This is a genomic window from Micromonospora sp. NPDC051924 (genome assembly GCF_055586005.1).
In genome coordinates, this window is sequence record NZ_JBVJJA010000007.1 from 55,552 (window position 1) to 165,946 (window position 110,395).

The window sequence follows — 110,395 nt, forward strand, 5'->3', positions numbered from 1 at the left end:
CGGATTGAGCAGGCAGTCCACCCGGACACCGGTCTCGTCCACCAGGAAGGCCACCCGTTCCATCAGTCACCCACCTGTTCCCGGTCGAGCCGGCGTACGTGTGCGGCGTCGGCCGCGACCGGCGACGGGCGCCACAACTCCCGGTCGTCCGGCAGCGCCGGCCACGGATCCCGCTGTTCCTCGCCGGGGACGGCGGCAGCGGGGCCGCCCTCGCCGGGCAGCGCCGGCCAGGGCGCGGTGGCCCCGTCGCTCCACTCCGGACGGCGGGCCGCGACCGGGTTCGGGTGCGTTCGTGGTGCCCCTGGCGACGGCAAACGCACCCGAAGGTCGGTCGTCGGCATCCGGCTCGACCGGTGCCCGCCGGCGGCGGTTTGGCTGTTGCCCGGCTGCCGGTTGCTCTCGGCCGTGCCGTCTGGGACGCCTCCGGGCCACACCGGACGGGCGTGCTCGCCCGCCCACCCGTCCCGCGCTGCCGCGCGGCCCGGCCACTCCGCCTGCGGGGGGTCGGTCGACCGGCCGGCCGCGTCGCGGGTGGATGCGGCGACACCGGGAGCGAGCCGGCGTCGGGTGAGCTCATCGTTGCGGAAGTCGAGGCCGCGGGGGGCCGCAGCGCCGTCGGTGGAGCGCGCGACCGTTGCCCGGCCACCGGTACGACCGCTGGTGGACCACCCGGTGACACCGCCGAGCGGGTTGCCGGCCCCGTCCGGGTCGCCGGCCCCGGCCGCTTCGGCGTCCCGGCGCTGCGCGGCCGTTCCCGGTCGGACGGCGCCCGCGTCCCAGCTGCGCCCGTCGGTGTCCCGGCTCCGCGTGGTCGCACCGGGCCGGGCGGTCCCCACGTCCCCGCTGAGCCCGGTCGCCTCCGGCCCGGCGGGGCCCGTGTCCTCGGTGGCGGCCGGCGGGCGGCCCCACCGGGCGACGCCGTCGCCGGCCCGGACGCCTGCGGGCCCGGCGCCGACTCGCCCGCCGCCCTCGGTCCCCCGCGGTGCGTCCCCGGGTGCCGCCACCACCCGTCCCGCAGCGCCGTCCGCCCGGGCGGTACGCCGGCGCGACCGGACCCGGCGCCACGACCACCCGGCACCGCCGTCCGGCTGCCCGCCCCACGTCCCCGCCGGACCGCCCGGGTTCCCGCCCCCGCCCACGGCCTCCCCGCCCACCGGGCCGTCCTCCCCCCACCCGTCCCCGCCGAGCCCGCCGTCCCCGTCGATCAAGAGGTTTGCGTCGCCCGCCGGCGCGAATCCGACCGGAACTTCTTGGTCAACCGGGGCAGGCGGGGAGGGCGGGGAGGGCCGAGAGGGCGGGGAGTCGGGGAGGTCGTGGAGGAGGCCGGGGGCGTGGGTGGCGACCAGGCGCAGCCAGTGTTCCGGGGGCTCGCCGGGGCGGTGGGGCGCGGGCGCGGCGGGGTCCGCCGTGCCGGGCGGCGGGACGGCGGGCGGGGGCGCGGCAGCGGGCGTCGGGGCGAGGCGGTCGGCGGCGGCCCGCAGCGCCCGGGCCAGCCAGTCACGCGGAGGTCGGGGCGGCCGCACTGCCCGACTCCAGTTCCAGCCCCTCGTACGCCAGGGTCAGCGCCTCGATGGCGATATCCTGCGCGAGGGTGTTGAGGTGCGCGCCCCGCCACCGGGTCGGCCACGCGTTGATCATGTTCCAGCGCAGCACCTCCGCGGTGCCGGCCGGGTCGAGCAGCACCACCGAGACGTTGCGCCGGCTGACCGTCCCCTTCGCCGCGGCGTTCACCCAGTCCCAGAGCTCCCGCGACTGGGTGAGGCCGAAGTGGAGCGTGACCGGGGCGTACTCGGCCTGGCCGGGCACCGCCCGGATCCGCTCGTTGCCGGCCTCCTTGTACGTCACCGACGGGATGTACACCTCCAGGCCGCTGACCTCCGTGAAGTGCCCGTTGGTGATCCCGTTGATGAGCAGCTTGAAGTGGTAGGCCCGGTACGGGTCGACGGGAGCGCCCGGCTGCGGCGTGGCCGTGGTCGGCATGTCAGCCTCCGATCGTCTCGGTCTCGGTGCCGCCGGCCCACTGGCTCAGCTTGAACACCACGAACTCCGCGGGCTTGACCACCGCGATGCCGATGTGCGCGACCACCATCCCGGCGTCGCGGACGTCGGCGGGGTTGGTCTCCTCGTCGCATTTGACGAAGAACGCCTCCTCCGGCGTCCGCCCGAGCAGCGCCCCGTCCCGCCACACCCGGGTCAGGAACGCCCCGACGTCCCGCCGGATCGACCGCCAGAGCGTGTAGTCGTTCGGCTCGAAGACCATCCACCGGGTGCCGTTGGCGATGGCCTGCTCGATGGCGATGGAGAGCCGTCGCACGTTGAGGTACCGCCACTCGCTGGCCTCGGCGGCGAGCGTGCGGGCGCCCCAGAGCCGGATGCCCTCGCCGGCGAAGTAGCGGATGACGTTGACCCCCTTGGGGTTGAGCACGTCGTGCTCGGGGCGGGTGACCAGGTACGCCAGGTCGACGGCGCCGCGTACCGGCTCGTTGGCCGGGGCCTTGTGCACCCCGCGCAGCGCGTCGGTGCGGGCCCAGATGCCGGCCACGTGCCCGCTCGGCGGGGTGAACACCAGGTCGCCGCCGAGCGGGTCGCGTACCTTGATCCACGGGTAGTAGAAGGCGGCGAAGCTGGACTCCCGGGGCCGGTCGCCATCCGGCCCGTCATCGTCGTCGGCGGGTTTCGCCGGGCCGTCGCCGGGCTTGCCGCCGGGCTTCCCGCCGTCCGGCCGGGCCACCCGGGTGAGCGTGGAGATGTCGGCCACGTCCGGCGGCGGGTCGCAGATGGCCACCATGGTGCGCAGCCGCTCGGCCATGCTGATCAGCGCCTCGTGCGACACCGGGTCGTGGTAGCCGGGGGCGGCCAGGATGGAGATCTCGTCGATCGCCTCCAGCACCTGCAGGCCGCCACGCCGCCCGCCGGTGCCCATGAGCTGGCCGCCCGCGCCGACGTTGACCACCCAGCAGCGGGTGCCCCCGTTGTCGAGGAAGCCGAACACCGCCCGCGCCAGCGGCGTGCTCTCCAGGTGGTCCCCGTCGGCGTACAGCCGGAGGAACTCCGACCAGCTGTTCACCGCGAGGGCCTTGTCGACGTGCGCGGCGCGGTCCGGGGCGACGCCGACGAAGGCGGCGGTGCTGGTGCCGACCGGGCCGATCGGGCGGGCGCCGCTGGGGACCTCCTCGACGTAGATGCCGGGGGAGAAGTAGTTGGGCATCGGTCCTCCTCGGGAAGACGGCTCAGTCGGGGGCGCAGACGATGACGGGGTCGGGATCGGCGGGGTCGAGGTCGGCGGTGAGCGTGCGGCCCCGCCCGACCAGCCGTACCCGGACCGGTCGGTCCGGGGCCTGCGGGTCGTGCGGGACGCCGACCAGGCGGAACCGGCCGCCGTGGTCGGTCTCCGTGGCGTACGGGGTGCCGACCAGCTCGACCCGCATCGCCGCCAGGGGCTGCTGTTCCGGCCCGACCACCCGCCCGTGGAGGGTGCGCATGTCCAGTTGCCGCAGCCGTAGCGGGTGCCGTACCGGCGGTGCGACCGGTGCCGGCCGGGCGATCTGCGCGGGTACGTCGACCAGCAGCGCCGGCCGGGGCGCGACCCCGAAGGCGCGCCACAGGCCGGGGTCGCCGGCGGCGAGTACCACCTCCGGCTCGCCGGCGGTGGCCGCGGCGGCGAGCACCCGGTCCAGCGCGGGGAGCGCGGCCGGTCCGGTGCCGGCGACCAGCAGCCGGACCACGAACCGGTACGGCTCGCGCGCCCCGCCGCTGCCCGCGGTCTGCCGGGCCGGCCGCAGCTCCAGCGGCCAGACGGTGAGCCCGTCGTCCGGGTCGTCGCGGGGCGGGCCGACCGGGACGGGGTCGCCCGCCGCCCCGGTCAGCCAGGCCGCGACGTCCGCGACGGCCGCCTCGATCGCGCCGGTCATCGGGGCGGGGTCCCCTGGATCCGGTACGCGATGGCCTCGTTCCACACGTGCGGGTAGACGCCGATCTCGAAGTACCGGGTGAACCGGTTGATCGGCGCGTTGCTGTGGTCATGCCAGAGCAGCCACACCGGGGCGATGGTGAACAGCACGTAGTTCAACACGACCAGCGGGAGGTAGAGCGGGCCGAGCAGCCGGGCCTGGAGGATGTGCACGTCCTCGTGCCGCTGGATGCCGGAGCTGGAGCCGGCGCAGACCGTGCCGATGGTGGTGGCGTACCGGGGTGAGACCCCCTCGACCACGTTGACCCGGCCGCTGGCCTGGGAGACCACCCGGTCGAGCTGATGTCCGACGACCAGGTGCAGGGCCAGGTAGAGCGCGCCGACCATCGTGTTGAGCAGGCTCCAGGTGTGGTCGACCACGAAGAGGAAGATCCCCTTCAGGTCCGCGCCGTACGTGCCGGCCGAGGCGACCGCCCAGCCGAAGGGCGCGCCGATCAGCAGCCCGACGACGGCGCCGACGAGCAGCCCGATCAGGCCGCCGGCCAGCTGGCCGAGCAGGGCGCCGAGGACGATGTGGACGGCGGCGCTGATGATGCCGAAGATCATGGGGGTCACCTCTCTCAGACCCACGAGCGGACGTAGCGGGGCTCGCGTCCCTGCGCGAGCTGGGTCGGCGACGCCTGGGTCGCCTGCCGGTTGCCGGGCGGCAGCTGGTTGATGCCGAGGGCGGCGGAGAAGATGACCAGCCCGTTGAAGAACGCAATGATCCACTTCTCCGGACCGGCGTCGTCGGCGAACGCCGCCGTCAGGTACGACAGCGCGAGGGCGATGCCCAGCGCGATCCACTTGCGGGCCTTGTCGCCGCTCGGGCCGAGCAGCCCGCCGATGACGTTGGCGGCCAGGAGGGTGGCGGCGCTGGCGCCGGTCAGGCTGCCCAGCGCGGCCCAGGTGAAGAGATCGTTCACGGCGATCTCCCTTCGTGCGGTGGTGCGATCGGGGTGGGGTGTGGTGCGGCGGCCGGGCCGGTGGGCCCGCCCGCCCGGGTTGCGGTGCCGCGCCGGGTCAGGTCGGACGGTCGGTCCGGGGCGCCGGTGCGGGGCTGGTGGGGGTCGGTGCGGTGGCGGGCGGGTCCGCGGGGCCGGCCGGGCCGGGGACGGTCGGGGTGGCGGTGGTCGGGGCCGGGCCGGGCGGTCGGCGCAGCAGCAGGACGACGACCACGGCCACCAGCAGCAGGACGACCACGCCGCCGACCGCCAGCAGCCAGGGGAAGCCGCCGCCGGCGGTGGCCGGGCCGCCGGTCGCGTCGGCCGATGCCCGCGCCGGCGCCTCCGCCTCGGCGACCAGTTCGGCGGGCTTGGCCTGGTTGCTGTCCACCTTCCAGGTGACCGACCGGCCGGTGACCGTGCCGTTGGTGGAGAGCACCCGGCCCGGGAAGGTCACCGATATCTCGAAGGACATCAAGGTCACGAATGCCCGTCGCGTTCCGGGATCTTTCTCGGCCACCTTTCCGGCGTATTTATCGGGGTCCAGCGGAAATGTGAACCGGTAGCGGTCGCCGACGCGGACCAGATTCACGCTGTCGCTGGTGAATTGCGCCAGCGGCTTATTCCGGTACGCCACCTGCACTCCGTAGAACCGGGCGTCCTCGTATCGGCTCTCGTCGCCGGCGGGCAGTGTCGGCAGCTGCCGGCGCATGTCGGCGAAGGCGGTCTGGACGTCCGGGTTCCGCTGCTTGAGCAGGTTCTTGTCCGCGGTCACCAGGAGCTGCCCGCTGACCGTGTCGTCGGGGTTCACGGTCAACCCGAGATTGAGTTGCATGCAGCCGCTCAGCGCCGCCACGAGGGCGAGACACACCGCGAGGCGAAAGGCCCGGCTGCGGCCGAGTCCCGTATTCATGCGGATAGTGTGTGTGATCGCTTTCACACTCAGCAGTCAGCGATCAGTCACAGCCTTGTCGCCGATCTTACCGGCCACCCCTCCCATTCGGCCGACCCGGAAAAGTCAGGCGATCGATATTCTGAGGGGTTGGCCATTCAGGAGCTTCCCCCGGCTGAAATTCCCTCGTCCGGGGGAGGTCCCCGACCGGCCGGAGCGTCACGCTGGGGCGGTCTGCGTCGTCGTAGCGGAACCGGAGGAGGCCCGATGACTCCCGCCCAGCAGCAGGCGCCGAAGATCGAACTGCACGTCCACCTGGAGGGGACCGTCCGCCCTGGACTGCTCGCCGCGATCGCCCGCGAGCACGGCCTGACCCCGTCGCAGCTTCGGCCCCCGTACGCCTTCGCCGACCTGTACGACTTCATCACGCTGTGGAACTCGCTGACCGGCTGCCTGCGCACCCCCGCCGACTACCGACGCGTGCTGCTCGCCTACGCCGCCGAGGCGGCCGCGCACGGCGCGGTCTACCTGGAGCCGATCCTCGACGCGGAGGAGCGGCTGGGCGGTCCGGACGGCTGGGCGGACGTCCTCGCCGCCTGCTGCGACGCCGCCGCCGAGGCCCGCGACCGATACGGCGTCGAGATCGGACTCACCCCGCAGGTCTACCGCGGGCAGGCCGTCGACCTGGCCGAGGCGGCCGCCCGGGTGGCGGTGCGGTTCGCCGGCCGGGGCGTGGTCGGCTTCGGCCTGTCCGGCGCCGAGGGGCGATTCCCCACCGAGCCGTACGCCCGCACCATCGGCATCGCCAGGGGCGGCGGGCTGCAGTTCGTGCCGCACGCGGGCGAGGCCGCCGGGCCCGAGGCGGTCCGTGAGGTGCTCGCCATGGGCGCGGTGCGGATCCGGCACGGGGTTCGCGCGGTCGACGACCCGGACCTGGTGGACGAGCTGACCGGCCTCGGCGTCGTGCTGGACGTGACCCCCACGTCCAACCTGCGGCTCGGGGTCGCCCGCCCGGACCGGCCGCACCCGCTGACCGTGCTCTCCGCCGCCGGGGTGCGCTGCTCGATCTCCACCGACGACCCGGCGATCTTCGACGTCACCCTCGCCGGCGAGTACGCCCTGGCCGAGCGGCTCGGGGTCGACCCGGCCGTCGCGTACGCCGCCGGGCTGGCCGGGGCGCTCTGCGACGACGCCACCCGCGCCCGGCTGATCGCCGTCGGCGAGCGGGCGTACGGCAGGACGTCGGTCCCCGTCGGTGGGTGACCCGTCCTCCCGCCCGCGGCAAAAACCGGTTGTGGGCGAGCGGCGCGCCGCTGATGCTGGCCGGGATGAGGCGACAGGAGACGGTGCCGACCATCGACACGACGCTGGTCCGCCGGCTGGTCGCGACGCAGTTCCCGCACTGGGCCGAGCTGCCGGTCCGGCCGGTCGCGGTGGACGGATGGGACAACCGCACCTTCCACCTCGGCGACGACATGACGGTGCGGCTGCCCAGCGCCGCCGGGTACGTGCCGCAGGTCGACAAGGAGGACCGGTGGCTGCCGGTGCTCGCCCCGGCGCTGCCGCTGGCGGTGCCGGTTCCGCTCGCCCGGGGAGAGCCCGGCGAAGGCTATCCGTACCCCTGGTCGGTCCGCCGCTGGATCGAGGGGGAGACCGCGAGCGCCGACCGGATCGGCGATCCGGTCGAGTTCGCGGTCGCGCTCGCCGGTTTCCTCGCCGCGCTGCACCGCGCCGAGCCGGCCGGCGGCCCGCCGGCCGGCGCGCACAGCGCCTTCCGGGGCGCGCCGCCGGCCACCTACGACGGCGAGACCCGCCGGGCCGTCGACCGGCTCGGGGATCGGGTCCCCGCCGACCTGGTGCGGGAGATCTGGGCGGCGGCGACCCGGAGCACCTGGTCCGGGCCGCCGGTCTGGTTCCACGGCGACGTCGCCTGGGGCAACCTGCTGATGCGCGACGGCCGGCTGGCGGCGGTCATCGACTTCGGCTGCTGCGGCATGGGCGACCCGGCCTGCGACCTGGCCCCCGCCTGGACGCTGCTGTCCGGGGCGAGCCGGGCCGCCTTCCGCGCGGCGCTGGGCACCGACGACGCCACCTGGGCCCGGGCCCGCGGCTGGGTGCTCTGGAAGGGCCTGATCACGCTCGACAACCCGGACCCGGCCCGCGCCGCGGAGGCCCGCCACATGGTCGACGCGGTCCTCGCCGAGTACGCCGAAGCCACCGACGGATGACCGCCGGCCGAGGCGGCCGGCTCACCCGGTCCGCCGGCTCGGGGTGCCGGCCGGCCGGTCCGGGATGATCCGGAACACCGGCATGCCGGCGGCGACCCGGGCGAACTCGGCGAGCGGCGCGTGCCGGTCCACCGGGACGTGCGCCCGCGCCCCGGGCGCGAGGGCGAGGTGCCGGCGCAGGATCGGCGGCCGGTCGGCCACGGGCACCTCGACCAGCCGGACCGGCTCCGGCCGGCCGTGGCGCAGCACCGCCCGCCCGCCGGCGGCGCGCACGTTGGCCACCCAGTTGGCCCGCTCGCCGAGCATCGCCACCAGGTAGCGCCCGCCGTCATGGTCGGCGACCACCAGCGGTACGGAGATGGTCCGACCGCTCCGCCGTCCCGAGACCTCGAGAGTCACCCAGTGCCCGGGGGCGAGCCCGGCCGCGTACTGCCAGGCGGAGAGGCCGTTCAGGAACCGGGCGAGGCCGTTCGGCCGGCCGGTGCGGTACATCCAGCGCATGTGCCGGTGCCACAGGTCGGTGGTCATCGCAACCTCCTTCCCCTCCATTGGGGACCCGGCCGGCGGTGGACCGGAAGGGTCCGAAGTCCCGCCTCCACACCCGGGTGGCTAGGTTGGTGGCATGCATCCCGTCTCCGCCGTCATGCTGGTCGACCCCGCCGGCCGGCTGCTGATCCAGCTCCGCGACGAACACGCGCCGCACTTCCCGAACGTGTGGGGGCTGCCCGGCGGGCACGGCGAGCCGGGGGAGACCGCCGAGGAGACGGCGGTCCGGGAGCTGTGGGAGGAGACCGGGCTGCGCCCGGAGACGCCGCTGCGGCTCTTCGCGGTCCAGGAGCTTTCCGAGACCAACCGGGTCAAGCGCTACTTCTACGGCCCCACCACCGCCCGACAGGAGGACGTCGTGGTCGGCGAGGGCGCGGCGATCGTCTTCACCACGCCGGCGGAGGTGCTGGACGGCCGGCCGTACACGCTGGGCACGGCCGAGGTGCTCACCCGCTTCCTGGCCTCCCCCGAATACGCCGAGCTTGCCGCCGCCCGCCTACCCGCGACCGGTTGATCGCCGCGCCCGCGCCGGGTCGCCGAGCGGGACGATCCGCCGGTCGCCGGAGCCGGTGAGCGCCGCCAGGGGCCGGGTGGCCACGGCGACGAACCGGGCCAGCCCCGGCCGGCCCTGCCGGCGCAGCAGCCGGGGGCCGAGGTCCCGCAGCACCGTGGTCAGCGCCGGCAGCGGCCGGCCGAAGAGGGTCAGCTCGCGGATCAGCCCGTCGGGGTCGAGGCGGAGCAGCTGTGCCTCCTCGACCTCCTCCCGGCCGACCCGGGCGTGGAAGAACAGCGCGCGGGTGTCGCCCGCGCCGACCGACGTGTGGAACCGGATGTCGGTGAGCACCTCGTAGGCGGCGGCGAGCATGTCGCCCACCTGCTCCGGACCGGAGAACCGGAACCGGGCGGTGAGCGGCGAGATCACCACCACGTCGGCGGCCAGGCAGCGCACGGCGGCCGCGGCGTCGCCCCGCTCGGCGGCGGCCCGCCAGGCCGCGATCGTCTCGTCGTACCGGTCGGTCGCGTCCATCGTCGCCTCCCGCTCCACCCGCTGCGATTCATGCTGCCAGCCCTCGACCGGCCGGGCGGCCCGCGCCACGGTGAGCCGCGCCACCGGCGGACAGTGGCGCCGACCGCTGCCGGCCCGGCCGCCACGGCGCAGGATGTGGTGGGGCGCGGCGACGGGAGGCGACGATGGCGTGGTGGAGCAGGGCACGGCCCGGCCGGTGGGGCGGGTCCGACGCCAGGCCGCGAGCCACCGCAGCCGTCCGGGAAGCCGCCGGACGGCTGGGCCGTGGGTGGCTGCCCGTCGTGGAGGCCACCCTTGCCGCCACCGTCGCCTGGATCCTCGCCACCCGGCTGGTCGGCCACCCGCAGCCGTTCTTCGCCCCGGCCGCCGCGCTGATCGTGCTCGGCCAGGCGCGCGGCCAGCGGATGCGCCGGGCCGTCGAGGTGGTGCTCGGGGTGGCGGCCGGGGTGCTCGTCGCCGACCTGGTGGTGCAGGCACTCGGCCCGCGTACCACCTGGACGGTGCTCACCGTCATCCTGCTCACCGTCGCCCTGGCGGTGGCGATCGGCGCCAGCTCGGTCACCGCGGTGCAGGCCGCGGTCTCCGCCCTCTACCTGGTGGTCGTCGCGCCGCCGACCGAGGGCCTGGTGCCGTTCCGGTTCGTCGACGCGCTGATCGGCGGCGGGGTCGCCCTGGTGGCGAGCCAGCTCGTCGACGCCCGCCGGCCGCTCGCGCCGCTGGTCGCCGAGTTCCGGCACACCTTCGAGGAGCTGGCCGGGGTGCTCGACGAGATCGCCGGCGCGCTTGACCGGGGCGACGACGACGCGGCGCTGGCCGCGCTGGAGCGGGCCCGGCACGCCGACGCCGGGGTGGAGCGGCTGCGCGGCGCGGTGCAGGCCGCCGGCGAGGCGCTCCGGCTCAACCTGCGCCGCCGGGAGCACCTGGGCCGGCTGCGCTCGGTGGAGGGCTCGATCCGGCAGATCGACTACGCGGTCCGCAACGTGCGCGTCCTCGCCCGCGCCGCGGTCACCCTCACCCGCGGTCCCGCGCCGGTCCCGGCCGACCTGGGCGGCGCCGTGCGTACCCTGGCGGACGCGGTCCGGTCGGCCGGGGACGCGCTCGCCGCCGACCTCACCGGCCAGGACGGGATCGCCGACACCCACGCCGAGCGGGCGGACCTCGCCGCGCTGGAGGCGGTCCGGGCGGCGGGCCGGCTCTTCACCCCGGGCCAGACCCTGCCCCTCGCGATGATCATCGGACAGATCCGGGCCGCGGCCATCGACCTGCTGCGCGGGGTCGGCGTGGACGACGACGCCACCGTCCTCAGCCGGGTGGACGCGGCGGTCGCCAATCCCGGCGCCTGAGCCGGTCAGCCGACCAGCCAGTCCACCGCCCGCCGCCGGATCTCCGCCGGCACCTCGTGGCCGTCGGGAAACTCGGCGTACTCCACCGGGTAGCCGAGGGTGTGCAGGCGGGGGACCAGCCGGCGGCTGCACACGTCCACCGGCAGCACCCGGTCGTCCACGCCGTGCGAGACGAAGACGCGCGGCCGGCCGTGGGTGACCAGGGGCGCGGCGAAGCCGGGGGAGAACGCCACCACCGCGTCGACCAGGTCGCCGTTGGTCAACCCCAGGGAGAGGGCGTACGAGGCGCCGTCGGAGAACCCGCCGAACGTCACCCCGTCCACCGGGTAGGTGCCGAGTGCCTCCGCCAGCAGCACGTCGATCCGGGCCACGTCCGGGCCGTATCCCTCGGCGATCAGGTCCCAGGTGCTCGCGGTCGCCTGCGGGGCGAGCAGCAGCAGCCGGTGCGCGTCGGCCAGCGGCAGCAGCAGGTCCAGGCCCTGCTCGGCCGACCCGCCCGCGCCGTGCAGCAGCACCATCAGCCGGTACGGCCCGTCGCCGGGCGGCACGTGCCGCAGCCCCGGCCGCCCGCCCCAGGGGTCGGCCAGCGGGGACGTGCCGGGGGGAGCGGCCTGCGCCACCACGGTCGCGCGGGCGCTCAGCCGGCCGTGCCGGTGCCCCTCCTCGGGCTGCCGGTGTGGTGCCGCGGGCTCGGTCATCCCGTCCTCGCCCCCTCGTCGTCGGTCGGACCGCCGGCGCCCACCCCGGTGCGGCCGGTCGGGTCGCCCGGGCTTACCCGGCTCCCGCCGGTCCAACCGCACGGATCAGGCGCTCTCCCGGGCGACCAGCGTCGAGGGGAAGGAGGTGACGGGGGCTGCCTCGCGTCCCTCCAGCACGGCGGTGGCGGCGGCGGTGGCGATCCGGGCGACCGGGTGGGTGGCGGTGGTGAGCGGTGGACTGCTCACCGCCGCGTACGGGATGTCGTCGAACCCGGCGACCGCCACGTCGTGCGGCACCTGGACGCCGCGCCCGCGCAGCGCGGCGATCGCGCCCAGCGCGGTGGCGTCGCTGGCCGCGTAGATGGCGTCGGTGTCCGGCCACCGGTCGAGGACCTCCAGGGCGGCGCGGCCGCCCCGGGCGGCGGTGAAGTCACCCCGGACCACGCGCTCCGGCAGCCCGGTCGCCCGCATCAACGACCGGTACGCGGCCACCGAGCGCTCGGCGCAGGTGAGCCAGCGCGGACCGGTGACCATGGCGATCCGCCGGTGCCCCCCGGCGTACAGGTGGCGCAGCACCTCCTCGGCGCCGCCGGCGTTGTCCACGTCGAAGGAGGGGACGGTGGGCGAGCCGATGCCGATCGAGGCGACCCGGCCCCGCATCCCCGCGGGCACCGCGTCGAGCGCCGCCTGCGTCGTGTTGACCAGCACCATCCCGGCGACGCTCCGGTCGTCCCCGAGCCGGCGCAGCTCCGACAGGGCGCGCCGGGACAGCCACTCGAGGGTCACCCCGAGCCCGTGCGGGGCGCACACCCGGGCCGCCGCGCTGACCACCCGGTCCACGTACGGGTCGTCGAAGAGGGCGTCGTCCCGGCCCACGACGGCCACGACGAGGCGGACGCCACCGCCGCGCACCAGGGCCCGGGCGGCGGGATTCGGCACGTAGCCGAGCCGGTCGGCGGCGGCGGCGACCCGGTCCCGGGCGTCCGGGGAGGCGAAGCCGTAGCCGCCGAGGACCCGGGAGGCGGTGGCCCGGGAGACCCCGGCCGCCCGGGCGACGTCGTCGAGGGTGGCGGATCGTGTGGTCGGCGTGCCCATGTCGGCATCATGCCCGGTCCGGGCGATGGTGGTAAGGGGTGGGAGCGCTTGCGCTGAGAGCGCTCTCGGGTGTCGGATGGTCGTCGCACCAGCCCGGGGGAGAGGACCATGCCACGGTGAGCAGCACCATCGACACGCCGGCCGTCGACCGGCCGGCCGTGCCCCGGCCGGTCCTGGCCGCCCGCAACGGCGTGGCCGTCGTCTTCACCCTCAACGGGCTCGCGGTGGCCACCTGGTTCTCCCGGGTGCCCGCGGTCCGCGAGGGGCTCGGGCTCAGCGCCGGGCGGCTCGGCCTGCTGCTGCTGGCCATGTCGGCCGGCGCGCTGGTGGCGATGTCCACCGCCGGTCTGGTCACCCTGCGGCTCGGTCCGGCCCGGACCGTGGCGGCGTCGACCGTGCTGGTCGCGCTGGGCCTGGCCGGTGCCGGTCTCTCCGCCGGCCTGGCCGGCTCGCTGGTCGGCGTCGCGGTCGGCCTGTTCGCCCTCGGGTACGGCTCCGGCGCCTGCGACGTGGCGATGAACGTCGAGGGCGCGGCGGTGGAGAAGCGGCTCGGCCGAACGATCATGCCCCGGTTCCACGCCGCCTGGAGCCTCGGCTCGGTGGCCGGGGCCGGGCTCGGCGCCGGGGCGGCCCGGCTGGGCGTACCGGTCGGGTGGCACCTGTCCACGGTGGCGCTGGTGGTCCTGGCCGGCACGCTGCTCGGCGCCCGCGCCTTCCTGCCCGCCCCGGCCGAGCCGACCGGTCCGGCCGATCCGGCCTCGCGGCGGCGCGCGCTGCTGGCCACCTGGCGCGAACCGCGGACCCTGCTGATCGGCCTGTTCGTGCTGGTGATGGCGTTCACCGAGGGCAGCGCCAACGACTGGCTGGCGGTCGCGTTCGTCGACGGGTACGGGGTCAGCCAGGCGGTCGGCGCCACCGTCTTCGGCGTCTTCGTGGTCGGCATGACCCTCGGCCGGACCGCCGGCACCGTGGCGATCGACCGCTGGGGCCGGGTACGCGTGCTGTCTGGCACCATCGGGCTCGCCGCCGTCGGGGCCACCCTCGCCGTGCTGGCCGGCTCCGGGCCGCTCGCCGTGGTGGGCGTGGCGCTGTGGGGGCTCGGCGCGTCGCTCGGCTTCCCGGTCGGGATGAGCGCCGCCGCCGACGACGAGGACCGGGCGCCGGCCCGGGTCAGCGTGGTCGCCATGATCGGCTACACCGCCTTCCTCGGCGGCCCGCCGCTGCTCGGCTTCCTCGGCGACCACCTGGGCATCCTGTCCGCTCTCGGGCTGGTGCCGCTGCTCCTGCTGCCCACCCTCGCCCTGGTCCCGGTGCTCCGCCCGCCGGCCCGCTGACCCGCCTGCCCGTCCAGCGGACCCGCACCCGCCTCGCAGCCGGTTCTCAGGTAGGGGTGCTGCACTGGTGGGACGCCGAGGAGAGGAGGCGGCCATGGGCTGGTTCAGCCGCCGGGCCACCGACCCGACCACCCCGACCAAGCTCGACCGTGAGGCGAACCGGGACGACCTGGCCGCGCTGGAGGCGTTCGTCGCCAGCCGCCGCGGGGTCGAGTTCTACCTGGAGCCGGAGACCACGGCGACCGACACCACCGTCGTCGCCATCGCCCACGACGGCGAGTGGATCCGCCGCCGTACCGGCTCGCCCCGGGCCGCCGCCAAGATCGCCCAGCGGCACGCGGTCCCGCTCTACGAGGCCGCCCGCACCGGCTACCCGGAACGGATGCGGGCCTGGAACCGGGCTCACCCGGAGCGGCGCGCCCGCTGACCCGGGCCGGGCCGGTCAGCGGAACGCGGCGGCGAGCTCGTCGTCGTACACGGCGAGCGGGTGGCCGTCCACCCCGTACGCGACCAGCCGGCCGTGCGTCATCGTCGCCGACCGGAAGGAGAACGTGCGGGATCCGGGGTAGGCGGGGAGCAGCGGGACGACCCGGGGCGCCCCGCCGGGCGCGGAGTAGTACTCCAGGCGGGCCACCTGCGGGGAGACCACCCCGTTGACCCGTACCTTGGTCGGCTCGACGGCCGTGCCGAAGGTGACCGGCCCGTCCCCGCCGTACGCGGCGCACGCGGTCGGGCCACGGCAGACGAAGAAGTACCTGGGGTTGGCCACGTCCGCCAGGGAGTAGGCCTTGAAGGTGGGATCGGCACCGGCCGGCAGCGGCTGCACGGCGAAGAACGCCAGCGTCGCCGCGGCCGCGACGCCCACCCGCAGCCAGGCCCGCCCGATGCCGCGGCGCCGGGACGCCGCCACCGCGACGCCGCCGAAGCCGGCCAGGCAGAGCGCGCAGACCCCGAGGGTGCGGGCGTTCTCCAGGAGGAATTGCACGCCGGGGCGGGTCGACACCGGCCCGAGCACCGCGCCCAGCGACACCACCATGGCCACCAGCAGGGCCACCCCGGCGACCTTCCGGGCCACCCCGGTGGCGCCGACCAGCAGCATCCCGGCCAGCACCGGCCACACCTGGTGATGGGTCCAGGAGACCGGGGAGGCCGCCACCGTGGCGCAGCCGACCAGCACCGCGGCGTGCCCGGGGCGGCCGTCTGCGGTGAGTTGCCGGGCCCGCAGCAGCGCGGCCAGGCAGATGCCGGCCATCAGGACGGCCCAGACCACGGGCAGGGCCGCTGGGGAGAGCCCGACCCGCAGCAGCATGCCGTGCACCGACTGGTTGCCCAGCGAGGCCAGGTCGCCGATCCGGGAGGTCTGCAGCACCGTGCCGGTCCAGTAGGTCCGGCTCTCCGCCGGCAGCACGACCACGGCGAGGGCCGCGCAGGCCAGGAAGGCGCCCACCGCGCGGCCCGCGTCGCGGTACCGGCGGGCGGCGAGGAAGTAAGCCACGAACAGCAGCGGGGTCAGCTTGACCGCCGCGGCCACCCCGACCAGCACCCCGCGCCACCGGGCCGGCACGACGCCCATGCCGTCCAGCAGGGCCAGCAGCACGACGAAGATGCTCACCTGCCCGAAACGCAGGTTGCTCTGCACGGGCGCGGAGAGCAGCAGCACGGTGGCGGTCGCCGCCACCGCCAGCGGCCGGCTCGACCGTCCGGCGGCCAGCGCCGCACCGACCGGTACGGCGAGGGCGACCACGGCCGCGACCGTCAGCAGCAGCCAGACCACCCCCAGCACGGACTCCGGCAGCGTGGTCACCGGCCAGAGCACCAGCGCCGCGAACGGCGGGTAGGTGAACGGCCCGCCGTTCTCCGCGACGTACCCGTACAGCGGGCGCCCGGCCCGCAGGTCGGTCAGGGCCCCCCGGTAGATGTGCAGGTCGGAGAGGTGGTCCGGGCGGCGCAGCACCAGCCCGACGGAGACCGTGGCGGCCAGCGCGAACGCGACCCACAGCAGTATCACCTGGCGGTCCCGCATCGGCCGAGGATAGGCCAGCCGACCCGGGTACGGGGGGCGGTCAGGCGCCGGCCGCGACCCCGGCGCCCACGCAGAGCAGGACGCACCCGGTGACCAGTTGGAGGCGCCGGTGCACGGCCGGCGTGGACACCAGCGCCCGGCCCCGGTCCACCGCCCAGGTGAACAGCAGGTACCAGCACCCGGTGACCACCGCCCACAGTGCCCCGAGGGCGACGCTGGACAGGAACACCGGCCCGTCGGCGGTGAGGAACTGGGGCAGCAGCGAGACGGCGAACACCCCGGCCTTCGGGTTGCCCAGGTTGGTCGCCAGACCCGCCGCGTACGCCCGCCCGCGGCCGGCCGGGCCGGCCGTCTCCCGGGCCGGAGGGGCCGGGCTAATCCGGCGCAGCGACAGCAGGGTGGTCACGCCGAGCCCGGCCAGCAGCGCGCCACCGGCCAGTCGCACCGCCGCGTACCCGTCGGGGTTGGCCAGCAGCACCGCGGAGAGCCCGGCCGCCGCCGCGGTGGTCCAGATCAGCAGGCCGGTGCAGGTGCCGGCGATGCTGGCCCAGGCGCGGCGCCGGCCGCCGCCGAGAGTCTGCCGCAGCATGAGCGCCTGGCCGGCGCCGGGCAGCATGGCCAGCAGCCACGTCGCGGCGACGAACACGGGCAGATTCGTGGGCATGTGCGGAGGCCTCCCTCGGTGACGGCTGCCCCCAGGTTGCCGCTCGCGGTGGCTTCAGAGAAGTAAAGCTTCTACGGCGCAGTTGTAAGATCGCTTAATGCCCCTGGATCCCGCGCAGCTGCGCCTGCTGGCCATGATCGAGCGGTACGGCTCGCTGTCGGCGGCCGCCGCGGCGCTGCGCGTGACGCCCGCTGCGGTGACCCAGCAGCTCGCTCGGGCCGAGCGCGACTGCGGCGCCACGCTGGTCCGGCGCGGGCCGCGTGGGGCCAGCCTGACCCCGGCCGGGGCGGTCCTCGCCGGGCACGGGCACGTCATCGACCAGCACACCCGGCAGGCCGCCGACGGGCTGGCCGCGCTGCTCGGGCAACTGGCGCTGCGGCTGCGCATCGGCGCGTTCCAGGCCGCCGCGCTGCACCTGCTGCCGCCGGCGCTGACCGCCCTGCGCCACCGCCACCCCGACGCAGACCTGTCGGTCGTGGACATCACCTCCGAACGCGGCATGCCCGACGTGGCCGCCGGCGACCTCGACCTGGCCGTCATCGCCGCCTGGGACGAGCCGCCGGCCCCGCCCGAGCACGTCCGGGTCCACCCGCTGCTGACCGACCCGATGGTGGTCGTCCTGCCCGACGACCATCCCCTCGCCGCCATCCACCCGCCGGACACAGTGCTCCGCCTCGACCAGCTCCGCGACGAGGCCTGGGTGACCATCCTGGCCGGGCACGCCGCCCGCGCCCAGTTCGACCGGGCCGCGGCCGAGGCCGGGTTCGCCCCGAAGGTGCGCTTCCAGACCGCGTCCTACGACGTCGCCCAGGCGCTGGTCGGCACCGGCATCGGCGTCGCCCTGGTCTCCCGCCTCGCCCTCACCGACACCCCCGGCACCACCCACCGCCCACTCGCCCCGCGCGGGCCGCACCGCCGGCTCTACGCGGCGACCCTCGCCGACCCCGGCCTCACGCCCCTGGTCGACGCCTTCCTACGGCTCCTGCACGACGTCGCCGACGACATCCGCGCCGGCTGGGCGGGCCGGTAGCGCCGGTGCCCCGGCCCGCAGACCGGCGGCAACCTCCGCCTCGGCCGGGCGGCCCCGGACGCCGGGCGTGGCGGCGACGGTCGGCGCCTGACCGGTCCCGCGCTCGGGCCCGTCAACCGGCCAGGGCCGCGCGCGCCTCGGCCAGCCGCACCGGCTCGTCGTGGGCCGAGACGTACCACTCGACGTCGTCGGTGAGCAGGCCGCGCGCCATCGCCAGGTCCGGGCCGTCCGCCGGGGTCCGCAGGTGCGCCGGCGGCGGGTACCAGCAGTCGCCGAGCAGCAGCACCCCCGAGTCCGGCACCAGGACCACCGACGAGTCGGGGGCGTGCCGGCCGCCGACGTGCCGGACGACCACCCCGGTGGGCAGGGTCAGCTCGTCGGCGAAGGTACGCGTCGGTGGGAGCACCGCGAAGCCGTCCCAGGAGTCCACGGCGAGGGCCCGGGCCCGGTAGCTGTGCCCGAGCAGCGGGTTGGCGCGGACCTGCTCGCGCAGGTGGCGGTGGCTCCACGGCCGGGCCGCCTCGGCACGCAGCGGTGCCACCCCGGCCGCGTGCCCGACGATCTCGACGCCCGGCCAGGCGCAGGCGCCCCACACGTGGTCCCAGTGGTGGTGCGTGTAGACCAGCCAGCGCGGCTCGGGCAGCCCGGCGGCGCGCAGCCCGGCCTGGATCTCGCGGGCGTGCGCCGGGCTCTGGCCCGCGTCGACGAGCACACTTCCGCGCTCGTCGGCGACGACCGCCACGGTCGGCCGGACCGCGTACGGGTCGGGATCGCCGGGGAACAACCAGACCCGGCCGGCCAGCTGTACGGGCGTGACGGCGTCGATGGCGGCAGTTCCCTTCGCCGATGGCGGAACGCGGTTCACTGTCGACGTCCGATGCTATCCGTGGTCGACCCGCCCGGCTGACCGGTGGGTCCGGCCGGCCCGGTTTCCGTAGTCCGGGCCGGCCGGACCCAAGGAGCGGGTGGGCGGCCGCACATCCGCCCACCCGCCGGTCAGGTGCGGACGTTGGGCAGGTTCACCCCGCAGGTGCGCTCGATGAACTCACCCGCCCGCTGCCCGCTCGCCGCGACCGCCTCGGGCGAGTCCGGCCCGGCCGCCGCGGACCCGTGGGTGTGCGCGGCCGTACCCGGCGCGTGCGCCTGTGCGTCGTCGGGCCCCTCGCCCATCGACCCGGCCAGCCGGCGCAGGTCCGGGACCAGGTCGTCCGGCGCCGAGCGGATCATGGCCTGGAGCGCCGCCACCCGCTCGTCGCCGGTCACCCGGGCCTGGTTGGTCAGCGTGAAGGTCTCCGCCTCGGCGCAGAACCGGTCCCGCCCCGACCAGTCCGACGGCAGGTCCGGCCGGGACAGCCACCAGCCGCCGAGGGCGACGGCGACCAGGCCGGCACAGACCCCGCCGAAGAGCAGGCGACGGTCAGACATTGTCGTTGATCGCGTCGATGTCGTGAGTGTCGAGGTACTTCGGCCAGATGTCGTCGCGCATGCACGAGTTGTCGTTGCCGTCGGTGCTGTGGAACCGGTGCCCCAGCGATCCGGTGTGCCCGAACTCGTGGCAGCCGAGGCTCTGCCAGTGCGAGAGGCTGTGTCCGCTCATGTTCGAGGTGCTGAACTTGACGCTGTAGTGGTCGCAGCGGCCGTTCCACCAGTTGGTGTCGGTGCAGGACGTCTGCCCGTACCAGGACGTGTCGTACGCCTTGTCGTAGACGTGGATGTCCGACCCGCCGACGGAGGTGGTGATGTCGGAGCGGTCGAGCTGTGCCCGTCCCTGAGCGACCGCCGCCTTGCCATTGGTGGTCAGGTAGTTCGACTCCACGTCCTGGCTGGTGTTGTCCGGCTTGCCGCTGTTGGCCTTGCCGCCGTGGCTGGCCAGGGCCGGTGGCGCGAACGCCAACACGGCGGCCAGCGTGGTGCCCAGGATCGTCGCGGTACGCCTCATTCTCCACTCTCCTCGATCACCGGCTGGTCCGCTGTCGGCGCCGACGCGGTCAGCGTGCCGGCGGCCACCGCCGCGCTGGCCGAGGTCACCGACTGATCGAACTGGGCCGCCGTCATTCCACTGATGGACGTGGCCAGGTCGTTCTCCGGGTTGCTCGGCTCCAGCACACCGTCGGCCACCAGCGCCCGGCCGTCCGAACTGGCCAGCTGGAAGGTGTGCGGGTCGCTGGTGCCGTAGCTGCGGCGCAGGAAGAAGTAGCCGCTGTCGCCGACCTCGCTCCACGCCACGTTGTTGGCGATGTAGCCGTTCCCGTTCTCGTCCCAGCCCTCCTCCTCGAGGGTGATGGTCGGCGGGACCAGCATGTTCTTCGGGTTGTGCAGGACCTCCCACACCTCGATCGTCACGTTGCGCAGTCGGACGCCGCCGCCGACCGCCGCCGGGTCCTCGTCCACGCCGGTCAGCCGGCCGGGCTCCGCCGCGGTGACCGTGCCGTACACGACCAGGTGCGACGTCGCGGTCATCTGCGTGACGGTGTCGAAGTGGTAGACCTCCTTGCCGAACGCCAGCGACTCCGGGCGCGCGTCGAGGCGTACCCCGCTGTCGGCGCGCCCGACGCTGACCGTGGCCACCAGCCCGGCCGCCACCACCGCGCCCGCCACGGCCAGGGCCCACCGGCGCGGGCGTCTGATTCTGCTCACTCGTCGTACCCCCAGTCCGAGGCCTTCCGGCGCGGCACCGATCGGCCGCCGCCGTGCCCGCCGGACGGTCGGGGGCGACCGCCCGGCGGACGGCACGAGGATCCACTCCCGCCGATGCAGCCGCCTTGCAACCGGCTTGCAGCCGCTCCACAGCGGACCGGCATACTGCGCCACCGGGGAGGTGCGTCGATGGAGTTCCGGATCCTGGGCGCGGTGGAGGTGTGGTCCGACGGCGCCCGACTGGACGTGGGCGGACGGCAACCCCGCCTCGTCCTCGCCGCGCTGCTGCTGGAGCCCGACCGGGTGGTGCCCGTGGACCGGCTGGTCGACCTGGTCTGGGGGCAGTCCCCGCCGCCCAGTGCCCGGGGCACCCTTCAGGCGCTGGTCTCGCGGCTGCGGGCCACCTTCCGCCGGGCCGGCCCAGCAGTGGAGATCACCGGCGGGGGGATCGGCTACCGCATCCGGGTCGACCCGGACGCGGTGGACGCGCACCGGTTCACCGCGCTGACCGCGCAGGCCCGGAACGCCGACGACGAGGCCGCCGTCGATCTCCTCGACCGGGCACTCGCGTTGTGGCGGGGCGAGCCGCTCGCCGACGTGGCCGAGGAGGACGTCCGGCACCGGCTCTGCGCCGGCCTGCACGAGGCCCGCTGGGCGGCGGTGGAGGACCGGGCGGAGGCGCTGCTGCGGCTGGGCCGCGCCCGGCAGGTCATCGGCGAGCTGACCGACCCGGTCGCCCGCCACCCGGACCGGCAGCGGATGGCCGGGCACCTCATGCTCGCCCTGCACCGGGACGGCCGCGCCGACCAGGCGCTGACCACCTACCGGCGGGTCCGGGCCCGGCTCGCCGACGAGCTGGGCCTCGACCCCGCGCCCGAGCTGCGCCGCCTGGAGCGGCTCATCCTCCGGGCCGACCCGGCGCTGGACCCGCCCGACGACGACCAGCGGGCCCCCGTCCGGCCCGCCCAACTGCCCCACGACGTGCCCGGCTTCACCGGGCGCGCCGCCGACCTGGCCCGGCTGGACGCCACCCTGGACGAACCGTCGGCCGGCATCCGGATCTGGGTGGTCAGCGGCACCGCCGGGGTGGGCAAGACCGCGCTGGCGGTGTGTTGGGCGCACCGGGTCCGGGACGCCTTCCCCGACGGCCAGCTCTTCCTCGACCTGCGGGGGTTCGACGCCGAACGGGAGCCGGTCCCGCCGGACGCCGCGCTCGCCCAGCTCCTCGGCGGGCTCGGGGTCGACCCGCGGGCCGTACCCGACGGGCTGGACGCCCGCGTGGCGATGTTCCGCTCCCGGCTGGCCGGGCGCGACGTGCTGCTGGTGCTGGACAACGCCCGCGACGCCGGACAGGTGCTGCCGCTGATCCCGTCCGCCGGCACCGTGCTGGTCACCAGCCGGCACCGCCTCGGCGAGCTGGTCGCCCGGGCCGGCGCCCGCCCGCTGCCGCTGGACGTGCTCACGCCGGCCGACTCGGCCCGCCTGCTGGCCGCCCTGCTCGGCGACGGGACCGTCCGGGCCGAGGCGGCCGCGGCGGCCCGGCTGGCCCGGCTCTGCGGGCACCTCCCGCTGGCGCTGCGGATCGCCGCGGCCAACCTCCAGGCCGCCGGCGAGCCGGAGATCGCCGAGCTGGCCCGGGAACTGGCCGACGGCGACCCGCTGGCCGGGCTCACCGTCGACGGGTCCGACGAGCCGGCGGTGACCAAGGCGTTCGCGCTGTCGTACCGGGCGCTGTCGGCGGAGCAGCGACGGATGTTCCGCCGCCTCGGGCTGGTGCCCGGGCCGAGCTTCGCCGCCGGCGCGGCGGCGGCGCTCACCGGGACGCCGCCGGCCACCGCCGAACGGCTGCTCCGCGCCCTCGCCGCGGCGCACCTGGTGGAGCGGCACCCCGGCGGCCGGTACCGCTTCCACGACCTGCTGCGCCGGTACGCGCTGGACCGGCTCACCGGGGAGGAGGACAGCGGGCAGCGGGAGCAGGCCTGGCAGCGCCTCCTCGAGCACTGGCTGACCACCGCGGACGCGGCCGGCCGCCGGCTCATCCCGCACTTCGCCCGGCTGCCCCGGCCCGTCCCGGCCGACCCGTTCGGCACCCCGGAGGCGGCCCTGGCCTGGGTTGACGCCGAGTGGCAGAACCTCACCGCGGCGGTGGAGCAGGCCGCCCGGCAGGGGCCCCGCCACCACGCCTGGCAGCTCGCCGACGCGCTGCGGGCGTACTTCCACCAGCGGGGGCGGCGCGCCGAGTGGCTGGCGGCGGCGACGGTCGCCCTGGACGCCGCGCGGGCCGAGGACGACCGGCTGGCCCAGGTCGCCATGCACATGAGCATCGCCCTGGTCCACGTCACCAGCGGTCGGTACGAGGAGGCCCGCCGGCACCTGCGCGACGGGCTGCGGATCGACATCGGCGACGGCTGGCCGCAGGGGCGGGCCGGGATGCTCAACAACCTCAGCGCGGTGCACCAGCGCCTCGGCGACCCGCAGGCGGCGATCACCTGCGCCGGCCGGTCGCTGGTGCTCAACCGGCAGCTCGGCGTCGACGGCGGGGAGGCGATGTCGCTGGCCAACCTCGGCTTCGCGTACTGGCAGCTGGGCGCGCTGGCCGAGGCGGAGGAGCACTTCCGGGCCGCGCACGACCGGGGCGAGCGGGCCGGGGCGCGGTACAACGTGGCCGTTCTCCTGGTCGACCTGGCCAGCGTCCGCCGGGACCTCGGCGACCACCGCGCCGCCGAAGAGCTGTACGCCCGCGGCCTGGCCGCCAACCACGACCTCGGCTACCGGTACGGCGAAGCGACCGCCCTCGCCGGCCGGGCGGTGCTCTGGGCGGCCGGCGGCCGGGCGGAACAGGCGCGGCCGGATGCCGAGCGGGCGGTGGCGCTCACCCGGGACATCGGCGACACCGGCACCGAGGCGTGGGCCCGGGACGCGCTCGGCCGGGTGCTGCTGGCGTCCGGGCGGCCGGCCGAGGCGGCGGCGGAGCACCGGCGTGCCCTCGACCTGGCCCGGGAGACCGGATTCTGCTGGTGCGAGGCGACCTCGCTGGCCGGCCTCGCCGCCGCCGAACTGGCCGCCGGGGCGCCCGACGCCGCCCGCGAACACGGCCTCGCCGCCGTCGAGCTGGCCGTGCGCGCCGGCTACCGGCCGATCGAACTGCGGGCCGCGCGGGTGCTCGCCCGGGTCGCCGAGGCGGCCGGGGACGCGGCCGAGACGGCCCGGCTCGACGAGCGGGCCGCGCTGCTGGCCAAGGAGACCGGGTACGCCGAGACGCCGGACGGCTGACGGTCGCGCCGGCCGCCGGCCCGGCGGTGACTCCGGCGACCGTCAGCCGATGAACGTGCCGTCAGCCGGTGAACGCGCCGGCCAGCGCATACCCCAGGGCGGCCGCGCCGAGCCCGGCGACCATGCTGGCCAGCGCGTTGGCCACGGCGTGGAACCGGGCGCCCTCCCGGCTCAGCCGCAGCGTTTCGTAGCTGAGCGTGGACCAGGTGGTCAGCGCGCCGCAGAAGCCGGTGCCGACCAGCGCGGTCACCCCGGGGGAGGCGGGCACCGCGGCGACCGCGCCGAGCACCAGCGACCCGACCACGTTGACGGTCAGCGTGCCCCAGGGGAAGGGCGAGTCGTGCCGGGCCTGCACCGCCCGGTCGGTCAGGTAGCGCAGCGGGGCGCCGAGCGCGGCCCCGATCGCGATCAGCAGGACAGTCACCGGGCCTCCCCGCCGCCGGCCCGGGCCAGCAGCCGGCCGGCCACCGCGTCCCCGGTCCAGACCGCCAGCAACGCCCCGACCAGGGTCGCCGCCAGGTACGCCAGCGCCGTCCCCGGGGCGCCGGCGGTCACCGCCCGCTGCACGTCGACCGCGTACGTGGAAAAGGTGGTGAAGCCGCCGAGCACGCCGACGCCGAGGAAGGGCCGGACCAGCGGGCCGGCCGGCCGCGCGGTGAGCACCGCCATCAGCACGCCGATCAGCAGGCAGCCGGCGACGTTGACGCCGAAGGTGGCCCACGGGAAGCCGGCGGGCGGGTGCGGGAACGCGGTCTGCACGCCGGCCCGGGCCAGGGCGCCGAGCACGCCGCCCGCGGCGATGGCGCCGAGCACCGCCGCCGGGTGGGCGGCCAGCTCCCCCCGGTCGGCGGGTACGTGCAGGTCGACGTCAGGGTCGATGCGGAACTCATCGGGCCGGGTCACGGTGCCTCCCCACCAGTCAGGGCATCACTGGCAGGGACCGTTGGCGACGTTCACGCGGTTCTCCCGGCGCGGCCCGGGACGGCGGGCCCCACCGCCGGTCCCCGCGAGCATAACTCCGGGCGAGGCGGGCCCGTCCCGGGCCGGCCGGTCAGGCGGTGGCGGCGACGGGCTCGCGGGTGGGGGCGTCGTCGGCCGGTGCCCGGCGGGCGCGCCGTTCGGCGACCAGGAGTACGGCGAGGCCGAGCAGGGTGAGCGCGGCGCCGGCCCAGATCGGGGCGGTGAAGCCGAGCCCGGCGCTGATGGTCAGCCCGCCCACCCAGGCGCCAAGCGCGTTGCCGAGGTTGAACGCGGCGATGTTGGCGCCGGAGGCGAGCGTCGGGGCCTGGTGGGCGTACTTCATGATCCGCATCTGCAGCGGCGGCACGGTGGCGAAGCCGAACGCGCCCATCAGTACCAGCGACGCGATGGTCAGCGGCGGGCTGCCGGCGGTCAGGGCGAAGCCGACGAGCACCACGGTGAGCGCGGTGAGCACGGTGAGCAGGGTGCGGGGGAGGGAGACGTCGGCGGCCCGGCCGCCGGCCAGGTTGCCGACGAAGAGCCCGACGCCGAAGAGGACCAGCAGCCACGGCACGGTCGCGGTGGCGAAGCCGCTCACCTCGGTCAGCGTGTACGCGATGTAGGTGAACGCGCCGAACATCCCGCCGAAGCCGAGGACGGTGACCAGCAGCGAGAACCACACCTGCGGCCGGGTGAACGCCCGCAGCTCGCCGCGGAGTCCGCCGGCCGGCGCGGTGTCGGTGGCCGGCCCCTGGCCGGGCACCAGCAGGGCCAGTCCGACCAGCGCGACCACGCCGATGCCGGTGATCGCCCAGAAGGTGGCCCGCCAGCCGAGGTGCTGGCCGAGGAAGGTGCCGAACGGCACGCCGAGCACGTTGGCGACGGTCAGCCCGGCGAACATCATCGCGATGGCGCCCGCCCGGCGGGCCGGTGGGACCAGTCCGGCGGCCACCACCGCGCCGATGCCGAAGAACGCGCCGTGGCACAGGGCGGCGACGATCCGGCCGGCCAGCATGGTGGCGTAGTCGCCGGCGAGGGCGGAGATCAGGTTGCCGGCGATGAAGAGCACCATGAGGCCGAGCAGGACCGGCTTGCGGGGCAGCCGGGTGACGGCGGCGGTGAGGGCCACCCCGCCGACGACGACGCTGAGCGCGTATCCGGAGATCAGCCAGCCGGCAACCGACTCGGTGACCGCGAAGTCCGCGGCGACCTGGGGGAGCAACCCCATGATCACGAACTCGGTCAGCCCGATGCCGAACGCACCGATGGCGAGGGCGACCAGGCCGCCGGGGAGGGTGGAGGTGCGCTGGGACATGAGGTACCCGTTTCCGTACGGTGAGGAATAAGAGGCGCGTGCAACTACCCGCGCTGACAACAAAATAGTTGCACGCGCCTGCTATCGGCGCAAGCGTGCTAGCCTGGTGGACGTCCAGGTCACACCGAGGGGGCGTCATGGGGATCGGCGACGACGCGGTCGAGATCCGCGCGCAGGGCTGGCGTACGCTCGCCGCGCTGCACGGCCTGATCGAGACCGCCCTCGAACGCGCCCTCCAGGCCGAGCACGACCTCTCCGTGGTCGAGTACACGGTGCTCGACGCGCTCTCCCGGCAGGACGGCTGGCACATGCGGATGCGGCAGTTGGCGCGCGCCGCGGCGCTCTCCGGCAGCGCCACCACCCGCCTGGTCACCCGCCTGGAGGACCGGGGCCTGCTCACCCGCATCCTCTGCGAGGACGACCGGCGTGGCATCTACACCGAGCTGACCCCGGCCGGTTCCGACCTGCTCGCCCGGGCCCGGCCGACGCACGACCGGGTGCTCGCCGAGGCGCTCGCCGAGGCCGAGCGGACCCCCGAGCTGGCCCCGCTGGTCGACGCCCTGCACCGGCTGCCCGCCCCCGGCTGACGCCCCAGCCCCCTGACCTGGCACGACCGACCGGTACGGGCGTACGGTGTGCGGCATCGCCCGGCGCGACGCGGCGTCGGGACCGTCGCGCAGGAGGCAACCGTGCAGGACCGCACCCCTCGCCCCGAGGAGCTGGAGCCCGTCGAGCGGATCAGCGTCGACGAGCTGCGGGCCCGGCAACTGGAGCGGCTGCGCTGGTCCCTGCGGCACGCGTACGACAACGTGCCGCACTACCGCCGCGCGTTCGAGGCGGCCGACGTCCACCCCGACGACCTGCGCGAGCTGGCCGACCTGGCCCGCTTCCCGTTCACCGGCAAGGCCGAGCTGCGGGAGAACTACCCGTTCGGGATGTTCGCGGTGCCCCGGGAGCGGATCGCCCGGCTGCACGCCTCGTCCGGCACCACCGGCCGGCCCACCGTGGTCGGCTACACCAAGCAGGACCTCGCCACCTGGGCCCGGCTGATGGCCCGCTCGATCCGGGCCGCCGGTGGCCGGCCCAGCGACCGGGTGCACGTGGCGTACGGCTACGGGCTCTTCACCGGCGGGCTCGGCGCGCACTACGGCGCCGAGGAGCTGGGCTGCACCGTCATCCCGGTCTCCGGTGGCATGACCGAGCGGCAGGCCATGCTGATCCGCGACTTCGCGCCCGAGGTCATCATGGTCACTCCCAGCTACATGCTGGCCATCGTGGACGAGCTGGAACGCCAGGGCATCGACCCAAAGGCCACCTCGCTCCAGGTGGGCATCTTCGGCGCGGAGCCGTGGACCGAGGACATGCGCCGCGAGATGGAGCAGCGCCTGGACATGCACGCCGTGGACATCTACGGGCTGTCCGAGGTGATGGGCCCCGGGGTGGCGGTCGAGTGCGTGGAGACCAAGGACGGCCTGCACCTGTGGGAGGACCACTTCTATCCGGAGATCATCGACCCGGTGACCGGCGCGGTACTGCCCGACGGCGAGCAGGGCGAACTGGTGCTCACCTCGCTGACCAAGGAAGCGATGCCGGTGCTCCGCTACCGCACCCGTGACCTGACCCGGTTGCTGCCCGGCACCGCCCGGACCATGCGCCGGATCGAGAAGATCACCGGCCGGACCGACGACATGATGATCGTGCGGGGGGTGAACGTCTTCCCCACCCAGATCGAGGAGCTGATCCTGCGTACCCCGGCGCTGTCGCCGCACTTCCAGTGCGTCCTGGACCGGCAGGGCCGGATGGACACGCTCACCGTCAAGGTGGAGCGTCGGGTCGGCGTCGCCGAGGACGAGGCGGAGCGCGCCGGGGCGGCCCTGGTGCAGCAGGTCAAGAACACCATCGGGGTGAGCGTGGCGGTGCAGGTCATCGAACCGGACGGGGTGGAACGGTCGATGGGCAAGATGCGCCGGATCGTGGACCAGCGGCGGGGGCACTGAGGTGGGGGAGCGCGACGGACGCCGTACCGCGGCACACGACATGTTCGACGCCGACGTGGCGTCCAAGGGGCTCGGCATCGAGCTGGTCTCGGCCGGCGACGGCGCGGCGGTGGCCCGGATGCGGGTCGCCCCGGCCATGCTGAACGGCCATGCCATCGGCCACGGCGGCTTCGTCTTCCTGCTCGCCGACACCGCGTTCGCGCTGGCCTGCAACAGCCACGGCCCGGCCACCGTGGCCGCCGGCGGCGAGATCAGCTTCCTCCGCCCGGTCCGCGAGGGTGACCTGCTGGAGGCCCGGGCCGCCGAGCGGGTCCGCTACGGCCGCAGTGGCATCTACGACGTCACCGTGTGGCGGGGTGACGAGGTGGTCGCCGAGTTCCGCGGCCGCAGCCGCACCATCGCCCGCGACTGACGCCGCGGCCCGGCGCCCGCCGACGACGGTGGGGGTGCGCCAGGATGGGGCATGGCACACATCCTGCTGTTGCACTCGGTCTACGGGCTGCGGCCCGCCGTACTCACCGCCGCCGACCGGTTCCGCGCCGCCGGCCATCGGGTCACCACCCCCGACCTGTACGGCGTACCCGCCACGGACGCGGTGGAGGAGGGCTTCGCCCTGCTCGACAAGGTGGGCCGGGACGTCGTCCTCGACCGGGCCCGCGTGGCCGCGGCGGAGCTGCCCGCCGAGACCGTGCTGGCCGGCTTCTCGATGGGCGCCGGGGTGGCCGGGGCGCTGCTCGCCGAGCGGCCGGAGGCGGCGGCCCTGCTCCTGCTGCACGGCACCGGCGGCGCGCCGGAGTCGGTGCGGCCCGGGCTGCCGGTGCAGCTGCACCTCGCCGACCCCGACGAGTATGAGCCGGACGACGAGGTCGCGCAGTGGCGGCAGGCGATGACCGCCGCCGGCGCCGAGGTGTCCGTGCACCGCTACCCGGGCCCCGGGCACCTCTTCACCGACCCGGACCTGCCCGACCACGACGCGCCGGCGGCCGCACTGACCTGGGACCGGGCGCTGGCCTTCCTCGCCGGCCGCTGACCGTCGTGGGGTCGACGCCGTGGCCGGAGTGGCCCCGTGCCCGCTCCGGCCACGGCGTCGGGTCAGGCCGCGGCGAACGCCGGCGGCCCGGTCTCGGGCGCCCGGTCTAATCGGTTCCCGAGGGGAGCCGTCGCGAGCCGGGGGGCCCGTCTGCCGCCGGCGCGCGCGGACGGGCCGGCCGGTGCGCCGGCGACCCGGTGCCCGAACGGCGATCCGGTGCCGGGGAACGCCGGCCCGGTCGCGACCCGGTCCGCCGGACTTGTCTGCGGCGAACCGGGAACCTCGACCCGGCACCCCGTCCGGTCCGACAGGGGCCGTGCCGGGTCCGGGCCGCGCGGCGTCAGTTGGCGGCCGGGGCGCTCGACGAGGCGCACCCGGCCGGGTCGACCGCCGGCGAAACGGCCCGACCGATCCGCCGCCGGCCGGCCGTCGACGGTCGCGGGGGCCGGCCGACCCGGGCGCGCGAGCGGCACCGGTCGCAGGTCGCCGTGGTCATCGGGACCAGCACGTCGGCCAGCCGCCCGGCTGGGCTGGCGCGGCGTCGGACCGCCGTCGACCGGTGCGCGCAGCAGGAGAGGCCGGTCGGCGGCGGCCGGGCCCGGCTCCGCGCCGGCCGCGTTCGTGGTCGCCGCCGTCGGGTGCGTGCCCGCGGCGGTCGGGTTCGCGTTGGCCCCGGCCGGGTGCGTGGCGGGCTGCGGCGCGCCCGGGCAGGTCGCTGCCGCCCGGGTCCGGCGGGCGAACTCCGCCCGCAGCGTACGCGGCAGCCGGTGCCGGGCCACCCGGGCCACGGTCGGCTCGGCGACGGCGTACCTTCCGTGGCCGGTCCGGCGCAGCACGCGGGCCTCGACCAGGCCGCGCAGCGCCGGCTCGGCCCGGCCCGCTGTCCAGTCCAGCAGCCGCTCGACCGTGCCGGGCGTGAAGTCCGTCCCGTACGCCGCGCCGGCCATGAGCACGGCCCGCTGCGGCCCGTCCAGCCGGTCCAGCCGAGCGTCGACCATCCGGCGTACCGCGTCGGGCACCGGCCCCGCCGGGCCGCCGGCGACGTCCGGCGCCCGCACGTACGCCCGGGCGGCGGCCGGGTTGCCGCCGGTCAGTGGCAGCAGCTCCCGGGCCAGCGCGGCCGGTCGGCCGACCCGGCCGAGCAGATGCCGCAGCAGCCGCCCGGTGTCCACCGTGCCCAGTGGCCCCAGGGGCACCCGGCGCCGCCGGCCGGCGGCCCCGGGCAGCAGGTCGGCCCAGCCCGGGCCGTGGGTGGCCACCACCGCGAGGGGCAGCCCTCGCTCGGTCGCGGCGGCGAAGAGCCGGTGCAGGAACCGGTTCAGCGGCGGGGCGGCCCGGTCCAGGTCGTCCACGGCCACCACCAGCGGCCGGCCGGCCGCCATGTCGAGCAGGACCTCCCGCCACACCTCGGCCCCGCGGGCCGCCGCCCCGGCGTCCTCGGGCGCCGTCACGAAGTCGGCCAGGGCGTGCGCCGCCACGCCGCGCCGGGCCGGCGGCAGCAGCCCGCCCAGCGCGGCGGCCACGCGGCGGCGTACCGTCCCGGCAGGGTCCGTGTCGCGGACCCCGGCGAAGGCGCGGACCATGTCCGCCAGCGGCGCCAGCTCTCCCCGGGGATACGGCGGGCACTGCGCCACGCACCAGCGGACCGGGGCGCCATCCACGGTGGACATTATGCGCGCGAGCTCGTGCAGCAGCCGGCTGCGCCCGCTGCCCGCCTCGCCGACCAACGACACCCACCGGGGGCGGCGCTCCCGCACCGCGCGGGCGATCTCGTCGGCGGCGGTGGCCAGTTCCCGCCGCCGGCCGACGAGCGGGCCCTGGTGGCCGGCCGGCGCGGGCCGGCCCAGCCCGGTGACCCGCCAGACGTCCAGCGGCTGCGTCTTGCCCGCCACAGTCATCGCGGCGAGGGGGCGCAGCTCGAGCAGGCCGGCGACGGCCTGCCGGGTGGCCGCGCAGACCACCACCCCGCCCGGCGGGGCGTACTCCTGCAACCGGGCCGCGGTGGTGATCACCGCGCCACTGGCGGCGCCGTGCCCGCCGTCGCGACTGGCAGCCAGGTCCACCAGGACCTCCCCGGTCGCCACCCCGACCCGGGTCCGCAGCCGGGTCCCGGCCGGCGCGCGCCGGTCCAGCGCTTCCTGGATCTCCAGCCCGGCCCGCACCGCCCGGTACGCGTCGAAGCCGTCCGAGCCGTGCGCCCCGAACAGGGCCATCACCGCGTCGCCGATGTACTTCTCCACCACGCCGTTCCACCGGCGCAGCACCCCCGAGACCGTGCCGAAATACGCTAGTTGCAGCGCCCGGACGTCCTCCGGGTCGAGCCGCTCGACCAGGCCGGTCGAGCCGACGATGTCGACGAAGAGCACGCTGACCGTCCGTCTCTCCTCCGGCACCGGCCAGCGCGTGACTGGATCCCGACTCCCCACGGTCGTGGTCACTGGCATCGCACCCACCCTTTCCCCCGGTCCGGTGCCTGACGACCTCTGGAGACTTTCACCACCGGTACGTCGGGGGATCGGTAGGACGACGTATGTCGACCACCCGCAACCTTTAGTCGTAATGTCGACGCGAGGAGTACCACTAGGGCCTTGAGGCCGTAGAACGGTGCGGGAACCTGTGACTAGGCTGCCTCCCATGGCCAGCGATGTGGACACCGCGCCGCTCGTCGGCCGTGCCGACACCATGGCGGCGCTCCGGTCGGCACTCCTCGACGACGTGGCCCCCGGGCATACCGCGGCGGTCTTCCTCACCGGCGAGAGCGGCGTGGGCAAGACCCGGTTGCTGGCCGAGCTGAGCGACCGGCTGCGGGACGCGGGCGCACTGGTGCTGACCGGTTCCTGCCTGGACATCGGCGACGCCTCCCCGCTGCACCCGCTGCGGCAGGCGCTGCGCCGCTTCGACGCCGGGCTGACCGAGGCCCGCACCGCCTCGGCGGTCCGCGGCCTGCTCCAGGTGTTCGACCAGGAGACCCCCGGGCCGGACGGCGCCGGCGCGCTGCTGGAACGGGTCTCCCAGGGGCTGCACCTGGTCGCGGCCGGGCGCCCGCTGGTCCTGGTCCTGGACGACCTCCAGTGGGTCGACCGGAGCACCCGCCAGCTCCTGCTCTATCTGCTGGCCGGTCTCGGTGACCTGCAACTGTCGGTGCTCGCCGCGGTGCGCGCCGAGTCGTTGCAGGGCGCGCACCCGCTGCGCCGGGTCCTCACCGAGCTGCGCCGGCTGCGCTCGGTCCGGGTGGTCGACCTGGCGCCGCTGGACCGGCCCGGCACGGACGAGCTGGCCGCCGCGGTCGTCGGCGCCCCACTCGCCCCCGAGGCCGCCGACCGGATGTGGCAGCGCAGCGGTGGCAACCCGTTCGTGGTCGAGGAACTGGCCCGCGACCTGCGCGACGGCCGCGACGACCTCTCCGACACGTTGCGCGAGGTCTTCCTGTCCCGCGTCGACGCCCTGCCGCAGCACGCCCACGCGGTGGTGCACGCGATCGCGGCCGGCGTCGAACCGGTCGAGCACTGGCTGCTGGCCCAGGTGGTCCGACTGCCGGAGGAGGAGCTGATCGAGGCGGTGCGGGCCGCGGTCGCGCACCGGCTGCTGATCGGCGCCGACGACGGTTACCGACTGCGCCACCGCCTGGTGGCCGAGGTGCTGGCGCACGAGCTGCTGCCGGCCGAGCGGGCCGCGCTGCACCGGCGCTACGCCGAGGCGCTGACCTCGGCCACCGCCGAGCTGCACCAGGCCCGGCTGGCCCACCACTGGCGGCTGGCGGGGGAGCCGGGCCTGGCGCTGCCCGCCGCGATGGCCGCCGCCCGCGAGGCCGAGCGGCTGCACGGGTACGCGGAGGCGCACCGCCACTGGTCGGCGGCGTTGCAGCTGGCCGTCACCCCGGCCGGGGTCCCGGCCGACGTCGAGCGCCCGGCGCCGGTCGAGGTCGACCGCGCCGACCTGCTGCAACACGCGGCCGAGACGGCGCACCACAGCGGCGAGCACGCCCGGGCGCTGGACCTGCTGGAGGAGCTGGCCCGGGATCCGGCCGGCCCGCCGGCCTGCGCCCTGCACATCCGACGGGCCCGCTACCTGGCCGCCGCCGGCCGGTCCGCGCCCGCCGAAGCGGAATACCGGCGGGCGCTGGAGTCCCCGGACTGCACGCCCCGGGAGCGGGCCACCGCCGCCGCCCACCTGGCCGAGCTGCTGCTGCACCTGGGCCGGTACGCGGAGGCCGGTGAGCAGGCCCGGGAAGCCCTCCAGTTCGCCGCCGACGTGCCCGGTTCCACGTCGGAGGTGGTGCTGGCCAGCGCCGCGCTCGGCTACAGCGAGGCGTGGCTGGAGGACCCGGAGGCCGGGCTGGCCGTGATGCGGCAGGCCCTGGAGACCGCCGAGCGGTCCGGCCGGCCGGAGGACGTGGCGTGCGCGTACCTGCACCTGGCGGAGCTGCTGACCGGGCCGCTGAACATCCTCGAAGAGGGGGTGGTGGTGGCCCGCCGGGGCGCCGAGCGGGTGGCCGAGCTGGGGCTGGGCCGCACCTGGGAGACCCGGTTGCTGGCCATCGCCACGAACGGGCTGTTCCGGGTCGGGCAGTGGGCCGAGGCCGAGAAGGTGGTCGCCGCCGCGCTGCGGCACCGCCCGTCCGGCGCCGACGCGGTCGAGCTGCTGCTCGCCCGCTGCCGGCTCTCGGTCGGCTACGGCGACGTCGAGGCCTCCGACCGGGACCTGGAGGCGGTGGCCACCATGCTGGCCGGCGGCGGCGCCCGGCACGTGCTGCCCATGCTCATCCTCCGGGCCGGCCTGGCGATGTGGCAGGGCCGGCACGACCTGGCCCGACAGGCCGTCCAACGTGGACTGACCGAGAGCCGCTCGGACGACGTCATCGTGCTGGCCACCCTGGCCTGGCACGGGCTGCGCGCGGAGGCGGAGGCGCACGCCAGCCGGACGGTCGAGGTGGACCCGACGGCGGTGCGTCGGCTGCGCGAGGTGGTCGACCGGGTGACCCGCAAGAGCGAGAAGGCCGGCGCGCCGGTGCGCTACGTGGCGGACGGGTTCCTGGCGCTCTGCGCGGCGGAGCTGAGCCGGCTCGACGAGCGGGGCGACCCGGAGCTGTGGGCCCGCTCGGCCGCCGAGTGGGACCGTCGCAACCACCCCTACCCGGCCGCCTACTCCCGGCTGCGCCAGGCCGAGGCGCTGCTGGTCCGGCGCAGCCGTCCGGCCACCGCCGCCCGGCTGCTGGGCGAGGCGTACCGGATGGCGCAGGGATTGGGCGCGGTCCCGTTGAGCTCGGAGATCCGCACGCTGGCCGGGCGGGCCCGGGTGACGCTGGAGGAGCGCGCGCCGGCCGAGCCGCGGCCGGTGCCCCGGCAGCGGACGGCCGCGCCGGCCGACGCCCCGACGGTCGAGCTGGCCGCGTTGACCGCCCGGGAGCGGGAGGTGCTCGCCGCGGTCGCGGAGGGGCTGACCAACAAGGAGATCGGCCAGCGGCTGTTCATCAGCGAGCGGACCATCGGGGTGCACGTGTCGCACATCTTCGACAAGCTCCAGGTCCGCACCCGGGTCCAGGCCAGCGCGATCTTCCTGCGCAACCGGCCCGAGTAGACGACCGCGCGCGGATACGTCGTTCTACTGATCCGATCGACGTACGTCGGCTGGAAGGCTGTCCGAGTTGCCGGCGCGCCGCTGGGGAGCGCGCCGGGCGCGATGGAGGAGAGATGACCGAACCGGTCTGGGGTCCCGTGCACCAGGACATCGTCGGGTTGCTCGCCGACCACCCCGCCGACGTGCCGGCGGTCGTCGACCATCTCACCAAGCTGCAGGATCTGCTGGTCCGGCTGCCTCCGCTGGAGGCGAGCTGCCCGCTCGCGGACTTCAACAAGCTCTACCTGGTCATCACCAGCACCGTCCTCGACGGCCTCTACGACGACCGGTTCGTCGACCCGGTCTTCCTCGCCCGGCTGGACGTGGAGTTCGCCGCCCGGTACTTCGACGCGCTGCGCTTCTGGACCGACTCCAGCCCGAGCACCCCGAAGGCGTGGTCCTGCCTGTTCCAGCGGATGCGCGGCCCGGACGCCCGGCCGCTGCCGTCGGCCGCCGCCGGCGTGAACGCCCACATCAACTACGACCTGCCGTTCGCGCTGGTGACCACGCTCGAGAGCCTGGAGTCCGAGCCGGTCGACGGCGGCGACCAGCACCGCGACTACCTGGAGATCAACAAGATCTTCGCCGAACGGATCCCCGAGCTGCGCCGGGGCTACCTGGACCACTGGCAGCTCATGATCGACATGGTCAACGGCGACATCGACGACTGGTACCAGGGCGAACTGGTGGAGTACACCCGGAACGTGGCCTGGCGCAACGCGCAGAAGATCTGGCGCTGCCGGCACGACCCGGATGCCCGCGAGTGTGAGCGGACGCGGCTCGACGACAACGCCGCGCTGCTCGGCCGGCTGCTGCTGTCGCCGCTGGGGGCGTTCCTGCAGTAGCCGGGACGGGGGTCCCCGCGTTCCCTCGTCCGGGGAACGCGGGGACGCCGTCCGCGCGCCCGGGTGCGAGGATGGGCCGGTGGAGCAGGCGCTGACCGGCAACGTGACCGCCGGCGTTGTGCGGATCGGCGACACCGTCCGGCGTCCGGCCGGTCCGTGGACCGCGGCCGTCGACGCCCTGCTGGCCCACCTGCACGCGGTCGGCTTCCCGGGCGCGCCCCGGCCGCTCGGCCGTGACGAGCAGGGTCGCCAGGTGCTGGAGTACGTCCCGGGCGAGCTGGGCGACCCGGCCGGCACGTACTCGCCGGCGGAGCTGGCGTCGATCGGCGCGTTCCTGGCCGACCTGCACCGGGCGGCGGAGGGCTTCGTGCCCCCGCCCGGAGCGGCGTGGCAGCGGGTCATCCCGCCCGACGGCGAGGAACTCGTCTGCCACCACGACGCCGCGCCGTGGAACCTGGTCCGCTCGGCGCGCGGCTGGGTGCTGATCGACTGGGACGGCGCCGGCCCGGGCACCCGCGGCTGGGAGCTGGCGTACGCGGCGCAGAGCATGGCCGGGCTGCGCCCGGACCGGCCGCTCGACGAGTCCGCGGCCCGGCTGCGCGCCTTCGTCGACGGTTACGGCCTGCCGGTGGCGGACCGGCCGGCCCTCGCCGCCCTGCTCGGCCCGCGCGCCCGGGCCATGTCCGACCTGCTGCGCCGGGGCGCCCGGGACGGGGTGCAGCCGTGGGCGCGGATCCACGCGGAGGACGGCCCCTACTGGCAGGCCACCGCCGACCTGCTCCACGCTCACGCCGACCGCTGGGCCGCCGCGCTGGCCTGACTGCGCGCATGGCGAGGTCGTTCAGCGGTGGTGAGCGGATACCCGACCGATTCGGCCGTTTGGCCGTACGCGACCGTCGAGACGCGCGAGAGTCGACGCAGAGCGTCGCGTGCCGAAGGAGGACTCGTGCGACCGACCCACCGTCGGCTGGTGGCGCTCCTTGCGATCGCCGCGGCGGTCCCGACGGCTGAGGTCCTCGTGCTGGTGCTGATCGGGTTTGTCACGGCAGAGGGGCTGGCCCCGCAGGCCTCGGCGGTCTGGCCGTACGACTCCTACCACGACATGCGCTGGCTGCTGGTCTACCACAACTCGTGGCTGATGTTCTGCTTCGGCCTGCTGGGCCTGCTCGCGCTGCGGGCGGTGTTGTCCGCGGCCCTGGTCAGCCTGGCCTGGCCAGCCCGGATGCCCCGGCCGCCGTACCGTGCGCTTCTGCTGCGCAACATCGGTGTGGCGGCGCTCGGCGCGGTGATCGTCCTACCCTTCGCCGCGTACTCGATTGCGGCGTCGGTGGTCTCGCTGTCCTGGTTTCTGTTTGCTGCGGTGGTCCCGATGATGTTGCTCGCCCCCTTCCTGCAGCGGATGTCGGTGGGCCGGGGCCTGTGGCGCGGGCTGCCCTCGGCCGAGTTGGTCGGCTGGTCGCTGCTCGACTTTGTCGTGCTCACCGTGGCGGGCGCGGGGGTGTGGAGCGCCCCCGAGGTGTGGACGCCGCTCGTCGCCGCGGTCGCCGGCGCCGTGAACGGGCTGTTGTGGAAACAGACGGTGCAGGCGGCCCTTCTTCAGACGCGGGTACGGTGGCGGCGGGTGCCGGTGGTGCCGGTCGTCGTGGTGCTCGCCCTGGCCGTCCCGCTGGCGACGCAAGTGCTTTCGCAGCCCAGTCAACGGGCGAACACCTTCACGCCGCCGATCTTCAGCCGGCCGCTGTCCGAGCGGGTGCCCTACGCGGTGATCTTGTTGACCGGGCACAACTCTGCCTACGACGGGCGGCCTTCGGCGGATCCGAACGTAGAGCTGTTCTCATACCTCGGCCTGGACTCGGGTGGCCGTCCGCTGCCGTACCGGGCGAACGCCACCCATCGATCGCTGGAGTCCAGCTCGCAGTTGCTTGCCGCGCAGGTCGAGGCGGTACACCGGCGGACGCGCCGGCCCATCGCGCTGGTCGCGCAGAGTGAGGGGGTGATGGTGGCCCGCACCTATCTGCGGGAGCGGCCCGACTCTCCGGTGCGGGCGCTGGCCATGTTCAGTCCGCTGATCCGCGCCGGGCGGACCTACTACCCGCCGCCGGACGCCAGTACCGGTTGGGGGCTGGCGGCCGGGTGGCTGCTGCGGGTGATGTTCCACGTGACGACCATCGGCAGTAAGGCACCCACCACGCCCGACGAGCCGTTCATCCGCTCGCTGCTCGATGAGGCGCCCTTCTACCGCTACCAGACTCTGTGCCCTGTTCCGGGTGTACGAGTGGTCGCCTTCCTCCCCACGGTGACCGCGGCCGAGGCGCCACCGGGCCAGCCGATCAGGATCCCGGTGGTCGAGGTGCCGGGCTTCCACGGGGGCATCATCGGCCAGGTGGCCGCCAACGACGAGTTGGTCAACTTCCTTGCCGGTGCGAACATCACGCACACCCGCTCCGAGTACGGCCTGTTCCAGCGGCTGGGGGAGGCGTGGCATGCGCCCGCCCTGGCGATCCAGGTGAACCCGGTGTGGCGGTCCGCCGCGCCACCCGGCCGGCCCTTCACGCCGGCGCGATTCTGCGGACCGATCAAACGGGCCTGACCTGGCCTGACGCCGTGCCGGCGGCCGCCGAGGAGCCGGCCCCGACGCGCCGCCGGGGCTCAGCCGCGGCGGGACCGGCTCCGGTACGCCGCCGCGGCGGCCCGGTTGTTGCACAGCTCGCAGCAGTACCGTTGCCGGCCCGCCCGGGTCCGGTCCAGGTAGGGCGCCCGGCACGGGTCGGCCGCGCAGACCCCGAACCGGTCCGTCCCGCCGGTCGCCGCGGCCCGGGCGAGCGCCCCGGTGACCACGGCCGCGAACGGCCCGACCGACCCGGGGCGGGGCAGCGGCGCCAGCCGCAGCGTGCCGTCCGGGGCGGACTCGACCGTGGTGCCCGCGCTGACCTCCGCCAGCACCTCGTTGAGGGTGGTCACCCGGCTGGCCGGGTCGGGCGCGGCGAAGACCTGGTAGAGGCGCTCCCGCAGGTCCCGCAGCCGGGGCAGGTCCGGCTCGCCGAGCGGCTCGGTGACCTCGGCGAGGCCGAGTTCCCGGCCGACGGCCCGCAGCCGGGCCACGGAGAGCTGGTCGACCGGATCCTGGAGCACCCAGTAGCTGTGCAGCAGCGCGACGGCGAGCCGCAGCGCGGGTTCCAGGGGTGGCACCGCGCTCATCCGGGCCCGTTCCGCCGTCCGATTGCCGACACGTCCGTCGTACCTCCCGCCTTGACCGATCGCCGCCCGCCATCCTAGCGTCATCAGTTGTAAAACGTGTTTAAGAACTTATGGAGGTGTGGGGTGCGACGTCTGTCCGTACTCGTGTCCACGGCCGTGCTGCTGGTCACCGGCGCGCTCGGCGGTGCCGGCGGGGCGCGCGCGGAGGCGCCCGCCGAGGCCGCCGCCGAGGGCCACCCGGACGCCGTGCTGGTCCGGGACATCGAGATTTCGGTGCCCGGGCAGCCGGCCGTCCGGGCCTGGCTGGTCCGGCCGCAACGCTCCGGCGGCGGGCTGGCCGGCGTGCTGGACCTGCACTGGTTCGAGCCGGGCCGGGCCAACCAGGACCGGACCGAGTTCCTCGCCGAGGCGACCACGCTGGCCGGGCGCGGGGTGGTCTCCCTGCTGCCCCAGCTCACCTTCCCGTGGGCCGGCGACCCGGTCGGCGACGCCCGGGACCGCGCGGCGGTGACCGCCCAGCTCGACGCGGTGCGGCAGGCGTACCGGCGGCTGCTCGCCGAGCCCGGCGTGGACGTGACCCGCACCGCCGTGGTCGGCCACGACTACGGCGCGATGTACGCCGTGGACCTCGCCGCCGCGGAGCCCGGGCTGCGGACCGCGGTGCTCCTCGCGCCGGACGCCACCTGGGCGAACTGGTTCGACCTGTACTGGCTCCAGCTGCCCGAGGCGGAGCGGGCGGCGTACCGGGCGGTGTTCGCCGGGCTGGACCCGGTGGACCTGGTGGGGCCGCTCGGCGCCGGGGCGTACCTCCAGTTCGCCGCCGCGGACCGGTTCGTCGGCCCGGAGACCCGCGCCGCCTTCGCAGCGGCCGCGCCGCAGGCCCGGGTCTTGCTCTATCCCCGCGAGGAGCACGACCTCGGCGCCGCCCGGGTCCGCGACGACCGGCTCGCCTGGCTGGCCGACCGCCTGGACCTGCGCGGATGACCCGAAGGGGAGGGGACCGGCCGGCCCGGGGGGTGCCGGCCGGTCCCGGCGTGCGCGGCGGCGGCTGGGCCGGCCCGGGCTGACCGGGTGTCGGACCGGCCGCGCCGGGTACGTCGCCGCCATGGCGCACCACGACCCCGCCCGGCCCGGCCCGAGCCGCCGCTTCGCGTTCCGCTTCGACCCGGCGTTCCGGGTGCCCCTGGCCCTGCTCGGGATACGCCCGGAGACCGCCCGGGTCGAGTTCGGCCCCGACGAGTTGGTGGTCCGGTTCGGTCCGTGGCTGCTGCGCACCGCCCGGGACAACCTCACCGGGGCGGAACTCGGCGGCCCGTACCGCTGGTGGCGGGCGATCGGACCGCACCTGTCCCTGGCCGACGGCGGGGTGACCTTCGGCAGCAGCGTGGCCGCCGGGGTCTGCCTCCGGTTCGCCACCCCGGTACCGGCCCTGGTGCCCGGCCCCTGGCCGCGCCACCCGGCGGTCACGGTGACCGTGACCGACCCGGAGGCGCTGCGGGACGCCGTGCTGACCCCGCCCGGCTGACCGCGGGCGGGCGCGTCCCGGCCCGCCGCGCGGCATAGGGCATCTCGCGGTTTCCGGCCCATCGGACACCGCAACCTGCCGCGACCTGCGCTCCCCGACGCCACCCGGCCGGCCGGATGATCTTTTCCGGCTTGTCGGGTTCCAGCGGGCCGGACCCGGGGTACCGCCTACCGTCGGATCAGGGCCTGAAGGGGTGCAGATGGCGGACGGGCGGGACGGGGCGCAGCCCCGGCGTGCGCGGGGGCGGCGCAACCAGGCGCAGACCGCGGCGGCGGACCGGGCGCTGCGCGCGGCGCGCGACCCGGAACACGGTGACCGGGCCCGGCGGGGGCCGGCCGGGGTGCCGGCGTGCGTGGACACCCCCGCCCGCCCGCCCGAGCCGACCAGCCGGCTGGCCCGGTGGCTCTTCGAGCACCGGGTGCAGCCGGTCGGCCCGGAGACCCGGGAGCACCAGGCGCCCGCGCACCCGTGGTGGCAGGTGATGTGCCTGACCGGCGTCGACTACTTCTCCACCCTGTCCTACCTGCCCGGCATCGCCGCGGTCGCGGCCGGGGCGCTCTCCCCGCTGGCGACCCTGCTGATCGTGGCGCTGACCCTGCTCGGCATGCTGCCGATGTACCGCCGGGTGGCCCGGGAGAGCCCGCACGGCCAGGGCTCGGTGGCCATGCTGGAACGGCTGCTGCCCTTCTGGCGCGGCAAGATCTTCGTGCTGGTGCTGCTCGGCTTCGTGGCCACCTCGTGGATCATCACGATCACCCTGTCCGCCGCCGACGCCACCGTCCACCTGCTGGAGAACCCGGTCCTGCCGGAGTCCTTCCCGCACGGCGGCACCGCCGCGGTGCTGGTGACCGTGGTGCTGCTGCTGATCCTCGGCGGGGTCTTCCTGATGGGATTCAGCGAGGCGGTGCAGGTCGCCATCCCGCTGGTCGCGGTCTTCCTCGGGCTGAACGCGGTGATCGTGGTCGCCGGCCTCGTCGACGTCGCCGCGGACCCGTCCACGGTCGGCGACTGGACCGCCCGGCTCACCGAACTCGGCGGGGCCGGGGACGTGCTGCGCACCAGCGTGCTCGCCTTCCCGCTGCTGGTCCTGGGGCTGTCCGGCTTCGAGACCGGGGTGAGCATGATGCCGCTGGTCAAGGGGGACGCCGCGGACGCGGAGGCACGGCTGGAAGCCCGCATCCGCAACACCCGCAAGCTGCTGGCCACCGCCGCGCTGGTGATGTCGGTCTACCTCATCGCCACCACGTTCGTCACCACCGTGCTGATCCCGCCGAAGGAGTTCCAGCCCGGCGGGGCCGCCAACGGCCGGGCCCTGGCCTGGCTGGCGCACGAGCACCTGGGCGAGGCGTTCGGCACGGTCTACGACATCAGCAGCATCCTCATCCTCTGGTTCGCCGGGGCGTCCGCGATGGCCGGCCTGATCAACATCGTGCCCCGCTACCTGCCCTCGTACGGCATGGCGCCGGAGTGGTCGCGGGCGGTCCGCCCGGTGGTGCTGGTCTACACCGCGATCAGCGTCGCCATCACGGTCGCCTTCCGCGCCGACGTCAACGCCCAGGCCGGGGCGTACGCCACCGGGATCCTGGCGATGATGGTCTCCGGCGCCATCGCGGTGACCATCTCCGCGTACTCCTCGCGGCGCCGCCTGGCCGGGGTGGGTTTCGCGGTGCTCACCGTGGTGCTGCTCTACGCCCTCACCGAGAACGTCATCTCGAAGCCCGACGGCATCGCCATCTCCGGGCTGTTCATCGCGGGCATCATCGCCGTCTCGCTGATCTCCCGGGTGTCCCGGACCACCGAGCTGCGGGCCGAGCGGATCGAGTTCGACGAGGCGGCCCGCACGTTCGTCGCCGACTCGATCGCCCACGACGGCCGGCTGCACCTGATCGCCAACAAGCGGCAGAGCGGCTCGGTCAAGGAGTACCGGGTCAAGGAGCGGGCGCAGCGTGGGATGAACCCCGTGCCCGGCGCCGCCGACGTGCTCTTCCTGGAGATCGACATCTCCGACCCGTCGCAGTTCAGCGGGGTGCTGCGGGTGCACGGGGTGGAGGTCGGCGGCTACCGCATCCTGCGCGCCGACAGCCCGGCCGCGCCGAACGCCATCGCCGCCATCCTGCTGGCCCTGCAGAACGCCACCGGGGTCCGGCCGCACTGCCACTTCGAGTGGTCCGAGGGCAACCCGATCGCGCACCTGCTGCGCTACCTGATCCTCGGCCGCGGCGACACCCCGCCGGTGGTCCGCGAGATCATCCGCAAGTCCGAGCCGGACCCCACCCGCCGTCCCGGCATCCACGTCGGCGGCTGAGGGCCGTCGCGGCCCGCCGCCCTCCCCGCGCGCCGACCGCCTCCCGGGTACGCCGACCGCACGGCCGTACGGGGGGTTGTCGGCCCGGACACGACAAGGCCCGCGCCTCGGGGGAGCGGGCGCGGGCCGGAGAGCGGGGTGACCTACTTGGACGGCTCGGGGAGCTTGCAGTCCACCTTGGGGTTGGCGCCGATGTAGTTCAGCGGACCGGCCACGATGGTGACCAGGATGGTGCCCGCCTCGGCGCAGTTGGTGTCGTCGTTGCTGTAGTAGCCGCGCTGGCCGGCGGCGATCGCGCCGATGATGAGCCAGATGACGACCAGGACGCCGACTATCGAGGTGCCGCGCATGGGTTGCCTCCACGGGGGTTGTGGTGAGTTCGAGGTGGAGGCCTGATACCCAGAGCGGGTGTCCGGTCAAACGGCGCGGGGCGATCGGCGCGGCTGATTCCGACCATGCCCGGCCGGCTCAGTGCGGCGGGGACGGGTCCTCCGGCGGCCGTCCCCGGCTGCGCAGGTGGTCGGCGATCGCCACGCCGGCGAGCACCAGCATGGCGCCGAACGCGGCGTAGACCGGCGCGAGGAACAGCGCAGCCGGTGCGATGGTGAGCAGCGCCAGCAGCCCGCCGGGCCGGGAGCGGGAGACCCGGCTGAACACCTCGTACTCGAAGGCGGCGCGACCGGCCAGGAACATCGCTGGCCCGCCGAGGATGACGGCCACCCAGGCCGGCGGCGTGTGCCCGGTCGGTTCGAGCAGCACCAGGTCGAAACCCGCAGCCGTGGTCACCACGCCGGCCACCAGCAGCAGGTGGGTGTAGGGCGCGGTGTGCAGGAACCGGCTCGGTTGCTTCGACTGGGCGATGGCGTGCGGCAGCAGCTCCCCGGACTTGTGCGTGTAGATCCGCCAGAGCAGCAGGGTGGTGAAGAAGGCGATGGTGAAGGCGGCGATGTTCTCCACCTCGGAGTGGTGGAGGCTGAAGACGGTTCCGGTGACGAGGATGGCGTCGCCCAGGGCGATGATGAAGAACTGCTGGTAGCGCTCGGAGAGGTGCTCCGCGGTGATGTTGCGCTGGGTGTCCGGCACTACACCCAGGCCGGGTACCGGGTAGGCCAGGCGGAAGCCGACGTAGTCGATGGCCAGGGCCAGCGCCCAGAGCCACTCCCGGACGTCACCGTGGGTGATCGCCCCACCGATCAGCCATGGCAGCGCGGAGACGGCGAACCAGACGAAGATCCGGGCTGCTCGGCGCTGGGTCTGCCGATGGTGCCGGACCGCCGGTATGAGGAAGAGTCCGCGTCCGATATGGATCGCCACGTACGTCCCGGCGAAGACGAGCCCACGGGCGCCGAAGGCCTCGGGGATGGCGGTGGTCATCAGCAGGGCGCCGAACATCACGCCGGCGATCAGCAGCTTGATCTCGGGACGCCGCGCGTCGTACATGTCGGTGACCAGGGTGGTGATCGCCCAGGTCCACCACATCGCCATCAGCATGATCAGCGATTGGAAGGCCTGTTCCCAGCCGAGGTGGGTGATGAGGCCGCGGGAGATGAGCGCGAGCGCGACCACGTACACCAGGTCGAAGAAGAGCTCCAGCAGGGTCACCCGACGGGGTGACTCGGGGTCACGAACCGGGGGCCGCCGGTTGGCGGGCTGCTCCGGCGTGGCGAAGGGCACGAGCTGCTCCTGCGGTGGCGGGATCGGCGCGGCGGGCCGTCCGGCCCTTCACCGACCGTAGCGACGGTCGCGCATGCTCGTGTCCGTTCCGCCCTTTCCACCCGATTGCCCGGGCGCCGGCTCGGGCGGAAACCGCGAGGCAGGCGGCGCGGGCCGGCCGTCCCCGTGGTGTCCCGGGCCGGTAGGCGGTGCCCACCGGCCCGGGGACAGGTCAGGCGTCCTCGCCGGTGCCCGCCGGCAGCGCCTGCTCGGCCTCGGCGCGGGCGCCGGCCAGCAGCTTCGCCTGCTGCGACCAGGTCGCCAGGCTCGGCGCGGCACGCAGGCCGGCGGCCCTGATGGTCTCCCGCAGCGCTGCCTCGTCCAGCTCGGCGAGCTGCTGGTACGTACGGATGCCGGCGGCCTGCAGGGCGGCGGCCATCTTCGGCCCGACGCCCTGGATCCGGCGGAAGTCGTCCGCTGGCGCGTCGGTGCCGCTCTCCGCCGCGGCCGGCGCGGCGTCCTCCACGGCGGCGCGCGGCGCGGGCACGACCGCCGGGCCGGCGCCCTCCTGCGCCGCGACCGGCTCCGCGACGGCCGGCTCCGTTACGGCCGGCTCCGCGACGGCCGGCTCGGTGACGGCCGGCTCGGCGACCGGCTCCGGCTGGGCCTCGACCGCCGCGTCGGCGGCGACGACCTCGGCGGGCGTGGTGTCGGAACTCTCGGTGGAGGGCAGGGTGGTGGCCTCGGCGGCCAGGGTGGCGGCGGCCGGCGGAGCCTCCTGCTCCACCGGGGCCGGCTCCTCGGTCACCGCGGTCGGCGCGGGAACCTCGTCGACGACGGCCTCCGGCCGCTCCTCGTCGACGGTGGCCCCGGCCGCCGGCTCACCCTCCACCGTGGTCGTCGCCGGCTCGGCAGCGGCCCGTCGACCGCTCACCACCCAGCCGACCACCAGTCCCACCAGCAGGGCCAGGATCAGGACCAGCCATTGCCCGAAACTCGACGGCACGGCCAACCTCCTCGTATGTGTGTGCGTGACAATCGCGAGAAAACTCGGGGCAGCTTCGCACACGCACGGCGGCGGCGACAGAGAGGTCCGCCGCTCTCGTCGCTGGTGGGACGGGGTGGTGTCGGCCCGTGGCGGTGGGATGACCGAGCGTGTGCCACGGCCGGCCACAAGGGGGCGTCCCGGACCCTGGTGCCGTGCGGGTCCGGGCGCCCCGGCCGAGCGCCGCCTCAGCAGAGCGGCCGGGGCGCCGGCGTGTCGGCGGCGTCCCAGCTGTAGAAGCAGTCGGCCACGGCGTCCCGCGGGGAGCGCCACGTCGGCAGGTACGGCGACGTGTGCGCGGAGAGCCGCTCGTTCACCATCCGGTACAGCGGGTGCTCGCGCGCCCCGGCCGCCACGTCCGGGTCGACGTCCGTGGTCTCCATAAGGTGTACGCAGAGGTCGTGCAGGTAGTACAGGGACCGGTGGCGGACGCCGGTCAGGCGGGGTAGCTCGGTCCCGTCGGACTCGGCGAAGATCTGTGCCACCCGTCCCTGCGCGCCGGGCACGATCCGGCTGACGACCAACAGTCGGCTCATCGGGACCCCTCTCGCCGGTGCTGCCCCCGCCGAGGAGTGGCGGACGCCGTGTGGGCCACAGCGTTGCCGAGCGGCTGTCACCTCCCCGTCACCGACGGGCGTGCGTCGGTGACATCGGCCGTGACGTCCCTTGTGGCCGGCGTCGCCGGGTCACCGCTGGCCGGGGCCGGCGGGCGCGGTCGGGCCGCGCTGCGGTGCCGGGGTGCCGGGCGGTCCGGTGCGGTCGGTGCGGCGCGGCGGCGGCTCCCGCCGGGTGGCGTGGCGGATCGGGGCGAGCGTGTCGGCGAGCAGCGCGCACATCGCGGCGGAGGGCTCCAGCCGCAGCTCGCGCAGGAGCAGGTCCCGGTAGACGTAGAAGGCGTGCACCGCCTCGAAGGCGTTCCCCTCGGCCAGGTGGATCCGGACCACCAGGCGGTGCGGCGTCTCCCGCAACGGCTCGGCGGCCATCGCCTCCAGGGCCGCTTCCAGGGCCTCGCCGTGCCGGCCGGCGGCGAGGTGGTTGCCGGCGAGTTCCTCCAGCATGTGCAGCCGCAGCTGGCGCAGTCGTTCCCGCTCCAGCAGCACCCAGTCGTCGTACCAGCCGGGAAGCAGGTCGTGCCGGGCCGTGGCGCCGGCGGTACGGGGGATCTCGCCGTCGCGGACCCGGGCGGCGGCCTCGACCAGCTCGTCGACGTCGAGGTAGACGGTGTCGCCGAGCCGGACGGTGTCACCGTCGGTGAACAAGGGGCAGCACGGGTCCTGGCGCAACCGCCACAGGGCGGTCCGCAGCGACGACAACGCCCGTTCCTCCGAGGTCTCCGGCCAGAGCAGGCCGGCCAGGTGGCTGCGGGTGGCGGACGGGTGGAGTCCGATCAGGGCGATGACCCGTTGCAGGCCCCGGGGCACCACCACCGGGACGTCGTCGTGCAGCAGCCGGAAGCCGCCCAGCAGGTGCAGCGACACCCGCGGGGCGGACGGGTCCCCGGCCGTCGGCATTCTCGATTGACCGGACACGGGCGCACCCCCTGCACCGGAACCCACGTCCCGACCGTCTGCTGATGCCCGGCTCGGCTGCCCGCGACCCCGGTGTCGGAGCGGCTCCGCCTCGGCGGCGGACGCCGCTGTCGCCGGGCTGACAAAGACGGAGATTATCAACGATGGTTACGCTGGGTCAACAGCTCGTCATCAATGCGACCGTCTCTCCTGGACTCGCTCAAAACTACGCTGAACTGCGAGGAAGTGTCGCCATGCCGGTACCGGTAAGTTGATCTCCCCATAGCTTACGCACAGCTAGCGTCAACGCAGCGTCACGAGAGCCGGGCCCGGATGGCGATCCGATGACGCCGCGTTGACGCCCCCGGCGGCACCGTGGCGGCAGTCGTCCGGCGGACCGGTGGCGCTCGCCCCGGAACGCATCCCAGGGGAGGCTGTCCATGGACCGCTCGCTCATCGTCGCCAAGGTGCTGCCGACCGCCGAGGAACGGGTCGCCGAGATCTTCGCCGAGTCCGACGCGACCGACCTGCCCGGCCTGGTCGGCGTCCGGCACCGTTCGCTCTACCGGCTGCACGACCTGTACGTGCACCTGCTGGAGACGGAGCGGCCGACCGAGGGCGCGGTGGAGGACGCCCGGGGCCACCCCGAGTTCGTCCGGGTCAGCGAGCGGCTGCGGCCGTACATCTCGCCGTACCTGACGACCTGGCGGTCCCCGCGGGACGCCATGGCGCACTGCTTCTACCGGTACGACGCCCCCGGACGGCGGCCGTGACCACCACCGCTCCCCGCGACGAGCAGCTCTGGTCCCGGTGCGACGGATGCGCCTCGCTGCTGTACCGCAAGCGGCTGCGGCGCAACCTGGACGTCTGCCCCGAGTGCGGATCGCATGCCCGGCTCGACGCCCCCGACCGGGTGGCGCAGCTGACCGACCCGGAGTCGTTCACCCCGCTGCCGGAGCGGGCGGTACGGGTCGACCCGATCGGCTTCGTCGACGTGCTGCCGTACCCGCACCGGCTCAGCGCGGCGCGCGCCGGCACCCGGCTGGACGAGGCGGTGCTCTGCGGCACCGCCCGGATCGGCGGGCACCCCGTCGCCCTGGCGGTGATGGACTTCCGCTTCCTCGGCGGCAGCCTCGGCTGCGCCGTCGGCGAGCTGATCACCCGGGCCGCCGAACACGCGCTCGCGGAGGAGGTGCCGCTGGTGCTGGTCACCGCCTCCGGCGGCGCCCGGATGCAGGAGGGCGCGCTGTCGCTGATGCAGATGGCCACGGTCAGCCAGGCCATCGCCGGGCTGCGCGAGGCGGGCCTGCTCTCCGTCAGCGTCATCACCGACCCGACGTACGGCGGCGTGGCGGCCTCCTTCGCCACCAACACCGACGTCGTGCTCGCCGAGAGCGGGGCCCGGATGGGCTTCGCCGGCCCCCGGGTGATCCGCCAGGTCACCGGCGCCACCCTGCCCGAGGGCTTCCAGACCGCCGAGTTCCTGCTCCGGCACGGGCAGGTGGACATGGTGGTGCCCCGGCACGCGCTGCGCGGCCGGCTGACCGCCCTGCTCGGCGCGGCCCGCGCCGGCCGGGCCGCCCGGCGTCCACCCGTACCCCGGCAGCAGCCGGCGCCCCGACCCACGCCCGTGGGCGGCGTCGCCGCGCCCGCGACGGCGGCCGGCCCGGAGCGGGACGCCTGGGAGACGGTCCGCACCGCCCGGCACCCCGGCCGGCCGACCACCCTGGACTACCTGGAGACCGCCTTCGACGGCTTCGTCGAACTGCACGGCGACCGGCTCGGCGCGGACTGCCCGGCCGTGCTCGGCGGGCTGGCCCGGCTCGACGGCCGGCCGGTCATGGTGATCGGCCATCAGAAGGGACACACCACCGCCGAGCTGGTCACCCACAACTTCGGCATGGCCAGCCCGGCCGGGCACCGCAAGGCGCTGCGGCTGATGCGCCTCGCCGCCCGGCTCGGCCTGCCGGTGGTCACCCTGGTGGACACCCCCGGCGCCGACCCCGGGGTCGACGCGGAGCAGCAGGGGCAGGCGGCGGCCATCGCCGAGAACATCCTGGCGCTGAGCGTGCTGCCCACCCCGGTGGTCGCGGTGGTCACCGGGGAGGGCGGCAGCGGCGGGGCCCTCGCGCTGGCGGTCGCCGACCGCGTGCTGATGCTCGAACACGCCGTCTATTCGGTGATCAGCCCGGAGGGCTGCGCGGCGATCCTCTGGCCGGACAGCTCCGCGGCCCCGCAGGCCGCCCGCGCGCTGCGGCTCACCGCCGCCGACCTGCGCCGGCTCGGGGTGGTCGACGAGGTGGTCCCCGAACCCGAGCCCGCCGCCCACGGCGATCCGGCCGGCGCCGCCGACCTGCTCGGCCGGGCCCTGGCGGCGAACCTCACGGCGCTGCTCGACGTGCCGCCGGCCACCCTGGTCCGGCGCCGCCGGCAGCGGTTCCGCCGCTACGGCGCGGCCCGCACGGCGGAGCCGGCGCGATGAGCGCGGGGGAGGGTCCGGAGGACGTGCTGGACGGGCTGCGCCGGCAGGCCCGCCGACTCGTCGCCGAGCTGGCCGGCCCGGTCCGCCGGGTCCGGCTGCGCAGCGGCGGCACGATGCTGGAGGTCGAATGGCACGGACCGGCGGCCGTGCCACGCGCCGACCCAGAACCGGTCTCGGAGCCGGCGGCGCAGCCCGCGCCGACGTCGGACCGGCGGGCCGTGCGGGCGCCCGTGGTGGGCACGTTCTACCGCGGCCCGGAACCCGGCGCCGCGCCCTTCGTCGCCGTCGGCGACCTGGTTCGACCCGGCCAGGTGGTCGGCATCGTCGAGGCGATGAAGCTGATGAACGAGGTCGCCGCCGACCAGACCGGGCGGGTGGCCGAGGTGCTGGTCGAGGATGGCAAACCCGTCGAGTACGACCAGCCGCTGATCGCCCTGGAACCGCTCACCGCGCGGGGTGACTGATGTTCGAGAAGGTGCTGATCGCCAACCGGGGCGAGATCGCGCTGCGGGTGCTGCGGGCCTGCCGGGAGCTGGGGATACGGACCGTGGTGGTGCACTCCAGCGCCGACGCCGACTCGCTGCCGGTCCGGCTGGCCGACGAGACCGTCCGAATCGGACCGGCCGCCAGCCGGCAGAGCTACCTGAACGCCGCCGCGATCGTCGAGGCCGCCCGGCAGACCGGGGCACAGGCCGTGCACCCCGGCTACGGCTTCCTCTCCGAGGACGCCGACTTCGCCGAGATCTGCGCGGAGAACGGGCTCACCTTCGTCGGGCCGCCGCCGCAGGTGATGTCCGCCCTGGCCGACAAGTCCATCGCCCGGGCGCTGATGAGCAGGGCCGGGCTGCCGCTGCCACCGGGCAGCGTGCGGACCGTGCCGACGGTGGCCGACGCCCTGGCGGTGGCGGCCGAGGTCGGGTACCCGGTGATCGTCAAGGCCGCCGCCGGCGGGGGCGGGCGCGGGATGACCGTGGTCCGCGCCGCCGCGGACCTGCCCCGCGCGTACGCCCGCACCCGGGCCGCCGCCCAGGTCGCCTTCGGCGACGACCGGGTGTACGTCGAGCGGTACCTCACCGACGCCCGGCACGTCGAGGTGCAGGTGCTCTGCGACGGGCACGGCAACGGCATCCACCTGGGCACCCGGGACTGCTCGGTGCAGCGCCGCCACCAGAAGCTGATCGAGGAGGGCCCCGCCCCGGCGCTGCGACCGGCCACCCTGGACACCCTCGCCGAGATCGCCCTGCGCGGCGTCCTGTCGGTCGGCTTCACCGGCGCCGGGACCGTCGAGTTCCTCGTCGACGAGGCGGAGGGGTGCCACTTCCTGGAGATCAACTGCCGGATCCAGGTCGAGCACCCGGTCACCGAGCTCGTCACCGGCGTGGACCTGGTGCACGAGCAGCTGCACATCGCCGCCGGGACGCCGCTGCGCTGGCGACAGGACCAGATCCGGCTGCGCGGGGTGGCCATCGAGTGCCGGGTGAACGCGGAGGACCCGGGCCGCGACTTCGCCCCCGCGCCCGGCCGGCTCGACCGGTTCCGGCCGCCCGGCGGCCCGTTCACCCGGGTCGACACCCACGGCCACCCGGGCTACCTGGTCAGCCCGCACTATGACTCGCTGCTGGCCAAGGTGGCCGTCTGGGCGCCGGACCGGGCCGGCGCGTTGGACCGCCTGGACCGCGCGCTCGGCGAGTTCGAGGTGGCCGGACCGGGTGTCCGTACCACCATCCCGTTCGTCCGGCGGGTGCTGCGCGACCCCGTCTTCCGCGCCGCCCGGCACACCACCGGACTGGTGGACCAGTTGCTCACCCCGCCCGACGCGACCCGGCCCCCCGCCGCCGTACCCGCCGTGCCCGGCACCGATCCCCCAGCCGCCGCCCGCGCCGAGGCCCACCCGGCCGGCCGTACGCCCGTCACCGCCGCGCCCGCCGCCGGCCCGCCCGTCAGGAGGACCCGATGACCGTCGCCCCCGACCGCCAGCTCGCCAGCGAGATCACCGACATCCTGGTCACCCACTGTGGCCTGGACGCGGAGGCCGCCGCCCGCACGCCGGCCGCCAGCCTCGAGGAACTCGGCATGGACTCGCTCGCCCTGCTGGAGTTGTCCGCGGTCGTCGCCGACCGGTGGCGGGTGAAGATCCCCGAGCAGGCCAGCCAGCTCAGCATCGCCGGCGTTGCCGACCTGGTGGCCCGGAAGGCCGACCCGCCCGGACACACCGAGAACGCGATCGACATCGCCGCCCCGCTGCCCCTGGTCTGGGACGTCACCAACGACGTCGCCCACTGGCCCGACCTGTTCACCGAGTACGCCGTCGCCGAGATCCTGCGCCGGGAGGGCGACACGGTGCGGTTCCGGCTCACCATGCACCCCGACGAGAACGGGGTGGCCTGGAGCTGGGTCAGCGAACGCACCGCCGACCCGGCCACCCGGCAGGTCCACGCCCACCGGGTGGAGACCGGCCCGTTCGAGTACATGCGCATCCACTGGCGCTACGACGAGATCCCCGGCGGCACCCGGATGACCTGGGTGCAGGACTTCGCCATGAAGCCGGACGCGCCCGTCGACAACGCCGGCATGACCGAACGGATCAACACCAACAGCAAGGTCCAGCTCGCCGTGATCAAGCAGCGGATCGAGCGGCGGGCGGCCGAGGCCGGCCAGGGAGGTCGCGATGCCTGACACCACCACCGCCCCGATCGCCGCCCGGGACGTCCCCGCCGACCGGCGGCGCGGCGGCGAACTGCGGGTGCTGCTCGGCCCGAAGACCGTCGGCAGCACCTCCGGCTTCATGGGCGTGGCGGCCCTCGCCCCCGGGGAGCGGATCGCGGAGCACTACCACCCCTACAGCGAGGAGTTTCTCTACGTCGCCCGCGGCGCCATCACCGTCGACCTGGACGACCGTCCGGTGCCGCTGGCCGCCGGGGAGGCGCTCTTCGTCTCCCGGAGCGTCCGGCACCGGCTGCGCAACACCGGCGACGAGGCGGCCGAGGTGGTCTTCCACCTCGGCCCCCTCGCCCCCCGCCCCGAACTCGGCCACGTCGACACCGAGGTCGCGCCGCCACCCCGGGAACCGTCGTGACCGGCCGGCGGACGGTGGTCACCGGCGTCGGCGTCGTCGCCCCCGGCGGGGCCACCCGGGACCGGTTCTGGAAGACCATCACCGAGGGGCGCACCGCCACCCGCCGGATCAGCTTCTTCGACCCGTCGCCGTTCCGCTCGCAGATCGCCGCCGAGTGCGACTTCGATCCCGACGCCGCCGGGATCACCCTGGCCGAACGGCAGCGTGCCGACCGGTACGTACAGTTCGCCCTGGCCTGCTCCACCGAGGCGCTCGCCGACAGCGGCCTCACCCTCACCGACGCCGCGCGCGACCGCGCCGGCGTGGTCCTCGGCACCGCCGTCGGCGGCACCATGGCCCTGGAACGGGAGTACGTGCGGGTCAGCGACTCCGGCCGACACTGGCTGGTCGACCACGCCCTCGGCGGCCCGTACCTCTACCAGGCGCTGGTCCCCAGCAGCCTGGCCGCCGACGTGGCCTGCCGGCACGGCCTGCACGGCCCGGCCCAGGTGGTCTCCACCGGCTGCACCTCCGGCATCGACGCCATCGGGTACGCCCACCAGCTGGTCGCCGACGGCGAGGCGGACATCGTGCTGGCCGGGGCCGCCGACTCGCCGATCTCCCCGGTCACCGTCGCCTCCTTCGACGCCATCCAGGCGACCAGCCCGGACAACGACGACCCGGAGCACGCCTCCCGGCCGTTCGACGCCGACCGGCACGGCTTCGTCCTCGCCGAGGGAGCCGCGGTGCTCGTGCTGGAGGAGGCCGAGCACGCCCGCCGCCGCGGCGCGCACGTCTACTGCGAGGTGGCCGGCTACTCCAGCCGCAGCAACGGCTTCCACATGACCGGGCTGCGCCCCGACGGGGCGGAGATGGCGGTGGCCATCGCCGACGCGCTGCGCCAGGCCCGGCTCGCCCCGTCGGCCGTCTCCTACGTCAGCGCGCACGGCTCCGGCACCCGGCAGAACGACCGGCACGAGACCGCCGCGTTCAAGCGGGCCCTCGGCGCGGCCGCCTACCGGGTGCCGATCAGCTCGATCAAGTCGATGGTGGGGCACTCGCTCGGCGCGATCGGCTCGATCGAGATGGCCGCCTGCGCCCTGGCCATCGAGTTCGGCGTGGTGCCGCCCACCGCCAACTGGACCACCCGCGACCCGGAATGCGACCTGGACTACGTGCCCAACGAGGCCCGGGAGGTGCCGGTCGACGTGGCGCTCTCGGTGGGCAGCGGCTTCGGCGGCTTCCAGTCCGCGATGCTCTTCCGCCGCCTGGCGGTGACCCGGTGACCGTCCGGGCGGTGGTGACCGGGATCGGGGTGGTGGCGCCCAGCGGCGTCGGCGCCGAGGCGCACTGGGCCACCGTGCTCGCCGGCACCCGGTGCACGGGCCCGATAACCCTGTTCGACCCGGCCACCTACCCCGCCCGGGTCGCCGGGGAGGTGCCCGACTTCGACCCGGGCGGGTACGCCGACACCCGGCAGCGGGTGCAGACCGACCGGTGGAGCCATCTCGGCTTCGCCGCCACCCGGCTGGCCCTGGCCGACGCCGGGCTGCCCGAGGTGTCGCCCGACCCGTACCGGTGGGCGGTGACGCTGGCCAGCTCCTCGGGCGGGAACCTGTTCGGGCAGCGGGAGCTGCAACGGCTCTGGGGCGGGCCGACCCGGACCGTCGGGGCGTACCAGTCGATCGCCTGGTTCTACGCCGCCAGCGTCGGGCAACTCTCCATCCGCCACCAGTTCAAGGGCCCGTCCGGGGTGACCGTGTCCGAGTCGGCCGGTGGGCTGGACAGCCTCGCCCACGCGGTGCGGACCGTCCGGCGGGGCACCCCGGTGGTGATCGCCGGCGCGACCGAATGCCCGCTCAGCCCGTACGCCCTCGCGTGCCAGCTCCGCTCCGGGCTGCTCAGCGACGTGGCGGACCCGGAGCGGGCGTACCGGCCGTTCGACGCCGACGCGCGCGGCTACGTGCCCGCCGAGGGCGGCGCGGTGTTCGTGGTGGAGGAGCTGGGCCACGCCCTGGCGCGGGGTGCCCGGGTCTACGGCGAGATCACCGGCTGGGCGGCCACCCACGACGCCGCCCCCACCGACCGGGACGCCGGCCCCGATCCGGCCCACTACGCCCGGGCGCTGCGGCTGGCCCTGGACCGGGCCGGGGTCCGCGCGCACGACGTGGACGTGTTCTGGCCGGACGCGCTCGGCGTGCCCACGTACGACCGGGCCGAGGTGGCCGCCCTCCGCGCGGTGTTCGGTGACCGCATGCCGCCGGTGACCACCCAGAAGCCGCTGACCGGCCGGGCCCACCAGGGCGGTTCGGCGCTGGACGCGGCCACCGCGCTGCTCGCCTTCCAGCACGACCTGCTGCCCGCCTCCGCCGGCCCCGAGCGACCGGCCGCGGGGTGCGAGCTGACCTTCCTGCGCCAGCCCCGCCGCCCACGCAGCCGGATCGCACTCGTCGGCGCGCGCGGCTTCGACGGCTTCAACAGCGCCCTGGTGCTGCGCGGCGCCGCGCCCCCACCACCGGCCGGTTAGCGGGCGCCAGGTCGGCGACGTGGCGGTGTCCGGGGAGCCCGACACCGCCATTCCTCCGATCTCGGCACTGTCCGGACAGGACGGCAGGAGTCGGCGGCCGGCGATGTACCGAGCCGGCGTACCGGCCCGATACTGCCTGTCCGATCGATCCTGAGCAATCCACCCAGCCGCTTTTCTTGATCTAGCCATTTGCATGTAGCTATGTCATGACGGACCGTCGTAGGGTTCCGACAGCACCCCGGAGAACGCACATGTTGGGCGGATATCGCCCACTTTCATGCTGGGCGGTGGGCGGTCGTGACAGCACATCCTATGGCGGAAGATCCTGCGCCGGCAGCGGCGAGTTGGGTGGACGACATCCTGTTCACCGGCCGTCCCACCGACATTTGTCTGCGTCTTCCCGAACCGGTCGACAAGGGCACGTTGCACCGGCTGGTGCGCGAGGCGCAGATCCGGCTCGCCGACGCCGGACTGCGCCCCGGCGGTGCCGCCGCGCTGCGCCTGCCGCCGTCCCTGGCGTACGTGGTGAACCTCCTCGCCACCTGGCGCAGCGGTGCCCAGGCCGTCCTGCTGGACCACCGGCTGACCGACCACGAGGTCGCGCGGGCCCTGGACCGGCTCACCCCGCAGGTGGTGGTGGCCCCGGAACGGACCGGCGGGGGAGCGCTGCGGATCTTCGTCGAGGTCACCGAGGCGATCACGGCATACTCCGATCGGCCGGCCGGCAGCCCGCACGCCGTCATCCAGCTCAGCTCCGGCTCCACCGGACCGTCCAAGGTGATCGGCCGCACCGCCGAGGACCTGGTCGGCGAGGTGCACCGGTACACCCGGATCGACGGCGTCGCCCTCCCCGGCGAGCGGATCATCCTGCTGCCCTCCATGGTGCACGTGCTCGGCCTGGTCGGCGGACTCCTCTACGGGCTGCACGCCGGGGTCGAGCTGTGCCCGCCCGAGCGGCTCAGCGGCGACGCGATCCTCGCCGCCGTCGCCGCCGAGGACACCCCGGCCACCGTCCTCGGCGTGCCCTTCCACATCGGACTGCTCGCCTCCACCCGCCCGGCCGGGCCGCTGCCGCAGCTCAAGCGGATGACCACCGGCGGGGAACTGGTCCCGGCCGCCGTCGCCCGCGCCTTCACCGACCGCTACGGCGTCCCGCTGGGCAACATGTACGGGATGACCGAGGTCGGCGTCATCGGCACCGACCTGTACGGGAAGAACCGGCCCGCCATCGCCCCCGCCCCCGGCATCCGGGTCCGGGAACAGGACGGCGAGCTCTGGGTGAGTTGCCCGGCCTCCCCGTACGTGGGGCTCGCCGACCCGACCCGCTGGGCCGACGGCTGGCTGCACACCCGGGACGCCGGCAGCGTCGACCCGGACACCGGGCTGGTCACCATCAAGGGCCGGCTCGACTCGCAGGTGTCGGTCGGCGGCATGAAGGTCGACCTCACCGAGGTGGAGTCCACCGTCGCCGAGCTGCCCGGGGTGGGCGCCGCGGTGGTGGTCTGGGACGACGGGATCACCGCGTACGTCCAGCCCGACGGGCCGCTGTCCGAGGAGACCCTGGACAAGCTGCTCGCCGAACGCCTGGCCGGCTACAAGCGGCCGCATACCCTGCACCTGCTCGACCAGCTGCCGCGCACCACCACCGGCAAGCTGGTCCGCTCGGCGACCGTGCTGCGGGACGCGGCGTCATGACCGGCCCGCTATACGAGGGCGACCTCGACCAGTCCGCCCGCCCCGGCCACCGCCACCGCGAGCACCAGGCCGTCCCCGGCCTCCGGGTGGCCCACCCGCAGGCCCGGCCGGTCAGGGAGCGGGCGCAGCAGATCACCGCCCGGCGCCGGCATCCGGCGGCGCAGTCCGCCGTCGCGCAGCCCGGCGCCGAGGGCCTTGCCGACCGCCTCCTTCGCCGTCCACAGGCGCAGGAAGTCCAGCCCCCGGCCGGCCCGGTCGCGGGCCCGCAGCCAGGCCGCCTCGGCCGGGTCGTACCAGCGGTCGGCCAGCGCCAGGGCGGGCAGCCGCCGGCACCGTTCGACGTCGACCCCGACCGGGCCGCCCGGCCGGGCGGCCACCACCACCAGCCCGTCGACGTGGCTGACGCTCACCGGCAGCGTCCGCCCGTCCGGGACGTACACCTCCGGGCGCCCGCCGGGCGTCCGTCGCACCCCGATCTCCGCCTCGGCCCGGTCGAGCAGCGCGCCACCCGCGCATCGCAGCAGCCGCCGCGTCAGCTCCCGCTGATCGCCGGCGGTACGGCCGGTCCACACGTACACGGTGTCCCGACCGGGCACCGGTAGCTGGTTCACGGAAAGAGGTTAAGGCCATGCGAGACGAGGTCCGCACCTTCGTCATCGAGCAGCTCGCCGACATGAACTACGACGTCGATGACCTCGACGACGACACCACCCTCGGCCCCTCCGGCGTCGACCTCGAGTCGCTGGCCCTGGCCGACCTCGCCGTCCGGGTGGAGGACCGGTACGGCCTGAAGTTCGCCGACGACGAGTCGGAGAAGCTGGCCCTGATGACGGTCGGCGAGTTCACCACCATGGTCGCCGAGCGGGTGGCCGCGAAGAACGACAACTCCTGATGGCCGGTCAGCCCGACCTGGGGCGAGCTGACCTGGTGAGCATGCTCGCCGAACTGACCGCGAAACCCGTCGACCAGGTGCCCGACCGGATCGGCTCGATGGAGCTGGCCTGGCTGGTGCACCTCGTCGAGCAACGCTACGACCGCCGGCTGGATCTCTCCGACGACCAGCTCGCCGGCATCCGCACCGTGGACGACGCGCTCGCGGTGTTCCACAGCTCGCTGACCGCGCCCGCAGATGGCTGAGCGGGAGCAACCGACGATCACCGGCGTCCACGCGCTCAGCGCCCTCGGCAGGGGCGTCGACGCGCTGCTCGCCGGGGTGCTCGCCGGCACCCCGGCGTTCGCGCCGGTGCGCCGGTTCGACACCACCGGCCGCCGGGTCACCGTGGCGGCCACCCTGCCGGAGGTCGGCACCCTCGCCGACGAGCTGGCCGACGCGATCGACGGCGCCTGCCGGGCGGCCGGGCTGGACCGGGCGCGGCGGGCAAAGTCCGCCCTTTTCCTGGCCACCCACGGCGGGCCGCCCGCGCTGCCCGCACCCACCGCCGACCCGCCGGAGCCGGCGGCGCTCGCCGGCCGGCTGGCCCGCCGCTGCGGTCTCGGCGGACGGACCCGGGTCTACACCACCGCCTGCGTGTCGGCGAGCACCGCGGTCGCCGACGCGGCCACCCTGATCGGCCGGGGCGACCTGGACCGGGTGGTCGTCGCCGCCGGCTACCTGGTCGAACCCGACCAGTACGCGCTCTTCGACGCCGGCCGGGCGTTCGCCGCCGACGGGGCGGTCCGCCCGTTCAGCGCCGGACGGCAGGGGCTGCTGCTCGGCGACGGGATCGCGGCCGTGGTGCTGGAGTCCGCCCCGGCGGCCCGCCATCGGGGCGCGACGACACTGGCGACCGTGGTCGGCTGGGGTCGGGCCGGGGATGCGTACCACCCCTGCCAGCCCGACCCGCGCGGGCGCGGACTGGCCCGGGCGGTGGCCGCGGCGCTGCGCCGGGCCGGGCTGCCCGCCGCGGCGGTCGGCTACGTCAACGCCAACGCCACCGGCACCCCGTACAGCGACGCCTCGGAGGCGGCGGCGCTGCGCGCGGCGCTCGGTGACCTCGCCGGCCGGATCCCGGTCAGCTCCACCAAGTCGGTGCACGGGCACGCCCTGGAGGCGTCCGGCCTGCTCGAACTGGTGGTCACCGTGCTCGCCCTGCGGCACGGGAAGCTCCCGGTCAACGCCGGCTTCCTCGGCCCCGACGAGTCCTGCCCGCTGGACGTCATCACCGACGCCCCCCGCCCCGCGGCGCTTGCCCACGCGCTGACCCTGAACGCCGCCTTCGGCGGCGCCAACACCGCCCTCCTGGTCGGTGCCCCATGACCGCCCCCGACCCGACCCGCCGATCTTGCACTTCCGGTGTGGGCGAACGGGGCGAACACCGCACAACGCCAACCCGAAACGCAAGATCGCCGAAGCGGGGGGAGCGGGTGCGGGTGGTGGCGGAGGGGCGGTGGCCGGAGGTGGGGGACGGGGTGGTGCCGGGGGTGGCGGGGTTCGTGCACTCGGACTTCGCGCCGGTGGTGGTGGCGGTGGCTGACCGCTGCCTGGCCCGCGCGTTCGGCGATCCGCCGCTGCCGCGCGACAACCGGACGGCGGTGGTGCTGGTCAGCGCGAGCGGGGACCGGGCCAGCGCCCGGCACGTCCGGGCCACGGTGGCCGCCGGGGGCCGGATCGGCCCGCTCTTCTTCTTCCAGTCGGTGCCGAACAGCGTCGCCGGACACGTCGCGGCCCGCTGGGGACTGGACGGACCGGTGGTCTGCCTGAGCCCCACCGGCGACCCGCGGACCGAGGGCGCCGCCGAGGCGGACCTGCTGCTGTACGACGGCGACGCCGACCAGGCGTTGCTGATCCTGATCGAACAGGCACCCGACGGTACGCCGAGCGAGGCGGTCGCGGTGCTGCTGGGGGAGGAGACACGTCAATGAGGACGAAGGGACTGCGCGGCGCACTCGCCGCCGACCCCGAACTCGGCGCGGGCAACGTGCTGGCCCGGGTGCTGGCACACGGCGCCGACGCGGACGGTCCGGGGCTCACCTTCGACACGGCGGTCGACGGTCACCCGGCCGAACACCCGCTGACCCTGGGCCAGCTCGACGCGCTGGTCGACGCCCGGGCCGCCTGGTTGCACGAGCGCGGCGTACGCCGGCGCGACCCGATCGCGGTCTGGGCCGGGACCGCCGCCGACATGGTGCTGTCGTTCCTGGCGCTGACCCGGCTCGGCGCGATCCCGGCGCTGATGAACGGCAAGCTGCGCCCGGAGATCGCCGCCGAGTACATCCGCCGGCTGCGCGCCGCCGGCGTGCTCGCCGACACCGCGCACGCCGACGCCCTGCGGGGACACGACCTCGGCGCGCCGCTGCTCGGCCAGCCCGCCGAGGCGGGCACCGGCGACCCGGCCGCCGCCCCGGCCCCCTATCGGCACCACCCTGAGGACCCGATCGTCATCACCCACACCTCCGGCACCACCGGGGTGCCGAAGGCGGTGCTGCACTCGCACGCCAGCCTCTTCGCCGCCACCCGGCACCTGCTGTCCATGCCGCAGGCGCAGGGCACCAGCCGGATCCTCAACGCGCTGCCCGCGCCGCACACCGCGACCGTGCTGATGGTCAACCAGGCGCTGGGCAACCGGGCGGAGATGTTCCTCCTCTCCGAGCAGGGCGGGGATCGGGTGCTCGACGCCATCCAGCGGTGGCGGCCGGACGGGGTCTTCGGCTTCTCCGTCACCTGGGCGGAACTGGCCCGCTTCGACCTGTCCGCGTACGACCTGGACTCGGTGCGGCTGTGGTTCAACACCGGGGACTGCTCGCACGAGCCGCACGTGCGCCGGCTCGTGGCGGTCGGGTCGCGGGACGTGATGACCCGGGAGGGGGTGAAACGGGTTCCCGGCTCGGTCTTCATCGACGGGCTCGGCTCCAGCGAGATGGGGCACTCGATGTTCCACATCACCCACACCACCGACACCGACCGGTACGGCCGCTGCGTCGGCCGCCCGTACCAGTTCACCAAGGTCGCCGTCCTCGACGAGCAGGGCGACGAGCTGCCGCCGGGCCAGGTCGGCTGGCTCGGCATCGACTCGCCGTCGCTGTTCCGCGGCTACTGGAACGACTCGGTCACCACCTACCGGTTCCGGCTGCGCGGCTGGTACCTCACCGGCGATCTGGTCCACGCCGACGAGGAGGGTCGCTACTACCACCTGGACCGGGCCGTCGACTCGGTCGAGGTCGGCGACGGGAGGCGGTTCTTCACCGCCCTGTCCGAGGAGCGGATCCTCGCCGCCTGCCCCGACGTCACCGACTGCACTGTGGTCATCGTCAGGGAGGGCGACGCGGTGGTGAGCGACGTGCTCCTGGAACTGGCCGCCGGTGCGGACTCCGACGAGGACCGTACCGAGCGGATCCGGGCCGCCCTCGGTCCCGACGTCGGGGCCACCCTGCGCCGCGTGGTGCCGGTGCGCGCCGACGACATGCCGGTCACCGTGACCGGCAAGGTCCGCAAGGTGGCGCTGCGCGAGCGCTACCTCACCGAGACCCCGTCATGACCGCCGTCATCACCGGCATGGGGCTGTTCACCCCGGCCGGGCGCGGCGTCGAGGCGACCTTCGCCGCGCTGACCACCGGCCGGTCCGGGTTGCGCCGCCCACCCGAGGGGCACCCGGCCCGGGACAGCCTCGAGGTCGCCGGGGTGCTGCCGGAGATCGACCCGCGCAGTGTGGCGTCCGGCCCGGAGACCAGGGTCCTCGACCGGATCGTGCTGCTCGCCCTGCTCACCGCCGCCGAGGCGCTCGCCGACGCCGGCATCGAGGTGGGCCGGGACGTCGACCCGGCCCGGATCGGGGTGATCGTCGGCGGGGTCGGCGGCATGTCCACCCTGGAGAGCCAGGTGCTCGCCCGGGCCGCCCGGGGCCGCGCGGCGGTCAGCCCGTACCTGCTCACCGGGATCCTGCCGAACATGCCGTCCGCCCGGATCGCCATCGCCCACGGCATCCGGGGCTACAGCTCCTCGGTCGGCACGGCCTGCGCGTCCGGTGCCCAGGCCGTCGCCGACGCGGTCCGCCTCATCCGGGCCGGCGAGGCGGACGTGGTGGTCTGCGGGGCGAGCGAGGCGCCGCTCTTCCCGACCTTCGCCGACACCTTCGGCAACGCCCGGGCCCTGGCCCGGGGCTGGGACGACCCGGCCGAGGCCAGCCGCCCGTTCGACAAGCGGCGCAACGGCTTCGTCCTGGCCGAGGGGGCGGCGCTGCTGGTGCTGGAACGCGCCGAGCACGCCGCCGCCCGGGGCGTCACCGGCTACGCCGAGGTCGCCGGGTACGGGGTGAACACCGACGCGTACCACCCGACCGCGCCCCGGCCGGACGGCGCCGGGGCGGCCGAGTGCATGCGCCGCGCCCTGGCGAGCGGGGGTGTGGCGCCGGCGCAGGTCGGCTACGTCAACGCGCACGGCACCGGCACCAAGCTCGGCGACATCGCCGAGACGACCGCGCTCGCCGACGTGTTCGGCACCGGCGGGGTGCCGGTCAGCTCCACCAAGGGGCTCACCGGGCACCTGCTCGGTGCCTCCGGGGTGCTGGAGGCGGCGGCCACCGCCCTGGCGCTCGGCCGGGGGCTGCTGCCGCCGACGTACCACCTCGACGACCCGGACCCGGAGTGCGAGGCCGACCACGTGCGGGCCGCGCCCCGGGCCACCCGGACCGAGCACGCGCTGACCAACTCGTTCGGGTTCGGGGGGCAGAACGTCAGCCTGCTGCTGCGCCGCGTCGCTGGTCCGGCGCGGCGGGCCGCCGCGACCGCGGCGGCCCCGGACGGCGGATCGGGGAGGTGATCCGACGGTCCATGCCGGGCGCGGTGCGCCCGCACGCCAGGCACGGGGGGAAATGGGGAAGGGACAAATGCAAGTCAATGGCATAGATCATGTCGAACTGTACGTGGGGGACGCCCGGCAGGCCGCCTTCTACTTCGACACCGCGGTCGGCTTCCGGCTGTGCGGCCAGGGCGGCCCGGAGACCGGGCTGGCCGACCAGCGCTCACTGCTGCTTGCCCAGGCCGACATCCGGATGCTGCTCACCTCCGGCCTGACCGCCGACCACCCCGCGTCGGCGTACGTGCGACGGCACGGCGACGGCATCGCCGTGGTCGCCCTCGAGGTCGACGACGCCGCCGGGGCGTACGCGGAGCTGTTGGCCCGGGGTGCGACCGGGGTGACCCCACCGCGGACCCACCGCGACGCGGACGCCGAGGTGATGGTCGCCGAGGTCGGTGGCTTCGGCGACGTGCTGCACCGGCTCGTGCAGCGGCGCGGCGACCGGACCCGGTTCCTGCCCGGGGCGATCGAGCCGCTGCCGGCCGGCGACGGCGACGAGCTGCTCGCCGAGATCGACCACCTGGCCGTCTGCGTGCCGCCGGGCCAGCTCGACGACACGGTGAAGCACTACGCGGAGGTCTTCGGCTTCGCGGAGATCTTCGAGGAGCACATCGAGGTCGCCGGGCAGGCGATGAACTCCAAGGTGGTGCAGAGCCCGACCGGGCGGGTCACCCTGGTGCTGCTGGAGCCGGACACCAGCGCCCGGCCCGGGCAGATCGAGGACTTCCTGCGCTGGCACGCCGGCGCCGGGGTGCAGCACCTCGGACTGCGCACCGACGACATCGTCACCGCGGTCGGCGCCCTCGCCGACCGGGGCGTCCGGTTCGCCGGCACCCCGGCCGCCTACTACGACGACCTGGAGGCGCGGGTCGGCAAGGTGGACGCGCCGCTGGACCGGCTCCGCGACCTGAGCATCCTGGTCGACTCCGACCACGGCGGCCAGCTGCTGCAGATCTTCACCGAGTCGATGCACGTGCGCCGCACCCTCTTCCTCGAACTCATCGAGCGGCGCGGGGCGCGCACCTTCGGCAGCGGCAACATCAAGGCGCTCTACGAGGCCAAGGAACGCGAACTGGCCGCGGCGGGGGCGACCCCCGCCGTCGCGGCCGGAGGGGTGCGGGCATGACCACGACACATCCGGCACTGACCGCCGACGAGGAGGCCCTGCTCCCCTCCGCGGAGGACGTGCGTCACTACGCCGAGCACGGCTGGTACCTGTCGAAGAAGCTGTTCACCGACGAGGAGGTGGACGAGCTCGTCGCGGCGACCGACCGCTACTACGCCGGGGAACGCGACCGCCGCCTGCCGGTCCGGCCCCCGCGCCTGGCCTACTGGGACCCGGCCAAGGGCGACGTGCAGCGGCACAACGACTACGTGCACTACGAGCACGACGCCATCGGTCGGATCCTGCGCAAGCCGCTGATCGGGGCGGTCGCCGCCCGGCTCGCGCAGGCCGACGAGATCCGGGTCTTCCAGTCCACCCTGATCTGGAAACCGCCGATCTCCGGCGAGCCGTCCAACATCGTGCCCTGGCACTTCGACAAGCACTACTGGGCGTCGTCGAGCTCGGAGAGCATGCTCACCGCGTTCATCCCGTTCCACGACTGCGGCGAGGAGATGGGCACCATCACCATGGTCGACGGGTCGCACCGCTGGCAGGAGATCGGCGCCGACGACACCGTGGTCCGGCACTTCGCCGACCGGGACCGCGACCAGCTCGACGTCATGCTCGCCGAGAACGCCGCGCACAACGGCGCCGAGATCCGCAAGGTCCCCATGGTGATCCCCAAGGGACACCTGAGCTTCCACCACTGCCGCATCTACCACGGCAGCGGCGCGAACGTCAGCGACCGCCCCCGCCGGGCGATCTCGCTGCACCTGCAGGACGGCGGCAACGCCTGGCGGGAGTATCCGCTCTCCGACGGCACGCTCGCCGCGTACAACCACGACGTGCTGGTCGGCCGCACCCGCGAGGGCCGGCCGGACTACGCCGACCCCGAATTCTGCCCGGTCATCTGGCGCGACCGCGCCCAGCAGGGAGGCTGACCATGTCACGGTACGACTGGGGGAGGACGCACCCGGGCATCGAGCGGCTGGAGCGGGCGGTCACCGAGCGCCGGGACGTGGTCGTCAAGCACCCCCTCTACGCCAACCTGGACACCCACGACGCGCTGGTCACCTTCATGGCGCATCACGTCTTCGCGGTGTGGGACTTCATGTCGCTGCTCAAGTCGCTGCAGCGCCAGCTCACCTGCGTCACCGTGCCGTGGATCCCGACCGGCCCGACCGGCAGCCGCCGCCTGATCAACGACATCGTCATGGTCGAGGAGAGCGACGAACTCGGGGACGGCTACATCAGCCACTTCGAGCTCTACGTGCAGGGCATGAGCGAGGCCGGCGCGGACACCACCGCCGTGGAGAAGCTCGTCGACCTGCTGCGCGCCGGCCACCCGGTGACCGACGCGCTGGCCCAGGCCGGCGTACCGGCCCCGTCGGCCGCCTTCGCCGGCACCACCTGGCGGATCATCGAGACCACCCCGGTGCACTGCCAGGCGGCGGCCTTCGCGTTCGGCCGGGAGGACCTCATTCCGGAGATGTTCACCCAGGTCGTCGCGGTCAACGAGCGCAGCCGGCGGCTCAACAAGTTCGTCGACTACCTGGAGCGGCACATCGAGGTCGACGGGGAGCAGCACACCCCGATGGCCATGCAGATGCTCGCCGACCTCTGCGGCGACGACGACACCAAGTGGCAGGAGTGCGCCGACACCGTCAACGAGGCGCTCGCCGCCCGGGCCAAGCTCTGGGACGACATCCTCGCCGCCGTCAAGGAGGGTCGCCCGGCGTGACCGACATCGACCCGGTCCGGCTCTACCGCACGGTACGGCTGATCCGCCGCTTCGAGGAGCGGGCCATCGAGCTGGTCCGCGCCGGGGAGATCGTCGGCGGCATCCACCCGTACCTCGGTCAGGAGGGGATCGCCGCCGGGGTCTGCGCCGCGCTGCGCGCCGACGACCTGGTGACCGGCACCCACCGCGGGCACGGGCACGTGCTGGCCAAGGGCGCCGATCCGGCCCGGATGCTCGCCGAGCTGTGCGGCCGGGTCACCGGGCTCAACCGGGGCCGGGGCGGGTCGATGCACGCCGCCGACTTCGGCGTCGGGGTGCTCGGCGCCAACGCCATCGTCGGGGCCGCCGGCGCGATCCTCACCGGGGCGGTGTGGGCGCGCCGGCGGCGCGGCGACGACGTGGTCGGCGCGACCTTCTTCGGCGACGGCGCGGTCAACGAGGGGACGCTGCTGGAGGCGTTCAACCTGGCCGCGCTCTGGCGGGTGCCGGTGCTGTTCGTCTGCGAGAACAACGGCTACGCCACCACCATGCCGGTCGCGGGCGCGGTCGCCGGCACCATCGCCGGCCGCGCCGCCGCGTTCGGCATGCCGGCGGTCGCCGTCGACGGCCAGGACCCCGAGGGGGTACGCGACGCCACCGCGGCCGCCGTCGCCCGGATGCGCGCCGGCGGCGGCCCGGAACTGGTCGAGGCCCGCACCTACCGCTTCGACGCCCACCACACCTTCGAGCACCAGGTACGCCTCGACTACCGCCCGCCGGAGGAGGTGGCCGCCGGCCGTTCCCGCGACCCGGTCGACATCCAGGGCACCCGGCTGCCCGCTCCGGTCCGGGCCGAGGTGGACGCCGCCGTGGAGGCTGTTCTCGACGCGGCCGTCGACTACGCCCTGGCCAGCCCCGCGCCGGACCCGGCCACCGCCCTCGACCACCTGTACGCCAGCGGGCTCACCGCCCGGACCGGAGGTGGCTGATGCCCCGGCTCTCCTACCGCAGGGCGCTCACCCGGGCGCTCACCGACGAGATGACCCGCGACGAGTCGGTCTTCCTGCTCGGCGAGGACATCCGGGTGGCCGCCGCGAACGTCACCTCCGGCCTGCTGAAGAAGTTCGGCCCCGAGCGGGTCCTCGACACCCCGCTGTCCGAGCAGGCGTTCACCAGCTTCGCCACCGGCGCCGCGCTGGCCGGCGCGCGCCCGGTGATCGAGTTCCAGATCCCGTCGCTGCTCTTCCTGGTCTTCGAGCAGATCGTCAACCACGCCCACAAGTTCCCGCTGATGACCGGAGGGCAGTGCGCCGTCCCGGTCACCTACCTGGTGCCCGGCTCCGGCTCCCGGACCGGCTGGGCGGGACAGCACTCCGACCACCCGTACAGCCTCTTCGCCCACGTCGGGGTGACCACCGTGGTGCCGGCCACCCCGGCCGACGCGTACGGGCTGCTGGTGTCGGCGATCCGCTGCGCCGACCCGGTGGTCGTCTTCGCCCCCGCCGCCGCCATGGATCTGCGGGCCGACGTCGCCCTTCCCGACCTCGCCCCGGTGCCGCTCGGGCGAGGGTGCGTCCGGCGGGCCGGGACGGACGTCACCGTGGTGGCCGTCGGGCACCTGGTGCACGACGCCCTGGCGGTCGCCGACGAGCTGGCCGACCAGGTCTCCGTGGAGGTCTTCGACCCCCGCACCCTGTACCCGTTCGACTGGGACGGCCTGATCGGGTCGGTGGCCCGCACCGGACGCCTCGTCGTGGTGGACGACTCCAACCGGTCCTGCGGCATCGCCGGGGAGATCATCGCCACCGTCGTCGAGCGGATCCGGCTGGCCGCGCCACCCCGACGGGTCACCCGCCCCGACGGCGCCGTGCTGCCCTTCGCGCCCGCGCTCGACCGGGCCGTGCAACCCGGCCGCGAGCAGCTCATCGCCGCCATCCAACTCTGCCTGAAGGACGCATCATGATCGACCCCGACTACCCGTGGCCGCCGCTCGGCCACGCGTGGACCGACCTTCCCGAGTCGACCCGTACCGCGATGGTCGCCGCCGGCGCCGCGGCCTGGGAGAAGGTCTTCCACGGCCGGGCCACCTACAACAAGCAGTGGCGGCTGGCCCGGCCGCCGGTGCTGACCGCCGACGCGTTCCGCGAGCTGAACGAGGTCTGCGACCGGATCGCCCAGCTCATCCTGGAGGCCTGCCAACGCCGAGCCCGCACCGCCGGGGACTTGCGCCGGCTGCTCGACGTGCCGGAGGGGGAGACCAAGCTCCTCGACGAGGACGAGGTGCTGCACGACGGGCTGCTCGCCGCGTACCGGCCGGACGTGCTCTACTCCGGCGGGGTGCCGTGCATCGTCGAGTACAACATCGACAGCAGCCTCGGCGGTGGCTTCGACGCCGACACGGTGATCTACCGGTACGCCGACCTCTACCGCTCGCAGGGCCTGCTCGACGGGATCCGGCCCGCGCCCTCCCTGCTGGACCAGCGCTTCGCCGCCATCCGGGACAACCTCGACCTGCCCGACGGCGCGCGGGTGGCGCTGCTGATGGACTTCGACGCCGAGTACCCGGGACTGGACGATCCGGAGACGTTCATCCGGATCCTCTCCCCGCTCGCCGATCAGGCCCGGCGCTTCGGCATCGACCTGGTCATCGGGCCGGTCGCCGGGGCCACTCTCGACGACCAGCGGCGACTCGTGGTCGGCGGCGCGCCGGTCGACGCGCTGTTCCGGCTCTTCGTGCCCAACCGGGTCACCCCCAGCGCCGGCCTGGACGCCGTCGCCGGCGCTCTGGCCGCCGGCACCCTGCCGATGTTCGTCAGCACCGCCGCCTGGCTGCTCAGCAACAAGCTGAACTACGCCTGGCTCTGGGACGACCTGGAACTGCTCTCGGACACCGACCGGGCGCTGGTCCGCCGGTACGTGCCGCACACCGTCGCGCTCACCGCCGACCAGCTCGACCGGGCGCTGGCCGAGCAGGCCGACCTGGTCGCCAAGCCGGCCGGCGGCTCCGCCGGGCACGGGGTGCTCATCGGCCGGGAGATGAGCCCGGTGGCCTGGGAGGACGGGGTACGCGCCGCGGTCGACGCGGGCGGCAACATCCTCCAGCGCTACCACGAGGCGGACCGGGTCACGATGGACTTCGTGCAGATCGAGACCGGGGAGACGGTCAGCGCCGAGGTCCCGTACAGCCTCGCCCCGTACCTGTTCGGCCGGACCGGTTCCGGCGCCCTGGCGCGGGTCGGTTACCCCGGCTGCGAGGGCGTCCTCAACCTGGCGAGAGGCGTCCTCATGACCGGCATCCTCCTCACCGACTGAGGGCCTTGTCGCGTTGATCAAGGAGTTTGCGTCTGGATCCGGCCCCCGGATGACGCACACTCCTTGGTCAACAAGGCTGGTGTCGCTCGGACGCGGTGGGGGTGGCGAGGAACTCGGCGATCGGATCGACGAGGCGGGGTGGGGCGACCGCGATCCCGTTGTGCCCGCAGCCGGGAACCTGGAGCGTCCGCGCCCGGGGCAGGACCCCGGCCAGGAGTTCGTTGACCTCGGCGTACCACGGCGCGGCCTTGGCGCCGCAGGCCAGCAGGACGTCGGCGGTGATGCCAGCGTACGCCTCGGCCGGTGCCTCGTGCGCCTGGATCTGCCGGGTCTCGCGCAGCGTCATCGGCAGCAGCGCGCCCATTTTCCGGCCGATCGGGGTGCGCAGGAACAGCCGGCAGACCGCCGTCTGCACGCCGAGCGGGAGGCGCGACGCCGCGTCCTGCGGGTTGACTCCCGCGCCGACCAGGGCCATCGCCCGGGGGATGTTCCCGGCACGGATCGCCTCCTCGGCCGGGTCGAGGTAGTCCGTCGGCAGGCCGTGTCCGGCGAGGCACAGCGGTGCGTCGTAGACCACGACCTGGTCCAGCGGCAGCCGCAACGCGGCCCGCAGCACCACGAACGCGCCGTAGCTGTGCCCGACGGCCCGGCGCGCGCCGGTGTTCGCGAGCACCGCCCCGAGGTCGTCGATCTCCTGCTCGACCGTGTACGGCTCCCGCCGCGGCGGGGCGTCCGCCCGCCCCCGCCGGTTGTAGAGGTGCACCGTGAACCGGTCGGCGAGGCGTGCGGCCAGCCGGCGGTACTCGTCGATGGTGACCCCACCGCCGTGCACCACCACGACGCCCGGGCCGGTGCCCGTCGAGTGCAGGACGATGCGCGCGCCGTCCGGTGCCGAGATCCGCTCCATCACCGTCTCCTCCTGACCCCGTTGAAACCGCGAACGATGTTTGCAGTTTACAGTGGTGTGGTGAGCGGCGCATCCACGAATTCCGGCGGACGGTCCATCTGGAGCCGGCCGGAGCGGGGCAGCCGGGGGCCCGCCCCGACCCACGGCCGGGACGCGATGGTCGCCGCCGCCGTCGAGCTTGCCGACAAGGGCGGACTCGGGGCGGTGTCGATGCGGGCCGTGGCCGGGGCGCTCGGCATGGCCGCCGGCTCGCTCTACCGGCACCTGTCGTCCCGCGACGACCTGCTGGCCCTGATGGTCGACCGGTGCGTGGGCGAGCTGATGCCCTACCCGGAGGCCACCGGCGAGTGGCGGGACGACATGGTGCTGCTGGCCCGCCGCCAGCTCGAGCTGTACCGGCGGCACCGTTGGCTCGCGGACGCGATCGCCCACGCCGGGACCCCCGGGCCGAACACCCTCGCGTGGTTCGACACCTGCCTACGTGTGCTCCAGCCGGTCGGCGCACCGGTCACCGCGAAGTTCGAGGCGATCGCCATGGTCACCGGCGTGGTCTCGCTCTTCGCCCGCGCCGAGACGGCGTCCGGTCCGGTCAGCTTCGAGCACGTCGATCTCGCGGCGTACCCGCACCTCGCCGCCGCCTTCGCCGAGCCACCGTCGACCGCCCCACCGCAGGACCTCTTCGAGCGGACCCTCCGCGGCCTGCTCACCGGCCTGCTCGCTAGCGAGTGCGGGGGAGCGGCCTGATCGCGGGCGCCCCCTACGGCCTGCCTCGCAGCACCTCGTAGAAGGTCTCGGAGGTGAAGCGGGGTCGCTGCTGGTCGTTCCACCCGATCTCCTCCGCGCGCCGCCGGGGCGGCCCCGGCCGCCTGGGCGGCGTCCTCGTCATCGAAGATGGCGATGGACAGGCCGTTGCCGGTCTCGGGGTCGATCAGGTGGTAGGTGGCTCGTACGCCCGGTACGGCCGAGGAGGCTTCGATGACCCAGTCCCGGTCATCGGTCGGCATTGGTTCCCACACTGCGACCCTGGCGATCACGACGTTCCCCGATCTGTTGAGCCGGTGCCCGAGGGCGGGGTCGATGCCAGTATCGGCCACGCCTGCGCCACGACCGGCGTGTCGCGGAGCGGTGACCCCTCCCAGACGGCCCGGTTGCGGCGTCACGGACATCCAGAGACCACTTGGCACGCGCTGATGCCAGCGGCGCCGTCCTTTGTGGAGGCGTACGCCGTACGCGGGTGCCTCACCGCGTCCCCCGGCCCGCTCGGGCAGAATGCCCGGGTGGATGGGGCACGGAAGCGACCGGACAGCGGGGACCTGAGCGCGGTGGTGCGCCGGGTGTACGGCGACGCCCGCGAGTTGCGCGGCGTCGCGCGGCTCACCGGGGGCACCAAGAAGGGCGTCTATCGCCTCACCCTGGACGACGGCACGAGCTGCGTCGTGCACCGCTGGAGCGACGCCGAGAACTGGTGGCCCACCACCGACGAGGACCCCGACGGTCCCTTCTCCCCGGCCACCGGACTCGACCTCTTCGCGTCCGCGCACGCCGAACTCACCGCCGCCGGCGTCCGCGTACCCGAGATCCTGCTGCTCGACCGCGGCCGTGGCGACCTGGCTGTGGTGCAGGACATCCGCGGCGGCAGTCTCGAAGCCCTGCACTCCCGCGACCCCGGCCGGGCCGAACCTGTGCTGGTCGGGCTCGGTGAGCTGATCCGTGCCCTGCACCGCCGGCCTAACGACCGGTACGGCCGGCCGCTCGCCCTCGCGGACGCGCCACCACCGCAGACCGTGGTCCGGGACCGGGCGCTGCGCCACCTGGCGGAGTCCGCCCGACGGGTGCCGGCCATCGCCGCCGCGCGGAACGGCATCGCCGCCCTGCTCGACACCGCGTACGCCGCCGTGGCGCCGCGGGCCGGATACTCCCTGATCCACGGCGAGCTGGGCCCGGACCATGTCCTGGTCGACGACCACGATCGGCCAGTGCTGATCGACATCGAGGGCGCGATGTTCTTCGATCGCGAGTGGGAGCATGCCTTCCTGGAGCTGCGCTTCGGCGACACCTACCACCACCTGGCCGCCGACGATCTGGACGAGGCCCGCCTGCGCCTCTACCGCCTGGCGCTGGACCTGTCCCTGGTGGAGGGTCCGCTGCGCCTGCTCGACGGCGACTTCCCCGACCGCGCCTTCATCCGCTCCATCGCCGACCACGCGACGGACCGCATCCTCGCCCGGCTGCCGTCCCGCTGACAAGGCCCTGACCCGTCCGAACCTCACCAGGGCGGTGCGGCAGCCTCCTGTGCGGGGTGCTGGGCCAGGGCCGCGCGCAGGACCGCCGGAGACGGGCGCATGGTGCCGACATGCACCTGGTAGGTGGGGTGGCCGGCGCGTACGCGTGGCTGCCGGGCGCCGGGTGGTGGTGCCGGCACGCCGGGGTGAAGGGTGACCCGGAGGGTGGCGAACGGACCGGGGTAGCGGATCACCGCCGACCGGACCGCCGCCCAGGGAAGGCCGACAGACGTGCGCCGGTCGGCCAGCTCCAGGGCCGTCGCGTCGCGGTCGTTCATGAGCGGCCTTCCTTCCGCAGGTGCGGCCGACTGTAGAACAACCAGGCCAGGTCTGGGAACCATGCGCCCATCACCGCCCCTGGTCGATGGCCACACCCAGCACCCGGAGGGCCTCGGCGGCGGCGATGGCGTCGCTGCGGGCGCTGCCGTGCCGGCCGTCGCTGCTGTAGAGGGACGGGTCGGCCACCATCGGATGGTCGGTGAGGTGCACGTGCAGGGTGCCGAGCCGTTCGGCCAGCCTGGCGGTGTGCCCGGAGAGCAGGCGCATCCGCTCACCCAGTCCAGCCCGCAGCGCCGCCGGCACGGCCGGGCTGTGCGAGACGTCGAACATGCCGACGGTGATGACGTCCGCGCCGGCGTCCCGCAACGCCGTGATCATCGCGGTCAGTTCCGCGTCCACGTCCTCCGGGTCGTACCCGGTCCGGAAGGCGTCGTTGCCACCGCAGACCACCAGCGCCAGGTCGGGGCGGAAGTCCAGCGCCGGGCCGAGCTGTTCGGCCCGCACCTCGCCCGCCCGCAGCCCCCGCCGCCCCAGGTTCAGGTACGCCAGTCCAGGTTGGACGGCCCGCAGCTCGGCGGCAATCCGGTCGGCCCACTGCAGGTCCGGGTACCCGTCGACCGGCTCGCACATGCCCTCGGCGACACTGTCGCCCAGCACCACGAACCGCCGCCACGGGTGGCCGCGCAACAGCTCCGCGCTCTCGCCCGCGCGCAGGCACCACGGATCCGTCGCTTCGGTCACCGTCGATCCCACGCCCGCACGCTAGCCGATCGGGAAGGCTCCGTCGATCAACCGGTCAGCGGGGGGCGAGGGCGAGCAGGAGGAGCGTCGTCACCAGACCCGCGCCGGCCACCACGAGCATCGGTCGCGGGGTGAGCACGGCGTGCCGGCGGTCGGCGATCAGCCGGGCCGGGGCCAGTCCGACCAGCGGGCCGAGCAGCGTGACGACCAACGCCAGCACCGGCATGCCGACCGCCAGGTCACCACCCGAGCCGTACCCCAGCGCCCGGGCGGCCAGGCCCAGGGCGTACGCGACGACCGCGCCGCCGATCCCGCAGGCCACCAGCAACGGGTTGGCCGAGCCGGGCAGCTCGCCCGGTTGGCGGGTGCGGTCCAGCAGCTCGCGTACCCCGTGCAGCAGCGGCACCGGGTCGCCGGCGGCGTCCCGGGCCGGCCCGGGGGGATCGCCCAGCCGCCGCCCGCCCGCGCCGATTCGGGCCCGTAGCTGTCCCCACAGGTGGGTGGTCTCGGCGTCGACCCGTTCGACCAGGTCGCGGGCCTCGGCCACCTCCGCCTCGGCCTGCCGGACCTGCGCGGTGGCCTCGGCCACGGCCCGGTCGGCGGCGGCGCACTGCTGCGCGTACCAGGTGTGCGCCTCGGCGCGCTGGCCGGCCACCCGGGCGGTCAGCTCGGCGAGCCGACGGATCTGGGCGGCGTACGTCTCACTGGTCACCGGTTCGTTCATCGGGAGGGACCATAGGGGATGATCACCTGGCCGGTGCGGTGCACTGCCCGGTCGAAGTAGAGACCCCGCCACGGCCGGGGGTACCAGTCCGGGCCGCCGGTGCCCGGGTACAGCGAGGAGCCCAGCTCGGCACCCTGCACGTCCAGCGCCACCCAGGCGCCGATGTTCTCGATCCGGGCGGCCGGGCCGCCCAGGTCGGCCCGCATCCGGGCCACCCCCCGCCACCAGGCCAGCACGTGCGTACGGCGTTCCGGCCCGTCGTGCAGGATGCGGCGCAGCTGCTCCAGCCCGGTCCGCCGGCCCACCTTCCCGGCGAGCTGACCGGCCGCCGCGTCGACCGCGTACAGCAGCAGGTAGTGCGGGGTGTTCGGGGTGCCCGGCGCACCGAGCGCGTCGCCCACCTCGGCCATCAGCTCGGGCACCGTCTCCTCGTCGTACCAGGCGGCGTCGTCGGCCAGGTCCTCGTAGAGGGCGCGGGCGGCCGGGTCGGCGTCCGGGTCGAGGCAGGCGATGGAGAACCGGGCGGTGCCGGGACGGTGCTGGCGGGCGAGTGACCGGGCCGCGGCGTCGAGCACCGCGCACGCCTCGTCGACCCGGGTGCCCAGCACGGCCAGGTTGCGCCCGGGGGCCCGGGGCAGCCGGAGCGCCGCCGAGCGGGCCTGCACGTCGATGATCTCGCCGAGCAGCGCCACCGGGCTGCGCGGCACCCCCTGCTCGGGGGTGGTCAGCGCGCGGAAGTCCGGCGCGTCAGCCAGCCGGGGAATCGCGTCGCCGTCGAAGAGCCGGGCCGGGGCGGCGTCCTGCGGGCGCATCCGCCACAGCCGGTGCTGCAGCTCGCTCCAGGTCTCCCAGTCGCTGGCCGACGGGATGCGGGCCACCTCGTTCCCCTCGACCAGCCCGGACTCGGCGTTGACCACGGCGTGGTGCCGGGGCAGCGACTGCGCCGCGTCGTTGCGTTCGGCCAGGATGCGCAGCGCCTTGGGCAGCGCGATCCGCAGGGTGAACTGGGCGACCAGCGCGGGCCGCCCCCAGAGCGCCTCGATGCCGCGGACGTCCTGCGAGGCGAGCACCAGGTGGATACCCTGCGACCGGCCCCGCCGGGCCAGGTCCTCCAGCAGGTCGGCGGCCTCCCGGGCCACCACGTCCCGGCCGGCGAGCAGCGCCTGGAACTCGTCGACCACCGCGACGATCCGGGGCCAGTGCCCGGTCGGGTCCACCGCGCGCAGCTCGGCCAGCTTGGTGACCTCGTGCTTCTTCGCGGCGTCCGCGCGGCGGCGCAGCTCCTCGGCGAGGAAGCGCAGCAGGGCCAGCCCGAACTCCCGGTCGGTGTTGACGTTGATGCCGACCAGCCGCATGTGCGGCAGCCAGCTCGGGTCCCGCCGGCCCTGGGCGAACCGGGCGAAGGACACCCCCTCCTTGAAGTCGAGCAGGTAGAACTCCAGCTCGGCGGGGGAGTAGCGGGAGGCGAGCGCGCCGATCCAGGCGAAGATCAGGTTGGTCTTGCCGGTGCCGGAGGGGCCGCCGATCAGCGCGTGCGGCGGGTAGTCGCCGAGGGTGAGCAGCACCGGCCGCCCGTGCGGGCCCTCGCCGATCGGCGCGGCCAGCCCGTGCGCCGAGTCCTCCCGCCAGTACTCCTCGGGCGGGGGGAGCAGGTCGGTGAAGGGCGCCGGCGGAGGGCCGGCGTTGACCCGGGACGCCACCTCGCGGCAGGTCTCGGTGACCAGGGGGGCCGGCGGCGGCGCGTCGAGCACCACGGGCAGCCCGGCGATCCGGGCGTCGTCGGGCTCCACCACCACCCGGGTGACGGTCGGATCGTCCGGCAGGTCGATGCCGCGGACCACCAGGTGCACGCCGCAGGCCGCGCCGGTGCGGACCACCCGGTCCAGTTGGCCGCGCTCGTGCCGGGACAGCTCGTCGCCGCCGAGCAGCACCGCCACCCGCCACGGCTCCGGCCGGCGGCCGGTCGCCGCGGCGAGCGCGCGCAGCGAGGCGTACTCGCCGGCGAGCACGGTCTCGTTGATCCGGCGGATCTGCTCCACCAGGTCGTCCAGCAACCGGCCCAGCCCGCCGGGGCCGACGAAGGTGAGCAGCCCGGCGGCGCCGAGCGGGGCGAACCCGGCCAGCCCCCCGCCGAGGTGCTCGGGGTCGTACCCGAAGAGCCGGACCGTGCCGGGGTCGGCGCGGCCAATCGAACGCAACAGCAGCGCGGGCACCACCGCGGCGATCCCGTCGCGGTCGCTGCCGGCCAGCTGCACGTGGCCGGCGTCCAGCAGCGGCACCAGGGCCGGCACCGGTTCGGCGCCGGGGATGCGGACCGTGCCGACCCGGACCGCCCCGGGGGTCTCGGCCCGGCCGGCGGGCGTCGACCGCCACCGGTCCCAGGGCGCGGACGCCGCGCCGGGGGCCTCCCGCTCGGCCGCCGCGGCGGCCCGCCGGGCCAGCTCGCCGATGTGCCGGGTGTGCCGGGCGTCGATCTCGGCCAGCCGGCGGTCGCGGGCGGCACCCACCCGCTCCGGTACGGCGGCCGCGGCGCGCCGCACCCGGGTCAGCCGCTCCCGGCCGGCGGCCAGCTCGGCGTCGGCGGCGGCCAGCCGGTTGCGGGTCGCGCCGAGGGCCTCGGAGAGCATTCCCCGGACCCGCGTCACCAGTTGGGCGCGGACATCAGCCACGGGTCGACTCCCGCTCGTCGGCGTCCTTGGGCAGGTCCCGCCCGAGCCGGTCCAGCAGCACCCCGGTGACCACCCCGGCGGTGACCGCCGGGTCGGCCGCGTGCGGTTGCTGCTCGTCGCCGGGACGGCGCGGCGGGGGCATCCGGCAGACCCGGGTCAGCAGGGTGTCCAGCACCGGCGGCGGCAGCCCGGGCAGCAGGTCCCGGACCCGCCCGTCCAGCTCCCGGCGCAGCCGGCCCAGGTCGTCCGCGCGGGGCGGGTGCCCGAGCAGCTCGCCGGCCAGGTCGCGCAGCATCGGCGGGGCGATCGCGGCCAGCCCCAGCCCGACGTCGGCGTGCGCGGCGCGCAGCTCGCGGTGCAGCCGGTCCCGGTCCCCGGAGCGGACCCCGGTGACCACCCGGCGCAGCAGCTCCCGGGAGTCGCCGACCCGGTCGTCCGGCGCGTCCGGCGCGCCCTCCCGGCCGCCGGTCAGCTCGGCCACCCGCACCGCCCACCAGCGCCGCATGGCCGGCTGCTCCGGCTCGGGGGCGCCGCCCGGGGTGGCCGGCGGGACGCCGCCGCGGGGCGCGTCGTGCTGCGGCCGGCGCCGCTCCCCGGTCGGAGCGGGTGAACCGTCGGCGGCCAGCCCGATCGCGGCCAGGTACGCGGACAGCTGCTCCTGGGCCACCCGCAGCGTGTGGGTGGCGGTCTCGACGTGCTCGGTCGCGGCGGACAGCTCCGGCACCCCCATCGGGTTGGCCGACTCCTGGCGCACCCAGCGCAGCCGCTCGGTGGCCTGGCCGAGCTTCTCCAGGGCCAGGGCGAGCGGGGCGAGCGGCAGTTCCTCGGCGGCGGCGCGGACCTGCGCGCCGATGTCCTCGACGATGGACACGGCCGGCCCTTCAGAGCGTGGCGACGTAGAGCTGCGCCTGCTCGACCGCGACCAGGGTGGCGGAGAGGCACTCCTCCAGCTCCTGGGCGGCCTGGGTCAGCGACGCCTGGGCCGCCTCGACGGTCTCGTGCCCGCTGCCCTCCAACGCGCCGGCCAGGGTCTGCTGCGCCTCGGCCAGCTTCTCGCCGGCCGCGTGCACGGCTGTCTGCCCGTCACCTATCTGCTGGAGGGCGACATCGATGGCTGCCTTCAGCTCGGCGACGCTCGCCACGGGGGACCTCCTGGGGGCAAGGGAGATCTCCATTACAACCCATCCCGACGGGTGGACGAACATCCGCCCTCGCGGTGTTCCTGCCCCGCTGTCCGATTGTGCCCTTGACGTGCGGGAAGAGCCCGGGTGGCCGCTCGCGGATGGTCCCGCCGGTGGGACAACCGGTCCCGTCGGCGGCCAGCTCAGCGGGGCAGCCGGCGCGGGCCGTACACCTCGGCGCCCAGCGTGCCCACCCGGGACCGCAGCTCCCGGTCGGCGGTGACCACCACCCGGCGCCGGTCCGGCGCCGCCGCGACCAGGTCGACGATGGTGTCGTCGCCGGAGCCCGGCGCGGCCACAACGGTGACACCGGGCACCGCGGGCACGTCCCGCGCCGCGCCCTCCAGCACCAGCACCACCTCCACCGGGGGCGGCAGCTCCGGGGGTACGCCGGCCTCGGCCAGCGGCACCAGCGCGTCGCGCAGCCGGGCGGCGGCCCCGGCCCGGTCCCGCCACCAGCCGTCCGGGCGGGAGCCCACCACGTTCGCGCCGTCGACGATCAGCAGCGGCCTGGTCTCCATGACCCCAGCCTGCCACCCGGGCCGGCCGGGGCCCCGCGCCCGGCCCGCCGCGTTTGTCGCGCCGACCGCCGGGTAGCCACCGCCGACCGTGCCGCGCCATGTCGCGCCCCGGCCGTGCCGACCGACTGCGGAGGACAGAGATGATGGGACCCGGTGACTTCGGCAACGACCCGTGGGACGAGTTCCTGGCCCGGTACTTCGGCCGGGGCGAGGGGGGACGCCGGCCGGCGCACCGGGTCGACATCACCCGGCTGATGACCGCCGACGCGCGGGAGATGCTCGCCGACGCGGCCCGCCGGGCCGCCCAGAAGCACAGCAACGACCTGGACACCGACCACCTGCTCTGGGCGGCGTTGCAACGGGAGCCGCTGCGCGACCTGGTACGCCGGGCCGGCGCCGACCCGGACGCGCTGGTCAACGCCCTCGGCGGCCGGGGCGAGGGGGCGCCGCGGGGCGAGGTGCCGCCGAACCTGTCGCTCACCCCGGCGGCCAAGCGGGCGCTGCTCGACGCGCACCAGCTCTCCCGGGCGATGGGCGCGAACTACATCGGTCCCGAGCACATCCTGATGGCCCTGCCGCTCAACCCGGAGTCGCCGGCCGGCCGGATGCTCGCCGCCGGCCGGATCCAGCCCGAGTCGTTGCAGGCGGCCAGCGCCGAACGCGGCCCGATGACGGGCCCGAAGCCGGACCGGGGCACCCCCACCCTGGACCAGTACGGTCAGGACCTCACCGAGCTGGCCCGGATGGACCAGATCGACCCGGTGATCGGCCGGGCCGACGAGATCGAGCAGGCCGTGGAGATCCTGTCCCGGCGGACCAAGAACAACCCGGTGCTGATCGGTGAAGCCGGCGTCGGCAAGACCGCCATCGTGGAGGGGCTCGCCGAGCGGATCTGCGACGGCGACGTGCCGCAGACCCTGATCGGCAAGCGGGTCATCCAACTCGACCTGGCCGGCCTGGTGGCCGGCACCCGCTACCGGGGCGACTTCGAGGAACGACTGAAGAAGGTGATCGACGAGATCCGCGCCCACCGGGAGGAGCTGATCATCTTCCTGGACGAGATCCACACCCTGGTCGGCGCGGGTGGCGCCGGCAGCGAGGGTGGCATGGACGCGTCCAACATGCTCAAGCCGGCCCTGGCCCGCGGCGAGCTGCGGGTGATCGGCGCGACCACGCTGGACGAGTACCGGCGCAGCATCGAGAAGGACGCCGCGCTGGCCCGCCGGTTCCAGCCGGTGCTGGTGCCCGAGCCCAGCGTCGAGGACACCATCGCCATCCTGCGCGGCCTGCGCGACCGCTACGAGGCCCACCACCAGGTGCGGTTCACCGACGAGGCCTTGGTGGCCGCCGCCGAGCTGTCCGACCGGTACATCACCGACCGGTACCTGCCGGACAAGGCGATCGACCTGATCGACCAGGCCGGCGCCCGGGTCCGGCTGCGCACCCGTACCCCGGCCGCCGACGTGCGTGAGCTGGAGCAGCAGCTCGACGAGGTACGCCGGGACAAGGAGCAGGCGGTCTCCGACGAGCAGTACGAGCGGGCCTCCCAGCTGCGCGACCGGACCGCCGAGCTGGAGGACCAGATCCGGCGCGCCCGTGGTGACGAGGGCCCCAACCACGTGCCGGAGGTGGGGCCGAAGGAGATCGCCGAGGTGGTCTCCCGGGCCACCGGCATCCCGGTCAACCAGCTCACCGAGGAGGAACGCGACCGGTTGCTGCGCCTGGAGGGTCACCTGCACGAGAAGGTGGTCGGCCAGGACGAGGCCGTCAGCGCCGTCGCCGAGGCGGTGCGCCGCTCCCGTACCGGCCTGGCCGACCCGAACCGGCCGATGGGCAGCTTCCTCTTCCTCGGCCCCACGGGTGTCGGCAAGACGGAGCTGGCCCGGGCCCTCGCCGAGGCGCTCTTCGGCGAGGCGGACCGGATGGTCCGGGTGGACATGAGCGAGTTCCAGGAGCGGCACACGGTCAGCCGGCTGGTCGGCGCGCCGCCCGGATACGTCGGCTACGAGGAGGCCGGCCAGCTCACCGAGGCGGTCCGTCGCCGCCCGTACGCGGTGGTGCTGCTGGACGAGATCGAGAAGGCCCACCCGGACGTGTTCAACATCCTGCTCCAGGTGCTCGACGACGGCCGGCTCACCGACAGCCAGGGCCGCACGGTGAACTTCAAGAACACCGTACTGATCATGACGAGCAACCTGGGCTCGGAACTGATCACCGGCACCCAGCGCACGGTCGGCTTCGCCACCGGCGAGCCCGGCCAGCAGGAGGCCAGCGAGCTGCGGGAACGGCTGATGCGGCGGCTGCAGGAGAACTTCCGGCCCGAGTTCATCAACCGGATCGACGAGGTGATCATCTTCCAGCGGCTCGAGGCCGAGCAGCTGCGGGAGATCACCGAGCTGCTGCTGGAGGAGACCCGCCGCCGGCTGCACGCGCAGGACATCCAGGTCGACTTCACCACCGCCGGCATCGACTGGCTGGCCGAGCACGGCTACCAGCCCGAGTTCGGCGCCCGGCCGCTGCGCCGGGTGATCCAGCGGGAGGTGGACAACCGGCTCTCCCGCATGCTGTTGGAGAACGAGATCTCCCCGGGGCAGAAGGTCGCCGTGGACGCGCGGGACGGGCAGCTCGTCTTCGAAGTGGGCGCCAGTGACCGCGGCTACACCGCCGCGACCACGTCCCACCCCCGATGAGCCAGGACGGCCCAGCCCGGACGGAGCGGAGGGCGGAGATGACCGAACCCGAGGAGACCCGGGAGGACACGGAACGCAGCGAGCCGATCGTCGCGCCCCCGACGGCGAACCCGTCCCGGGTCAAGGTGCCGCCGGAGGGCCTGAAGCAGCAGAGCGAGCAGGGTGAGGGCGACCGGACGCCGTCCGGGCCGCCGCCGGCAGAGGAGGCGTGATGGTACGCGAGGCGCGACTCGACCCCGAGGTCGAGGTGATCTGGGACGACTTCCACGCCGAGGTGAACGTCCCCTCCGAGAAGTTGCGGCAGTGGCTGCTGACCCGTGGGTCGGGGGAGGAGGCGTTCGGTCCGAACCCGGACCTCGACCTGCCCGAGCCCGGCCGGCAGATCCTCCACGTGCTGACCAAGCGAAAGGTGGACCTCACTCCGGAGGACATCGAGGTGATGCAGGACGCCATCGAGCGGATCCGGGCGCTCACCGCGGAGAAGCCGCGCCGCGGCAACGCCGACGACGAGTGGCGGCACTCCCTGCTCGACCTCGGCCACGACGTCCTCATCGAACGCTGACCGCACCGCGACGCCGTGCCCCGACGGGCGCGGCGTCGATCCCTACAGGCACACGGCGTCAATCATGAGGTTGGCCACCCCGACCCGCCGGTCCGGGTGCGCCAACCTCATGATTGACGGAGCGGAGCAGGGCTACTCGTACTCGGATTCGAGGCTCGGGAGCTGGAGGCCGGCGGCGTCGGCCGCCGCCTCGCGGTCGGCGCGGGCACGTTCCTCGCGGCTGAGCAGGTTGGCGTACTCGGTGATGTCCGCCGGCTCGGGCACCTCGGGCAGCCGGCGCAGGAAGGTCTCGACGTCGGCGGCGGCGGCGGTGTGCGCGGCGGCCGCCTGGCGCAGCAGCTCCCGCTGGTCGGCGGCGGGGTACAGGTCAGTCATGCCGGCGTGATACCCGCGTTCAGGCGCTTCGCACCCCGCCGGCCGTCGCCGCCTGCGCCCCGAAGTCCGGGTGGCGCAGCAGCCAGGCCAGGTAGTCCGGGTGGTTGGCCAGGGCGTCGGTGTACGCGGCCACCGCCGTCTCCAGCACCGTCTCGGCGACCCGGGCGGCCGGCGCGTCCGGGTGCCAGCCGAGCAGCAGCCGCCAGCGCAGCGGCGCCCCCGCCAGCCGGCGGGTCACCAGGCCGGCGACCGGACGAAAGGTGGCCTGGCACAGCGCCACCACCTCGCCCGCGTCGACCAGGTCCAGGCAGCCGCGCACGTCCGCCTCGTACACCTTCCGGGGGGTGAACCCGGCGCGGGCGCAGGCGGCGGCGAAGCAGTCGCCGAAGCAGCCGTCGCCCGGCGCCGCCACCCACTGCTCGCGGTGCAGGTCCACCAGGCGGATCTCGTCCCGGTCGGCCATCGGGTGGGTCTGCTTCAGCAGCACGAAGACCGGGTCCACGGCGACCTCCCGCCAGCTCAGCCCGAACTCGGCCGACGGCGTGGCGTCGCCGCACACGCCGGTGAGCGCGAAGTCGAGCCGGCCGCCGGCCACCAGTTGGGCCAGCTCGTCCACCGACCAGGAGGCGTAGGTGGTGATCTGCACCTCGGGCTGCTCGGCGGCGAGCCGGTGCACCAGCCGGCCGAGGATCGGGCTGTTCACCCCACCGAACCGGTACCGCCGCAGGGGGTCGCCCGCGCCGGCCAGCCGGGCCGCCTCGTCCTGCAGCCCCTTCATCGCCGGCAGCAGCACCCGGGCCCGGTCGAGCACCAGCTCACCCAGCGGGGTGGGCCGGGCACCCCGGCGGTCCCGCTCGAAGAGCGGCCCGCCGAGGGCCCGTTCGATGCGCTGGAGCTGGGCGGTCAACGCCGGCTGGGCCAGGCCGAGGGTGGAGGCGGCCTTGGTTACGCTGCCCGTCTCGGCGATCGCGCAGACCACCCGCAGGTGTCGCAGCTCCAGATTCATACGGTGACGGTAGGACCACGAAGCGGCGCGCGGAAGGGGCGTCCCGCCATCGGCGCATGCCGATCGGTCGATCCACTGGGCTCAGTGGCCGCGCGGGCGCTCCAGATCCGACAGGTGGGTACGCCGGCCGGTCACCGCGTCCCGGACCTTGTCCAGCACGCCGACCGCCGGCTCCACGATCTTGTTCCACGGCGGGGTGGCCGGGGTGCCCGGGTGCGGCCGGGTCGGCGCCGCCTCCTCGGCGATCTCCCACCGGTTGCCCAGCCGGATCAGCTCGGCGTCGGTCGCCACCTCCCGCAGCGGAGTGACGAGCGCGGCGACCCGGCTGACGTGCCGGGCCACCCGGTCGGCCACGTCGGCGAGCGCCGCGTCGTCGGCCCCGGACAGTCCTTTCAGGGCGGTCAGCAGCGCGGCGTCCGCCTCGATCTCCCGATCCACCAGGTCGGAGCTCTGCGGCACGGCGGCCCGGGCGGCGGGGAAGAGGTACTGCTCCTCGGCGGAGAGATGCCGGGACACCGCGGCGGTGAGCACGTCCAGCACCTCCCGCCGGCGCTCGGCCGTCAGCCGCGCGTCGATGACCTGCTCGGCCAGGCCGAGCAGCGCCCGGTGCTCCCGGTCCACGATGTCGGCCAGGCTCCGCCCACCCGGCCGGTACGCGTCGTCGGCGGCGGGCGGCAACGGGGGCAGGGGAACGGTCATGGCGCCCTCCTCGACTGGTGGCGTCCTGAGGCCGTCCGGGCTCGGCGCGTCTGACGCCGCGCCGCGGCCCGGGACAGCCGATCGACGGGTGTGGTGGTCCGGGACGGTGCGGCGGTACCCGTCCGCGCGATCCGCGAAACCGCCGCCCGGCGGGGGTGGGTCGGACGTCCGGGCCGGCTGGTATGAAGAAGCGATGACGAGCGACGCCACCCCCGCCCGACCGAACCCCACCGACGAGGTCGTGGACCTCTGCCGCGACCTGCTGCGCATCGACACGACCAACACCGGGGACAACGACACCAGCGTCGGGGAACGCCGCGCGGCGGAGTACGTCGCGGAGAAGCTCGCCGAGGTCGGCGTCGACGCGGAGATCCACGAGTCCGCGCCCGGCCGGGCCAACCTGGTCGCCCGCATCCCGGGCACCGACCCGGGCCGGGACGCGCTGCTGGTGCACGGCCACCTCGACGTGGTGCCGGCCGACCCCGACGAGTGGTCGGTGCACCCGTTCTCCGGCGAGGTCCGCGACGGCTACCTGTGGGGCCGCGGCGCGATCGACATGAAGGACTTCGACGCGATGGTGCTCGCCGTGGTCCGCGGCTGGCAGCGCACCGGCGTCCGCCCGTCCCGCGACATCGTGCTCGCGTTCACCGCCGACGAGGAGGCCGGCAGCGACTACGGCGCGCGGTTCCTGGCGGAGCGGCACCGGCACCTCTTCGACGGCTGCACCGAGGCGGTCGGCGAGGTGGGCGGCTTTTCGTACTCGGTCGACGAGGCCACCCGGCTCTACCTCATCGAGACCGCCGAGAAGGGGATCGACTGGCTGCGGCTGCACGCCAAGGGCCGCCCCGGCCACGGTTCGTTCATCCACGACGACAACGCGGTCACCGCGCTGGCCGAGGCGGTGGCCCGGATCGGGCGGCACCGCTTCCCGGTGACGCTCACCGCCACCGTGCGCGCGTTCCTGGCGGAGGTCGCCGACGTCCTCGGCATCGAGATCGACCCGGACGACCCGGAGACCGCGATCGCCAAGCTGGGGCCGATCGCCAACATCGTCGGCGCCACCATTCGCAGCACCGCCAACCCGACCCGGCTCAACGCCGGCTACAAGGACAACGTCATCCCCGGCCGGGCCACCGCCACCATCGACTGCCGCAGCCTGCCCGGGCAGTCGGAGCTGCTGGAGCAGCAGTTGCGCGAGCTGGTCGGACCGGACATCGACATCGAGTACGTCCAGCGCCAGCCGGCCCTGGAGACCACCTTCGACGGCGATCTGGTCGCCGCGATGTCCGCCGCGCTGCGCGCCGAGGACCCGGGCGCCCGCCCGGTGCCGTACATGCTCTCCGGCGGGACCGACGCCAAGGCGTTCTCCCCGCTCGGCATCCGCTGCTTCGGCTTCGCGCCGCTGCGGCTGCCCGCCGACCTCAATTTCTCCGGGCTGTTCCATGGCATCGACGAGCGGGTCCCGGTCGACGGACTACAGTTCGGCGTGCGGGTTCTCGACCGGTTTCTCCGCAACTGCTAACCGTGTCCGTCGCGTCACCCGTCGGCGCGGAATCCCCTATCGGAAGGGACTGCCTCACATGACCGACCAGCACGGTGAGCTGGACGCCGCCCTCGAGCGGGTGATCGACGCGGCCCGCGCCCACCTGGCCGCCGTCCGCGCCGCCCAGGGCCGGATCGACGACGACGCCGTCTGGCAGGCGTACGTCGCCTTGAACAACGCCTCCTTCGCGTACGACGAGCAGCTGCTCGACGCCTTCGGCGAGGTGACCCCCTGGGACGTCGAGTCGATCGACCCGAACGAGGCCGACGAGCGCTTCGGCGGCGTCGAGGGCGTCGAGGCCACCGACCCGCACCCGCGGGTCATCTCGGTGCGGCAGCGCCGCGACTACCGGGTGCCGAGCGTCTCCGCCCTAATCCGGGCGGCCGAGGCGGCCCGCCGCGAGGGCACCCCGGATGAGGACGAGCCGGCCCCTGTCGAGGGCGTCGGCGAGGCGGTGCTGGAGCTGCTGCAGAGCGGCGACGGCTCGCTCAGCGCGCTGGACGTGCCCGAGCTGGAGCCGCTCGACGGCGTGGTCATGGTCAGCGAGGTCGGCACCCCGGTCGACCTGGAGTCGTTCGACGACGACGACCCGGTCGGCCCGTTCCAGCCGGCCGCCGACGACCGCCTGGTCGGCCGGCTCGACGAGCACCCGTTCCTGGAGCTCGACGACGAACACGACCACGCCCACTAGGCCGTGACGCCCCCGGGGCCCGACCGTGCGGTGCGGGCCCGCGGGGTGCCGTCGTCCCTGGGTACGTCCTCAGTACGACAGGCCCGGCTGCGGCTGGTTCACCCGGCGACGGCGCAGCATCACCTGCCGCGTTCCGTCCCGGTACAGCCGCACCCGGGCCAACTCCCAACCGGAGAACTCCGCCTGGATCGCCAGCTGCGCCGCGGCGGTCAACCGGTCGACATTCGCGGGCAACCGCAGCGGCGCGTATTCGTAGTCCATGACCCCTATGCTGCCCAGCCCGGAAGCCCGCCGCCACCCCCGGACGGTGAGCTGAATCGCGTGTCGGGCGGCGGCTCGGCTCAGCCGTCCCGTTCCGGGTAGCCGACCGGCACCGCCGAGACGTCGTCCAGCGCGGTGACGATCTCCTCCGGCAGCGTCATCCGTTCCACCTGGAGCGCGCCGAGCAGCTGCCCGACGGTGCGGGCGCCGAGGATCGGCGCGGTCACCCCGGGCCGGTCCCGGATCCACGCCAGCGCCACCTCCATCGGCGACACGCCCAGCCCGCCGGCGGCCGTGGCGACCGCCTCCACGATGCTGGAGCAGCGCGGCTCCAGGTACGGAGTGACGAACCGCTCGAAGTGCGGCGAGGCGGCCCGGGAGTCCGCCGGGCGGCCGTTGCGGTACTTGCCGGTGAGCACCCCGCGGCCCAGCGGCGACCAGGGCAGCACGCCCAGCCCCAGCGCCTCGCAGGCGGGCAGCACCTCGCGCTCCACGCCCCGCTCCAGCAGCGAGTACTCCACCTGGGCGGCGACCACCGGGGCCCGGCCCGGCCAGGCGGCCTGCCAGGCGGCGGCGCGGGCGGTCTGCCAGCCGGAGAAGTTCGACACCCCCACGTACCGGGCCTTCCCGCTGGACACCGCGTGGTCCAGAGCGGCGAGGGTCTCCTCCAGCGGGGTGTCCGGGTCGTACCCGTGCACCTGCCAGAGGTCCACGTGGTCGGCGCCGAGCCGGCGCAGCGACGCATCCAGGGTGCGCAGCAGGTGGCCGCGGGAGTTGTCCCGGCGGCGGCCGCTGCCCGGCCGCAGCCCCGCCTTGGTGGCGATGAGCAGGTCGTCGCGGGGGACCAGGCTGCCCAGCAGCGACCCGATCACCGACTCGGCGTCGCCGTCGGCGTACACGTCGGCGGTGTCCACCAGGTTGCCGCCCGCGTCCAGGTAGCTCTTCAGCTGGGCGGCCGCGTCGTCGGCGTCGGTGTCCCGTCCCCAGGTCATGGTGCCGAGCGCGAGCCGCGAAACCGCCAGCCCGCTTCGGCCGAGCGGTCGCTGTTGCATGGGTGAACCTTATTTCGAACCTGCCGTCACGGATATCCTCGCCCGGAGTCAACTTCCTGCTCCATCCTCGGGCCGGGTGTGGCCTGTTCGGGGTGAGCCGGTGATCGGCTCCGCCACCCGCATTGCGTAACCTGATGCGACCTGTGGTGCGGATGGTGGGAGGACCAGTGCGACTCGGGCTCAGCCTCGGATACCAGACGGCGTGGAGCACGCCCGCCGACCACCTGGCTCTGGCCCAGGAGGCGGACCGGCTCGGCTACTCGGTGGTGTGGGCCGCGGAGGCCTACGGCTCCGACTCGCCGAGCATGCTGGCCTGGATGGCCGGCCAGACCGAGCGGATCGACGTGGGCAGCGCGGTCATGCAGATCCCCGCCCGAACCCCGGCGATGACCGCGATGACGGCGGCGACCATCGACGCGCTCTCCGGCGGCCGGTTCCGGCTCGGCCTGGGGGTGTCCGGCCCGCAGGTCTCCGAGGGCTGGCACGGGGTCCGGTTCGCCAAGCCCCTCGCCCGGACCCGGGAGTACGTCGACATCGTGAAGCTGGCGATCGCCCGCAAGGAGGTCGCGTACGACGGCGAGCACTACACCCTGCCGCTGCCGGACGGGCCGGGCAAGGCGCTGCGGCTGGGTTTCCACCCACCGCGCGAGCACATCCCGATCTACCTGGCCGCGGTCGGGCCGAAGAACCTGGAGCTGGCCGGCGAGATCGCCGACGGCTGGCTGGCCGTCTTCTACGCCCCGGAGTTCGCCGAGGAGCAGCTGGCCTCCGTGCGGGCCGGGCGGGCCAGGGTCGGCAAGGAGCTGGCCGGCTTCGACGTGGTCCCGTCGGTGCCGGTGGTGGTCGGCGACGACATCGCCAGCTGCGCCGAGCTGGTCCGCTGGTACGCCGCGCTGTACGTGGGCGGGATGGGCAGCCGGCAGCAGAACTTCTACAACCAGCTCGCCACCCGGATGGGCTACGGCGACGCCGCCCGCGAGGTGCAGGACCTCTACCTGGCCAAGCGGCAGCGCGACGCGGCCGCCGCGGTGCCGATGGAGTTCATCGACCGCACCTCGCTGCTCGGGCCGAAGGAGCGCATCGCCGAGCGGATGCGGGACTACGCCGCCGCCGGCGTGACCACCCTGTCGGTGACGCTGTTCGCCGCCGACCGGGAGAGTGGCGTGCAGACCCTGCGTACCGTCGCCGAGGCCCTCGAACTGTCCGGAGTCGGCGAGTGACCTGGGTCGAGGCCATCGTCCTGGGCATCGTCCAGGGGCTCACGGAATTCCTGCCCGTCTCGTCCTCCGGGCACCTGCGGATCACCTCGGCGATCTTCTTCGGCCGGGACGCCGGCGCGTCGTTCACCGCGGTGACCCAGCTCGGCACCGAGGCGGCCGTGCTCATCTACTTCTTCAAGGATATCTGGCGGATCATCCGTACCTGGTTCCTCGGGCTGGTCGACCGGTCGGTCCGGTCCAGCCTCGACTACCGGATGGGCTGGTACGTCATCATCGGCACCATCCCGATCGGGCTCTTCGGCCTGCTGTTCAAGGACCAGATCCGCACCGCCGGCCGGAACCTGTACCTGATCTCCTTCACGCTGATCTTCTTCGCGCTGGTGCTGGCCTTCGCCGAATACTGGGGGCGGCAGACCCGCACGCTGGAGAACTTCCGGATGCGCGACGGCGTGGTCATGGGCTTCGCCCAGGCGATGGCGCTGATCCCCGGGGTGTCCCGCTCCGGCGGCACGCTCACCTTCGGCCTGCTGCTCAACCTCACCCGGGAGACCGCGGCGCGGTACTCGTTCCTGCTGGCCATCCCGGCGGTGGTGCTGTCCGGCGTGTTCAGCATCCCGGACGTCTTCGAACCCTCCGCGCCCGGCACCGCCGCGCCGAGCGGGGCGCAGATGATCGTCGCCACGGTGATCGCCTTCGCCATCGGCTACGCGGCCATCGCCTGGCTGCTGCGCTACGTCGCCCACCACACCCTGTACCTCTTCGTGCTGTACCGGGTGGCGCTCGGCACCCTGGTGCTGTGCCTGCTGCTCACCGGAACGATCAGCGCGACCTGAGGACCCGGATACGCCGCTGGCCGGCACCCCGTGGTGGGGGTGCCGGCCAGCGTGTTGTTCGGGTGTGGGTCAGTTGTTCCAGTGCTGGGCGACCAGGTCGGCGGCCTGCTGCTCCCACTGGGCGTAGGCGTCCGGGTAGGCCGACACCTGCACCGTCTGCGCGGCCTGGGTCAGCGGCATGTCCTGCCAGCCGTCGACCTGCTTGAGGCCCTTCTCGAACGCGAGGGTCGAGTACTCGGGGTTGGTGATCTGCTCCGGCGTACCCCAACCCGAACTCGGGCGCTGCTGGAACAGGCCCAGCGAGTCGTGGTCATTCTGGTCGCCGAGGTGACCCAGGTTCTCCAGCTTCGACTCCTGCAGCGACGTGGCGATCGAGATGACCGCGGCCCGCTCCGGCAGACCCGCCTTCTTCGTCGCGGCGATGATCGCCTTCACATTCGCCACCTGCTCGCCGTTCAGGGTGATCTTCGACTGGGCGCCCTGCACACCATGCGGAATCAGCTTGCCCGCGTCCGGCTTGTCCGCCTGCACCGCGACCGCGACCGGCTTGCCCTCCACGGGACGAGCCTCAGCATGCGCGGCGATCGGACCGGCGAACACACCACCGGTGAAGGCCAGACCAGCAACACCAAGAACGCTCTTACGCAGCATCGTGTTCATGGGAAAGCTCCATTCGGGGGTTGGCACACCACACACCGACGGGGGGGTCGGCGGGTGCGCAAGCACCGTCAGGCGCTCAAACAAGGGGGAAAGTCTTTCAGGGGGATCCGACGCTCGCGGGGCTGGGCCTCTTCGCGGCGCCGGGACCATGTGTAACGACCGGCGACCCACCACCATTCCCGGGGCCCGTCACCCCGTCGGGCGGGGCGGTCTTCCTCGGCCGTTCACCGGATACAACGACCCCACCCCGGCCACCATTCCGACCCCCGGATGCCCCCAGTCACACCCCCAAACCGGACACCACACCCCACCGGCGACCACACCGCTCACCCGCCCGGCCCGTCGGTGGAACGCCATGGACGTCTCCGGACCCCGGTGACCTCCATGGCGTTACACCCGTGACGGCGACGCCGGCCGGCATCCGGACATCGGGCACATAACTCCAACCCGCCCCCGGGGGAAGCCGCCATGATCAACCCGGCCCGCCGCACGTCGCGCCATCCGGCCCCCGCGACACCCCCACACGCCGCAAACCGCGCCCGCCCTGCCCCAGGATCCGCTCAAGTTCGGCGAAACTGCTGCCTCCCGCCGCGGCGAGGCAGCAACTTCCCCGATGTTGCGCGGAGTCTGAGACCGGGGGGCGTTGACCGGCTGGAGCCGGGCACGGCGGCCGATGGTGAGCACCTAGGCTGGGCGGCGTGGCGACCCTTCTGCTTCTGCGACACGGCCGGACCACCGCGAACGCCGATGGCGGCCTGGCCGGCCGGCAACCGGTCGAGCTGGACGAGACCGGTCGGGCCCAGGCCACGGCGGTCGGCGAGCGGCTGAAGGGGCTACCCCTGGCGACGGTGGTGACCAGCCCGCTGATCCGCTGCCGGCAGACCCTCGAACTGGCCCTGCCGGAGGCCGAGCCGATCGTCGAGGAGGGGTTGATCGAGTGCGGGTACGGCAGCTGGGAGGGCCAGCCGCTGAAAAAGCTGGCGAAGGAGCCGCTCTGGCCGGTGGTGCAGCAGCACCCGAGCGCCGCCGTCTTTCCCGAGGGGGAGTCGATGGCGGCGATGGCGGCGCGGGCGGTCGCGGCGGTACGCGCCTGGGACGCCCGGGTCTCCGCCGAGCACGGGCCGGAGGCGGTGTGGCTGGCGTGCAGCCACGGCGATGTGATCAAGGCCATCGTGGCGGACGCGCTGGGCGTACACCTGGATCTTTTCCAGCGGATCGTGGCGGACCCGGCGTCGGTGACCGCGATCCGCTACACGCCGCTGCGGCCGTTCCTGGTCCGGCTCAACGACACCGGCGGTGACCTGGGCAGCCTGGTGCCGCCACCGCGCAAGCGGCGCCGGCGGGCGGCGCGGAAGGCGGACTCGGACGCGGCGGTGGGCGGCGGCGCGGGGGCGACACCGTGAGCGCGAGGCGTGAGCCGATTCGGCGAACCCGGCAGATCGCGAGGAGTCGGCCCGCCACGCCCGGGAACCGCCTGTGCGGTCCCCGGCGTTTCGCCCTGGGCGGATTCGGCGTCGGTGGGCTGCGCGACGCTCTCGCCCTCCGGATAGGGTCGTGGGTATGACCCACCAGGTGCACGCCTTCGAGCCGCCGGAGCGGTTCGTCGCCGGAACCGTCGGCCCGCCGGGGGAGCGTACGTTCTTCCTCCAGGCGCGTGGCGGTGGCCGGCTGGTCAGCGTCGCGCTGGAGAAGGTGCAGGTGTCCCTCCTCGCCGAGAAGCTGGAGGAGCTGCTCTCCGAGGCGCAGCGCCGGTTCGGCGTCGACCTGCCGGAGACGGCCCCCGCGGTCGGCGACAACGACCCGCTGGACACGCCGGTCGACGAGGAGTTCCGGGTCGGCACGCTGGGCCTGGCCTTCGACGTGGACACCGCCACCGTGGTGATCGAGGCGATCGCCGTCGGGGAGGCGGAGGTCGAGGTCGAGCTGGGCGACGCCGACGACGACGAGGACGAGGACCCGGACGAGCCGGACGACGACCTCGACCGGCTCCGGGTCCGGCTGACCCCCACGGCGACCCGTGCCTTCATCGAGCGTGCCCGCCGGGTGGTCAACGCCGGGCGCCCGCCCTGCCCGCTCTGCGGCCAGCCGCTGGACCCGGCGGGTCACCTCTGCCCGCGGCACAACGGTTATCACCGGTGACCTCGTCGGAACTCCAGCCCCGACAGGACGGCGCCGCCGCGTTGCGACTGCTCAGCGACGGTGAGCTGGACCTGGAGGGGCGGCTGGTCGACGCCTCCAACACCACCCTGCGCGGCATCCTCACCCTGGACGGCCTGACGGCCCGCTGCGTCTACAAGCCGGTCCGCGGCGAGCGGCCGCTCTGGGACTTCCCGGACGGGACGCTCGCCGGCCGGGAGGTGTCCGCGTACCTGGTCTCCCGGGCCGCCGGCTGGGACCTGGTGCCGCCGACGGTGCTGCGGGACGGCCCGTTCGGGCCCGGTTCCTGCCAGCTCTGGATCGACGAGCCGGAGGACGCCGAGCCGCTGGTCGGCTTCGTGCCGGCCGAGGCGGTGCCGCCGCGCTGGTTCCCGGTCGCGGCGGCGCGGGACGACGACGGGGCCGCGTACGCCCTGGCGCACGCCGACGACCCGCGGCTGGCCCGGCTCGCCGTCCTCGACGCCGTGCTCAACAACGCCGACCGCAAGGGCGGGCACGTCATCGTCGGCCCCGACGACCGGATCTACGGGGTCGACCACGGCGTCTGCTTCCACGTCGAGGAGAAGCTGCGTACGGTCCTCTGGGGCTGGGCCGGCCGGGAGCTGCCGCCGGACGCGGTGGAGATGCTGGACGGGCTGGCCGGCCAGCTCGCCGGTGCCCTCGGCGACGAGCTCGCCGAGCATCTGACCATCAGCGAGGTCGCCGAGCTGGCGACCCGGGTGGAGCGGCTGCGCGGGACCGGCCGGTTCCCGCTGCCCCCGGCGGACTGGCCGGCGATGCCCTGGCCGCCCATGTGAACCGCTGTCGCGTTGATCACTTGGGGGATCGCAGCCGGGCCCCTGACGGATCGTTAGGCTGGCGGTCATGGAGTCTTGGGCGGGACACGAGGTGCCACGGCTGCCGGGTACGGGCGAGCCACTGAGGTTGTACGACTCGGCGCGGCAAGGTGTCCACCCGAGCCGGCCCGACGGTGGCGCCACGATGTACGTCTGCGGCATCACCCCGTACGACGCCACCCACCTCGGCCACGCCGCCACGATGATCACGTTCGACCTGGCGCAGCGGATGTGGCGGGACGCCGGCCTGACCGTGCGGTACGTGCAGAACGTCACCGACATCGATGACCCGCTGCTGGAGCGGGCCGAGCGCGACGGCGAGGACTGGAAGGTCCTGGCGATGCGGGAGACCGCGCTGTTCCGCGAGGACATGGAGGCGCTGCGGATCATCCCGCCCGAGCACTACGTCGGCGCGGTCGAGTCGATCCCGGACATCGCGGAGAAGGTGCTCGTCCTGCTCAAGGACGGTGCCGCGTACCGGCTCGACGACGGCACCGGCGACGTCTACTTCGACATCAGCGCCGCCCCCGAGTTCGGCTACGAGTCGAATCTGTCCCGGGACGAGATGTTGGAGATCTTCCCGGAGCGCGGCGGTGACCCGGACCGGGCCGGCAAGCGCGACCCGCTCGACCCGCTGCTGTGGCGGGGTGCCCGGGAGGGCGAGCCGTCCTGGCCCGGCGGCGACCTGGGCCCGGGCCGGCCGGGCTGGCACATCGAGTGCGCGGTGATCGCACTGAACCTGCTCGGCGACCGGATCTCGGTGCAGGGCGGCGGCAACGACCTGCTCTTCCCGCACCACGAGTGTTCGGCGGCGCACGCCGAGCGGCTCACCGGCCAGGCGCCGTTCGCCGACCACTACGTGCACGCGGGCATGATCGGCCTGGACGGCGAGAAGATGTCGAAGTCCCGGGGCAACCTGGTCTTCGTCTCCCGGCTGCGGGCGGACCGGGTGGACCCGATGGCGGTCCGGCTGGCCCTGATGAGCGGGCACTACCGCACCGACCGGTCGTGGACGCAGGAGTTGCTCTCCGTCGCCGAGGAGCGGCTGGCCCGCTGGCGTCGGGCCGCCGCCTCGCCGGCCGGCCCCGCCGGGGACGAGCTGCTGGCCGGGGTACGCGCCCGCCTCGCCGACGATCTCGACACCGCCGGCGCGATCGCGGTGGCGGACGCCTGGGCCGCGCAGGCCCTCGCCGGCGTCGCCGACGACGCGGGCGCCCCGAAGCTCTTCGCCGACACCGTCGACGCCCTCCTCGGCATCCGCCTCTGACCCACCCTCAGGGCGCGAGGCGGGCGGGGCGACGTGGCGATCAGCCGAGGACCAGGCCCGGGTCGGGGTCGGGGTCCTCGGCCGGGGCGGGGATCTTGTACTCCTCGGTGAGGGTGGTCATCGGGCCGGGCCAGGTGGCCTGCGCGACCTCGATCGGCTTGCGCCGCTCGTCGTACGCGACGTGCAGCAGGTGCAGCACCGGGGTGTCGGGGCGGATCTGCAGGACCTCCGCCTCTTCCCGGCTGGGCTGGCGGGCGCTGATCGTGTCGGCCGCGGTGACGTAGCGCCGCCCGGTGACCTCCTCGGCCTCCTGGTAGAGCGGCCGGCCGAAGGCCTCGGCCCGTTCCAGGCTGGTGTCGTTGGTGTCGCCCGGCAGGAACCAGGACGCCCCGACCTCCACCGGCGACTCGTCGGTGCGGACCAGGTGCCGCCGGCAGAGCAGCTCGGTGCCGTCGGGCACGCCGAACGCGTCGGCCACCTCGGGCGGGGCCGGGGCGCGGCCGACGGAGACGAGCTGCTGCTTGTACCGGGCGGCCAGGTCGGTGTGGTAACCCCGGAAGCCGCCGTAGCGGCCCCGGGAGAGCCGGTTGAGCCGGCGCCGGGTGCCCCGGACGTACGTACCGGAGCCGGGCTTGGTGATCAGGATGCCCTCGACCCGCAGCTGGTCGACGGCGCGCTGCACGGTCTGTTTCGCCACGCCGAACATCTCGGCGATGGCCGGGATGGACGGCAGCCGTTCGCCCGGCGCCCAGTCGCCGCGGCGGACCTGGGCCTTGAGCTGCGCGGCGATCTGCCGGTGCGGGAACTCGGCCGCGCCGGGATTGATCTGCATGCCCGCCTCCTCATGGACAGCTAGGTTCCTAGGATGCCCTAGCGGGGGTGAGCGCGCCATCCCGGACACGAAGAAACCGGGCTCCTCTCGGAGCCCGGTTTCCCGGCGATCACCAGGAGCCGGCGGTCGGACCGGCCGAGCCGCCCCGGCGGCGCAGGTACTTCTCGAACTCCTGGGCGATCTCGTCCCCGGTCAGCGGGGTGATGCCGGCGTCGCCGACCCGCTCCTCCAGCTCGCGGACGTACTCGCCCAGCTCGGCGTCCTGCTCGGCGGCGCTGCGCACCCGCTGCTCCCACTCCGCGGCCTCCTCGGCGAGGTCGGCCATCGGCACCGGCAGGTCGAGCACCTCCTCGACCCGGTGCAGCAGGGCCAGGGTGGCCTTGGGGCAGGGCGGGTTGTTGGCGTAGTGCGGCACGTGCACCCAGAACGAGACGGCGTCGACCTCGGCCCGGGTGCAGGCGTCGTGCAACACGCCGACGATGCCGGTCGGCCCGTCGTAGCGGGTGGGGGTGAGCTGGTAGCGCTTGGCCGCGTCGGCGTCCGAGGCGCTGCCGCTGATCGGCAGTGGCCGGGTGTACGGCACGTCCGCCAGCAGCGCGCCGAGCAGCACCACCCGCTCGACCTCCAGGCTGTGACAGATCTCCAGCACCTGCTCGCAGAAGGTCCGCCAGCGCATGCTCGGCTCGATTCCCCGGATCAGCACCACGTCCCGCTCGGTGCCCTCGGGACTGGCGACCATGAAGCGCGTGGTCGGCCACTCCACCCGACGGGTCTCCCCGTCGGCCATGGTGATGGTCGGCCGGCTCACCTGGAAGTCGTAGAAGTCCTCGGGGTCCAGCTCGGTCACCTGCCGGGCCTGCCAGACCTGCTCCAGGTGCTCCACGGCGGCGGTGGAGGCGTCCGCCGCGTCGTTCCACCCCTCGAAGGCCGCGATGGCGACCGGGGACCGCAGCACCGGCAGCCCGTCGAACTCGGTCACGCCGTCACCTCACCCTGCTCGTCGGGAGCGGCGCCGGGTCCCCGCCCGGACGTCCGCCCGCCGTGCACGGTCGCGTCCCTGATGTCCTTCACGTCCGCCAGCCTACGTGCCGGCGCGGGATGCGGCCCGTCGGCCGCGCCGGTCGAGGAGCCCGACCACCCGGACGAAACGGATGAAGGGGGTACGGTGATCCGGCTGACAGTATGTGGGAACCGGCCCGTGCCGCGACCCGGTTCCGACTTGCCGCACTAATCTGGCCCTGTGCGGACTTCGTTGCTCGATGTGCTGGCGGACCGGATCCTCATCGCCGACGGGGCGATGGGGACCATGCTCCACGCGGCCGACCTGACCCTGGACGACTTCGACGGCCTCGAGGGCTGCAACGAGATCCTCAACGTCACCCGCCCGGACGTGGTCCGGGGCGTGCACGAGGCGTACCTGGCCGCGGGCGCGGACTGCGTCGAGACCAACACCTTCGGCGCCAACCTGCCGAACCTCGCCGAGTACGGCATCGCCGAGCGGATTCGCGAGCTCTCCGAGGCCGGCGCGCGGCTGGCCCGGGCGGCCGCCGACGCGTACGCCACGCCGGAGCAGCCGCGCTTCGTGCTCGGCTCGATGGGACCGGGCACCAAGCTGCCCACCCTCGGCCACGCCGGCTACGCCTCGCTGCGCGACGCGTACCAGGAGAACGCCGCCGGCCTGATCGCCGGCGGGGCCGACGCGCTGATCATCGAGACCTGCCAGGACCTCCTCCAGGTCAAGGCCGCCGTGGTCGGCGCGAAGCGGGCCCGGGCCGAGCTGGGCCGCGACGTGCCGATCATCTGCCAGGTCGCCATGGAGACCACCGGCACGATGCTGCTGGGCAGCGAGATCGGCGCCGCGCTCACCGCCATCGAGCCGCTCGGCGTCGACCTGATCGGGCTCAACTGCTCGACCGGCCCGGCCGAGATGGGCGAGCACCTGCGCTACCTGTCCCAGCACTCGCGGATCCCGATCTCCGTGATGCCCAACGCCGGCCTGCCCGTGCTGACCGCCGACGGGGCGTACTTCCCGCTGACCCCGGTGGAACTGGCCGACGCCCTGGAGCGGTTCGTCGCCGACTACGGCGTCGCCCTGGTCGGGGGCTGCTGCGGCACCACCCCGGAGCACATCCGGGTGCTGGTGGAGCGGCTGCGCGGCACCCGGCCGGTGGTCCGGGAGCCGAAGCCCGAGCCGGGTGTCTCCTCGATCTACCACCACGTGCCGTTCGCGCAGGACGCCAGCATCCTGATGGTGGGGGAGCGGACCAACGCCAACGGCTCCAAGGCCTTCCGCGAGGCCATGCTCGCCGCCGACTGGCAGGCCTGCGTCGAGATCGCCCGCGGCCAGGCCCGGGACGGCTCACACCTGCTCGACCTCTGCGTCGACTACGTCGGCCGGGACGGCACCACGGACATGCGGGAACTGGCCGGCCGGTTCGCCACCGCCTCCACCCTGCCGATCATGCTGGACTCCACCGAGCCGGCGGTGGTCGAGGCCGGGCTGGAGATGCTCGGCGGGCGCTGCGTGGTCAACTCGGTGAACTTCGAGGACGGCGACGGCCCCGACTCCCGCTACGCCCGGGTCATGCCGGTGGTCACGGAGCACGGCGCCGCCGTGGTCGCCCTGCTCATCGACGAGGAGGGCCAGGCCCGCACCCGGGACTGGAAGGTACGCGTCGCGGTCCGGCTGATCGAGGACCTGACCGGCCGCTGGGGGCTGCACCGGGAGGACATCCTCATCGACGCGCTGACCTTCCCGATCGCCACCGGCCAGGAGGAGACCCGCCGGGACGGCATCGAGACCATCGAGGCGATCCGGGAGATCGCCGCCCGGTACCCGGGGGTCAACTTCACCCTCGGCATCTCCAACGTCTCGTTCGGACTCAACCCGGCCGCCCGGCAGGTGCTCAACTCGGTCTTCCTGCACGAGTGCGCACAGGCCGGCCTCACCTCGGCGATCGTGCACGCCAGCAAGATCCTGCCGATGTCGAAGATCCCCGACCAGCAGCGCGAGGCCGCCCTCGACCTGATCTACGATCGCCGCCGCGAGGGCTACGACCCGGTGCAGCGGTTCATCGAGATCTTCGAGGGCGTCGACGCCGCCTCCGCCCGGGCCACCCGGGCCGAGGAACTGGCCGCGCTGCCGCTGGACGAGCGGCTCAAGCGGCGGATCATCGACGGTGAGCGCAACGGCCTGGAGGCCGACCTGGACACCGCGATGGCCGAGGGGCGCGCCCCGCTGTCCATCATCAACGACCTGCTGCTGGACGGGATGAAGGTGGTCGGCGAGCTGTTCGGCTCCGGCCAGATGCAGCTGCCGTTCGTGCTCCAGTCCGCCGAGGTGATGAAGACCGCCGTGGCGTACCTGGAGCCGCACATGGAGAAGGCCGACGACGGCGGCAAGGGCCGCATCGTGCTCGCCACCGTCAAGGGCGACGTGCACGACATCGGCAAGAACCTGGTCGACATCATCCTGTCCAACAACGGCTACGAGGTCGTGAACATCGGCATCAAGCAGCCGATCAACGTGATCCTCGACGCCGCCGAGGAGCACCGGGCCGACGCGATCGGCATGTCCGGGCTGCTGGTCAAGAGCACGGTCATCATGAAGGAGAACCTGGCCGAGATGGCCACCCGCGGGGTCGCCGAGCGCTGGCCGGTCCTGCTCGGCGGGGCGGCGCTCACCCGGGCGTACGTCGAGGACGACCTCCGGTCGATGTTCCCCGGCCAGGTGCACTACGCCCGCGACGCGTTCGAGGGGCTGTCCCTGATGGACCGGGTGATGACCGCCAAGCGCGGCGGCGCCCCGGTGATCGACCCGGAGCGGGAGGCCGCCCTGGCCGCCCGCCGCGAGCGGCGCGAGCGGCAGCGGACCATGGTCCGCGAGGCGCTGCCCGAGTTGGACGACGCCTCGGTCCGCTCCGACGTGGCCGCCGACGTGGCGGTGCCCACCGCGCCGTTCTTCGGCACCCGGGTCGTCAAGGGGGTGCCGCTGGCCGACTACGCGGCGCTGCTCGACGAGCGGGCCACCTTCCTCGGCCAGTGGGGGCTGCGCGGCGCCCGGGGCGGCCAGGGCCCGTCGTACGAGGAGCTGGTGGAGACCGAGGGACGGCCCCGGCTGCGCTACTGGCTGGACCGGCTCACCGCCGACCAGGTGCTCGAGGCGGCGGTGGTCTACGGCTACTTCCCGGCGTACTCCGAGGGCAACGACCTGGTGGTGCTGGACGAGCAGGGGCAGCGCGAGCGGGCCCGGTTCTCCTTCCCCCGCCAGCGGCAGGAGCGGCGGCTGTGCCTGGCCGACTTCTTCCGCCCGAAGGGCGACGAGCTGGACGTGGTCGCGCTGCAACTGGTCACCGTCGGCCAGCCGATCAGCGAGTACACCGCGAAGATGTTCGCCGGCAACGAGTACCGCGACTACCTGGAGGTCCACGGCCTGTCGGTCCAGCTCACCGAGGCCCTGGCCGAGTACTGGCACCGGCGGATCCGCACCGAGCTGACCCTGCCGGGCGGGCGTACCGTCGCCGACGACGACCCGGCCGACCTGGCCGGCCTGCTGCGCACCGACTACCGGGGCTGCCGGTTCGCGTTCGGCTACCCGGCCTGCCCGGACCTGGAGGACCGGGCGAAGATCGTGAGGCTGCTGGGCGCGGAGCGGATCGGGGTGCAGCTGTCCGAGGAGTTCCAGCTGGTCCCCGAGCAGGCGACCGACGCGATCGTGGTGCACCACCCGGAGGCGAACTACTTCAACGCCAAGTGATCACCGCAGGCGCTCTGACCTGCGGTGCAGCACCTGGGATGGCTCTGATTCGCATGATCATGCCGTCTCCAGGCCGTCGGGCGTCTGCGGGTCGTCGGCGAAGGCGTGGTCGATCGCGCGACGGGTGCGGTCCTCGCTGGTCGGCAGCAGGTGCGTGTAGATCCGGAGGGTAAAGCCGGGATCGGAGTGCCCCAGGTATGCCGAGAGGGCCTTGACGCTCTCGCCGGCGTCCAGCAGGACCGAGGCGTAGGTGTGCCGGAGCACGTGCATGCCGTTGTGCCGGTTGTCGGGGACGCCGGTCGCGCGGATGGCGGGCTTCCAGACGCCCGAGTTGAAGGCCGTCCGGCTCAACGCCGTTCCGGCCGGGGTAGTCAGGTAGAGCGACACCGTCCGCGGCTCGCCAGTCGAGGTACCCCACGGGAGGGTGACGTCGACCGGCGGGTACTGCTTCGCGTGCTCGGTGAGCCGGCGTGACACCGACTCCGGTAGTGGAACATCGGGGACCTTGCCGCCCTTTGGCGGCGCGAAGATCAGGCGTCCTCGGACGAGCTTGACCTGACGAGTCACGTGCAGGACCGGTCGGGCCTCATCGAGGTCGTCGGGGCTGACGCCGAAGATCTCACCCTGCCGTAGGCCGCAGCCGGCGCCCAGGTCGACGGTGACCCGGTAGCGGTCGGCGACGGCAGTGCGGAAGCGGGCGCGTAGATCGTTTGGCCAGGGGACCACCTTCGGCGCTTGGTATTTCGGTGGTCGGATCGTCTTGACCGCGAACGGGTTGCTGACCACCTTCCGGTCGTCGACGGCCGCGTTGAAGATCATGGACACGTCATTGAACAGGATGCGGCGATAGCTGGCCGCCAGGCCCTTGGTTTGCAGCTGGTGGGCCCAGGCGCGAATGGTGGCGGGTTGGATGGCGGTGAGGGCCTGGTCCCCGAAAGCGGGGTAGACGTGGAGCCGGAACTCGTATTCGAGCCGGTCCCGGGTCAGTTCGTCGGTTGTGGCGGCGGCAAGCCAGTCATCGGCGTACCGCTTGAAGGTGATGCGGCCAGCGTCCGGGTCGACGTAGGTGCCCTTGAGGATGTCGGCCTGAACGCGGGCGAGGAAGGCTTGCGCCTCCCGCTTCTTCTTGTCTGGGAACGACTGCGACTTCTCCTTGCCGTCCGGCGCGGTGTACCGGACGCGGTAGCGCATTCCCTGGCCGCATTCGGGTTTCGGCTCCTGGCGGGACTTACCGTCCGGCCCGGTGACTGTGCGATACCAGCGGTCGACGATGTGGGCCATGTCAGGCCGCCGTGGACTGGTCGGCGAACCAGGCACGGACCGCGTCAGGGTCGTAGCGCAGGTGACGGCCGACGCGGGCGGCGGGTGGTCCGTACTTGCGCTTGCGCCACTGGTAGAGCGTCTGCACGGGGACCCGCAGGTAGGCGGATACGTCTTCGATTTCCCAGAGGGGTTCAGGGGCAGCAGGTGTGGTCATCGTGGCTCCTCTCGGGCGATGGCGATGAATGCGTGACGGGAGGGCGTGTCAGCGGGCGTCGCTCCTGGCATAGGGCCAAGGGCGGTTGAGTCGCTGTGGAGTTGTCAAAGATCGAGCGGCCGGTGGGCCGGGCGGTGTTGACGCGTACATGTCAAGCGGCGGCGGACTGACCAGAGGTGGCGCGATGGGCGGCCAGCTCGTCGGCCAGGGCGTCGAGGCCGGCTTGGTGGCGGGCGCGGGCCATGGCGGCGGCGGTGTTCGCGAGCAGGGCGTCCCCGGTGCTGATCCAGCCGGTGGCGTGGTAGCCGAGTTCGTAGATGACACGTTCGGCTTGCTCGTCGTCCCAGGTGTGGGGGTGGCCTTCGGTGCGTCGCCAGATGGTGCGCTGGTGGCGGATGAAGCCGAGGGTGACGGAGAAGGCGCGGCTCTTGGTGGTGATGTGGCCGCCGTAGCCGAACTGGTGGGCCCAGCGGCGGAGCCGGGTGTAGTCGGGGTGCTCGCCGAGGTTCCAGCAGGCGCGGATGAGCCGGCCGAGGTGGGTGCGCGGGTTGCCGTGGATTTCCACGGAGAGGTCGTCGACGCGGCGGAGGTTGAGGCCGGTTACCTCGGTGCTCTTGGTGACGTACTTGGCGATGTAGCGGGTGATCTGGGCGAGGTTGACCTCGCCGCCGGGGGCGTTGACGTGCTTGAGGTCCAGGCCCTTGTCGCCCCAGGCGATCCGCCATCCTTCCCCGCCGTTGGCCGGGTGGGGGGCCGAGGTGTAGGCCGTCTTGACGAAGGCGGCTTCCACGGCGTCGGCGAACATCTGCCGGGTGATGACCGCCGGCGGCGGGACGATCGTGCCGGGGCAGTCGGGGTTCTCGCCGTCGAGACGGATGAGGGCGTGGTAGTGGATGACGCCGCGTACGTGGAACTCGTAGACCTTGATGTAGCGGCGGCGCAGTTCGACGCCGTGGGCGCGGCCGAGGCGGCGTAGCTCGCGGTCGACCTGTTGGATGGTGCGGCGCCACAGCTCGGGGGCTTCGTGGTTCCAGACGACCTGGCCAGCGTGGTCGTAGCAGTCCAGGCACAGCGGCTGCCCGAGCTGGTTGTCGCCGGCCTTGTGCCGCTGCCCGCATCGCAGGTCGACACCGTGCTGGCAGACGCGGCCGAACGGATGGCACACCGAGGACCGGCAGGTGCAGCCGTCCTTCTTCCGGCAGTCCGCGGCGTGGACCTTCACCACACGGTGGTGCACCGGCCCGAACGAGGGGGCGGTGGCGGTGAGGAAGATGGCGATGTGCTCGTGCAGCGGCGGCAGTCCCCACCGGTCGCCTTGTAGGCCGGCCTTGATGAGGTGGAAGGTGTAACGGCGGTAGACCTCGGCGCAGGAAGGGCAGACCGAGGCGCGGCGGTTGCCGCACGGGGTGTAGATCGCGCCGTCGGGCATATCCTCGGTGTCGATGGTGGCCATGCGGTTGCCGTCGGCGTCGTTGACGTGGATCTGCCCGGCCAGCCGGACGGGGTGCTTGCACGCTGAGGCGGCGCGGACGTGGCTGAGCCATTCGGGGTAGTCGGGGTTTTGGGCGCGGGCGCGGCCGGAGGCGACGGTGCGGGGGTCGTGGCCGCGTACCCAGCCGTCGCCGGCCGAGCGGGTCCTGGTGGGGACAGCCCAAGGCCAGTAATCGGCCGTCTGCTGAGCCGAGGTGGCTGTCGTAGCGCTCATGAGGCCGCCCCAAGAAGGCATGACGCCACCAGCCGCGCAGGTCCGCCACAGCGTGAGAGGCTGCGCCGGTGCGAATCAACTCGCGGGCCTTGGACTACTTCCACCCGAAGCCATGGGACGTGATTGCCGAACAGATCGGCAGGTACACCGCCCACCATTCGCCGTACATGGCAGAGATCGTGGACAGCATCCGGCGCTGTGGAGGCGCTGCCCGGCTTGCTGGCTTCATGTCGATGCACGACTTGGCCGTCACCCCGATGCCCATACCGTCGCAGGGGCCGATCGAAGTGGTCTGGGTGCGGCCACAGCCGTACTACGGTGCTCCGGAGGAGCGCGTGGTTCTGATCGAGCACTGTGCCCCGTCGGGCCACGACGAGCGGATCTGGAGGCCAGGTACCGAAGCGGTGTCGTTGTTCTGGCGTTTCACGATCGAGAAGTTCGGCATCGAGCCGATCCCCGCTGGCAACCGAGATGAGGCTTCGGCGAGCTGACTCGGCGTAGGCTCCCGTGCCCGGGACCGTAATGGTCCCGGGTGCGAGAGGCAGCGTCGAGGAGGTCACGCGGTGGCTCCGACGGCGGTGCCGTTGTGGGTCTTGTCGTTGATGCTCGGTTGAGTGTTGATGGCCGTCAGGATTTCGGCGGCCGTGGTGGTGGGTACGCGCAGCCTTACGGCGAGTTGGCCGGCGGTGATGGGCTCACCGTGGGCCTTCTCGTGGGCCGTGGCGATGATCCGGGCACCGGGCAGCAGTGCCGGCGCGGGTCCGGGTTTGGCAGCCGTAGTCGCGATGGGTGCCGGGGTCGGTTCCTTCTCGGTGGTGTCCGGGGTGGGCTCGACCGTCGGGGTGCCGGTGTCCTCGCCCGAGGTGGGCAGGGTGATGGGTTCGTTGGCGGGTTCGGTGTTGGGTGTGGGGTTGGTGGCCCGGGGTCGCGGCGGCCGGACGGACCAGCGGCGAGGCCGGGATGTCAAATGACGGGGCCTCGGCGGTGGTGGCCGGCGTTCGCATCGGCCACCGTCCAGCCAGTGCTGCTCGTCGCTGACGCGGGGACGCGAGAGGCCGCCTCGCGAAGCAGTTCTGGGACATCCATCCCGCGATTCTCCCGCAAGGTTCGGTGCTCCTATCTCCGTCAAGAAGCGGCCGGGTTCGAGATCGTCTAGCCGGACGTGTCACTCGCGTCCCGAGACTGATCTGTCACCCAGGTCCTGAGACCCGACAAACCGACGGGTTGGCGACGGGTTGGCTCTTGTGAGAACTTTCTGTACGAGATCAAGTGCGGCCGGCGCTGCCGGCCGCTCGCGCCGCCGAACCTGGGCCGGGCCGAAGGCCCGCCGCCGCGCCTCTGGCCTTCGGCCGCCAGCGCGTCGGTGGTAGCCCGCCGCCGGCGCGACATACGACGAAGCCCCGGGCCGCCATGGGTACTGGCAGATCCGGGGCTCCGATGTTGGAGGTGACGACCAGAGCGTGCCTCCGGCGGGGCCTCGGGCACTCCGGGATGGTGGGCGCCATCCCGACAACCTCCCGTCCGGGCGGGAGCCGAGCGGGCAGCGCCTGCCCAGCCAAGGTCGTTCGGCCGCTGGGTGCTCCACCTTGGCCGGGCAGGCCGCACCCGCTCCACTGTGTGCGGACGAAGGCCGACGGGGATGGCTAGAGGGCGCAGCGGGGTTACAGCCGTCCGCGCCTGGGATCTTGTCTGAGATCACGGGTACCAGCGTCTGCGGCGAGTTGGTCACGTGGTCACGCCCTGGAGGGGGTGTGAGCCGTTGTGCGGGCCGGTCAGTGCCGGCGCGTCGGTGTGACCGGTGGTGTTGATAGCGCGCAGCAGCCGTTCCGCTGCGGTGGTGGTAATCCGCATCCGGACGGCAAGTTGGCCGGCGGTGATGGGTACCCCGTGAGTCTGCTGGTGGCACTTGGCGTACAGCCGGAACGCGAGGGATGGTCGACGGAGCGGAGCTAGATAGGTGCAGCGCGAGGACCGCTGCCCACCAGCGGCTCACCCCTCGTGTTGCGGGTGTGAATCGAGTTCCCTCGCCGATCCGGTCTGCCGCCGATCCACACCCCGTCACCGCGAGTTGCGACAACTGTTCACCGCTCGCACCCAATGTGAGTGAGTTTGGGCCCTCCATGGCCGGGTAGATCGTGGGCGGCGACGCTTTGCCACAGGGTGATACTCGACAATCGAAATAGGGGGTAACTCAATGACAGCTCAAGCGACCAAGTCAAAGCTCCCCAGAAACGGTGCTGAATTCCGTGACATGATCGCCACGACATCTCAAGCTAACAAGTCCAAGCTCGCAAGAAGCGCTGCTGAATTCCGTGAACTGATCGCGAGCGACGCGGACTGGATCGTCCGATCCGCAGACGACCTCCGAAAGCGCCGCGAAAGTCCTGAGAATACTCTCGACCCTCTCTGCAAGCTCCCTGAGCCTGATTTTGTAGCATTCGTTGACAGTCTTGCATTTAACAACGGGGGACTTGCTTCCGGCTCCTATCGGCCCTTGATGCATTCGCTAACCCTGAGCGAGATCTTCGAGGTTATTGAAGGCTTTGGAATGAGTCGCTCCTACTTTATGGAGGAAACTCTCGAGGAGTGTTGTAAGGGTGGTGACTGCACGTTTTCATTCTGGTCCTACTGTTCGAACGCTAATTGCCCTGGTACCAACAATTGCTAGGTGCCCCTGCGGGATGGTGCGTTCAGTCCCTGCTCTGCGCGGGATCAAATTGGTGAAGCCCCGGGGAAGAGGCGTCCTCGCCGGACGGGCAGACCACCAGGATGATCGACTCCGGTCAGTGCGGGTACCCGGTGGGCGGGGTTGTCGTCACCCCGTCGGCCTGCCCGGGGGGACGCCAGACCACCCCGGGGGTGTCAAGCGATGAGCGTGCTTGACACCCCCGGGCCGGCCCGGCATTGCGAAGCACAGGCCGCCGGGATGACTCCTCCGGGACCGGTCCGCGACGATGGTCGCCAAGATCAGGTACGACAAGTTCACGACAACAGAGGACGGAAAGCGACGACAACCGTTGTCAAACGTTGAAGGCTCTCGCGCTGATCAGCGCGCTGATCGGTCCGATTGATGTCGGCTACGAAGCACTTCGGTGTATGGGGTTCAAATCCCCGACGGACTCTGCTGCCTTGGATCGGCAATCAGACCGCCGCTAGCGTTGCGTCCGTGACGAGGGAGTCTGAGCCGGAGGTGCAACGGCTGCGGGACCAGGCGCTGACGAGCGTCAGTCGCTCGTCCGGTCGGACGCCGATCCGATCCGCGCTGTACCACCTGACGCGAGGTCTGGTCGACAGGCGCCCCCGGTATTCGGTCGGCCAGCTTCCGACACTCGGAACGCCTTGGCAGGACACCGTCTCTGGCCGGTACTTCGGTTGGCGCTGCAGGCAGGCGAACTTGGATGGACGGTTCGCCTTCGTGGTCGAGTACATCGTGTGCCAGTACTGCCAAGTGGCTTGGGTGGACAAGCCGTACACGGCTGAGGAGTACCAACGGAAGGGGCTTGCCTCATCGGGCTTGAGGGCGCTTCGCGAAGAGAACCCGGGGCTGAGTTGGTACGCGGCCAGCGGGCACCTGAGAGACGCACGAGCCTTCTGGGAAGCTGCCGGTAGGGGTGTTCCTGGCGGGTACGAGGAGCGCGAATTGTGCGAGCACATCGACAGGCACGGGGGAGTGAAGCCACGCTGGCTGCTCAGGCGGCAGCGGCGACTCAGTGCGAGTGATCGCCGGCTCTGTGGATGATCGACCGAGCGTCCAGGCTGCCAGGCGACACGGACCGTGGCGCCAAGATCATGCCGTCGACAGGCCGCCGAAGGTGGACCAGTAGCAACCAAACGTGACCGACGTTGACTGCCTGAGTCCCAGGTCGGGAGGCGTGACGCCCGCTTTGATCGCCTCCGCCGGGCACCGAGATCAATGCAACGCCAAGTGATGCCGTCACAAGCCCTGAGCTGAGCAAACGTCATCCTGCTACCTGCGTAGGCGGTCGCGGCTGTCCCGGTACGTGGCCGAAGGCCGCGTTGGAGCTGCTTGCCCAAGCCCGGATGGTCGCCGACGGGCCGGGGCCTGCCCGAGTAGCACGCGCCGCATCCCGCTCGTCGGACAGGCCGCCGGGCTGTCTTGTCAGCGAGGGCCGCCGGTTCGATCCCGGCAAGCCGGCCGCTGGCCGGAATTGCCGATCCGGAGACGGGCCACGCGGACGGCGCAGATAATCCTCAAGGATGCAGCGCCCGGGAGGCCCTACGCCCCGGCGGCCCGCGCGCTATGCAGCGCCGGCGCCACCCGCGGCCGGGTGTGATCGGCGGCGGAGGCTGGGCATGGCGACCGGAGGCAGCACCGAGCTGGTGCGCCGGCCGAGCGGGTCGACCCGGGCCACCCTGCTGGAATTGCTCTTCGACGTCGTGTTCGTGGCCGCCCTGGCGCTGACCTCGATGCGGATCGCCGAGCGCGCCTCGTGGGCCGGTGTCGGGCAGGTCGTGCTCATGCTGATGGCGATCTGGTGGACCTGGTCGGTCACCTCGACCACCACCGACTTCTACGACCCGGAGCAGCGGCCGATCCGCGCCATCCTGATGGTGACCATGCTCGGTGCGGTGGTGATGGCGGCTGCGCTGGCCTCCGACGTGCACGCACTGATCTTCGCCGCCGGATACGTGACCCCGCACATGGTGCGGGGTCTGGTGCTGGTGACCGTGTTGCATCAACACCGGCATCAGGCCGAGGAGCGTGCGGCGCGCTTCCTGTTCTGGTTCCTGGTCTCCGGCGTCTTCTGGATCGTCGGGGCCCTGCTGCCGGACGCGCTGCGTTGGACGCTCTGGACCGTCGCGGTGGCGATCGACTACACCGCCGCCGCGGCGCGTTACCCCACGCCCTGGCTCGGCCAGGTGCCGTTCGGACAGTATGAGAAGACGACGGAGCACCTGGGTGAGCGGTACCAGCAGTTCGTTATCCTGGCGCTCGGCGACATAATCCTGATACCGACTCTGGAGATCAGCAACGCGGACTTCACCCGCGTGCGGCTGACCGCCTTCCTGGCTGCCTTCGCCACCATGCTGCTGCTCTGGCAGATCTTCGTCCTGAGGGCCGTCTCCATCGCGCGGACGACGTCCGCGCCGCTGCTTCGGCGGGCGATGCGGCTGGCACCGTACACCCACCTGGTGATGGTGGCCGGCGTCGTCTGCACCGCCGCCGGTTTCGACCTGGTCATCGCCCGGCCCACCGGCGACACACCGGCGCGCTGGATCGCCCTGATCCTCGGCGGACCCGCGCTGTTCCTGCTCGGACGCACCCTGTTCACCTTCCGAATCCTCGGCATGCTCCCTTGGCACCGGGTGCTCTGGCTGCTGGTGCTGGCGGTCGCGGCACCGTGGGTGGGAGGTTGGCCCCCGGTGCTGGTCACCACCCTCGTCGTGCTGGTCTTGGCCGGGGTGGTGGTCGGGGACGCCATGGGCGGTTTGACCAGGCCCATGCGGCGGGGACGCGGCTGACGCAGAGGTGGGCGGAGAGACACCGGCAGCAGCGGCGATTCCCAGCAACGCTGACAGCACGAAGGCAGCGCGAGCCTCGATGGGGGTTGGCCACGAACGTCGATCGACGACCGTCGGCACCTGCTCGTCAATGCGGACCGTCACCGGCCGGCACAGGCCGACAGCTTGAGCCGCACCCCTCAGCGGGGTCAGTCGTCAGCGGACAGGGAGCCCGGCAGCGGTGGATGCCAACGGACGCCACGCCTCTTCGGTGCTCGCTCACAACGTGGCACGAGACCACCGGCCTCGCTTCTTGCTGCTGTTCGGCCGGCCGCGGTCAAGCCTGACCGCCGCCCTTCGTCCTAGCGATCTCGCCCCGGATCGGCAGCCAATAGAAGGGAATGAAAGCGGCGATTACCGCCACGCCAAGAGCGGGAAGCAGGGCGCCGAGCAGGGTTCCGGTGGCGATCCAGGTAAGGGCGAGCCGGAAGCGTCGGCTGATGGCTCTCGCGCCGGCGGAATCGATCGTGGTCACGAGCAGTCGATGATGACGACGTGCGTACCCCCAGATGACGTTGAACAGAATGGCTGCCACTTCGAACGCGATGCCATGGAAGACGACGGCAGTGCGCTGCCCCTGTCCGTCACGGAACGCTCGGGCCAAGACGGAGGCGGCGAAGGGCAGGAACGCGATGTCCATCAGCAGTACGGTGTTCAGGAACAGCACCATCCGGTCGGCAGTACGAATGTGGTCGAACATGACGTGGTGATTGGCCCACACCTGTCCGATCAACATGAAGGTGACGACGTAAGCCAGGTAAGACGGCCAGAGCGCGGCGAGGCCGTGGAACAGGTGCCGCGTGTCCTGCGGCGGGCGGATCTCCAGCACGAGCAGGGTGACGGCGATCGCAATGACCGCGTCGCTTATCGCGACGACCCGCGACGGATCGCGCTCCAGGCCGAATGGCGTTGGCCTTTCCGGTCCCCGCGGAAGTTCGGTCACAGTCCAAGCGTGCGTCACCAGACGCCGCCGCACTCGAAGCCGAGCGGCGTGTCTTCCAACGGGTCCATCACTGGGACTGGGTTTCCCCCCGACACCCGTCTCCGGGACGACTGGATGAAAGCAAGACGCCACGGCACATGACGTAGCCCGTTGGCAGCTCGAACCGCACATCGCGCAACGCGAAGTTGTTGCCTATCCGGGTTCACCCTGCGTAGCTAATGAGCCAGAGCATCGTGTCACGCCTCAGGTGGAGAGCCACGACGTGAGGCAGTTAACCGTCGAGCGTTCCGGTCGCGCAACCAGCGTTCGAAGTCGACGGCGACGATGCGCTCGTCGTGCACGCCGGCCGCGTCGTCGGACGCCAGCCAGACGATGGGCGGGCCCATCACCGCGGGTTCCAGGAACCGGTGACCCTCGGGTACGGCGTCGGGCGGCAGCATCCCGGTGACGGTCGCGCCCCCGGGCAGCAGCAGGTTGACGGTGACGCCGGTGTCCCGCAGGTCGGCGGCCATGATCCGGGACAATGCCTCACTGCCGGCGCGCGACGGCCCGTACGGGACGAAGCCGGGGCGGTGCATGGTGGACTCGTTCACCGAGATGTTGACGATGCGGCCACCACCGGCGGCCAGCATCCGTGGCGTGACCTCGCGTGCCACCAGGAAGTAGCCGGTCAGGTTGGTGTCGATCACGGCCCGGAAGCCGTCGGCCGGCACCTCCCAGAATCCCTGCGGCCGCGTCATGAAGCGCGGATTGACCGTGCGCATGCCGATCCCGGCGTTGTTCACCAGCATGTCGATACCGCCGAGCCGCGACCACGTCCGGTCGACCGCCCGCGCCACCGACGACTCGTCCCGTACGTCCAACTCGAGGCCGACCGCCCCCGGCAGGTCGGCGGCGACCGCGTCGGCCCGCTCGCGTGACCGGCCGGTCAGCGCGACCATCGCTCCCGCCCTGGCCAGCGCGGCGGCCATGGCGAGTCCCAGCCCGCTCGTCCCGCCGGTCACCAGCACCCTCATCGGGACGCTTTCCGGGGTTGTCGAAGCACTCATGCCCACGACGCTATGAGGTGGAGCGTTCTCGAAGTCAAGCCGCCGACATCTTGGCGCTTCCGGCCTATGGTGTCGGAGGTGGACATTCCTCGCCTGACCCACGTACGGGTGAACGTGCGGGACCTCGACGCGGCGCTCGAATGGTACGAGCGGCTGCTCGGGGTGCCGGCCGACGGGCACTGGCCCCCGGACGCGCCGACGTACGCGCATTTCACCCTCGGGCCGGCGCAGTTCGCGCTGGGGCGGTACGACCCCGTGCCGGCGGCGGGTGCGCGGTTCAACTTCGAGGTGGACGACGTCGACGGCTGGTGGGCCCGGGTCGGCCCGGAGGCCGACGTGGTGGAGCCACTGTTCGACACCCCCTACGGCTCCCGGAAGTTCACCGTCCGGGACCCGGACGGCAATGAGCTGGGCTTCGTCCAGGCCACGTGATCAGCGGGTCGGCGCCGGCGGCAGCGTGCGAGCGTGGTGACGGCACCGCGCCGGCCCGCCGTGACGACGGGCCGGCGGGGACGCGATCAGTACGCGTAGGTGACCGAGATGGTGACGTTGGGGCAGCTGTTCGCCCAGCTGGTCAGGGCGCT

109 protein-coding genes and 1 pseudogene (2 of these 110 running past the window's edge) are annotated in these 110,395 nt (G+C 74.0%); 57 read left to right on the plus strand and 53 right to left on the minus strand.

Annotation, left to right across the window (positions count from 1 at the left end; translation table 11 throughout):
- The 8 genes from ACZ6S5_RS07605 to ACZ6S5_RS07640 all read right to left on the minus strand — a co-directional run.
- A protein-coding gene (locus tag ACZ6S5_RS07605; RefSeq protein WP_465998796.1) for a CIS tube protein crosses the window boundary here: on the minus strand, positions 1-63 show its 5' end (the start). The gene continues 693 nt to the left of window position 1, outside the view; 63 of the gene's 756 nt are visible here — the first part of the coding sequence; the start codon lies at positions 61-63; the stop codon falls past the left edge of the window.
- A complete protein-coding gene (locus tag ACZ6S5_RS07610) occupies positions 63-1,154 on the minus strand; it encodes a hypothetical protein (RefSeq protein ID WP_465998798.1) in 1,092 nt (363 codons plus the stop codon). The genes ACZ6S5_RS07605 and ACZ6S5_RS07610 overlap by 1 nt, the downstream gene beginning before the upstream one ends.
- A gap of 343 nt (positions 1,155-1,497) precedes the next feature.
- Positions 1,498-1,980, minus strand: a complete 483-nt coding sequence (locus ACZ6S5_RS07615; protein WP_465998800.1) for a phage tail protein — start codon at positions 1,978-1,980, stop codon at positions 1,498-1,500.
- Between the two features lies 1 nt (position 1,981).
- Entirely contained in the window at positions 1,982-3,208 is a 1,227-nt protein-coding gene (locus ACZ6S5_RS07620; protein ID WP_465998802.1) for a phage tail sheath family protein, read from the minus strand.
- Between the two features lie 22 nt (positions 3,209-3,230).
- The gene (locus ACZ6S5_RS07625; RefSeq protein ID WP_465998804.1) at positions 3,231-3,911 is read right to left on the minus strand and encodes a carboxypeptidase-like regulatory domain-containing protein; all 681 of its coding nucleotides are present in this window, start codon (positions 3,909-3,911) and stop codon (positions 3,231-3,233) included.
- Positions 3,908-4,516: a glycine zipper family protein gene (locus ACZ6S5_RS07630; protein WP_465998806.1), complete on the minus strand. Its 609-nt coding sequence runs from the start codon at positions 4,514-4,516 to the stop codon at positions 3,908-3,910. The genes ACZ6S5_RS07625 and ACZ6S5_RS07630 overlap by 4 nt, the downstream gene beginning before the upstream one ends.
- Before the next feature lie 14 nt (positions 4,517-4,530).
- The gene (locus ACZ6S5_RS07635; RefSeq protein ID WP_465998808.1) at positions 4,531-4,875 is read right to left on the minus strand and encodes a hypothetical protein; all 345 of its coding nucleotides are present in this window, start codon (positions 4,873-4,875) and stop codon (positions 4,531-4,533) included.
- 97 nt (positions 4,876-4,972) lie between these two features.
- Complete coding sequence (locus ACZ6S5_RS07640) at positions 4,973-5,806, minus strand: LppM family (lipo)protein (protein WP_465998810.1); 834 nt, start codon at positions 5,804-5,806, stop codon at positions 4,973-4,975.
- Positions 5,807-6,052: 246 nt separating this feature from the next.
- Here ACZ6S5_RS07640 and ACZ6S5_RS07645 point away from each other — a divergent pair, with 246 nt between their 5' ends.
- Both ACZ6S5_RS07645 and ACZ6S5_RS07650 read left to right on the plus strand, forming a co-directional pair.
- A complete protein-coding gene (locus ACZ6S5_RS07645) occupies positions 6,053-7,048 on the plus strand; it encodes an adenosine deaminase family protein (RefSeq protein ID WP_465998812.1) in 996 nt (331 codons plus the stop codon).
- Positions 7,045-8,013 carry an aminoglycoside phosphotransferase family protein gene (locus ACZ6S5_RS07650; protein ID WP_465998814.1) on the plus strand — a complete coding sequence of 323 codons (969 nt, stop codon included), beginning with the start codon at positions 7,045-7,047 and terminating at the stop codon, positions 8,011-8,013. Before ACZ6S5_RS07645 ends, ACZ6S5_RS07650 begins: the two co-directional genes overlap by 4 nt.
- Before the next feature lie 21 nt (positions 8,014-8,034).
- On the opposite strand, the gene ACZ6S5_RS07655 is transcribed toward ACZ6S5_RS07650, so the two are convergent.
- The gene (locus tag ACZ6S5_RS07655) at positions 8,035-8,541 is read right to left on the minus strand and encodes a nitroreductase/quinone reductase family protein (RefSeq protein WP_465998816.1); all 507 of its coding nucleotides are present in this window, start codon (positions 8,539-8,541) and stop codon (positions 8,035-8,037) included.
- Between the two features lie 94 nt (positions 8,542-8,635).
- Between ACZ6S5_RS07655 and ACZ6S5_RS07660 the strand changes: the two genes are divergently transcribed.
- Positions 8,636-9,073, plus strand: a complete 438-nt coding sequence (locus ACZ6S5_RS07660; protein ID WP_465998818.1) for an NUDIX hydrolase — start codon at positions 8,636-8,638, stop codon at positions 9,071-9,073.
- Here the strand turns inward: ACZ6S5_RS07660 and ACZ6S5_RS07665 are convergent.
- Positions 9,056-9,670 (minus strand): nuclear transport factor 2 family protein, encoded by a 615-nt coding sequence (locus ACZ6S5_RS07665; protein ID WP_465998820.1) that lies wholly within the window; start codon positions 9,668-9,670, stop codon positions 9,056-9,058. The two genes, ACZ6S5_RS07660 and ACZ6S5_RS07665, sit on opposite strands and share 18 nt — an antisense overlap.
- Positions 9,671-9,867: 197 nt before the next feature.
- On the opposite strand from ACZ6S5_RS07665, the gene ACZ6S5_RS07670 reads away from it, so the two are divergent.
- Complete coding sequence (locus tag ACZ6S5_RS07670) at positions 9,868-10,929, plus strand: FUSC family protein (protein ID WP_465998822.1); 1,062 nt, start codon at positions 9,868-9,870, stop codon at positions 10,927-10,929.
- 5 nt (positions 10,930-10,934) lie between these two features.
- Here ACZ6S5_RS07670 and ACZ6S5_RS07675 read toward each other — a convergent pair whose 3' ends face one another.
- Positions 10,935-11,627 carry an alpha/beta hydrolase gene (locus tag ACZ6S5_RS07675; RefSeq protein WP_465998824.1) on the minus strand — a complete coding sequence of 231 codons (693 nt, stop codon included), beginning with the start codon at positions 11,625-11,627 and terminating at the stop codon, positions 10,935-10,937.
- A gap of 105 nt (positions 11,628-11,732) precedes the next feature.
- The gene (locus tag ACZ6S5_RS07680; protein ID WP_465998826.1) at positions 11,733-12,722 is read right to left on the minus strand and encodes a LacI family DNA-binding transcriptional regulator; all 990 of its coding nucleotides are present in this window, start codon (positions 12,720-12,722) and stop codon (positions 11,733-11,735) included.
- Positions 12,723-12,838: 116 nt separating this feature from the next.
- On the opposite strand from ACZ6S5_RS07680, the gene ACZ6S5_RS07685 reads away from it, so the two are divergent.
- Positions 12,839-14,056, plus strand: a complete 1,218-nt coding sequence (locus ACZ6S5_RS07685; protein WP_465998828.1) for an MFS transporter — start codon at positions 12,839-12,841, stop codon at positions 14,054-14,056.
- A 94-nt stretch (positions 14,057-14,150) separates the two neighbouring features.
- Positions 14,151-14,483: a hypothetical protein gene (locus ACZ6S5_RS07690; RefSeq protein WP_465998830.1), complete on the plus strand. Its 333-nt coding sequence runs from the start codon at positions 14,151-14,153 to the stop codon at positions 14,481-14,483.
- Positions 14,484-14,498: 15 nt separating this feature from the next.
- Here the strand turns inward: ACZ6S5_RS07690 and ACZ6S5_RS07695 are convergent, their stop codons facing one another.
- Complete coding sequence (locus tag ACZ6S5_RS07695) at positions 14,499-16,079, minus strand: glycosyltransferase 87 family protein (RefSeq protein ID WP_465998832.1); 1,581 nt, start codon at positions 16,077-16,079, stop codon at positions 14,499-14,501.
- Positions 16,080-16,119: 40 nt separating this feature from the next.
- Entirely contained in the window at positions 16,120-16,743 is a 624-nt protein-coding gene (locus ACZ6S5_RS07700) for a LysE family translocator (RefSeq protein ID WP_465998834.1), read from the minus strand.
- A 97-nt stretch (positions 16,744-16,840) separates the two neighbouring features.
- On the opposite strand from ACZ6S5_RS07700, the gene ACZ6S5_RS07705 reads away from it, so the two are divergent.
- Positions 16,841-17,773: a LysR family transcriptional regulator gene (locus tag ACZ6S5_RS07705; protein WP_465998836.1), complete on the plus strand. Its 933-nt coding sequence runs from the start codon at positions 16,841-16,843 to the stop codon at positions 17,771-17,773.
- A gap of 112 nt (positions 17,774-17,885) precedes the next feature.
- On the opposite strand, the gene ACZ6S5_RS07710 is transcribed toward ACZ6S5_RS07705, so the two are convergent.
- From ACZ6S5_RS07710 to ACZ6S5_RS07725, 4 genes are all read right to left on the minus strand, one after another.
- A complete protein-coding gene (locus tag ACZ6S5_RS07710) occupies positions 17,886-18,638 on the minus strand; it encodes an MBL fold metallo-hydrolase (protein WP_465998837.1) in 753 nt (250 codons plus the stop codon).
- A 131-nt stretch (positions 18,639-18,769) separates the two neighbouring features.
- Positions 18,770-19,198 carry a hypothetical protein gene (locus ACZ6S5_RS07715; protein WP_465998839.1) on the minus strand — a complete coding sequence of 143 codons (429 nt, stop codon included), beginning with the start codon at positions 19,196-19,198 and terminating at the stop codon, positions 18,770-18,772.
- The gene (locus ACZ6S5_RS07720; protein ID WP_465998841.1) at positions 19,191-19,712 is read right to left on the minus strand and encodes a hypothetical protein; all 522 of its coding nucleotides are present in this window, start codon (positions 19,710-19,712) and stop codon (positions 19,191-19,193) included. The genes ACZ6S5_RS07715 and ACZ6S5_RS07720 overlap by 8 nt, the downstream gene beginning before the upstream one ends.
- Positions 19,709-20,410: a hypothetical protein gene (locus ACZ6S5_RS07725; protein ID WP_465998843.1), complete on the minus strand. Its 702-nt coding sequence runs from the start codon at positions 20,408-20,410 to the stop codon at positions 19,709-19,711. Before ACZ6S5_RS07725 ends, ACZ6S5_RS07720 begins: the two co-directional genes overlap by 4 nt.
- A gap of 189 nt (positions 20,411-20,599) precedes the next feature.
- Between ACZ6S5_RS07725 and ACZ6S5_RS07730 the strand changes: the two genes are divergently transcribed.
- Positions 20,600-23,683 carry an AfsR/SARP family transcriptional regulator gene (locus tag ACZ6S5_RS07730; protein ID WP_465998845.1) on the plus strand — a complete coding sequence of 1,028 codons (3,084 nt, stop codon included), beginning with the start codon at positions 20,600-20,602 and terminating at the stop codon, positions 23,681-23,683.
- A 61-nt stretch (positions 23,684-23,744) separates the two neighbouring features.
- Here ACZ6S5_RS07730 and crcB read toward each other — a convergent pair whose 3' ends face one another.
- From crcB to ACZ6S5_RS07745, 3 genes are all read right to left on the minus strand, one after another.
- Positions 23,745-24,107: a fluoride efflux transporter CrcB gene (gene crcB / locus ACZ6S5_RS07735; RefSeq protein WP_465998847.1), complete on the minus strand. Its 363-nt coding sequence runs from the start codon at positions 24,105-24,107 to the stop codon at positions 23,745-23,747.
- Positions 24,104-24,586 carry a FluC/FEX family fluoride channel gene (locus ACZ6S5_RS07740; protein ID WP_465998849.1) on the minus strand — a complete coding sequence of 161 codons (483 nt, stop codon included), beginning with the start codon at positions 24,584-24,586 and terminating at the stop codon, positions 24,104-24,106. The genes crcB and ACZ6S5_RS07740 overlap by 4 nt, the downstream gene beginning before the upstream one ends.
- A 148-nt stretch (positions 24,587-24,734) precedes the next feature.
- On the minus strand, positions 24,735-25,958 hold the full coding sequence (locus tag ACZ6S5_RS07745) for an MFS transporter (RefSeq protein WP_465998851.1): 1,224 nt from the start codon (positions 25,956-25,958) through the stop codon (positions 24,735-24,737).
- Positions 25,959-26,095: 137 nt separating this feature from the next.
- Here ACZ6S5_RS07745 and ACZ6S5_RS07750 point away from each other — a divergent pair, with 137 nt between their 5' ends.
- From ACZ6S5_RS07750 to ACZ6S5_RS07765, 4 genes are all read left to right on the plus strand, one after another.
- A complete protein-coding gene (locus ACZ6S5_RS07750; protein WP_465998853.1) occupies positions 26,096-26,545 on the plus strand; it encodes a MarR family winged helix-turn-helix transcriptional regulator in 450 nt (149 codons plus the stop codon).
- A 102-nt stretch (positions 26,546-26,647) separates the two neighbouring features.
- Positions 26,648-27,955 carry a phenylacetate--CoA ligase PaaK gene (paaK, locus tag ACZ6S5_RS07755; protein ID WP_465998854.1) on the plus strand — a complete coding sequence of 436 codons (1,308 nt, stop codon included), beginning with the start codon at positions 26,648-26,650 and terminating at the stop codon, positions 27,953-27,955.
- A gap of 40 nt (positions 27,956-27,995) precedes the next feature.
- The gene (paaI, locus tag ACZ6S5_RS07760; protein WP_465999099.1) at positions 27,996-28,367 is read left to right on the plus strand and encodes a hydroxyphenylacetyl-CoA thioesterase PaaI; all 372 of its coding nucleotides are present in this window, start codon (positions 27,996-27,998) and stop codon (positions 28,365-28,367) included.
- 51 nt (positions 28,368-28,418) lie between these two features.
- A complete protein-coding gene (locus ACZ6S5_RS07765; RefSeq protein ID WP_465998856.1) occupies positions 28,419-28,985 on the plus strand; it encodes a dienelactone hydrolase family protein in 567 nt (188 codons plus the stop codon).
- 62 nt (positions 28,986-29,047) lie between these two features.
- On the opposite strand, the gene ACZ6S5_RS07770 is transcribed toward ACZ6S5_RS07765, so the two are convergent.
- Positions 29,048-31,378 carry an AAA family ATPase gene (locus ACZ6S5_RS07770; RefSeq protein WP_465998858.1) on the minus strand — a complete coding sequence of 777 codons (2,331 nt, stop codon included), beginning with the start codon at positions 31,376-31,378 and terminating at the stop codon, positions 29,048-29,050.
- A gap of 241 nt (positions 31,379-31,619) precedes the next feature.
- Here ACZ6S5_RS07770 and ACZ6S5_RS07775 point away from each other — a divergent pair, with 241 nt between their 5' ends.
- The 4 genes from ACZ6S5_RS07775 to ACZ6S5_RS07790 all read left to right on the plus strand — a co-directional run bounded on the left by ACZ6S5_RS07775 (position 31,620) and on the right by ACZ6S5_RS07790 (position 38,036).
- Complete coding sequence (locus ACZ6S5_RS07775; RefSeq protein ID WP_465998860.1) at positions 31,620-34,562, plus strand: helix-turn-helix transcriptional regulator; 2,943 nt, start codon at positions 31,620-31,622, stop codon at positions 34,560-34,562.
- Between the two features lie 113 nt (positions 34,563-34,675).
- Positions 34,676-35,446 carry a DUF5995 family protein gene (locus tag ACZ6S5_RS07780; protein ID WP_465998862.1) on the plus strand — a complete coding sequence of 257 codons (771 nt, stop codon included), beginning with the start codon at positions 34,676-34,678 and terminating at the stop codon, positions 35,444-35,446.
- 79 nt (positions 35,447-35,525) lie between these two features.
- Entirely contained in the window at positions 35,526-36,266 is a 741-nt protein-coding gene (locus tag ACZ6S5_RS07785; RefSeq protein WP_465998864.1) for a phosphotransferase enzyme family protein, read from the plus strand.
- A gap of 126 nt (positions 36,267-36,392) precedes the next feature.
- Positions 36,393-38,036, plus strand: a complete 1,644-nt coding sequence (locus tag ACZ6S5_RS07790; protein ID WP_465998866.1) for a lipase family protein — start codon at positions 36,393-36,395, stop codon at positions 38,034-38,036.
- Between the two features lie 59 nt (positions 38,037-38,095).
- On the opposite strand, the gene ACZ6S5_RS07795 is transcribed toward ACZ6S5_RS07790, so the two are convergent.
- A complete protein-coding gene (locus ACZ6S5_RS07795) occupies positions 38,096-38,644 on the minus strand; it encodes a CGNR zinc finger domain-containing protein (RefSeq protein ID WP_465998868.1) in 549 nt (182 codons plus the stop codon).
- 123 nt (positions 38,645-38,767) lie between these two features.
- On the opposite strand from ACZ6S5_RS07795, the gene ACZ6S5_RS07800 reads away from it, so the two are divergent.
- From ACZ6S5_RS07800 to ACZ6S5_RS07810, 3 genes are all read left to right on the plus strand, one after another.
- Complete coding sequence (locus ACZ6S5_RS07800; RefSeq protein ID WP_465998870.1) at positions 38,768-39,628, plus strand: alpha/beta hydrolase family protein; 861 nt, start codon at positions 38,768-38,770, stop codon at positions 39,626-39,628.
- A gap of 121 nt (positions 39,629-39,749) precedes the next feature.
- Positions 39,750-40,169 (plus strand): hypothetical protein, encoded by a 420-nt coding sequence (locus ACZ6S5_RS07805; protein ID WP_465998872.1) that lies wholly within the window; start codon positions 39,750-39,752, stop codon positions 40,167-40,169.
- A gap of 199 nt (positions 40,170-40,368) precedes the next feature.
- Positions 40,369-42,474: an APC family permease gene (locus ACZ6S5_RS07810; protein WP_465998874.1), complete on the plus strand. Its 2,106-nt coding sequence runs from the start codon at positions 40,369-40,371 to the stop codon at positions 42,472-42,474.
- A gap of 143 nt (positions 42,475-42,617) precedes the next feature.
- On the opposite strand, the gene ACZ6S5_RS07815 is transcribed toward ACZ6S5_RS07810, so the two are convergent.
- The 5 genes from ACZ6S5_RS07815 to ACZ6S5_RS07835 all read right to left on the minus strand — a co-directional run bounded on the left by ACZ6S5_RS07815 (position 42,618) and on the right by ACZ6S5_RS07835 (position 46,683).
- On the minus strand, positions 42,618-42,824 hold the full coding sequence (locus ACZ6S5_RS07815; protein ID WP_452310604.1) for a hypothetical protein: 207 nt from the start codon (positions 42,822-42,824) through the stop codon (positions 42,618-42,620).
- Between the two features lie 118 nt (positions 42,825-42,942).
- Positions 42,943-44,148 carry a low temperature requirement protein A gene (locus ACZ6S5_RS07820; protein WP_465998876.1) on the minus strand — a complete coding sequence of 402 codons (1,206 nt, stop codon included), beginning with the start codon at positions 44,146-44,148 and terminating at the stop codon, positions 42,943-42,945.
- A 211-nt stretch (positions 44,149-44,359) separates the two neighbouring features.
- A complete protein-coding gene (locus ACZ6S5_RS07825) occupies positions 44,360-45,133 on the minus strand; it encodes a helix-hairpin-helix domain-containing protein (protein ID WP_465998878.1) in 774 nt (257 codons plus the stop codon).
- Positions 45,134-45,360: 227 nt separating this feature from the next.
- Positions 45,361-45,708 (minus strand): TcmI family type II polyketide cyclase, encoded by a 348-nt coding sequence (locus ACZ6S5_RS07830; protein WP_465998880.1) that lies wholly within the window; start codon positions 45,706-45,708, stop codon positions 45,361-45,363.
- 150 nt (positions 45,709-45,858) lie between these two features.
- On the minus strand, positions 45,859-46,683 hold the full coding sequence (locus ACZ6S5_RS07835) for an AfsR/SARP family transcriptional regulator (protein WP_465998882.1): 825 nt from the start codon (positions 46,681-46,683) through the stop codon (positions 45,859-45,861).
- 437 nt (positions 46,684-47,120) lie between these two features.
- Between ACZ6S5_RS07835 and ACZ6S5_RS07840 the strand changes: the two genes are divergently transcribed.
- The 9 genes from ACZ6S5_RS07840 to ACZ6S5_RS07880 all read left to right on the plus strand — a co-directional run bounded on the left by ACZ6S5_RS07840 (position 47,121) and on the right by ACZ6S5_RS07880 (position 56,439).
- Positions 47,121-47,453 carry a TcmI family type II polyketide cyclase gene (locus tag ACZ6S5_RS07840; protein ID WP_465998884.1) on the plus strand — a complete coding sequence of 111 codons (333 nt, stop codon included), beginning with the start codon at positions 47,121-47,123 and terminating at the stop codon, positions 47,451-47,453.
- On the plus strand, positions 47,450-49,162 hold the full coding sequence (locus ACZ6S5_RS07845) for an acetyl-CoA carboxylase carboxyltransferase subunit alpha (protein WP_465998886.1): 1,713 nt from the start codon (positions 47,450-47,452) through the stop codon (positions 49,160-49,162). The genes ACZ6S5_RS07840 and ACZ6S5_RS07845 overlap by 4 nt, the downstream gene beginning before the upstream one ends.
- Positions 49,159-49,626: an acetyl-CoA carboxylase biotin carboxyl carrier protein gene (gene accB, locus ACZ6S5_RS07850; protein WP_465998888.1), complete on the plus strand. Its 468-nt coding sequence runs from the start codon at positions 49,159-49,161 to the stop codon at positions 49,624-49,626. Before ACZ6S5_RS07845 ends, accB begins: the two co-directional genes overlap by 4 nt.
- The gene (locus tag ACZ6S5_RS07855) at positions 49,626-51,119 is read left to right on the plus strand and encodes an acetyl-CoA carboxylase biotin carboxylase subunit (protein ID WP_465998890.1); all 1,494 of its coding nucleotides are present in this window, start codon (positions 49,626-49,628) and stop codon (positions 51,117-51,119) included. The genes accB and ACZ6S5_RS07855 overlap by 1 nt, the downstream gene beginning before the upstream one ends.
- Positions 51,116-51,838, plus strand: a complete 723-nt coding sequence (locus ACZ6S5_RS07860) for an SRPBCC family protein (protein WP_465998892.1) — start codon at positions 51,116-51,118, stop codon at positions 51,836-51,838. The genes ACZ6S5_RS07855 and ACZ6S5_RS07860 overlap by 4 nt, the downstream gene beginning before the upstream one ends.
- Positions 51,831-52,238: a cupin domain-containing protein gene (locus ACZ6S5_RS07865; protein WP_465998894.1), complete on the plus strand. Its 408-nt coding sequence runs from the start codon at positions 51,831-51,833 to the stop codon at positions 52,236-52,238. The genes ACZ6S5_RS07860 and ACZ6S5_RS07865 overlap by 8 nt, the downstream gene beginning before the upstream one ends.
- Entirely contained in the window at positions 52,235-53,503 is a 1,269-nt protein-coding gene (locus ACZ6S5_RS07870) for a beta-ketoacyl-[acyl-carrier-protein] synthase family protein (protein ID WP_465998896.1), read from the plus strand. Before ACZ6S5_RS07865 ends, ACZ6S5_RS07870 begins: the two co-directional genes overlap by 4 nt.
- Positions 53,500-54,744 (plus strand): beta-ketoacyl synthase N-terminal-like domain-containing protein, encoded by a 1,245-nt coding sequence (locus ACZ6S5_RS07875; protein WP_465998898.1) that lies wholly within the window; start codon positions 53,500-53,502, stop codon positions 54,742-54,744. The genes ACZ6S5_RS07870 and ACZ6S5_RS07875 overlap by 4 nt, the downstream gene beginning before the upstream one ends.
- Before the next feature lie 312 nt (positions 54,745-55,056).
- On the plus strand, positions 55,057-56,439 hold the full coding sequence (locus ACZ6S5_RS07880) for a class I adenylate-forming enzyme family protein (protein WP_465998900.1): 1,383 nt from the start codon (positions 55,057-55,059) through the stop codon (positions 56,437-56,439).
- An 11-nt stretch (positions 56,440-56,450) separates the two neighbouring features.
- Here the strand turns inward: ACZ6S5_RS07880 and ACZ6S5_RS07885 are convergent.
- Positions 56,451-57,050 (minus strand): annotated as a pseudogene (locus tag ACZ6S5_RS07885) (4'-phosphopantetheinyl transferase family protein); the annotation flags it as partial.
- 17 nt (positions 57,051-57,067) lie between these two features.
- On the opposite strand from ACZ6S5_RS07885, the gene ACZ6S5_RS07890 reads away from it, so the two are divergent.
- The 12 genes from ACZ6S5_RS07890 (at position 57,068) to ACZ6S5_RS07945 (ending at position 68,370) form a co-directional block, all read left to right on the plus strand.
- A complete protein-coding gene (locus tag ACZ6S5_RS07890) occupies positions 57,068-57,331 on the plus strand; it encodes a phosphopantetheine-binding protein (protein ID WP_465998902.1) in 264 nt (87 codons plus the stop codon).
- Positions 57,331-57,576, plus strand: coding sequence for an acyl carrier protein (locus ACZ6S5_RS07895; RefSeq protein ID WP_465998904.1), 246 nt, complete (start codon positions 57,331-57,333; stop codon positions 57,574-57,576). Before ACZ6S5_RS07890 ends, ACZ6S5_RS07895 begins: the two co-directional genes overlap by 1 nt.
- Positions 57,569-58,696, plus strand: coding sequence for a beta-ketoacyl-[acyl-carrier-protein] synthase family protein (locus tag ACZ6S5_RS07900; protein WP_465998905.1), 1,128 nt, complete (start codon positions 57,569-57,571; stop codon positions 58,694-58,696). The genes ACZ6S5_RS07895 and ACZ6S5_RS07900 overlap by 8 nt, the downstream gene beginning before the upstream one ends.
- 113 nt (positions 58,697-58,809) lie before the next feature.
- The gene (locus ACZ6S5_RS07905; protein ID WP_465999101.1) at positions 58,810-59,301 is read left to right on the plus strand and encodes a beta-ketoacyl synthase chain length factor; all 492 of its coding nucleotides are present in this window, start codon (positions 58,810-58,812) and stop codon (positions 59,299-59,301) included.
- A complete protein-coding gene (locus ACZ6S5_RS07910) occupies positions 59,298-60,914 on the plus strand; it encodes a class I adenylate-forming enzyme family protein (protein WP_465998907.1) in 1,617 nt (538 codons plus the stop codon). Before ACZ6S5_RS07905 ends, ACZ6S5_RS07910 begins: the two co-directional genes overlap by 4 nt.
- The gene (locus tag ACZ6S5_RS07915; protein ID WP_465998909.1) at positions 60,911-62,194 is read left to right on the plus strand and encodes a beta-ketoacyl-[acyl-carrier-protein] synthase family protein; all 1,284 of its coding nucleotides are present in this window, start codon (positions 60,911-60,913) and stop codon (positions 62,192-62,194) included. The genes ACZ6S5_RS07910 and ACZ6S5_RS07915 overlap by 4 nt, the downstream gene beginning before the upstream one ends.
- Positions 62,195-62,261: 67 nt before the next feature.
- Positions 62,262-63,359 carry a 4-hydroxyphenylpyruvate dioxygenase gene (gene hppD / locus ACZ6S5_RS07920; RefSeq protein ID WP_465998911.1) on the plus strand — a complete coding sequence of 366 codons (1,098 nt, stop codon included), beginning with the start codon at positions 62,262-62,264 and terminating at the stop codon, positions 63,357-63,359.
- Positions 63,356-64,279 carry a phytanoyl-CoA dioxygenase family protein gene (locus tag ACZ6S5_RS07925; RefSeq protein WP_465998912.1) on the plus strand — a complete coding sequence of 308 codons (924 nt, stop codon included), beginning with the start codon at positions 63,356-63,358 and terminating at the stop codon, positions 64,277-64,279. The genes hppD and ACZ6S5_RS07925 overlap by 4 nt, the downstream gene beginning before the upstream one ends.
- A 2-nt stretch (positions 64,280-64,281) precedes the next feature.
- A complete protein-coding gene (locus ACZ6S5_RS07930; protein WP_465998914.1) occupies positions 64,282-65,079 on the plus strand; it encodes a DUF3050 domain-containing protein in 798 nt (265 codons plus the stop codon).
- Positions 65,076-66,047 (plus strand): thiamine pyrophosphate-dependent dehydrogenase E1 component subunit alpha, encoded by a 972-nt coding sequence (locus ACZ6S5_RS07935; RefSeq protein ID WP_465998916.1) that lies wholly within the window; start codon positions 65,076-65,078, stop codon positions 66,045-66,047. The genes ACZ6S5_RS07930 and ACZ6S5_RS07935 overlap by 4 nt, the downstream gene beginning before the upstream one ends.
- Positions 66,047-67,021 (plus strand): alpha-ketoacid dehydrogenase subunit beta, encoded by a 975-nt coding sequence (locus ACZ6S5_RS07940; RefSeq protein WP_465998918.1) that lies wholly within the window; start codon positions 66,047-66,049, stop codon positions 67,019-67,021. The genes ACZ6S5_RS07935 and ACZ6S5_RS07940 overlap by 1 nt, the downstream gene beginning before the upstream one ends.
- Entirely contained in the window at positions 67,018-68,370 is a 1,353-nt protein-coding gene (locus ACZ6S5_RS07945; RefSeq protein WP_465998920.1) for an ATP-grasp domain-containing protein, read from the plus strand. Before ACZ6S5_RS07940 ends, ACZ6S5_RS07945 begins: the two co-directional genes overlap by 4 nt.
- A 67-nt stretch (positions 68,371-68,437) precedes the next feature.
- On the opposite strand, the gene ACZ6S5_RS07950 is transcribed toward ACZ6S5_RS07945, so the two are convergent.
- Positions 68,438-69,277, minus strand: a complete 840-nt coding sequence (locus tag ACZ6S5_RS07950) for an alpha/beta fold hydrolase (RefSeq protein ID WP_465998922.1) — start codon at positions 69,275-69,277, stop codon at positions 68,438-68,440.
- A 60-nt stretch (positions 69,278-69,337) separates the two neighbouring features.
- Between ACZ6S5_RS07950 and ACZ6S5_RS07955 the strand changes: the two genes are divergently transcribed.
- The gene (locus ACZ6S5_RS07955) at positions 69,338-70,021 is read left to right on the plus strand and encodes a TetR/AcrR family transcriptional regulator (RefSeq protein ID WP_465998924.1); all 684 of its coding nucleotides are present in this window, start codon (positions 69,338-69,340) and stop codon (positions 70,019-70,021) included.
- A 533-nt stretch (positions 70,022-70,554) separates the two neighbouring features.
- Positions 70,555-71,520, plus strand: a complete 966-nt coding sequence (locus ACZ6S5_RS07960; protein WP_465998925.1) for an aminoglycoside phosphotransferase family protein — start codon at positions 70,555-70,557, stop codon at positions 71,518-71,520.
- A 23-nt stretch (positions 71,521-71,543) separates the two neighbouring features.
- Here the strand turns inward: ACZ6S5_RS07960 and ACZ6S5_RS07965 are convergent, their stop codons facing one another.
- From ACZ6S5_RS07965 to ACZ6S5_RS07995, 7 genes are all read right to left on the minus strand, one after another.
- Positions 71,544-71,837 (minus strand): hypothetical protein, encoded by a 294-nt coding sequence (locus ACZ6S5_RS07965; protein WP_465998926.1) that lies wholly within the window; start codon positions 71,835-71,837, stop codon positions 71,544-71,546.
- A gap of 70 nt (positions 71,838-71,907) precedes the next feature.
- A complete protein-coding gene (locus ACZ6S5_RS07970; RefSeq protein WP_465998928.1) occupies positions 71,908-72,591 on the minus strand; it encodes an SGNH/GDSL hydrolase family protein in 684 nt (227 codons plus the stop codon).
- A 43-nt stretch (positions 72,592-72,634) separates the two neighbouring features.
- Positions 72,635-73,303 carry a hypothetical protein gene (locus ACZ6S5_RS07975; RefSeq protein ID WP_465998930.1) on the minus strand — a complete coding sequence of 223 codons (669 nt, stop codon included), beginning with the start codon at positions 73,301-73,303 and terminating at the stop codon, positions 72,635-72,637.
- Entirely contained in the window at positions 73,300-75,972 is a 2,673-nt protein-coding gene (locus tag ACZ6S5_RS07980) for an FtsK/SpoIIIE domain-containing protein (protein ID WP_465998932.1), read from the minus strand. Before ACZ6S5_RS07980 ends, ACZ6S5_RS07975 begins: the two co-directional genes overlap by 4 nt.
- Positions 75,965-76,843 carry a hypothetical protein gene (locus ACZ6S5_RS07985; RefSeq protein ID WP_465998934.1) on the minus strand — a complete coding sequence of 293 codons (879 nt, stop codon included), beginning with the start codon at positions 76,841-76,843 and terminating at the stop codon, positions 75,965-75,967. Before ACZ6S5_RS07985 ends, ACZ6S5_RS07980 begins: the two co-directional genes overlap by 8 nt.
- 10 nt (positions 76,844-76,853) lie before the next feature.
- Positions 76,854-77,114, minus strand: coding sequence for a hypothetical protein (locus ACZ6S5_RS07990; protein ID WP_465998935.1), 261 nt, complete (start codon positions 77,112-77,114; stop codon positions 76,854-76,856).
- A 182-nt stretch (positions 77,115-77,296) separates the two neighbouring features.
- Complete coding sequence (locus tag ACZ6S5_RS07995; protein ID WP_465998937.1) at positions 77,297-77,674, minus strand: hypothetical protein; 378 nt, start codon at positions 77,672-77,674, stop codon at positions 77,297-77,299.
- Positions 77,675-77,814: 140 nt separating this feature from the next.
- Here ACZ6S5_RS07995 and ACZ6S5_RS08000 point away from each other — a divergent pair, with 140 nt between their 5' ends.
- Genes ACZ6S5_RS08000 through ACZ6S5_RS08010 form a run of 3 tightly spaced genes read left to right on the plus strand, consistent with a single transcriptional unit; the run spans position 77,815 to position 80,926 of the window.
- On the plus strand, positions 77,815-80,364 hold the full coding sequence (locus ACZ6S5_RS08000; RefSeq protein ID WP_465998939.1) for an ATP-dependent Clp protease ATP-binding subunit: 2,550 nt from the start codon (positions 77,815-77,817) through the stop codon (positions 80,362-80,364).
- 38 nt (positions 80,365-80,402) lie between these two features.
- A complete protein-coding gene (locus ACZ6S5_RS08005) occupies positions 80,403-80,576 on the plus strand; it encodes a hypothetical protein (protein ID WP_465998941.1) in 174 nt (57 codons plus the stop codon).
- Positions 80,576-80,926, plus strand: a complete 351-nt coding sequence (locus ACZ6S5_RS08010; RefSeq protein WP_465998943.1) for a DUF3140 domain-containing protein — start codon at positions 80,576-80,578, stop codon at positions 80,924-80,926. Before ACZ6S5_RS08005 ends, ACZ6S5_RS08010 begins: the two co-directional genes overlap by 1 nt.
- Before the next feature lie 132 nt (positions 80,927-81,058).
- On the opposite strand, the gene ACZ6S5_RS08015 is transcribed toward ACZ6S5_RS08010, so the two are convergent.
- From ACZ6S5_RS08015 to ACZ6S5_RS08025, 3 genes are all read right to left on the minus strand, one after another.
- Positions 81,059-81,301 (minus strand): hypothetical protein, encoded by a 243-nt coding sequence (locus tag ACZ6S5_RS08015; RefSeq protein ID WP_465998945.1) that lies wholly within the window; start codon positions 81,299-81,301, stop codon positions 81,059-81,061.
- A gap of 19 nt (positions 81,302-81,320) precedes the next feature.
- Positions 81,321-82,307, minus strand: a complete 987-nt coding sequence (locus ACZ6S5_RS08020) for a LysR family transcriptional regulator (protein WP_465998947.1) — start codon at positions 82,305-82,307, stop codon at positions 81,321-81,323.
- A gap of 81 nt (positions 82,308-82,388) precedes the next feature.
- The gene (locus ACZ6S5_RS08025; RefSeq protein ID WP_465998949.1) at positions 82,389-83,006 is read right to left on the minus strand and encodes a hemerythrin domain-containing protein; all 618 of its coding nucleotides are present in this window, start codon (positions 83,004-83,006) and stop codon (positions 82,389-82,391) included.
- A gap of 193 nt (positions 83,007-83,199) precedes the next feature.
- On the opposite strand from ACZ6S5_RS08025, the gene ACZ6S5_RS08030 reads away from it, so the two are divergent.
- A complete protein-coding gene (locus ACZ6S5_RS08030) occupies positions 83,200-84,528 on the plus strand; it encodes a M20/M25/M40 family metallo-hydrolase (protein ID WP_465998951.1) in 1,329 nt (442 codons plus the stop codon).
- Positions 84,529-84,586: 58 nt separating this feature from the next.
- Positions 84,587-85,240, plus strand: coding sequence for a hypothetical protein (locus ACZ6S5_RS08035; protein ID WP_465998953.1), 654 nt, complete (start codon positions 84,587-84,589; stop codon positions 85,238-85,240).
- Positions 85,241-85,309: 69 nt separating this feature from the next.
- Here the strand turns inward: ACZ6S5_RS08035 and ACZ6S5_RS08040 are convergent, their stop codons facing one another.
- Both ACZ6S5_RS08040 and ACZ6S5_RS08045 read right to left on the minus strand, forming a co-directional pair.
- The gene (locus ACZ6S5_RS08040; RefSeq protein ID WP_073838148.1) at positions 85,310-85,501 is read right to left on the minus strand and encodes a DUF5703 family protein; all 192 of its coding nucleotides are present in this window, start codon (positions 85,499-85,501) and stop codon (positions 85,310-85,312) included.
- A gap of 80 nt (positions 85,502-85,581) precedes the next feature.
- Positions 85,582-86,553, minus strand: a complete 972-nt coding sequence (locus ACZ6S5_RS08045) for an aldo/keto reductase (protein ID WP_465998955.1) — start codon at positions 86,551-86,553, stop codon at positions 85,582-85,584.
- A 167-nt stretch (positions 86,554-86,720) separates the two neighbouring features.
- On the opposite strand from ACZ6S5_RS08045, the gene ACZ6S5_RS08050 reads away from it, so the two are divergent.
- On the plus strand, positions 86,721-87,773 hold the full coding sequence (locus tag ACZ6S5_RS08050) for an LLM class F420-dependent oxidoreductase (RefSeq protein ID WP_465998957.1): 1,053 nt from the start codon (positions 86,721-86,723) through the stop codon (positions 87,771-87,773).
- Positions 87,770-88,606 (plus strand): undecaprenyl-diphosphate phosphatase, encoded by an 837-nt coding sequence (locus tag ACZ6S5_RS08055; protein WP_465998959.1) that lies wholly within the window; start codon positions 87,770-87,772, stop codon positions 88,604-88,606. The genes ACZ6S5_RS08050 and ACZ6S5_RS08055 overlap by 4 nt, the downstream gene beginning before the upstream one ends.
- A 69-nt stretch (positions 88,607-88,675) precedes the next feature.
- Here ACZ6S5_RS08055 and ACZ6S5_RS08060 read toward each other — a convergent pair whose 3' ends face one another.
- Complete coding sequence (locus ACZ6S5_RS08060) at positions 88,676-89,266, minus strand: hypothetical protein (protein WP_465998961.1); 591 nt, start codon at positions 89,264-89,266, stop codon at positions 88,676-88,678.
- 698 nt (positions 89,267-89,964) lie between these two features.
- Here ACZ6S5_RS08060 and ACZ6S5_RS08065 point away from each other — a divergent pair.
- The 4 genes from ACZ6S5_RS08065 (at position 89,965) to mshC (ending at position 93,526) form a co-directional block, all read left to right on the plus strand.
- Positions 89,965-90,669, plus strand: coding sequence for a histidine phosphatase family protein (locus ACZ6S5_RS08065; protein WP_465998963.1), 705 nt, complete (start codon positions 89,965-89,967; stop codon positions 90,667-90,669).
- Positions 90,670-90,826: 157 nt separating this feature from the next.
- Complete coding sequence (locus ACZ6S5_RS08070; protein ID WP_465998965.1) at positions 90,827-91,405, plus strand: DUF3090 domain-containing protein; 579 nt, start codon at positions 90,827-90,829, stop codon at positions 91,403-91,405.
- Complete coding sequence (locus ACZ6S5_RS08075; protein WP_465998967.1) at positions 91,402-92,220, plus strand: SCO1664 family protein; 819 nt, start codon at positions 91,402-91,404, stop codon at positions 92,218-92,220. The genes ACZ6S5_RS08070 and ACZ6S5_RS08075 overlap by 4 nt, the downstream gene beginning before the upstream one ends.
- Positions 92,221-92,287: 67 nt before the next feature.
- Entirely contained in the window at positions 92,288-93,526 is a 1,239-nt protein-coding gene (gene mshC / locus ACZ6S5_RS08080; protein WP_465998969.1) for a cysteine--1-D-myo-inosityl 2-amino-2-deoxy-alpha-D-glucopyranoside ligase, read from the plus strand.
- Between the two features lie 40 nt (positions 93,527-93,566).
- Here mshC and ACZ6S5_RS08085 read toward each other — a convergent pair whose 3' ends face one another.
- Together ACZ6S5_RS08085 and ACZ6S5_RS08090 are read right to left on the minus strand one after the other, a co-directional pair.
- Entirely contained in the window at positions 93,567-94,358 is a 792-nt protein-coding gene (locus ACZ6S5_RS08085) for a GntR family transcriptional regulator (RefSeq protein ID WP_465998971.1), read from the minus strand.
- A gap of 109 nt (positions 94,359-94,467) precedes the next feature.
- Positions 94,468-95,337: a PAC2 family protein gene (locus tag ACZ6S5_RS08090; RefSeq protein WP_030504102.1), complete on the minus strand. Its 870-nt coding sequence runs from the start codon at positions 95,335-95,337 to the stop codon at positions 94,468-94,470.
- A gap of 261 nt (positions 95,338-95,598) precedes the next feature.
- Here ACZ6S5_RS08090 and metH point away from each other — a divergent pair, with 261 nt between their 5' ends.
- Positions 95,599-99,114 (plus strand): methionine synthase, encoded by a 3,516-nt coding sequence (gene metH, locus ACZ6S5_RS08095; RefSeq protein WP_465998973.1) that lies wholly within the window; start codon positions 95,599-95,601, stop codon positions 99,112-99,114.
- Between the two features lie 57 nt (positions 99,115-99,171).
- On the opposite strand, the gene ACZ6S5_RS08100 is transcribed toward metH, so the two are convergent.
- The 3 genes from ACZ6S5_RS08100 to ACZ6S5_RS08110 form a co-directional block, all read right to left on the minus strand.
- Positions 99,172-100,395: a tyrosine-type recombinase/integrase gene (locus tag ACZ6S5_RS08100; protein ID WP_465998975.1), complete on the minus strand. Its 1,224-nt coding sequence runs from the start codon at positions 100,393-100,395 to the stop codon at positions 99,172-99,174.
- A gap of 1 nt (position 100,396) precedes the next feature.
- The gene (locus ACZ6S5_RS08105) at positions 100,397-100,591 is read right to left on the minus strand and encodes a helix-turn-helix domain-containing protein (protein ID WP_465998977.1); all 195 of its coding nucleotides are present in this window, start codon (positions 100,589-100,591) and stop codon (positions 100,397-100,399) included.
- Between the two features lie 151 nt (positions 100,592-100,742).
- Complete coding sequence (locus tag ACZ6S5_RS08110) at positions 100,743-102,296, minus strand: replication initiator (protein ID WP_465998979.1); 1,554 nt, start codon at positions 102,294-102,296, stop codon at positions 100,743-100,745.
- A gap of 68 nt (positions 102,297-102,364) precedes the next feature.
- Between ACZ6S5_RS08110 and ACZ6S5_RS08115 the strand changes: the two genes are divergently transcribed.
- Entirely contained in the window at positions 102,365-102,787 is a 423-nt protein-coding gene (locus tag ACZ6S5_RS08115) for a hypothetical protein (RefSeq protein ID WP_465998980.1), read from the plus strand.
- A gap of 65 nt (positions 102,788-102,852) precedes the next feature.
- Here the strand turns inward: ACZ6S5_RS08115 and ACZ6S5_RS08120 are convergent, their stop codons facing one another.
- Positions 102,853-103,263: a hypothetical protein gene (locus tag ACZ6S5_RS08120; RefSeq protein ID WP_465998982.1), complete on the minus strand. Its 411-nt coding sequence runs from the start codon at positions 103,261-103,263 to the stop codon at positions 102,853-102,855.
- Between the two features lie 758 nt (positions 103,264-104,021).
- Positions 104,022-104,147, minus strand: a complete 126-nt coding sequence (locus ACZ6S5_RS08125; protein ID WP_465998984.1) for a hypothetical protein — start codon at positions 104,145-104,147, stop codon at positions 104,022-104,024.
- A gap of 2,463 nt (positions 104,148-106,610) precedes the next feature.
- Here ACZ6S5_RS08125 and ACZ6S5_RS08130 point away from each other — a divergent pair.
- Positions 106,611-107,780 (plus strand): low temperature requirement protein A, encoded by a 1,170-nt coding sequence (locus ACZ6S5_RS08130; protein ID WP_465998986.1) that lies wholly within the window; start codon positions 106,611-106,613, stop codon positions 107,778-107,780.
- Positions 107,781-108,096: 316 nt separating this feature from the next.
- On the opposite strand, the gene ACZ6S5_RS08135 is transcribed toward ACZ6S5_RS08130, so the two are convergent.
- Together ACZ6S5_RS08135 and ACZ6S5_RS08140 are read right to left on the minus strand one after the other, a co-directional pair.
- Complete coding sequence (locus ACZ6S5_RS08135; protein ID WP_465998988.1) at positions 108,097-108,762, minus strand: TMEM175 family protein; 666 nt, start codon at positions 108,760-108,762, stop codon at positions 108,097-108,099.
- A gap of 236 nt (positions 108,763-108,998) precedes the next feature.
- Entirely contained in the window at positions 108,999-109,811 is an 813-nt protein-coding gene (locus tag ACZ6S5_RS08140; protein WP_465998990.1) for an SDR family NAD(P)-dependent oxidoreductase, read from the minus strand.
- Positions 109,812-109,889: 78 nt separating this feature from the next.
- Between ACZ6S5_RS08140 and ACZ6S5_RS08145 the strand changes: the two genes are divergently transcribed.
- Positions 109,890-110,243, plus strand: a complete 354-nt coding sequence (locus tag ACZ6S5_RS08145; protein WP_465998992.1) for a VOC family protein — start codon at positions 109,890-109,892, stop codon at positions 110,241-110,243.
- An 86-nt stretch (positions 110,244-110,329) separates the two neighbouring features.
- Here the strand turns inward: ACZ6S5_RS08145 and ACZ6S5_RS08150 are convergent, their stop codons facing one another.
- Positions 110,330-110,395, minus strand: the final stretch of a protein-coding gene (locus ACZ6S5_RS08150) for an HNH endonuclease family protein (RefSeq protein ID WP_465998994.1). 594 nt of this gene lie beyond the right edge of the window; only the last 66 of its 660 coding nucleotides appear in the window; its start codon lies beyond the right edge, outside the window — the gene reads right to left on this strand; the stop codon is at positions 110,330-110,332.

What these genes read in the sequence shown, in the direction of transcription:
- ACZ6S5_RS07615 (WP_465998800.1), bottom strand. Translation starts at nt 1,980, where the DNA reads ATGCCGACCACGGCCACGCCGCAGCCGGGCGCTCCCGTCGACCCGTAC.
- ACZ6S5_RS07620 (WP_465998802.1), bottom strand. Translation starts at nt 3,208, where the DNA reads ATGCCCAACTACTTCTCCCCCGGCATCTACGTCGAGGAGGTCCCCAGC.
- ACZ6S5_RS07625 (WP_465998804.1), bottom strand. Translation starts at nt 3,911, where the DNA reads ATGACCGGCGCGATCGAGGCGGCCGTCGCGGACGTCGCGGCCTGGCTG.
- ACZ6S5_RS07630 (WP_465998806.1), bottom strand. Translation starts at nt 4,516, where the DNA reads ATGATCTTCGGCATCATCAGCGCCGCCGTCCACATCGTCCTCGGCGCC.
- ACZ6S5_RS07640 (WP_465998810.1), bottom strand. Translation starts at nt 5,806, where the DNA reads ATGAATACGGGACTCGGCCGCAGCCGGGCCTTTCGCCTCGCGGTGTGT.
- ACZ6S5_RS07645 (WP_465998812.1), top strand. Translation starts at nt 6,053, where the DNA reads ATGACTCCCGCCCAGCAGCAGGCGCCGAAGATCGAACTGCACGTCCAC.
- ACZ6S5_RS07655 (WP_465998816.1), bottom strand. Translation starts at nt 8,541, where the DNA reads ATGACCACCGACCTGTGGCACCGGCACATGCGCTGGATGTACCGCACC.
- ACZ6S5_RS07660 (WP_465998818.1), top strand. Translation starts at nt 8,636, where the DNA reads ATGCATCCCGTCTCCGCCGTCATGCTGGTCGACCCCGCCGGCCGGCTG.
- ACZ6S5_RS07675 (WP_465998824.1), bottom strand. Translation starts at nt 11,627, where the DNA reads ATGACCGAGCCCGCGGCACCACACCGGCAGCCCGAGGAGGGGCACCGG.
- ACZ6S5_RS07680 (WP_465998826.1), bottom strand. Translation starts at nt 12,722, where the DNA reads ATGGGCACGCCGACCACACGATCCGCCACCCTCGACGACGTCGCCCGG.
- ACZ6S5_RS07690 (WP_465998830.1), top strand. Translation starts at nt 14,151, where the DNA reads ATGGGCTGGTTCAGCCGCCGGGCCACCGACCCGACCACCCCGACCAAG.
- ACZ6S5_RS07695 (WP_465998832.1), bottom strand. Translation starts at nt 16,079, where the DNA reads ATGCGGGACCGCCAGGTGATACTGCTGTGGGTCGCGTTCGCGCTGGCC.
- ACZ6S5_RS07700 (WP_465998834.1), bottom strand. Translation starts at nt 16,743, where the DNA reads ATGCCCACGAATCTGCCCGTGTTCGTCGCCGCGACGTGGCTGCTGGCC.
- ACZ6S5_RS07705 (WP_465998836.1), top strand. Translation starts at nt 16,841, where the DNA reads ATGCCCCTGGATCCCGCGCAGCTGCGCCTGCTGGCCATGATCGAGCGG.
- ACZ6S5_RS07715 (WP_465998839.1), bottom strand. Translation starts at nt 19,198, where the DNA reads ATGTCTGACCGTCGCCTGCTCTTCGGCGGGGTCTGTGCCGGCCTGGTC.
- ACZ6S5_RS07720 (WP_465998841.1), bottom strand. Translation starts at nt 19,712, where the DNA reads ATGAGGCGTACCGCGACGATCCTGGGCACCACGCTGGCCGCCGTGTTG.
- ACZ6S5_RS07730 (WP_465998845.1), top strand. Translation starts at nt 20,600, where the DNA reads ATGGAGTTCCGGATCCTGGGCGCGGTGGAGGTGTGGTCCGACGGCGCC.
- ACZ6S5_RS07745 (WP_465998851.1), bottom strand. Translation starts at nt 25,958, where the DNA reads ATGTCCCAGCGCACCTCCACCCTCCCCGGCGGCCTGGTCGCCCTCGCC.
- ACZ6S5_RS07750 (WP_465998853.1), top strand. Translation starts at nt 26,096, where the DNA reads ATGGGGATCGGCGACGACGCGGTCGAGATCCGCGCGCAGGGCTGGCGT.
- paaI (WP_465999099.1), top strand. Translation starts at nt 27,996, where the DNA reads ATGTTCGACGCCGACGTGGCGTCCAAGGGGCTCGGCATCGAGCTGGTC.
- ACZ6S5_RS07765 (WP_465998856.1), top strand. Translation starts at nt 28,419, where the DNA reads ATGGCACACATCCTGCTGTTGCACTCGGTCTACGGGCTGCGGCCCGCC.
- ACZ6S5_RS07775 (WP_465998860.1), top strand. Translation starts at nt 31,620, where the DNA reads ATGGCCAGCGATGTGGACACCGCGCCGCTCGTCGGCCGTGCCGACACC.
- ACZ6S5_RS07780 (WP_465998862.1), top strand. Translation starts at nt 34,676, where the DNA reads ATGACCGAACCGGTCTGGGGTCCCGTGCACCAGGACATCGTCGGGTTG.
- ACZ6S5_RS07795 (WP_465998868.1), bottom strand. Translation starts at nt 38,644, where the DNA reads ATGAGCGCGGTGCCACCCCTGGAACCCGCGCTGCGGCTCGCCGTCGCG.
- ACZ6S5_RS07805 (WP_465998872.1), top strand. Translation starts at nt 39,750, where the DNA reads ATGGCGCACCACGACCCCGCCCGGCCCGGCCCGAGCCGCCGCTTCGCG.
- ACZ6S5_RS07810 (WP_465998874.1), top strand. Translation starts at nt 40,369, where the DNA reads ATGGCGGACGGGCGGGACGGGGCGCAGCCCCGGCGTGCGCGGGGGCGG.
- ACZ6S5_RS07815 (WP_452310604.1), bottom strand. Translation starts at nt 42,824, where the DNA reads ATGCGCGGCACCTCGATAGTCGGCGTCCTGGTCGTCATCTGGCTCATC.
- ACZ6S5_RS07830 (WP_465998880.1), bottom strand. Translation starts at nt 45,708, where the DNA reads ATGAGCCGACTGTTGGTCGTCAGCCGGATCGTGCCCGGCGCGCAGGGA.
- ACZ6S5_RS07835 (WP_465998882.1), bottom strand. Translation starts at nt 46,683, where the DNA reads ATGCCGACGGCCGGGGACCCGTCCGCCCCGCGGGTGTCGCTGCACCTG.
- ACZ6S5_RS07840 (WP_465998884.1), top strand. Translation starts at nt 47,121, where the DNA reads ATGGACCGCTCGCTCATCGTCGCCAAGGTGCTGCCGACCGCCGAGGAA.
- accB (WP_465998888.1), top strand. Translation starts at nt 49,159, where the DNA reads ATGAGCGCGGGGGAGGGTCCGGAGGACGTGCTGGACGGGCTGCGCCGG.
- ACZ6S5_RS07855 (WP_465998890.1), top strand. Translation starts at nt 49,626, where the DNA reads ATGTTCGAGAAGGTGCTGATCGCCAACCGGGGCGAGATCGCGCTGCGG.
- ACZ6S5_RS07860 (WP_465998892.1), top strand. Translation starts at nt 51,116, where the DNA reads ATGACCGTCGCCCCCGACCGCCAGCTCGCCAGCGAGATCACCGACATC.
- ACZ6S5_RS07865 (WP_465998894.1), top strand. Translation starts at nt 51,831, where the DNA reads ATGCCTGACACCACCACCGCCCCGATCGCCGCCCGGGACGTCCCCGCC.
- ACZ6S5_RS07880 (WP_465998900.1), top strand. Translation starts at nt 55,057, where the DNA reads ATGGCGGAAGATCCTGCGCCGGCAGCGGCGAGTTGGGTGGACGACATC.
- ACZ6S5_RS07890 (WP_465998902.1), top strand. Translation starts at nt 57,068, where the DNA reads ATGCGAGACGAGGTCCGCACCTTCGTCATCGAGCAGCTCGCCGACATG.
- ACZ6S5_RS07895 (WP_465998904.1), top strand. Translation starts at nt 57,331, where the DNA reads ATGGCCGGTCAGCCCGACCTGGGGCGAGCTGACCTGGTGAGCATGCTC.
- ACZ6S5_RS07900 (WP_465998905.1), top strand. Translation starts at nt 57,569, where the DNA reads ATGGCTGAGCGGGAGCAACCGACGATCACCGGCGTCCACGCGCTCAGC.
- ACZ6S5_RS07910 (WP_465998907.1), top strand. Translation starts at nt 59,298, where the DNA reads ATGAGGACGAAGGGACTGCGCGGCGCACTCGCCGCCGACCCCGAACTC.
- ACZ6S5_RS07915 (WP_465998909.1), top strand. Translation starts at nt 60,911, where the DNA reads ATGACCGCCGTCATCACCGGCATGGGGCTGTTCACCCCGGCCGGGCGC.
- hppD (WP_465998911.1), top strand. Translation starts at nt 62,262, where the DNA reads ATGCAAGTCAATGGCATAGATCATGTCGAACTGTACGTGGGGGACGCC.
- ACZ6S5_RS07925 (WP_465998912.1), top strand. Translation starts at nt 63,356, where the DNA reads ATGACCACGACACATCCGGCACTGACCGCCGACGAGGAGGCCCTGCTC.
- ACZ6S5_RS07930 (WP_465998914.1), top strand. Translation starts at nt 64,282, where the DNA reads ATGTCACGGTACGACTGGGGGAGGACGCACCCGGGCATCGAGCGGCTG.
- ACZ6S5_RS07940 (WP_465998918.1), top strand. Translation starts at nt 66,047, where the DNA reads ATGCCCCGGCTCTCCTACCGCAGGGCGCTCACCCGGGCGCTCACCGAC.
- ACZ6S5_RS07945 (WP_465998920.1), top strand. Translation starts at nt 67,018, where the DNA reads ATGATCGACCCCGACTACCCGTGGCCGCCGCTCGGCCACGCGTGGACC.
- ACZ6S5_RS07950 (WP_465998922.1), bottom strand. Translation starts at nt 69,277, where the DNA reads ATGGAGCGGATCTCGGCACCGGACGGCGCGCGCATCGTCCTGCACTCG.
- ACZ6S5_RS07965 (WP_465998926.1), bottom strand. Translation starts at nt 71,837, where the DNA reads ATGAACGACCGCGACGCGACGGCCCTGGAGCTGGCCGACCGGCGCACG.
- ACZ6S5_RS07975 (WP_465998930.1), bottom strand. Translation starts at nt 73,303, where the DNA reads ATGAACGAACCGGTGACCAGTGAGACGTACGCCGCCCAGATCCGTCGG.
- ACZ6S5_RS07995 (WP_465998937.1), bottom strand. Translation starts at nt 77,674, where the DNA reads ATGGAGACCAGGCCGCTGCTGATCGTCGACGGCGCGAACGTGGTGGGC.
- ACZ6S5_RS08000 (WP_465998939.1), top strand. Translation starts at nt 77,815, where the DNA reads ATGATGGGACCCGGTGACTTCGGCAACGACCCGTGGGACGAGTTCCTG.
- ACZ6S5_RS08005 (WP_465998941.1), top strand. Translation starts at nt 80,403, where the DNA reads ATGACCGAACCCGAGGAGACCCGGGAGGACACGGAACGCAGCGAGCCG.
- ACZ6S5_RS08010 (WP_465998943.1), top strand. Translation starts at nt 80,576, where the DNA reads ATGGTACGCGAGGCGCGACTCGACCCCGAGGTCGAGGTGATCTGGGAC.
- ACZ6S5_RS08015 (WP_465998945.1), bottom strand. Translation starts at nt 81,301, where the DNA reads ATGACTGACCTGTACCCCGCCGCCGACCAGCGGGAGCTGCTGCGCCAG.
- ACZ6S5_RS08020 (WP_465998947.1), bottom strand. Translation starts at nt 82,307, where the DNA reads ATGAATCTGGAGCTGCGACACCTGCGGGTGGTCTGCGCGATCGCCGAG.
- ACZ6S5_RS08025 (WP_465998949.1), bottom strand. Translation starts at nt 83,006, where the DNA reads ATGACCGTTCCCCTGCCCCCGTTGCCGCCCGCCGCCGACGACGCGTAC.
- ACZ6S5_RS08030 (WP_465998951.1), top strand. Translation starts at nt 83,200, where the DNA reads ATGACGAGCGACGCCACCCCCGCCCGACCGAACCCCACCGACGAGGTC.
- ACZ6S5_RS08035 (WP_465998953.1), top strand. Translation starts at nt 84,587, where the DNA reads ATGACCGACCAGCACGGTGAGCTGGACGCCGCCCTCGAGCGGGTGATC.
- ACZ6S5_RS08040 (WP_073838148.1), bottom strand. Translation starts at nt 85,501, where the DNA reads ATGGACTACGAATACGCGCCGCTGCGGTTGCCCGCGAATGTCGACCGG.
- ACZ6S5_RS08045 (WP_465998955.1), bottom strand. Translation starts at nt 86,553, where the DNA reads ATGCAACAGCGACCGCTCGGCCGAAGCGGGCTGGCGGTTTCGCGGCTC.
- ACZ6S5_RS08060 (WP_465998961.1), bottom strand. Translation starts at nt 89,266, where the DNA reads ATGAACACGATGCTGCGTAAGAGCGTTCTTGGTGTTGCTGGTCTGGCC.
- ACZ6S5_RS08070 (WP_465998965.1), top strand. Translation starts at nt 90,827, where the DNA reads ATGACCCACCAGGTGCACGCCTTCGAGCCGCCGGAGCGGTTCGTCGCC.
- mshC (WP_465998969.1), top strand. Translation starts at nt 92,288, where the DNA reads ATGGAGTCTTGGGCGGGACACGAGGTGCCACGGCTGCCGGGTACGGGC.
- ACZ6S5_RS08085 (WP_465998971.1), bottom strand. Translation starts at nt 94,358, where the DNA reads ATGCAGATCAATCCCGGCGCGGCCGAGTTCCCGCACCGGCAGATCGCC.
- ACZ6S5_RS08100 (WP_465998975.1), bottom strand. Translation starts at nt 100,395, where the DNA reads ATGGCCCACATCGTCGACCGCTGGTATCGCACAGTCACCGGGCCGGAC.
- ACZ6S5_RS08105 (WP_465998977.1), bottom strand. Translation starts at nt 100,591, where the DNA reads ATGACCACACCTGCTGCCCCTGAACCCCTCTGGGAAATCGAAGACGTA.
- ACZ6S5_RS08110 (WP_465998979.1), bottom strand. Translation starts at nt 102,296, where the DNA reads ATGAGCGCTACGACAGCCACCTCGGCTCAGCAGACGGCCGATTACTGG.
- ACZ6S5_RS08125 (WP_465998984.1), bottom strand. Translation starts at nt 104,147, where the DNA reads ATGCGGATTACCACCACCGCAGCGGAACGGCTGCTGCGCGCTATCAAC.
- ACZ6S5_RS08130 (WP_465998986.1), top strand. Translation starts at nt 106,611, where the DNA reads ATGGCGACCGGAGGCAGCACCGAGCTGGTGCGCCGGCCGAGCGGGTCG.
- ACZ6S5_RS08140 (WP_465998990.1), bottom strand. Translation starts at nt 109,811, where the DNA reads ATGAGTGCTTCGACAACCCCGGAAAGCGTCCCGATGAGGGTGCTGGTG.